Source organism: Saccharopolyspora sp. ID03-671, assembly GCF_045278815.1.
In the GTDB taxonomy this organism is placed as follows: Bacteria; Actinomycetota; Actinomycetes; order Mycobacteriales; family Pseudonocardiaceae; genus Saccharopolyspora; species Saccharopolyspora ipomoeae.
Genome location: NZ_CP134054.1, coordinates 6360436 through 6475778, shown reverse-complemented (window position 1 = coordinate 6475778; position 115343 = coordinate 6360436). Strand labels below are relative to the sequence as shown.

The window sequence follows — 115343 nt, the reverse complement described above, 5'->3', positions numbered from 1 at the left end:
CCGGGTTCGGCGCGGGTGCTGGTGGTGCCGGACGCGACCCCGGACTCGGGCGAGCAGCTGCGGTTCGAGCAGCTCGTACCCTCCGAGCAGCTGCTGGCCACGATCGCCGCCCGGCTCGACGAGCGCAGGCTGCTGGGCACCCGGCTGGTCGTGGAACCGCCCTTCTACCAGGGCATCACGGTGGTGGCGCGGATCCGCTCGGCGGATCAGGACCTCAACCGGGTGCGACGCGACTGCCTGGCCGCGCTGCACCGCTACCTCAACCCGCTGCGCGGCGGGATCGACGGCGCGGGCTGGCCGTTCGGGCGCCCGGTGCAGCTGGGCGAGGTGTTCGGGGTGCTGCAGCGCGTCCAGGGCGCGGAGCTGGTCGACGAGGTGCGGTTGTTCCCGGCCGATCCGATCACCGGGCAGCGCGGTTCCCCGGTGGAGCGGGTGGAGCTGGCCGAGCACGCGCTGGTGTTCTCGCACCAGCACCAGGTCATGGTGCAGCCGGTGTCCGGGGGCGCGGGATGAGGCGCGCGATCCCCGGTCTGCCCAGCCGCCACCCGCTGGGCGAGATGCTGCCCGCGATGTACGCCGACGACGATCTGGCGCAGCGCTTCACCGCGGGCCTGGACACCGTCCTGGCGCCTGTTCTGTCCACACTGGACAACCTGGCGCACTACTTCGACCCCCGTGTGACGCCGGAGGATTTCGCGTCGTGGCTGGCCGGGTGGGTCGCCGTGGAACTCGACCCGAGGTGGCCGCTGGAGCTGCGGCGCGCGGTGCTGCTGCGGGCCGTGGAGCTGCACCGGCAGCGCGGCACCGCGCACGGCCTGATCGACCTGCTGCGGTTGTGCGCCGGTGTGCGAGCGCGGGTGCTCGACGGCCCGGGCGCGGCGTCGTCGACCAGACCGGGCACCCCGCTTCCCGGCAGCGCGGTCACCGGCGTGGTGGTGCAGGTGTGGCCGGACCGGTCGGAGGTGGATCGGCAGCGGGTGGCGGCGCTGGTCGACTCCGTCCTGCCGGTGCACCTGACCTGCACCGTCGAGGTGCTCACCGGTCCACCCGAGCGAAGGGGGTAGCGCGATGCGCTCCTGTCCGACGTGCGGCGCGCAGGTCGCCCGCGACGACGACTTCTGCGGCACGTGCGGCACCTACCTGGGCTGGGAGGCCGACACCGGGCAGGTTCCTCCCCCGCCGTCGGAGGCCCCGACCCGCCGGATCCCGGTCGCCGAACCCGAGCAGCCGGAGGCGGTGCAACCGGCCGAACCGGTCGCGCCCCGGCCAGAGCCGACCGCGCAGGTCGAGGAACCCGAGCCGGACGGGCCGCCGTGCCCCTCGTGCGGTACGGCGAACCCGCTGCGGCGGCGGTTCTGCCGCCGCTGCGCCCACCGCCTCCAGCTCGACGACGCTCCCGCGCCCCGCGAGCAGTCCCGCCGGCTGAGCAACCACGACCGGCACAGGTTGTGGCGGCGCCTGGTGATCCTGGCGACGGTGATCCTGCTGGTCGTGGCCGCGGTGCTGCTGTACCCGCTGGGCGAGGCGGTGGTGCAGGACGTGCTCGACAAGACCTCCGACGCGGCACCGGTCGCCCCGGCGGGTGTGACGGCCAGCGACGCGGTGCCCGGTCATCCGGCCACCGGACTCACCGACGTGCGCACCGACGTCTACTGGGGCGCACCCGGTCCGGGCGCGTGGGCGGAGTTCACCTTCGACCACCCGGTCCGGCTGGTCCAGATGCTGGTGCACCTGGGCCCGTCCTCGAAACCGGGCCGGTACACCAAGCAGGCCCGGCCCTCGCACATCGACGTCGAGCTCACCCGGGCCGACGGCGAGACCCGCACGATCCCGGTCGCCCTGACCGATCAACCGCAACCCGACCCGATCAAGCTCCGCACCAGCGACGTCGTCCGCGCCCGCATCGTCATCCGCGACGCCGTGGACCTCACCGGGAACCGCCACATCGCGATGTCCCTGGTCGAGTTCTTCACCCGCGGCTGAGTGGTGGGGTGGGGGAAGTTTTCATGAAAACTTCCCCCACCCCACCACGAACAGGTGGCCGACCGGAGGTCACTCGATCCACGACCGGGACCCCGGTCAGCGGCCTCCGACGGGTTCGACGTAGTCGCCGGTGAACACCGAGCCCGGCGGCGGGTCGGCGAGCGGCGCGGGCAGCGCGAACTCGGCGGAACCCGCGGGGCCGGCGGCGATCTGCTGCTCCAGGTAGCCCGCGAGCTGCACGCCCGGGTCGCCCTGGACGGTGCCGGTGCGGCGGTACGTGAGGAACGGCAGGTCGATCGAGCCGCCGCGGACCTCGACGGTCTGGCCGCTGGGCGCGGCGAGCTGCCACCAGTCGCGGTTGTTGTCGGTGACGCGCACGCCGATCCGGTGCCCGGCGGGCAGCTTCCAGTCGGCACCCCACAGGGTCAGCGGCACCGTCGACTCGCCGGGTTCGCGCACGAGGTGGCCCTGGCGGGTGATCAGCGGCCCGGTGCCGTCGGGGCCGAGGTCGTAGACGTCGACGACGAGGTTGGCGTTGGGCCGGGTCGTGGTGACGTCGACGGAGACCTCCGGCGAGCCGGACAGGTGCGCGTCGTGCGGCAGCGGCTGGGACACCGTCCACACGCCCGAGGTCACGGTCGGGTCGGTGGGGTCACCGGACGACGAGTTCGCCGCGGTGGACACCGACTGCGCGGTGTCGACGTAGCTCCCGCCGATCAGCGGCGTGCGGTGCTCCCGCACGTCGGCCGGGGGCCACTGGGCTTCGGAGCGCCACCTGCCGTCGTTGGTCTGCACGGCGTGCGGCGGGTCGGCCGCGGCCGGCGCCTGGTCCTTGAGGAAGCGGTCGTAGAAGCGCATGACCTCGTCGAACCAGCCCTGGCGCCCCATCTTGAGGCGCCCGTTCTCGTCGGTCTCGTTGCCGCGCACGTGCTCCCACGGGCCCATCCAGCTGCGCTCGTAGCCGGTGTGGTTGGCCAGGTACTCCTGCATGCCGTCGGCGACGGTGTTGTTCTCGGTGAGGCCCTGGGCGAGGAACAGCGGCACGTTCGACCCGGTGGCGCCGGGGATCAGGTTGCGCTGCTTCCAGAACTCCGAGTCGTGCCGGTCGTCGAGCGACTGCTGGGCGAGGTTCTTGCCGAGGCACAGCGGGTCGTTGAGGCTGCGCAGGTTGTAGCCGGGATCGTCGGTGATCGGGCCGGGCGAGGCGGCGATCCCGTCGTAGAGCGCGGGTGTCGCGACCGAGTTGGTGCGGCGCATGCCGTCGCCGTAGAGGTAGCGGTAGTCGTCGTACACGGGTTCCTGCGACACCACGGCGGCCAGCCCCGGCGGCCGTTCGTCGACGCCGACGAGCCCGGTCAGCCCGTCGTAGGACTTGCCGTACATGCCGACCCGCCCGGTCGACCACGGCTGGTTCGCGGCCCACTGCACGGCGTTGACGACGTCGGCCTTCTCCCCCGGTCCCGACCAGTCCAAGCACCCGGTGGACCCGCCGAACCCGCGCAGGTCGACCATGACGAAGGTGTAGCCCTTCTTGAGCAGTCCGGAACCCTCGACGAAGTCCTGGAACCGCTCGGAAGGCCCGTCGTTCGGCCCGATCGGGTCGTACGGAGTGCCCTCGACGGCACCCGCGGGACCGGTTTGCCCGGAATGGTTGAAGTACGGCCCGATTGAGAGGATCACCGGAGTCTTCTCACCGGGAGCGAGCCCCTTCGGCCGGATCACGTCGGCGTGCAACGTCGCCTCCCCGGCGCTGGAAGGCGACGAGATCCAAGCCTCGCTCCACTCCCCATCGGGATAGGCCACCCCAGAAGCCTGAGCAGGCACAACAGGAGCGGCCGCCGCCACAACCCCGAACACCACCCCGGCACCGCGCCGACGCCACGACCTCCGGAACCCGCGCATCCAAACCTCCCCGAAGCCCTGAGAACCTCCCCCGAGTCACCCACCCCGAACACCCCCTGCCAACCACCCCCGAGCCCCCGATGCACGATCGATGCCCCGAAGAAACCCACCCGGAAACACCCGCGAAAAACCGGACGTCGCACCACCGCTCCCCCGAAGACGCGATCACCCCTCTCCCGCGAACTCCTCACCCCGTTCGCGATTTCAATGGAAGTCGGGATTCCGATCTCCATTGAGGTGATCTCAGTGGGTTTCATGCGAGTCGGCCGTGTTCGGGGTGGGTGGCGGAGAGCGCGGCGAGCACGTACTCGCGGGCGGCGGTGAGGTCATGCACCGAACCTGGCCTGTTCCGTTCCGCGATCTTCTCTGGCACTCTTGTATCAAGCCCTTGATACAAGAGGAGGTGCTCGTGAACCTCGCGGTGCAAGCCGTGACCATGATGCTGGTGGGACTGCTGCTCCTCGCCATCCTGTGGCCCAGCCCCAGGTCCGGCCGAAATCTGCTTCGCCGTTGGCTCACCGAGGAACCCAGCGCGGAACAGGTCGGCGTCGCCGTGCGATACCTGAAGCGTCGCCGACTGTGGTACCCGGTCTTGTTCGTCGCATTGTCACTGGTGGCTTCCCCGCTGCTGCCCGACGACAGCGACCGAGGTGGAAGCGCGGTTGCGGGGTACCTGTGGCCGCTGCTGTGCGGGATGCTGCTGGCCGAGCTCGCTGATCTGCGTCCCCGACGCGACGTCCTGCGCGCGGCGTCACTCCGCAAGCGCACGCTGACCGATCTGGTGCCGGGCTGGGCGCTGGTGGTGTTCGGCCTGTTCACGATCGTGACGGTGTTCCTCGGAGTTCTCGGCGTCGTGTACCGGGAACCTGTGCAGGCTTTACTGCGAGAGCACTCCTCTCAGGTGGACGCGTACGTCGCGGTGCTCATGCTGGAGCAGAGCCCGCGACCCGCGTTCGCGACCGGATTCGCGATCGCGTGCGCAGTGATCGTGGCCGCGATCGCCTGGACCGCCATGGCGCGCCCGACCCGCGACGATCCGGACGTGGACACCGCGCTGCGCCGCCGCAGTGCGCGAGTCGCGTTCGGTCTGGGCATCGCGGTTCAAGCCGTCCTGCTCCAAGTCGTGTGCGCGCCCCTGGACAATCCGCTCACCGTGCTGAAGGGCATGCTTTCGCTGTTGCCGGGCCCGGTGCAGTACGCGCACTCCCTGAGCTTCATCTTCAACCGCGTCGCTCCCGTGGTGGGACTGCTGGGCTGGATCTGTTCGGTTTTCCCACGTCGACCCACGGCCCGAACGCGGTCAGCGGTCGGATGACCGGATCCCACCGCGTCGTCGTCGACACCGGCAGCGACCGAGCGCCCTGGCGGCAGGTCCGCGACCAGATCGTGCACCTCATCGCCACCGGCGAACTACCGGTGGGCAGCACGCTGCCTTCGATCCGGCAACTCGCACGTGACCTCGGCCTGGCCCCCGGCACAGTCGCACGCGCCTACCGGGACCTGGAAACGACCGGTGTCCTCGAAACCGCGCGCAGCAAAGGAACCCGCGTCGCATCCTCACCAGAAGCCGCCCCCACGACGGAACCGCTGACGGCAGCCGCACACGAGTTCGCCGAACGAGCACGAGACATCGGCGCCGACCTCAACACTGCCCTGGCAGCCGTCGAGGACGCTTTCCGCGCCTCCGAACCCCGACATGAGCAGGAGCCATGAGCACGCGCGTCTCACCGAAAGCCGCAACACGACCGCAACGAGGTGCGAGCGAACGCCACTTGTCACGACGTCGTCGTCGGTCGCTTCAAAGGAGGAAACATGGACATTCTTTCGATCGGACACCGGGTACTGGAGTATCTAGCCCTGGGCGTTGTGTCGATGGCCATGGCGGCGCTCCTAGTAGCAGTGCACCCGAAGAAGAAGCGAGGCTGGTGGCGAGGTGGAGGGCGCAGCAACAATGACGACTGAAAGACAGCGCCCAGGGGCACAAACGCGCGCGGCGGTGGGGTCGCGCCGGTAGACCTGCCGCAGCCAGGCCCAGGCATCGGTGACGTCGGGCGGGCAATCCGGCGACCGGGGACGAGGCCGGGGAAGGCCGCCCGCGAGCGTGTGCTCGCCGCGCTGCATGCCACAGCTGCTCGAGGGCTACCGAGTCTGGCCGACGGCGGTTATGACGACACCGGTTCGGAGTGCACACCCCGATCGAACAACCTTCTGACGGCCCGCTGGACACGACAACCGCACCTACGACGCCCTGCTGCGCGGTCCGCGCTGCCTCGCTGAACGTGGCTTCGCTGTGCTCACCGGACGCTGGCCCACCCTGCACCACATCACCGCCGACCCCCCGCACCACGCCCAAGCCACCGTCACCGCCCGCCGTCCGAACGGCCGTGTCGGACGCTCTTCCCCTCAGAAGCGGCTTCCACGGGTCAAGAACTGCGATTTTCGTCGGACGAATGTCGCGGTTTTCGTCGGTTGAAAACCGCGGTTTTCGCGGACGCGGAGAGTGATCGGGTGGGCGGGGGCGCGGATTGCGGCCGTGATCGGGGTGTCCGAATACGGCCGCAATCCGGGTCCTCGTGGGGTCAGGAGGTGGTGTAGAGGGAGGGGTGGCGGTCGTGGAAGAGGTTGTTGCGGGGGCTGATCTGCTTGTCCCGGGCTGTGGTGAGGTCTGCCGCGTGGGCGGCTCGGTGGTCGGGACCCGCTGTGGCGGCGGGCCAGCCGTCGTGGTCGATGATGGTGGTGCCCTCGGTCCACTGCTGGCCTCGTTCGGTGCCGGTGCGGTCGCAGCAGGCGATGGTGACCCGGTTGACGCGGGCCGCGGCTTGGGCGATGAGGACTTCGGGTGGGCGTTCGCCGTCGGGGCGGTCGACCAGCGGCCAGTTGGTGGGGGCGGCGATCAGGTCGGCGCCGGCGAGGGCGACGCTGCGGGTGTACTCCGGGAATTCGAGGTCGTAGCAGATCACGGTGGCGATCCGGCCGAAGCGCGTGTCGACGACCTCGGGCAGCCGATCTCCCGGCGTGAAGAACAGCTTCTCCCGGTCCCACAGGTGGACCTTGCGGTAGGTCGTGAGCGCACCGGAGGCGTCGAGCACGACGGCGCTGTTGTGCACGAGCCCGTTCTCGCCGCGCTCGGCGAACCCGCACACCACCACCGCCGCACCGCTGATCGCCGCGGCCCACTCGCCGACGAGCGGGTCGTCCGGGGTGATCGCGCACGCCGCGACCTCCTCCGGGGTCCGGAAGACGTAGCCGCTGGTGGCCAGTTCCGGCAGGACCAGCACGTCTGCGCCGGCCGCGGTCTCCTCGGCGATGGTGCGGACGATCGCGCGGTGGTTGGCGGCCAGGTCGCCCAGCACCGGGGCGAGCTGGCGGCAGACGATGCGGGTCACTGGTCGTCCCCGTGATCGGTGATGCGGGAGCGCACGCGGTCGGCCAGGCCGGGCACGAACACCACGGTGCTCGTGGACACGACCAGGACCGCGAGGATGACGTACGGGAAGTACCGGGCGGTGCCCTCGGCGTCGACGACGTTGGTGAAGATCGTGTAGCCGAGGAACGCCAGCGCCAGCACCGGGATGACGGCCTGCCAGCGCGGAGCCCTGGGCCGCGGTCCGGTGAACAGGAACCGCAACGCGCCCACCGTGGCCAGCGCGTAGGCGACGAGCAGGGCGAGGGTGCCGAGCGTCAGCCAGTTCATCGTCGCGTCGAGCACCCCGGTCCCGACCAGCCACTGCCCGGTCGCGAACACCAGGATCAGCGCGCTGATCACCACGATCGTCCCGGCCGGGGCCCCGCGCCGGGTCAACCGCACCAGCGGCCCGGACACCCCGGAGTCGCGGACCAGCGCGTAGCCGATGCGCGCGGCCCCGTTGACGGTGCCCAGCGTGATCGCGAACAGGCTCAGGCTCGCGACGAGGTCCAGCAGCACGCCCATCCAGGTGCCCAGGTACTGCCCGGCCAGATCGCCGTAGGGGTCCTCGGCGGCGGCGAAGGCGTTGACGCCGCCCGTGCCGTAGCCGATGACCTGGCCGACGATGGTGACCAGGAAGAACACGCCCACCACCACGATGGTGATCTTCAGCGCGCGGGGGATCTCCCGCTTGGGGTTCATCGTCTCCTCGCCGAGCGAGGCGGCCCCTTCGAACCCGGCGAACGCGAGGAACCCGAACACCGCCGCCGCGGCGATCGTGCCGACGCCCGTCCCGGGCGGCAGCTGCAAGAAGTCCCAGCTCAGCGCCTGCCCCTGCGGGGCGTGGCCGGTGCCGGCGCGCACCAGGATCACCGCGCACAGCAGCACCACCAGCGCGGCCCCGGCGAGCTCGACCAGCAGCAGCGCTCGGGTGATCACCCGGACCTCGCTCAGCGACAGCCCGACGACCAGCACCAGGGCGACCAGGCCGGTCCAGATCCACTCGGTGGGCCCGGTGCCGATCAGCCCGAGCCGGGCGAGCGCCTTGTCGAAGAACAGCGCGATCTCGATCGTCGACCCGGTCCCGATGGCGGCGTAGGCGGTGAGCAGCGCGGTCCCGGCGACGAACCCGGCGCGCGGCCCGATCGTCCGCCCGACCAGCGCGTACACCGAGCCGGTGTGCGAGATGTGCTGCGAGAGCTTGATGAACCCGTACCCGACGAGCGACACCCCGAGAACGGCGAACACGAACGCCCAGGCCGCGCCCCGCCCCAGCAGCCCGGCCGCTCCGACGCCGAGCAGCGCCATCGCACCGACGGGCCCGATGAGCCCGATGGAGAACGCGGCGGCATCGGTGACCTTCAGCTCGCGCCGCAACCCCTGGGCGGCGGTGTCTGATCCGGTGGTTGCGGACATGTTCCTCGGCCTCTGCTGTTGGTGCGGTGGACGCGGATCGCGCCGTCCCGGGCCCGATCCGGTTCGGAACGCTAAGCACCTCGCAGCCACAGGACCAGTGGGGCAACACCTGGACTTCCCGCAGGTTTTCCCTATGTCGCCGCGTCTTCGCTGGTCAACGCGGCGTCGGCGGCGATGAGCGCTGAGATCTCGGAGTCGGAGTAGCCGAGCGAGGCCAGGATCCGCCGGGTGTCGGCGCCTCGTTCGCGCGGTTCGGTGCGGACGTTGCCGGGGGTGCGGTCGAGCTTGATGGGGATGCCGACACCCCGGTGGCCCTCGTGATCGACGACCATGTCGCGGTGCCGGACCTGGGGGTCGGTCAACGCTTCGCCGACGTCGTGCACCGGGGTGGCCGGAACTCCCCTCTCCAGCAGCGCCCGGGCCAGGTCGTGGCGGGTCCGCGCGCTGATCGGTTCGGCCAGCAGCGCGCGCAGCTCCTCGACGTGGTGGACGCGGTCGGCGTTGCCGGTGAACCGGGAGTCCTCGGCGAGGTCCGGGATGCCCAGCACTGCGACCAGGTTTCGGAACATCCGGTCGTTGCCGCCGCTGATGAAGATCGGCCCGTCGGCGGCCTCGAAGGTGTCGTACGGCGCGATCGAGGGGTGCGCGGACCCGGTCCGCTGCGGGATCTCGCCCGAGACCAGCCAGGCCGAGGAATGCGGGTGGAGCAGCGAGATCGCGGTGTCGAGCAGCGTGCAGTCGACGAGCTGGCCGCGTCCCGTCCGGTGGCGGTCGTGCAGCGCCAGGAGGATGCCGGAGAACGCGTAGATGCCGGTGACCATGTCGACGATCGGCACGCCCATCCGCAGCGGTGGGCCGGTCCGCTCGCCGTTGATGCTCATCAACCCGCCGTAGGCCTGCAGGATCGCGTCGTAACCCGGTGTGCCGCCCATCGGACCGTCGGTGCCGAACCCGGTGATGCGGCAGCGCACCAGGCCCGGGAAGCGCTCGGTGAGCACGTCGTCCGAGAACCCCCACTTGGCGAGCGTTCCGGCCTTGAAGTTCTCCACCAGGACGTCGGCGTCGGCGAGCAGCTCGCCGAGCACCCGCTGCCCCTCGGGTGAGGTGAGGTCCAGGCAGGCGTTGGACTTGTTGCGGTTGATCGCCGAGTGGTACGCGCTCATCGTGCCGGTGACGAACGGTGGGCCCCACGCGCGGGTGTCGTCACCCGCCGGCGGTTCGACCTTGATCACCTCGGCGCCGTGATCGGCGAGCATCTGCGCGCACAGAGGGCCGGCGAGGATGCGCGAGAGGTCGAGGACGCGGAGTCCCCTCAAACTGCCTGTCGTTTCCGGTGCGGTCATCCCGTGCTCCCGATCAGTAGGACTTGGGCAGGCCGAGGACGTGGGTGGCGACGTAGTTCAGCACCATCTCCTGGCTCACCGGGGCGAGGCGCAGGATGCGCGACTCCCGGAAGTAGCGCTCCACGTGGTACTCGCGGGCGTAGCCCATGCCGCCGTGGGTCTGGATCGCCTGGTCCGCGGCCTGGAACCCGGCTTCGGCGCAGAGCCACTTGGCCATGTTGGCCTCCCGTCCGCAGGACAGCCCCTGGTCGTAGCGCCAGGCCGCGTTGCGCGCCATCAGCTCGGCGGCGTCGAGGCGCGTCGCGGCCTCGGCCAGCGGGAAGGCGATCCCCTGGTTCTGGCCGATCGGCCGGTCGAACACCTCGCGCTCCTTGGCGTAGCGCACTGCGCGGTCGAGGGCGGCCCGGCCGATTCCGAGCGCTTCGTGGGCGAGCAGGATGCGTTCCGGGTTGAGGCCGTCGAGGAGGTACCGGAACCCCTCGCCCTCCTCCCCGACTCGTGCGCTGTCCGGGACGAACAGGTCCTCGATCACCACCTCGTAGGACGGCACGGCGTTGCGGCCGAGCTTCGGGATCGGGCTCAGGTGCACGTGTTCCGGGTCGATGTCGATGAGGAACAGCGACATCCCGTCGGTCGGTCGGGTGACGTCCTCGCGGCGGGTGGTGCGGGCGATGAGCACCATCTTCTGCGAGTCTCCCGCCTTGGTGATCCACACCTTGCGCCCGTTGACGCGGTAGCCGCCGTCGACGCGTTCGGCGAAGGTCGAGATGCGGGTGGTGTCGGTGCCCGCATCGGGTTCGGTGACGCCGAAGCAGACGTGCAGCGATCCGTCCGCCGCGGCGGGCAGGATCTCCTGGCGCAGCGCCTCGCTGCCGTGCTTGACGATCGTGTTGAGCCCGAAGATGGTCAGGTGCATCGTACTGCAGCCGTTCATGCCGGCGCCCGAGGCGGCCACCTCCTCCAGCAGCAGCGCGGCTTCCAGCACTCCGAGCCCTCCCCCGCCGTACTGCTCGGGGATGGCGATGCCGAGCCAACCGCTCTCGGCGAAGGCGTTGTAGAACTCCCACGGGAACCGGTTGTGCACATCGCAGTCGGCCCAGTACTCGTCGGAGAAGCTCCGGGCCAGGCCCCGCGCCCCCGCCCGCAGGCTCTCCTGGTCCTCCGACAGCCCGAAGTGCATGAGGTTCCCCTCCTCGAATCAATGCGTTCGTATATACGAATCATCGCAGGAATGCTCGACCACAATGCTGCGCCGCACTGTTCGATGTCAACTGGTTGACAAGGGAAACGTGCCCTTCTTAGATTTCCTCATCCACGTCACGTTGTTCGTATTTACGAACAGATTCCGCCTTCGACGCGAGGACACAGCAATGACGCTGCACAACGCACCGGCATCACCACCTCAGCCCTCCCGCAAGGCCGTCGGACCAGCGGTGGTGATCGGTTCAGCGCTGGAGTGGTTCGACTTCTACCTGTACGCCTCGATGGCCGCGCTGGTCTTCGGCGAGCTGTTCTTCCCCTCAGACAACCCGACCGCGGCGACGCTCGCTTCGATGGCCACCTTCGCGGTCGGTTTCCTGGCCCGCCCCTTCGGCGGCATCCTCTTCGGCGTTCTCGGCGACAAATTCGGCCGGAAGAGCGTGCTGTCGGCGACCTTCCTGCTGATGGGCGTCTCGTCGGGGTTCATCGGACTGCTGCCCACCTACTCGTCGATCGGGCTGGCAGCGCCGCCTGCTGGTCGTGCTGCGGGTGCTCCAGGGGCTCGGCGCCGGAGCCGAGCTGGGCAGCGCGACCGCCGTCGCCTACGAGCACGCCGACGCGAAAAGCCGCGGCCTGCGGGGATCGCTGCCCGCGCTGGGCGTCAACATCGGACTGTTCGCGTCGTCCCTGACCGTCACCGTGCTCACCAGCCTCAGCGACGACGTCCTCCACACGTGGGGATGGCGGATCCCGTTCGTGGCCACGTTCGCGTTGGTGGGACTGGGATTCTGGGTCCGCCGCCAGATGCCGGAAACCCCGGAGTTCGAGAAGTCCTCCCGCGCCCGGAAGAAGATCGCACCGCTGCGGACGCTGCTGCGGTCGGACTGGCGCGGTCTGGCGGTCGTCATGGCCGTCACCGCGGGCTACAACGGCGCCAGCTACGTCTTCAAGACGTTCTCGCTGTCCTACCTCACGGAGTTCCGCGACGTCCCCGCCAACGTCGGCGCCTTCGGGATCACGCTGGCCAGCGCGTGCGCCATCGTCACGGTGCCGGTCGCCGGACGGATCTGCGACGCGGTGGGCGCCAGGGCGGTCCTGCTGATCGGCGCCGCGGCCACGGCCGTGCTGGCGTTCCCGTTCTTCTGGCTGCTGGACACCGGCCAGAACGCGATGATCTGGGTCGCCCTCGTCCTCGCCACCGGGATCGTCATCCCGTCGATGCTCAGCGCCCAGGGCGCGTTCCTGTCGCAGCAGTTCCCGACCCGCACGCGCGTGTCGGGCCTGGGGACCGGCCGCGAGGTGGGTGGCGCGTTCTCCGGCGGCCTGGCACCGGTGGCCGCGCTCGCGCTGGTCAGCGCCACGCCGGGGCACGCGACCTGGGCGGTGTCGCTGATGTTCGTCGTCGGCGCCGCGTTCATCGGTGTCGGGGCCCTGTGCGACCAGGTCGGACGCGTCGAGACCCGGGAGCAGCGGTCCGCGGGAGCCATCGCCGGGCGGTGATGGTCTAGGTTCGAGGTGTCCACGCACGACGGAGGAACGCAGTGCCACCTTCCGAGACCGGAGCGGCCAAGGCGCACCGGACCGTTTCGCGGATCACCACGATCCTCGAACTCGCCGCCGCGCACGGAACCGGGGTGCGGCTGTCCGAACTGGCCGCCGCGCTGGACGCACCGCGCTCCTCGGTGCACGGGCTGGTCAAGGGGCTGGTCGCCACGGGCTACCTGCGCGAGGACGACGGCGCCTACATCATCGGCCCGGCGATCAACTCGCTGCTCGCCGCGGCACCGCCCACCGTCGCGGGCCCCGCGCGCACGGCGATGGAGCAGCTGCACGACCGCTTCGACGAGACCGTCATGCTCGCGTCGCTGGTCGGCGACTCGGTGGTCTACACCGACACCATCGAATCCACCCAGCCCATCCGCTACTCGGCCCCGCTCTCCACGCGCCGCCCGCTGCACCCGACCAGCTCCGGCAAGTGCTTCCTGGCCTTCAGCTCAGCGCAGTTCCGCGAGAACCACCTCGCCGACCTACCACGACGCGAGGAGATCCGCCGCGAGCTGGCCGAGATCGCCGAGAACGGCGTGGCGATCAACCGCGGCGAGACGTTGCCCGACATCTGCGGTGTCGGCGCCCCGATCTTCGACAGCGGGCGCGTCGTCGCGGTCATCGCGGTGGCGGGCCCGACCACCCGCGTCGGCCCGCTGCTCACCGAGGTCGCCGACGCCACCAGGTCCTCCGCCCGGGAAGTCTCCGCCCGCCTCACCGGCCGTTGAGCTCGGCGGCGGGCACCGGCTTGGTTAGCCTGGGGGCGTGAAGGGTGAGGGTGCGGACGAGTCTGTGAAGCTGCCGGCGTACGCGGTGGTGGCCGACCGGATACGGCGTCGGATCCTGTCCGGCGACCTGCCGCCCGGGGCGCGGTTGCCGAACGAGGCCGAGCTGATGCAGGAGTCCGGGTTCAGCCGCAGCACGATCCGCGAGGCGACGCGCATCCTCGCCAGCGAGCACCTGGTGCGCACCACGCGCGGACCGGGCGGGGGCACGTTCGTGCTGCGGCCCGACCTGGGACGGTTGACCACGCAGGTGGAGAACAGCGTGGCGCTGATGACGGTGGCCGAGATGGTCACCGTCGACCAGCTGATGGACGTGCGGCTGCTCACCGAGGTCCACGCGGCCGGGACCGCCGCGCACCAGCGCAGCGCCGAGCAGCTGGCCGCCATGCGGACCGCGCTGCAGCCGCGCACCAGCCCGACCTATGAGGCCGACCAGGACTTCCACATGCAGATCCTGGCCGCCGCGGGCAACCCCATGCTGGAGCTGGCGTGCGCGCCGGTGTTCCGGGTGCTGCACGACCGGTTCTCCAGCGAGCACGCCTCCGACGACTTCTGGAGCGCCTCGCACGCCGACCACGAACGCATCCTGGCCGCCATCGAGCGCGGTGACTCGATGACGGCCATGACGGAGATGCGCAGGCACCTGGACCGGTTGAACGACACCTACAAGGAGATGGGGCTGCTGCGCGGGGCGTCCGAAGAGGACTGACCGACGCGGACCGGCGGGCGCCGCCGGTGCCAGTCGGTGGCGCGCTGGTAGTCGCGCCCGACCGCGAACAGCGCCGCCTCGTCGGCGTGCGCGGCGGTGAGCTGCGCGCCGATCGGCATGCCCGAGCCGGGGTGGAACCCCACCGGCAGCGACAGCGTCGGCCCGGTGTGCAGCGACCACGGGTAGGACAGCTGTCCGAGCCTGCGGGACTCGGCGATGACCGACTCGTCGCCGTCGATGAACGGCACGTCCACCGGCATCGTCGGCGTCACCACCACCTCGACCTCCTCGAACACGCGGCGCAGGTCCTTGCGGAAGTCGTCGCGGGCTTGGGCGGCGGCGCGCATCGCCCGCTCCCCGATGTCCAGGCCGAGGCGGATGCGCTCCAGGGTCGCCGGTTGGAAGTCGGCGGGCGCGGTGCGCAACCGGTCCCGGTGGATCTCGGCGAGCTCGGGGTACAGCAGCGTGTAGACGTGGTCCTGCGCCTGCTCGGCGTGCGGGATCTCGACCTCGCGAACCTCGTAGCCCTGCCCGCGCAGCTCGTCGACCAGCCCGGACACCGCCGCGGCGATCGCCGGGTCGACGTCGTCGGTGACGAACCGCGACGGCACGCCGATCGCGCTCGGGCGGGCGCGCGGGCGCTGCGGCTGGTGGGTGAGGACGTCGAAGGCCCGCGCCACCAGGTCCACGTCGCGGGCGATCGGCCCGACCGCGTCGAACTCCGCGCTCACCGGGTACACGCCGACGGTGTCGACCAGACCGGGGCTGGGCCTCAGCCCGCACACCCCGCACGCCGACGCGGGCAGCCGGACCGAGCCGCCGGTGTCGGTGCCCAGCGCCAGGTCGACCAGCCCGGCGGCCACGGCCGCGCCCGAACCTCCGCTGGACCCGGCCGGGACGCGGCGGAGGTCCCACGGGTTGCGCGGACCTCCCGCCGCCGAGTTCTGCGAGGTCACCCCCACGGCGAACTCCGCGAGGTTGAGGGTGGCGACGACCCGCGCACCCGCGTCCTCCAGGGCGCGCACGACGGTGGCGTCGTGCGCGGCGACGTTGTCGCGCAGGAACTTCGACGCGCACGTCGAGCGGACCCCGGCGACCTCGATGTTGTCCTTGATGCCGACCGTCAGCCCCGCCAGCGGCCCCTCGGCGGCGGGCGTCCGGTCGCCGACCCAGCTGATCACGGTGTTGAGCCGGTCGTCGACCGCCGCCTGCTCCGCCGAGGGAGCCCCGGCGTTCAGGACGCCACCCCCGCGCGCAGCGCCGCGGTCGCCGCGTCGTCGACCGTCCAGGTGTCGGTGTCGACCACGACGCCGTAGTCGCGGGCGGCCTCCTCGGCGGTGAGGTACTCGTCCCACACGTCCGAGAGCACCGCGAACGGGTCCCGCTCGAAGGGTTCGCCGAACCCGCCGCCGGAGGGGAGCTTGATCTCCAGCGTCTCCCCAGCGCGGACGACCTCCTGGGTGACCTTCGAGAACAGCACCTCCTCGCGGTCGGTCCCGGCGTTGCGCACGAACGAGCCGGACACGCCGTCGGCACCGCCGAGCGCACCGGCGGGTGCGTCGCTGCGGTTGTCGGCCTCCGAGCCCAGGAACGTGTCGGTCTGCATCAGCCAGGTCCGCACGCTGCCGATGCCGCCGCGCCACTTGCCGGGAGCGGGTGGTTCGTCGCGGAGCTCGTAGCGCAGCGCCCGCATCGCGTGGTTGAGCTCCAGCTCCTCGATGGGGTTGTTGCGGGTGTTGGCCATGAGCGAGTCGACGGCGTCCATGCCGTCCTTGCCGTTGCGGCCGCCGTAGGAGCCCTCGTTGATCTCGATGTAGACCCAGTAGGACCGGCCGTCCGGCGCGAGCCCCGAGTAGGCGATCGCGCAGAGCGCAGCGGAGGAACCGGCCACGGCGTGGTCGGGCAGCACCGGCGCCAGCGCCAGGTTGATCGCGTCGAAGACCCGGTTCACCTGGGAGAAGCGGGCGAAGCACGACGCCGGGAAGTTCGGGTTGAAGATGGTGCCCTCGGGCGCGTACGCCTTCACCGGCCGGAAGCAGCCGTCGTTCTGCGGCACGTACTCCTCGGTGACGGCCTCGTCGAGCAGGATCGTGCGGATGGCGCTCACGGCCACCGGCAGCACCGAACCCTCGAACGGCACGTTGAACGCGGTCGGCACCTGGTCGTTGGAGCCGGTGAGGTCGACGAGCACGTCCTCGCCGTCGATCTGCACGCGCACCTGGACCTTCAGCGGCACGCCCCGGTTCTTGCCGTCGTCGTCGAGGTAGCCGATGGGCGCTTCGTAGCTGCCGTCGGGGATCTCGCGGACGCGGGCGCGCAGCATCTGCTCGGAGTAGTCCATCCACCGCTCGGCGGCGCTCATGACGGTGTCGAGGCCGAACTTCTCCAGCAGTTCCAGGAACCGCTTCTCCCCGATGCGCGCGCAGGCGATGAGCGCTTCGAGGTCGCCGCTGTTCTGCTCGGGCGTGCGCACGTTGTCGAGGATGTGCTGGATGAGCATGTCGTTGCGCGTGCCGGCGTCGTAGATCTTCATCGAGTCCATCAGCTTGCCCTCGGCCCAGACGTCGACGACGTCCATGCACAGGCCGGGGAAGTTGCCGCCGATGTCGGAGACGTGCCCGGTGCACCCGGCGAAGCCGACGTGCTCGCCCTCCCAGAAGATCGGGATGACGATGCCGTAGTCCGGCGAGTGCGCGGCCCCGTGGTACGGGTGGTTGTGCAGGATGACGTCCCCGGGCCGGTAGGTCCCGGCGAGCCTGCGGTTGATGCCGCGGATGTAGGCGGGGATCGAACCGCAGTGCATCGGCGTGGAATCCGATTCGCACAGCTCGCGGCCGTTGACGTCGAAGATCCCGGCGCCGAGGTCCTCGGATTCGCGGATCAGGCTGGAGTAGGCCATCCGGTAGAGGACCTGGGCCATCTCCTTGGCCATCGAGTCGAGGGCGCCGCCGATGACCCGCAGCGTGATCGGGTCCACCTCGACGTCGTCCCAGGTGCGGGTGGCGGCACCGGCGAGCGAAACACCGCTGGTGGGCATGGGTTTCGTGGTCATGCGGCTGCCCTTTCGATGATGATGTGGCCGACGCGGTCGACGGTGGCGCGCTGGCCGGGCCCGACGATGGTGGTGGAGTCGAACTGCTCCACGATGGCCGGTCCGGCGAAGGTGTTGCCCGCCAGCAGGTCCTCGCGGCGGTAGACGGGGGTGTCGTGCCAGTCCGGTTCGGTGGAGCCGGGTTCCCAGAACAGCGCGCGCGTCGTGGTCTTCACCGCGTGCGCGGCGTCGGTGCCGCCCCGGGCGATCTCGCCGATGCGCACGTGGGAGACCGCGCCCACGCCGGTGACGCGGATGTTGATGAGCTGCACGGGTTTGTCGTCGAAGCGCTGCGAGTAGGTGCGGCCGTGGATCTCGTGGAACGCCTCGGCGGTCTTCGCCACCCACTCGGCGTCGATCTCCCCGTCCGGTGCCGGGACGCGCAGCTCGTAGCCCTGCCCGAGGTAGCGGCAGTCGGCGGTGCGCTCCAGGGTGATGTCGGCGTCGGCGACGCCGTCGGCGCGCAGCTGGGCTCGGGCCTCGTCGCCGAGCCGCTTCATCTCGTGCCGGATGAGCTCGATGTCGGGGTCGCTGGACGAGGTCCACACGGTGGTGGGCAGTTCGGTGCGGATGTCGGTGGTGAGCAGCCCGACGGCGGAGGTGATGCCGGGGTGCCGGGGCACGACGACGCGCGGGATGCCGAGCTGCTCGGCGATCTGCCAGGCGAACAGCGGTCCGGCGCCGCCCTCCGCGACCAGCGAGAACTCGCGCGGGTCGTAGCCCTTGCGCACCGAGTGCAGGCCGATGGCCTCGGTCATGGAGTGCGCGAGGATCGTGAAGATGCCCATCGCGGCCTTGTCCAGGCCGGTGCCGAGCTTGTCGGCGACGTGCTCGCGGATCGCCGATTCCGCCAGCGCGGGCACCACTTCCATCGATCCGGACAGGAAGCTGTCCTCCCGCAGCCAGCCCATCACGACCATCGCGTCGGTGGAGGTGGGCTCGGTGCCGCCCCGGTTGTAGCAGGCGGGCCCGGGCACCGCTCCGGCGCTGCGCGGGCCGACGCGGAACATGCCGCCCTCGTCCACGGCGGCGATGGAGCCGCCACCGGCGCCGATGGTGTCGACCTCGGCCATCGGGACCATCGCGTGGTAGTCGCCGATGCGGGTGTCGAGCAGGTGCTTCATCCGCAGCCGGCCGTCGGGCGCCACGCCGATGTCGGCGGACGTGCCGCCCACGTCGAGGGTGATGACGCTCGGGAATCCCGAGGCCCGCCCGATCGCGCAGCCGCCGAGCAGCCCGGCGACCACGCCGCTGGCCAGCAGCGACACCGGCTTGTCCTGGGCGCTGCGGGAGGTCACCAGACCTCCGGCGGAGGTCATCAGGTGCACGTCGTCGCCGACCTGCCCGTCGCGCGCGGCGTCGGCGAGGTGGGCGATGTAGCTGGAGGTCTTGGGTCCGACGAAGGCGTTGAGCGCGGTGGTGGAGAACCGCTCGTACTCGCGGTACTGGGGCGCGACCTCGCTGGAGAGCGAGACGAAGGCCTCCGGGAACTCCTCGGTGATGATCTCCTTGACGCGGCGCTCGTGCGCGGGGTTGCGGTAGGCGTGCAGGAACGCGACCGCGATCGCCTCGACGCGACGTTCCCGCAGCAGCCGCACCTCGCGGCGCACGGCGTCCTCGTCGAGCGGGGTGAGGACCTGACCTGCGGCGTCGATGCGCTCGGGCACGACGCGGCGGTTGCGGCGCGGCACCAGCTGCCACTTCTGCCAGGGCAGGTCCTGGTAGTTGGAGTAGTTCAGCGGCCGCTTCTTGCGCGCGATGTGCAGCAGGTCGCGGAAGCCGTCGGTGGTGATCATCCCGACGTCGCTGCCGTTGTGCTCCAGCACGATGTTGGTGGCCACGGTCGTGCCGTGGAAGAACATCTCGATCTCGGCCGGGTCGATGCCGGCCCGCTCGGCCAGCACGCCGATGCCGTCCATGGTGCCGATCGACGGGTCGTGGTTGGTCGACGGCGTCTTGTGCACCGTCACGCTCCCGTCGTCGTCCCACAGGACGAGGTCGGTGAAGGTACCGCCGACGTCCACTCCGATGCGCTTCATAGGTGTCCCGATCTGTTGCCTGGCGAAGGGGGCGCCACCGTCGACGAGCAGCGCGGCCCACATCGTGGCCCACAACACACCCCGAAGGCAATACCTCTGATGTTTAACCCGCATGAACCCGCGTTACACCTGGACACCACAAGATCAGACCACCACAACCACCAAAAAAGCAGATCTATACGACCACCACGCCCCCACCACCCCTCAACCCAAACCCGCAGCACGCCCCCTCCAGCCGACCCCCACACGTTCACCCGGTCGAAAACCCCGGTTTTCACACGATGAAAACCGGGGTTTTCGACACCAGCCGGAACCGAGGTACCGGAGATGACCGGAATACGGCCGCACTCCGCCACCCGAATACGGCCGTGATCCGGGTCCCGAATACGGGCGTGATCCGGGTCCCGAATACGGGCGTAATCCGGGGTGGGGCGGCGTGGTCCTTCGGTAACCGGGGCGCAGTGGGGTGGTCGTCGAGGCTGTGGTCGGATCGGGGATGACGGCCACGTCACCGACGACCGGAACGAGGACCTCGACCGTCTTTGCGCGGGGCGACTCCGCCCGCACCCACATGCCCTGTGGCCGAGGTCGGCGGCTGTGGGCCGAAACCGCCACCGAGGCGGCTGCTTCGAAGGCCACGGACAGTGGCGGAAGATCGTACCAATGAGCGTTGTTCCATTCGGAGAACGCGAAACATCGTCACCCGTTACCGCTTTCGTCGACGGCGAAGCGGAATTGCGCATTCCGAATGAGAAACGAGGGGCGCGGAGGCTCGAAAAATCACCCCAATGCTCCAGTAACGGGCCACCCGATCGGGTCCTGCGGGGGGCGTCACCCGTGGCGACGGGGATTCGCTGCGGTATCGGTGGTGGGGAGCCCCGGGCACGGTCGTGCGGTTCAACCCGATCCGCGCGGTCCAGCAGGCTCCGGACCGGTGCCGTCCACCCCACCTCGACGCGGTGCCGGAACGGGGATCCCCGTTTCCCGAAAGGATTCCACTTGCTCCAGGATCCTGACCAGTGGCTGCGGCGCGGCATCCACTGGCACGCCTACGTCGAGGTCTCCAGCGACGACCCGTTCGAGACCGTCACCACTCGCGACGATCGCCTGGCCCAGCTGCCCGAGTCCGTGCTGCTGTCACCCGGCGACGTGTGCGACTGGATCGCCACCATGACCCACGAGCACGCCCGGCACGACCTCGTCACCCTCCTCGAATCCACCGATTCCGACGGCGGGACCCGGGCGCGGGTCGGCGACGACCGGCACGTCGCGCGCGACCGGCACGAGAACCTCGAACAGCTCGTCCGCGGCAGCTCGGTCTACACCCAGTTCCGCCGCTGCCACGACCGGATGCGCCTGTGGGCCGAGGCCGTCACCGGCGAGGACTGCTGGGAGACCCACGGGAGGTGACCGCACGACCCGATCGCGACCCGAGCCGAGCCCGGGCGTGTCGGGCCGAGCGTCGAAGACCCCGGTTTTCGCGGGGACGAAAACCGGGGTCTTCCGCTCCCCCACAGGGCGTGGATGTGGGGGGAAGCGCGGAGGCGGTGGGTTGGGGCCGCCTCCGCGCTCCTGTTCACTGGCCCCGCAGGGGGCGGCCCAGTGGCAGCCCTCGGCCGCCCGTGGCCAGTGACAACACGTGCAGGAACATGTACGCGCCCAGGGTGGCGAAGGTGAAGACCACGTACCCGCCGATGGTCTTCAGCTGCGCCGAGTCCTGGGCCGTGGCCAGCAGCACCAGCCCCAACGCCGCCGCGATCAGCGCGAACAGCAGCGTGTAGGCGCTGGGCAGGCGCAACGTCCCCGCCGTCAGCAGTGCCACGACGATGAACCACGACGTCAGGAACAACACCTGCGTGGCGGTGGCGCTGTCCTCAGGCACCCCGAACCAGCCGTGGGTCAGGCCCAGCACGAGGAACCCGTAGCTGAGCCAGAACCCGGCGAAGGTCCCGAAGATCGACGCGACGGCGCTCTGGCCGATCGCCGCCGCCCACAGGGCCGCCACCAGCTGGCCGAGACCGGTGGCGGCGAGGATGATCGCCACCGGCGCTCCGACCGCCTCCGCGGGGACGAAGCCGACGAGGGTCATGCCCAAGGCGATCGAGCCCACCACGAACGTGGGGACGCCGATCAGCGCGGGGTCGCCCGCGAGCGGCCCCGTCGCCTCCTCGGGCTCTCGGTGGGCAGGTCTTTCACGGTCCGTTGCAGTGTCCGATGTGGTCACAATCCGCTCCTTTGCGGTTCCGGTGCACCTTGTCGCCGCGGTCCGGGTTGCTCAGCGCGCCGCGGCGTTCGCGACGGCGCGCACCGACAGCGCCTGCTGGGCGTCGGCCCACTTGGCGCTGTCACCCCGCCACGTCTCCAGAGCGGGCCCGACCAGGGCGCGCCCGAAGGAGTAGGTGAGCTCCCAGGGGAGGTCACCGCAGTTCTGCATGGCCCCCAGGTGCCGGGTGGCGAGCTCGGGGCTCTGGCCACCGGAGAGGAACGCGATGCCCGGCACCTCGGCCGGAACCGTGTCGCGCAGCGTGTCCACGGTGGTCTGGGCGACCAGGTCGACGCCGGGCTGCTCGGGGCAGTTCTTGCCTGCGACGACCATGTTGGGCTTGAGCACCATGCCGTCGAGCCGCACCTTCATCAGGTCGAGCTCGTCGAACAGCACCCGCAGCACCGCGCGGGTCACCTGCTGGCACTGGGCCAACGAGTGCGAGCCGTCCATGAGGACCTCCGGCTCGACGATCGGGACCAGCCCGCCCTCCTGGCACAGCCCCGCGTAGCGGGCGAGCGCGTGCACGTTGGCGCGCACCGCGCGCTCGGTGGGGATGCCGTCGCCGATGGTGATCACGGCGCGCCACTTGGCGAAGGTCGAGCCCAGGCTCACGTACTCGGCAACGCGCTCGCGCAGCCCGTCGAGGCCCTCGGTCACCTTCTCGTCCGGGGAGCCGGCCAGCGGCTTGGCACCGGTGTCGACCTTGATTCCCGCCAGCATGCCCATGTCCTGGAGGGCCTGCGGGAAGGTGCGGCCGTCGGAGAGCTTCTGGCGCGTGGTGTCATCGGCCAGGATGACGCCGCTGATCGAGTCGACCAGCTGGGGCGTGGTGACGATCAGCTCGCGGTACACGCGGCGGTTCTCGTCGGAGGCCGCCACACCGACGCTCTCCAGACGCGACGACATCGTCCCGATGCTCTCGTCGGCGGCGAGGATTCCGCGCCGGTTGGAGACCATTTCGCGCGCGATTTCGTTCAAGGTGGCCATGTCTCGTTACGCCTCCCAGCGTGAGGCACTACCAGTGCCGGGTTGAGATTCTTCGACTGCGCGAGGGTGACCGCGCGGAGGTTCTGCCGTCCTTGCTCGTACCTGCGGTTTCGAGCCGCCGCGAGGACGCGTATCGGATTCCCAGGCTGCCCCGAACCCATTGGTGCGTCAACGATTTCGGCACGAACCGGGACGGCCGGCGCACGAACGGTTCTCACGCGAGCGCAAACGGGGGGAACGCACGTGGAGGGCTCGAAACCCATTGCGTCGCCCAAACAGTACGCGTATTCTTTGGCCATCAGGAAAATGCACGTGCTTTTCACTCCCGCTCGGACTCCGGATCCGCACCGCGGTGAGCGCACGGAAGCGGGGACGGGAACGCGAAAAAGCCGCACCCGCCCCGAGACCCACCCCCAGCGCAGGGGAGCGCCTGGAGCCTCGGAACAGGTGCGGCGACGTGCAGGTGCAGGCCGAAGACGACCGAAAGCGCTACAGACCCAGTGCTTCGGTGACGAACTTGGCCCGCCGGCGGGACACCGGAACGATCCACCCGTAGTTCTCGACGGTGAGTTCCAGCTCCCCACCGTCCTTGCGCGACACTTCGCGAACGCGGTTGAGGTTCACCAGATAACTGCGGTGAACCCGCACGAATCCGCAGGACGCGTACTTGTCATCGATCTTGTCTATCCCATCGGTGGCGCACCGGAATCGTCCGAGGTCGGTCCTCAGCCACACAGCCCTCCCGACGGCTTCGGCCACGATGACCTCGGCGATGTCGAACAGGACCTGGCGGTCCCCCTTGATCCCGACAACGCGTCGTTGTTCACCCAACGCATCCTCCCGTTGCTGTGGTCTCGCGGAAGCGGGTGCGAGCTGAGTCCGGCCGGGCGGTGCGTCCACACGCACACCGCCCGGCCGGAGCCTCCCTGCTTCACTCCGTCTTGCTGATCCCGATCAGTCCGGCAGCGCGAACACGATCAGGGCGGAGCCGTGGCCGGCGCCGAGCATGCCGGGGATGATGCCCTCGAGCCATCCGCCCCAGCCGACCGGCACGGCGACGTACTGCTTGCCGTCGACCGAGTAGGTCATCGGGCTGCCGTGGTGGCCGCTGCCGCACTGGAACTTCCACAGCTCCTCGCCCGTCTGGGCGTTGAGCGCGATGAACTCGCCCGCCGGGGTACCGGCGAACACGAGGTCACCGGCGGTGGCCAGCACCGACGAGGCCATCGGGTGCGGGTTGCGCCAGCGCCACTTCTCGACGCCGTGGGAGTCGAACGCGCTGACCGACCCGGCCATGTTGTCGATGTCCACCTGGACGGCCGCGCCCCAGTAGGGCTGACCTTCCTTGAACTCACGACGACGACGGGTGGCGGTGGCGCCCACGTCCGCGACCGGCACGTAGAACAGGTCGCGGTTCGGGTTGTACGCCGCGTGCGTCCACTCCTTCGCGCCCGCCGGGCCCGGGTAGAAGTGAACCGGCTCGCCTTCCTTGTCCGGGTACTTCCGCGGGGTCACCTTGCCGTCGCGGGTGATGGTGCCCCAGTCGATCCGGTCGACGAACGGCGTGACGTGCTGCAGCTCGCCGTTGGTGCGGTCGAGGACGAAGAAGTAGCCGTTCTTGTCGAAGTGACCGAGGAGCTTCTTCCCGTCCCGCTCGAAGAGGGTCATCTCCATCGTCGAGTCGTAGTCCCACAGGTCGTGCGGGGTGAACTGGTAGTGCCACACGATCTTGCCGGTGTCCACGTTCACCGCGACGACGCTGTCGGTGTAGAGGTTGTCGCCGGGGCGCACCTCACCGTCGAAGTCGGGGGCCGGGTTGCCGGTTCCCGCGTAGTACAGGTTGGTGTCCGGGTCGTAGGTGCCGGTCACCCAGTGGTTGGCACCGCCGCGGGCCCAGGCGTTGGCCTCGGCGTCGCCCCAGGTCTCCGAACCGGGCTCGCCCGGCTTCGGGACCGTGTAGCAGCGCCAGCGCTGCTCGCCGGTCTCCAGGTCCCAGCAGTCGATGTGACCGCGGACGCCGAACTCGCCGCCGGCGCTGCCGGTGATGAGGGTGTCCTTGACGACCAGCGGCGCGAGCGAGGCGCTCTCACCGGCGCGGACGTCGCCGATGGTCTTCTCCCAGACCTTCTTGCCCGTGGTGGCGTCGAGCGCCAGCAGGTGGGCGTTGGGGGTCACGAAGTAGACCTTGCCGTTGGCCACGGCGCAGCCGCGGTTGACGTTGCCGCAGCACAGCGAGACGTCGAACGGGACCGCGTGCTTGTAGCGCCACAGCTGCTCACCGGTCTTGGCGTCCAGCGCCCAGAACCAGCCGTCCCACCCGGTCACGTACATGACGCCGTCGACGACCAGCGGGCAGGTCTCGAACGCGTAGGTCGAGGCGCCGGCGATCTGGCCGGAGGTGCCGGCCTGGAAGATCCAGGCGGGGCCGAGGCGCTTGACGTTCTCGGTGTTGATCTGGTCCAGCAGGCTGAAGCGCTTGCCGTCGTAGTCGCCGTAGTAGGTGATCCAGTTGTGCGACTCGGAGCGCGCGTTGAGGATGCGGTCGTAGTCGATGTTGTCCGTGACCGCCGGGGCGGTGCCGGACACGGCGCTCAGCGCACCGTGATCGATCGCCTCACCTGCGTCAACGTACTCGATGGTCATCTGTTCGTTCCTTTCACCGGCGCGGCTGGTCGGGGCGGTCGAGACGGGCTTCCGGCGGGACCTCGCCGAGCACGACGATGGCGGCGGTCAGGCCGCGGCCCTCGTCGTTGCCGCCGGGCGAGCTGTACCAGTAGTAGCCGGGACCATCCAGGTCGAGCGTCGCCCTGCCCTTGGAGTGGTTCAGCAGCCACAGGAACTTCTTGTCGCCGTTGCTGGGCAGCAGGCACGCGTGGGTGTTCTTGTCATCGTTGATGACCGTCAGCTCGACCTTGCCGCCGTGGGGCAGCACGAGGATCGCCGGGTCCCAGGCGATCTCGTCCTCGTTGATCCGGATGGTCGCTTCCATCGTGCCGTCGGGGCGTTCGGTCGCCCGCTCGATGTTGCCGGTACCGAGCACGCGGCCGATCGCCGCGGTGTTCTGTGCGTCCAAGCCCAGTTCGCTCAGAAGGTCGTCGCGTTCCTGAGTCGATGTCATCGGACCTCACCTCCTATTTCGAGTCCACATCCGGATCACTCGCGCACGGGTGTGCCCCGGCCTTTCCGAGGGGATTCGCAGAAAGGCGCTGCGCGCGTTGGATCGGTTTCCTCCCCACAGGCGGTGCAACGGCGTTTCCGACCTGGAGCCGAATGTCCCGAGCACTTCCGAATTAACCTGTGATACTTCGAAATTTTACGGTGACCGCAACCACATAGGAAGGGCTGACCGCTAACCTGCCGTGCCCCACCGCTCCCCCGGAATTAGCTACCGCCCAACCGGATTCGTGCTCGTCAGGGCCTTCGGTGAACCGCCGGAGAACGAGTAAGGTCCTGGTGCCGCGAAGGGCCCAGGACCTTACTCCAGCGCACGATTTCGGTCAAAAGCGGTCCAGGTTCATCACCTTGTCCCACGCGGCGGCGAAGTCGTGCAGGAACTTGTCCTCATCGCTCGCGTACACCTCGGAAATCGCGCGGAGTTCGGAGTTCGAGCCGAAGACGAGATCCACCCGGCTCGCCTTCCACCGCTGCGCTCCGCTGCTCCGATCGTGTCCGGTGAAGATCCCGCCCTGCGGAAACCACTCGGTGTTCATGTCGAGGAGGTTCACGAAGAAGTCGTTGCCCAGGGTTCCCGGTGTTTCGGTGAGAACGCCCAGCAGCGATCCGCGGTGGTTCGCCCCGAGCACCCGCAGCCCGCCGATGAGCACCGTCATCTCGGGGGCGCTCAGCGTGAGCTGGTTGGCCCGGTCGACGAGCAGGTACTCCGACGGCAGGGGTGGTTTCGCGCCGAGGTAGCTGCGGAACCCGTCGGCGCGGGGCTCCAGGACGGCGAACGACCTGGTGTCGGTCCACTCCTGGGTGGCGTCGGTGCGCCCCGGCGCGAACGGCACCTGGACCCGGTGGCCGGCGGCGTGCTCCACGGCCGCGCAACCGGCGAGGACGATCAGGTCGGCGAGCGAAATCCGCTTGGTCCCAGGCTGTTCCGCGTTGAAGACCTCCTGAATCCGTTCGAGCTCGGCCAGAACGGGTCCGGTGATCTCGGGATCGTTGGCCTCCCAGTCGCGTTGGGGTTCGAGTCTGATGCGGGCGCCGTTGGCGCCGCCGCGCTTGTCGCTGTTCCGGTAGGTCGAGGCCGATGCCCATGCGGTGAACACCAGCTCCGACACCGACAGCCCCGAGTCCAGGACCCGCCGCTTGAGCTCGGCGACGTCGTCGCCGTCCACCAGTTCGTGGTCGACGGCCGGGACCGGGTCCTGCCAGAGGAAGCGCTGCTGCGGCACCAGCGGACCGAGGTAGCGCTGGACCGGTCCCATGTCGATGTGGGTGAGCTTGAACCAGGCCCGAGCGAACGCGTCCTCCAGCTCCTCGGGCCGGGCGAGGAACCGCATCGCGATCTTCCGGTACTGCTCGTCCTCCTGCAGCGCGAGGTCGGTGGTGAGCATCGTCGGCCGGTGCCGCTTCAGCGGGTCGTGGGCGTCGGGGATGGTGCCGTGGCCCTGGTCGCCGCGCGGAATCCACTGCCACGCCCCGGCCGGGCTGAGCTCGACGTCCCAGTCGTAGCCGAACAGGGTCTCCAGGAAGCCGTTGTCCCACTGCGTGGGGTTGGGCGTCCAGGTCCCCTCCAGGCCGGTGGAGATCGTGTCGGGGCCCTTGCCGGTCCCGAAGTCGCTGCTCCAGCCCAGTCCCTGGTGCTCCAGGTCCGCGCTCTCCGGCTCCGCGCCCAGGTGCGAGACGTCGCCGGCGCCGTGGGTCTTGCCGAAGGAGTGCCCGCCGACGATGAGCGCGACGGTCTCCTCGTCGTCGAAGGCCATCCGGGCGAAGGTGTCGCGGATGGCACGCGCCGCCGCGATCGGATCCGGCAGCGTCGCCGGACCTTGCGGGTCGACGTAGATCAGGCCCATCTCGTCGGCGGCGAGGGGTTCTTCGAGGTCGCGGATGCCGGTGTGGCGCTCGTCGCCGAGCCAGGTGCGCTCGGGACCCCAGTAGATGTCGGCGTCGGACTCCCACGCGTCCTCGCGGCCACCGGCGAAGCCCAGGGTGCGGAAGCCCATCGACTCCAGCGCCCGGTTCCCGGCGAAGATCATCAGGTCGGACCAGGACAGCTTGCGGCCGTACTTCTGCTTGACGGGCCACAGCAGGCGCCGCGCCTTGTCCAGGTTCCGGTTGTCCGGCCAGCTGTTCAGCGGAGCGAACCGCTGCAAACCCGAGCACGGGCCGCCGCGACCGTCGCCCACCCGGTAGGTGCCCGCGCAGTGCCAGGCCATCCGCAGCACCAGCGGCCCGTAGTGACCGAAATCAGCGGGCCACCAGTCCTGCGACGTGGTGAGCGCGCGGTCGATGTCGCGCGCGACCTGGTCCAGGTCCAGCGTCGCGAACTCGGCGGCGTAGTCGAAGTCCTCGCCCAGCGGATTCCGGCTCGGGTGGTGCTTGGCCAGGATCTCCAGGTTCAGCCGACGCGGCCACCAGTCCTGGTTGCTGCCCCCGGCCGCCGGCTGGTGGCGGGACCGCTCGGCCGCTCGCTTCACGCTCTGGTCGTAGTTGCGCGTGACCGCGATGGCATCGGGGTTCTCCGGCATGGAAGCTCCTTCCCACGACTCTCAGGGGCCCAGCGCCTTGCGTATTAAAGACCCAGCGCCTCGCGTCTCAAAGACCCAGCGCCTTGCGCACCACCGGGGCGTTGCGCCGCGACACCGGCACCATCGTGTTGGCCTCGTTGTCCATCACCAGGGCCAGTTCGCCCTTGAAACCCCGCTCGACCTCGCGAATCCGGTCGAGGTTGACGACGTACTGCCGGTGCACCCGCAGGAACCCGGCGCCGCCCAGCTCGCGTTCGATCTTGTCCAGCGCCGGGGAGGAGGCCCGCAGCTTGCCCTGGTCGGTCGACAGCCACACGTCGCTGCCGTCGGATTCGGCGAAGGCGACCTCCGGCGGGCGCAGCAGCACCATCCGGTTCTCCCGGGAAGCCACGATCCGCGGCGCCCTGCCCTGCTCCGGGACGGTCGCGCCCGGCTCGGAGCGCGGCATCTGCTCGCCCTCGGAGGTGCCGAACACGACGATGTTGCCCACCAGGTGCCCGAACTGGAACACCGGCCGGATGCTCACCGGCGTCGGCTCATCGGCCAGGTGGGTGAAGATCTGCGTGGACCCGACCCAGTCGGGGTTGCGGGAGGCCTGCTTGGCGGCGTAGCGGACGGCGCGGATCAGTCCCGGCAGACCGGGGTTCCAGCGCTCCGCCGGGTCCGGCGCCGGGGTGCAGCTGGGGACGCCCAGCAGCACGCCCGCGCGGTCGTCGGCGATGACCACGCGGCCCGACGGGTCGACCGCCGCCAGCGACACCGCCGCGCGCGAGCGGGCGTGGTTGTAGGCGGCGATGAGCTCGGCGCCGGCGTCGCGGGCGCGGCGGCGCAACGTGAACTGGGTGCGGCTGGCGGCGTTGCTCAACCACGCACCGGCCGCCTTCGGCAGCTCGCTGCGCCAGCAGGAGATGTTGAGCACCGCCACCGGCTGCTTGGTGACCACGTCGCGAACCGCCACGCCCGCGCAGTTCCAGTCGTGGAACGCCTGGCACCAGTGCTCGGGCCCGCGGATGACCACCGGGGCGGTGGTCTCCAGCGCGGTGCCCATGCCGTTGGTGCCGGTGGCGCTCTCCGACCAGCAGTACCACGGCGCGAGGTTGGCCTTCGCCGCGAAGTTCCGGGTGTCCTTGTTGCCCCACTCGGCCAGCACGCGCCCGCTCGCGTCGGCGACGGTGACCACGCCTCCGATGCTGCTGACCTCGTCGACGACCGAGGCGGCGCGGAAGCCCAGCTCGGCGATCACCACGTCGTGCTCCAGGCTGTGGTCGACGTCGGTGATGGCCACCGGCGCCTCCGTCAGCTTCGGGTCGACGCGGTACTGGTCCCGGCAGCGGTGCCAGGACAGCGCCACCTCGGGCCGCACGCCCGCGATGTCGTCCTCACCCCGCACGAACCGCTCCCACGCCCCGTAGACCGTGGGCTTGCCCGCGTTGCGGGTCGGCAAGGTCAGTCGCTGCATGTCCGCCATCTTCAGACCGCCTTTGGTCTTCTCAACCAACCCGGCGCGCGCGGAGCTCGCGAGGGGAACCGGGCCGGGCCACGCCGCCGCGCGGACCGCTGACTTGCTGGAACAGGCCGCGAACCCGAGCGCGGTCGCCTCCTGCGCTCAGGTTTCGCGGCATCGTGGCGAAAGTTACGTCGTGCTGGAATCGCGCGGCAAGCAGAGCACCACGACCGCTGCCGAACGGACCACGAGCGGTGCTGCCGCGACAACCAGCGGTCAGCCCGCGACGACCCCGGCACCGCGTTGCCGGGGTGCGCCCGGGATGCCGGGCCGGTCGAGCTTGCGGCCGTCGCTGGGCGCCACGAGCCCACCGGTGGCCTCCTGCACCGACATCCACAGATCACCGTCCGGGTCGACCTCGTTGCGGTGGCTGATGATCAGCGGCATCGGCACGTGCACGAACCGGCGGCGCCAGCGCACCACCGCGGTCTCGGTGCGCCCCGCCATCGCCGCGTGGACCGCGTTGTGCGCCAGGCGCAGGCAGTACACGCTGTCGTAGGCGTTGGCGGTGACGCTGCGGATCGCGTAGCTGGGGTCGATGTAGCGCACCGTCGGTGACAGCCCCGCCTCGGTGAGGTGGGCGCTGATGGTCTCGCGCAGCAGCAGCCCGATGTCGCCCAGCTTGGCGTTGCCGGAGGCGTCGGTGGCGCCGCCCTGAAGCAGGCCGCGCTCGGCGAGCACGTCCTGACCTGCGCCTTCGGCGACCACGATGACCACGAAGCCCTTGTCGCGCACGTGGCGCTCGACCCTGGCCAGCAGCCCGTCCTCGCCTTCCAGCCGGAACGGCACCTCCGGGATGAGCACGATGTCGGCGGCGTTGCGGGCCAGCGACGCGTAGCAGGCGATGAAGCCGGAGTGCCGGCCCATCAGCTTCACGATCCCGATGCCGTCCGGGCTGGCCGAGGCTTCGATGGAGACCGACGAGATGAAGTTCGCGGCCTGCGCGAACGCGCTCTGGAACCCGAAGGACTGGTCGGTGTAGGGCAGGTCGTTGTCGATGGTCTTGGGCACGCCGATCACGGCGATGTCCAGACCCCGGGCGCGGATGGCCGCGGCCAGGTTGGTGGCGGCGTTCATGCCGCCGTCGCCGCCGACGACGAACAGCACGTTGACGCCGCGCAGCACGAGCGTGTCGACCATCTCGTCGGCGTCCTGCCCGCCGCGCGAGCTGCCGAGGATGGTGCCGCCCGAGTTGTGGATGTCGCGCACCACGTCGGGCGTCAGGTCGACGGTGTCGTGCCGGTGCTGGGCGGTCAGCCCCCGGAAACCGTTCCGGAAACCGAGGATCCGCTTCACGTCGTACTGGACCGTCAACTCCTGGACCAGGCCCCGGATGACGTCGTTGAGCCCGGGGCACAGGCCACCGCAGGTCACGATGCCCGCGGTGACCTCGGCCGGGTCGAAGTAGATCTTGCGACGCGGCCCCGCGGCCTCGAAGCTCGGCAGCTGATCGGGGGTCATGCCCCGCCGGTCGAGCATCGACACGGTGTCGTCGAGCAGGACCCGATCCCCTTCCGAGACGTAGTGCGGGGAGGTCTTCTTGTCCGCGACCAGATCGGCCAGCGGCGAGTCGTGGCGGCATTCACCGAGGTGGCGAACGCGAAGGTCGTCCAGGTGCAGAGTCACCGGAGCTCCTCACTTCCGGGGCATCGAGCCGAAGGTGGTGTGCGCGATGCGGCGCACCTGACCGCGGGAGACCAGCAGCGACTCGGCGAGCAGGGCGCCCTCGGACTCCCGGGGGCGGCCCAGCAGCGAACCGCTGGTCACACCGGTGGCGGCGAACAGGGCGTCGCCGCCGACGAGCTCGTCGCAGGTGTAGATGCGATCGAGGTCCATGCCTGCCGCGCGGATCGCGTCGGCTTCCTCCTGGCGCTGCGGGGCGAGCCGCCCCAGCATGTCGCCGCCCAGGCCGCGCACGGCCGCGGCGGTCATCACGCCTTCCGGTGTGCCGCCGATGCCCAGGAGCAGGTCGGCGTCACCGGTGGGCAGCAGCGCTTCCAGGCTGCCCCCGACGTCGCCCTCGGCGGGCGTGTGCACCGCCGCACCGGCGGCCAGCAGCCGCGCGATGAGGTCGGTGTGGCGGGGCTTGTCCATGACGACCACGCGCATCTCGGACACCTTCTTGCCCAGCGCCTTCGCGACGCTGTCCAAGGTGGACTCCGGTGGGGCGTCGAGGTCGATGACGCCCTTGGCGCCGGGCCCGACGACGATCTTGTCCATGTAGAAGCCGGGCCCGGGCGACCAGAGGGTGCCGGGTTCGGCGAAGGCGATGGTCGCCATCGCCCCGGGGAGGCTCTTGGCGCAGAACGAGGTGCCCTCCAGCGGGTCCACGGCGATGTCGAAGTCGGGCCCGTTGCCGTTGCCCACGGTCTCGCCGTTGAACAGCATCGGGGCCTCGTCCTTCTCCCCCTCGCCGATCACCACCGTCCCGCGGCCGGGGGCGTCGGCCAGGACCTGGCGCATCGCCTCGGTCGCCGCGGCGTCGGCGGCGTCCTTGTCGTGCCGTCCCACCCACGGGTAGCTGGCCAGCGCGGCCTGCTGGGTGGCGCCCAGCGCCACGGCCTCCAGGGTGTGGATGTCGCTGCGGGTTCGCGTTTCCTGCATCTCAGGGTCTCCTCGTCTCGACCGTTGCCTCGGTGGCGAACCCGCTCACTCCAAGTTGGCGTGGAGGCGCCAGAGCTCGGTGGCCTGGGTGCCGCTGGAGCGCCAGAGGGCGTGGAACAGGGCGTCGGTGAGCAGCAGGACGGACTGCTCGAACAGGCTGCCCGCGTACTGGTCGGACGCCTTGCCGTCGAAGTCCTGCTTGTCGGCGGCCGGGATGACCAGGACCTCGGTGGAGACCGCGGCCAGCGGCGAGTCGGGCGCGGTGGTCAGGGACACGACGTTGGCGCCCTGCTTGCGCGCGGTCTCCGCCGCCCGCACCACGCGGGAGGTCGTCCCGGAACCCGACGCGGCGATCAGGACGTCGTCCGGGCCGATCGCCGGAGCGGTCACCTCGCCCACGACGTGCACCGACAGGCCGAGGTGCATCAGCCGCATCGCCGCCATCTGCAGGGCCAGGCCGCTGCGGCCGGTGCCGACGGTGAACACCGCCGGAGCCTTGAGCAGCATCGAGCCGGCGCGGGCCCAGGCCGCGGGCTGCACGCCGCGGCGGATCCGGTCCACCTCACCGGTGATGGCGAGGGTCGCGTAGTTGAACAGCGGCGGGTTGAGCGTGTCGCCGCCGGGATTCACGGTGTCGGTCATCGTGGCACTCCCCACTCGGATGTCTTCCGTCCAGGCCGCGATGCGCAACCGGACGTCGAGCGGTCCGGTTGCGAGGGCCGAGTTCTTCACCGAAACCCGCGGGAATTCGCGGAGCACGGGACCAAGACGCGGTCGGTGCCGCATCGGATAGCGAGACTGCACGCCGGCCAACGTCCGGTCAACGAAACGGGAACGAACAGATACCGGGGAAGCACGAACGGTTTTGAAATGGGCTCAAACGGATCCGCGGAATCGGATCACATTCTCAGATCACGTGAACAATACCTGATCGCTTCATCAGCGAAAGTGATCGCACAAGCCCCATACCTGGGGTTCCGGGCATCTGGAGGCGCGTGGGAGACCGTTTGTGCCGCCGTGACCGCCGTTCGTTCCGCAGAGGTTGACCGCACGGTGAGAATCCGTGCAGTGTCACAGGCCGTTGCTCGTTTGCGGCTCCGATCACCACTGCGGGGCCGGGAAAGGCGCAGCCCGCGGAATCTTTAGTGATCCGCACACATCGCCCGGAATTCTGATCGGTTCGGGCGCCGGACATTGCTCACCGCATCGCGGATCTCGGTTTCGCGGATCACCCGCGCCCGAAATCCGCAGAGCACCACCGATTGAGGAGATTATCGTGAAGCTGCAGGTAGCACTGGACGTCGCCACGCTCGGCGATGCGTTGACCCTGGCGCGCCAGACCGCTGAGCACGTCGACATCCTCGAACTGGGCACCCCGCTGATCAAGGCCGAGGGCCTGCGGGCGATCACGGCCATCAAGGCCGCCCACCCGGACAAGCTCGTGTTCGCCGACATGAAGACCGCCGACGCCGGTGAGCTGGAGGCCGACCTGGCCTTCACCGCGGGCGCCGACCTGGTCACCGTCATGGGCACCGCCGACGACGACACCGTCAAGGGTGCCGTGGCCGCCGGTCGCAAGCACGGCAAGGACGTCGTCGCCGACATGATCGCGGTGGTCGACAACCGCGTCGCCCGCATCCGCGAGGTCTCGAAGTTCGGCGTGTCCTTCGTCGAGATCCACGCCGGTCTGGACGAGCAGGCCCGTCCCGGCTACTCGATCCAGGCGCTGCTGGACGACGGCAAGCAGGCCGGTGTGCCGTTCTCCATCGCCGGTGGCATCAAGACCGACTCGATCGGTGCCGTGCAGGAAGCGGGCGCGACCGTGGCCGTGGCCGGTGGCGCGATCTACAGCGCCGCCGACCCGGGTGCCGCCGCGAAGGCCCTGCGCGCCCAGATCCGCTGAATTTCGGTGCGGGACGGGAAGGGGCGCACGCCCCTTCCCGCTTCTCCGAGCCGTGACCCCTTGGAAAGAGGAACTTCGACGATGGTGGAGCAGTCGACGCTGCGCGCCCGACCGACGCGATCGACCACGCATTCCTCGTGGAACGAGCCGGCGATCGTGGGATCGGTGCTGGGCGCCGACTACGCGCGTCTCGGCGAGGAGGTCGCCGACCTCACCGACGCCGGTGTCGGCCGCATCCAGTGGGACGTGATGGACCGCCGCTTCGTCCCGAACATGACCTTCGGCGCCGACGTGGTGGCCGCGTGCCGCGCCCACAGCGACGTCCCGTTCGAGGCGCACCTGATGGTTCAGGACCCGGACCCGGTGCTGGCGGACTACGTCGAGGCCGGGTGCGACACCGTGATCGTGCACGTCGAGACCTGCCCGCACCTGCACCGCACGCTGGCGGCCATCCGGGAACTGGGCGCCAAGGCCGGCGTGGCGGTCAACCCGTCCACGCCGCTGGACTTCGTGCGTCACGTGCTCGGTCAGCTCGACCAGATCGTGATCATGACGGTAAACCCGGGTTTCGGCGGCCAGCAGTACATCGCGGCGATGGAGCACAAGGTCGCCGAGATGCGCGCGCTGGTGGACGTGTCCAACAGCGCGCTGAAGATCGAGGTGGACGGCGGGATCTCGCGCGACACCGCCCGCTCGGCCTGGTACGCGGGCGCCGAACTCCTCGTGGCCGGATCGGCCGTGCTCTCCCACCCGGGCGGCAAGCGCGCCGCGGTGGAGGAGCTGCACCGGGCGATGGCCCGCCCGATTCCCGCGGCGTAGCGGATCACCTTGAGCGAGAGGGAGAACCAGACATGGGCAGCAACTGCCAGGTGGACTTGAGCGACGTGCAGCGCACCCTGCTGCGGCAGGCCGCCGCGATCGTGCGGCGGCGCTACGACGGCGGTTTCGACGGCGACACCAGCGTCTCGGTCGCCGACGCCGAGCGCCTGGCCACCATCTTCGAGGGAATCTCCCGCGACGAACCCGATTTCGACGCCCTGGACCGCAACGAGGCGATCGCGCTGGCGCACCGCCTCGTCGACGACGACCACCCGGAACATTCGCGGATGTGGCCCGCGTAGGACCGTTGGCAATCACCGAGAACTCAGGAGTGCCCGCCATGACCGCTGTACCCCGCGTGAGCGACCAGCTCGACCGGTTGACCACCTCCCACGTGCCCGATGACTGGACCGAACTCGACGTCCGGGCGATCGACACCGCTCGCGTGCTGGCCGCCGACGCGGTGGAGAAGTGCGGCAGCGGCCACCCGGGCACGGCGATGAGCCTGGCCCCGACGGCCTACGCGCTGTTCCAGCACGTCATGCGGCACGACCCGAACGACGCGGACTGGCTGGGCCGCGACCGCTTCGTGCTCTCGGCGGGCCATTCGAGCCTGACGCTGTACGTGCAGCTGTTCCTGGCCGGCTACGGGCTGGAGGTCGAGGACCTCCAGGCGCTGCGCACCTGGGGATCGCTCACCCCCGGCCACCCGGAGTACGGCCACACCCGAGGCGTGGAGACCACGACCGGCCCGCTGGGTCAGGGACTGGCCAACGCGGTGGGCATGGCGATGGCCGCGCGCCGCGAGCGGGGCCTGCTGGATCCCGAATCCGCGCCCGGCGAGAGCGTTTTCGACCACCACATCTACGTGATCGCCTCCGACGGTGACATCGAGGAGGGCGTGACCTCCGAGGCGTCGTCGCTGGCGGGAACCCAGCAGCTGGGCAACCTCACGGTGATCTACGACGCCAACGACATCTCGATCGAGGACGACACCAAGATCGCCCTGTCGGAGGACACCGCGAAGCGCTACGAGGCCTACGGCTGGCACGTTGTGACCGTCGACGGCGGTGAGAACATCACCGGAATCCTGGCCGCGCTCAAGGCCTCTCAGCAGGAAACGTCGCGTCCGACGCTGATCGTGCTGCGCACGGTGATCGGCTACCCGGCTCCGACGAAGATGAACACCGGCAAGGCGCACGGCGCCGCGCTGGGGTCCGACGAGCTGGCGAAGGTCAAGGAGCTGCTGGGCTTCGACCCGAACGACAGCTTCCAGGTCGACGAGGGCGTGCTGGACCACACCCGCGCCGTCGGTGAGCGCGGCCGGGCGCTGCGCGAGAAGTGGCAGCTGGCCTTCGACGCCTGGGCGGCGGCGAACCCGCAGCGCAAGGCCCTGCTGGACCGGATGCGCACCCGCGAGCTGCCCGCCGGCTGGGCCGACGGGCTGCCGACCTGGGAGCCCGACGAGAAGGGCGTGGCGACCCGCAAGGCGTCCTCGGAGGTGCTGGCGTCGCTGGGCGAGGTGCTGCCGGAGCTGTGGGGCGGCTCGGCCGACCTGGCCGAGAGCAACAACACGACGATCAAGGGCGCGGACTCCTTCGGCCCCGAGTCGATCTCCACCGACACCTGGTCGGCCAACCCCTACGGCCGCACGCTGCACTTCGGCATCCGCGAGCACGCGATGGGCTCGATCCTCAACGGCATCGCGCTGCACGGCGGAACCCGGCCCTACGGCGGCACGTTCATGGTCTTCAGCGACTACATGCGCCCGGCGGTGCGGTTGTCGGCGCTGATGCGGCTGCCGGTGATCTACGTGTGGACGCACGACTCGATCGGTCTCGGCGAGGACGGTCCGACGCACCAGCCGGTGGAGCACCTGGCGAGCCTGCGCGCGATCCCGGACCTGGCGGTGGCCCGCCCGGCGGACGCGAACGAGACCGCGGCGGTGTGGAAGGCGGCCCTGGAGAACACCGGCGGCCCGACCGGTCTGGCGCTGACCCGGCAGGCCGTGCCGACGCTGGCCGGGACGGACGCCGAGGGCGTGGCCCGCGGCGGGTACGTGCTGGCCGACGCCTCGGCGGCGGTGCCGCAGGTGGTGCTCATCGCCACCGGATCGGAGGTCCAGCTGGCGGTGGCCGCGCGGGAGGCCCTGGAGGCCGACGGGATCGCGACCCGCGTGGTGTCGATGCCGTGCGTGGAGTGGTTCGAGGGCCAGGACGTGTCCTACCGGCGTTCGGTGCTGCCGCCGTCGGTGCGGGCCCGGGTCGCGGTGGAGGCGGGCATCGCCCAGCCGTGGCACCGATTCGTCGGTGACGCGGGCGAGATCGTGTCGCTGGAGCACTTCGGCGCCTCGGCGGACTACCAGCGCCTCTACGCCGAGTTCGGCATCACCTCGGACGCGGTCGTGGCCGCGGCCCGGCGTTCGCTGAACACCGTCCGGGCGGGCTGAGCGGTGCGCGTCTACCTGGGCTCCGACCACGCCGGCTTCGAGCTCAAGAGCCACCTGGTGAAGAAGCTGGCCGACCGGGGCTACGAGACGATCGACGTGGGTCCGGCGACCTACGACCCGAGCGACGACTACCCGCCGTTCTGCATCCACGCGGCGTGGCAGGTGGTCGCCGACCAGGGCAGCCTGGGCGTGGTGATCGGCGGATCCGGGAACGGGGAGCAGATCGCCGCCAACAAGGTTCCCGGGGCCCGCGCCGCCCTGGTCTGGAACGCCCACGTCGCGCGCTTGGCCCGCAGGCACAACAACGCCCTGCTGGCCGCCATCGGAGCCCGCCTCCACGCCCTGACGGAAGCGGAGCTCATCGTGGACACGTTCCTCTCCACGGAGTTCGAGGGCGGCAGGCACCAGCGCCGCCTCGACCAGCTCGCCCACTACGAGACCTCGGGCGAACTGCCTCCGCTCCGAGCGGACTGAAACCCGCCTCCGGGCCCGCCGCACACCCACCGGGTCCGGAGGCGCCCCACCCGTTCGAAAACCCCGGCATTCACACGACGAAAACCGCGGTTTTCGACACCGCGATCGAAAACCGCAGTTTTCGTCGATCGAAAACTGCGGTTTTCGTCGATCGAAAACTGCGGTTTTCGTCGGGTCGAAAACCGCGGTTTTCGTCTTGAGTGGCCCGATGGGGTGGAATCAGGTGAGTTCGAAACCGTGGTAGTGGGCGATGGCGATGCCGTCGCAGTACTGCTTGTAGGTGCCCACGCCGCCCACGAAGGGCATGAAGACCCGTTGCTTGCCCGGGATGTTCGCGCCCATGTACCAGGAGGCGGCTCGGGGCATGAGGGTGAGGTCGGCGACGTCGTTGGTGGTGGTGACCCAGTTGTCCTCGGCCGCGGGGTCGGGTTCGATGCGCTCCAGGTCGTGGTCGCGCAGGTGCTGCAGGGCGTTGGCGATCCAGTCCACGTGGTACTCGATCGAGGTCATCATGTTCGACAGCACCGACGGGCTCTGCGGGCCGGTGATGGTGAACAGGTTCGGGAACCCCGCCGACATCAGCCCGAGGTAGGTGCGCGGGCCGGTCGCCCACTTCTCGCGCAGCGTCGTCCCACCGCTGCGGATGTCGATGGCGTTGAGTGCCCCGGTCATCGCGTCGAAGCCGGTGGCGAACACGATCACGTCCACCTCGTGCTCGGTGTCACCGGCGACGATGCCGCGTTCGGTGATGCGCCGGATCGGCTCCTCGTTGATGTCCACGAGGGACACGTTGTCCCGGTTGAACGTCTCGAAGTAGCCGGTGTCCACGCACATCCGCTTCGCCCCGACCGGGTAGGACGTCGGGGTGAGCTTGGCGGCCGTGACCGGGTCGTCGACCTTCTGCCGGATCTGGGCGCGCACGTACTCGCTGGCGGCCTCGTTGGCCTCGGCGTCGCGCAGCACGTCCTGGAAGGTCTGCGTGTAGCACAAACCGCCTTCCAGCCAACGCCTTTCGAGTTCCCGATCGGCGGTGTCGCGATCGGTCTCGACGAACCAGCCCGTCTCCTCCTCACCGCATTGGAAACCGGTCTTGGCCATCCGGCTCAGCTCGCGGAACTCCGGGTAGTGGCCGCGGACCTCGCGCAACCGCTCCGCCACCGGCCCGTTGCGCGCGGGGATCGCGTACGACGGGGTGCGCTGGAAGACCACCATGCCCGCCACGACCGGCCCGATCGCGGTGATCGTCTGCAGCCCGGACGAACCGGTCCCGATGACCGCGACGCGCTTGCCGGACAGGTCGACGCCCTCGTGCGGCCAGCTCGACGTCCAGTACTGCTCGCCCCGGAACTCGTCCCGGCCCGGGAACTCCGGTTTCGACGGCATCGACAGGCACCCGGTCGCCGCGACCACGAACCGCGCGGTGCTCGTCGCGCCGTCGTCGGTGGTCACCGTCCACCGGTTCGCCTCGTCGTCCCAGTCCAGCGCCTCGACCCGGGTGTTGAGCACGACGTCCCTGCGCAGGTCGTAGCGCTCCGCCACGTGCTGGGCGTAGGCGAGGATCTCGGGCTGGGAGGCGTAGCGCTCGGTCCAGTCCCATTCCTGCTCCAGGTCGGGGTCGAAGGAGTAGGAGTACTCGATCGACTCGATGTCGCAGCGCGCACCCGGGTACCGGTTCCAGTACCAGGTCCCGCCGACGTCGCCCCCGGCTTCGACGACCCGGACGTCGAAACCCAGCCCGCGCAACCGGTGCAGCTGGTACAGGCCCGCGAACCCGGCGCCGATGATGATCACGTCGTGGTGGGTCATGCCGACTCCCCGAACCGCGCGATGAACTCGTTGACGTGCTTGGCCACCAGCTCCAGGCCGGTCTCGGCGCCGGGCAGGATGCTGACCATCTGGAAGTAGGCGTGCATCTGCCCTTCCGCCTCCTCCAGGTCCACCGGGACCCCGGCGGTGCGCAGCGCTTCGGCGTAGGCGACGCCCTCGTCGTGCAGCGGGTCGTGCTCGGCGACGTAGACCAGCGCGGGCGGCAGGCCCGCGTGGGTCCCGGCGCGCAGCGGTGAGGCGTCCGGGTGGGTCCGCGCTCGCTCGTCGGGCAGGTAGTGGTCCCAGAACCACCGCATCGTGTCCCGGCTCAGCATCAGCTGGTTCTCCGGCGCCACGTAGGAGGGCCGGTCGAAGTCGCAGTCGGTCACCGGGTACACCAGCACCTGGTAGTCGATGCGCGGCCGCCCCCGGTCCCGCGCGCGCAGCGTCATCACGGCGGCGATGTTGCCGCCCGCGCTGTCCCCGGCCACGATCAGCGGAGCGCCTGGTGGCGCGAGCTCGTCGGAGTGCTCGGCGACCCAGGTCAGCCCGGTGAAGGAGTCCTCGATCGCGGTCGGGAACGGGTGTTCCGGCGCCTTGCGGTAGTTGACGAGCACGACGGTCGAGCGCGTCAGGTTCGCCAGCTTCCGGGCCAGGTGGTCGTACTGCAGGTCGATGTCGCCGAGCACCCACCCGCCGCCGTGGAAGTAGACGAGGACGGCTTGCGGCTCGCCCTCGGGCCGCAGCACGCGGACCCGGAACGCGCCGCCCGCGCCGCCCAGCTTGAGGTTGCGCACCGACGCGACCTCCGGTCCGCGGCCGCTGAGCCCGGCGAGGATCGGCCCGCTCATCCGGGCGACCGCCGGGGTCGACTCGTGGATCGGCGGGTCACCGGATGCGGCGAGCTCGGCCAGGAAAGCCTGAGAGGCGGGTTCCAACGACATCGCGCGTTCTCCTTCGAACCTCGATCGCGTCGGTGCTCTGCTGTCAGCTGTCGGCGACTTCCTTGGCGTACTTCTCCGTCATGTGGTCGACGGCGGCCATCTGCTGCTCGGCGTGGCCGCTGCGGGTGTCGCGGGCCCGCTGCTTGGCGCGGACGGTCGATTCGTGGTGGCTGATGCCCGAGCCCTGGAAGTGCGGCATGACGTCCTGGGCGATGAGCTCGTAGGAGCGCCGGGTGGCCTCGGGGTTGGCCCACTCGTGCGCGAGCAGCAGCATCGCGCCGAACCCGCCGGACTGGTCGGCCAGGCGCTGCACCTGCGCGCGGGCGTCCTCCGGGGTGCCGATGGCGCCGATGCCCGCCTCGTTGATGAAGTCGATCATCTCGCGGATGTTGGTGCCGTCGACGGCCATCTGCGGGAAGGCGGCCACCTTCTGGAAGTAGGTGAACCACTGCTCGATGCCGTACTCGACGTCCTTGTAGGCCTGCTCGCGGGTCTCGGCGATGTGCATGAGCCCGACCAGCCGCCACCCCGACCGGTCCGGCGCGGGCTGCCCGAAGTGGGTCGCGCGCTCCTCCACCACGTTCCAGTGGTGGGCGAGCGCGTCGAAGCCCTCCTGGGTGAGGGTGGCGCCGATGGACAGCAGGCCGGTGCCGTGACGTCCGGCGAGGCGCGGGCCGGTGGGCGAGGCGACGGCCGCGACGGCGACGTCGAAGCGCGGTTCGGTGTAGGGCCGCAGCTGCAGCTGGGCGTCGACGAGCTTGTGCGTCGGCGTCTGCTCGGTGACGGTCTCACCGGCGAGCAGCCGCATGATGATGTCGAAGTTGATGTCGAGCAGTTCGCGCGTGTCGGTGGGGTTGAGCCCGATCATCGCAGAGTCGGTGGGCAGCGAACCGGGTCCGACGCCGAGCATGGACCGGCCTCGGGTCAGGTGGTCGAGCATCACCATCCGGTCGGCCACCCACAGCGGGTTGTGGTAGCTGACCGAGGTCACGCCCGTGCCGAACTTGATGTTGCGGGTGCGCTCGGCCGCGGCGGCGATGAAGATCTCCGGCGAGGCGATGATCTCGCTGCCCGCCGAGTGGTGCTCGCCGATCCACGCCTCGTCGAAGCCGACGTAGTCGAGGTGTTCCATCAGCTTGAGGTCGCGCTGCATCGCCAGCGTCGGGTTCTGCCCCGCTGGGTGGAAGGGGGCGAGGAAGACCCCGAACCGCATTCTGCTCATGTCCGACTCCTTCGTCAGCGATCAACCCGACCTGCGTAACCCAGGTCACATCATCGGATGATCCTTTGCAAGGCGAAGTCGACGGCCGATCGAGGTGTATTCCGGAACTCGATCGACCAGGTAACGTGCCGCGCATGGGTTCCTTCATCGATGCGCTGACCACGAAAGAGCTCCGCGACGGGGTCTGCGGATCGACTCTGGACCCCGAGTGGTCGCTCGGGAAGAACCCGCACGGCGGGTACATGATGGCGCTGCTGACCAAGGCCGCGCTCACCGCGACCGAGCGGTCTCATCCCCTCGCGGTCAGCGCGCACTTCCTGCGCTCACCGGAGGTCGGCGACGTCGAGCTGCACACCGAGACGGTCAAGCGGGGACGGCTGTACACCACCGCGCACGCCCGCATGGTGCAGAACGGCAAGGTCTGCATCGAAGCCACGGTCACGGCGGGCGAGATCTCCGACGCCGCGCACGAGTGGGAGGCCCGCGAGCAGCCCCCGATCACACCGCTCGACGAGTGCGCCGATCACCGCACACCGGCCGAGAACCTGCTCGGCCACATCGACGTTCGCCTCGACCCGGGCTCCACGGCGTTCCTGCGCGGCCAGACCGCCGGCGACGAGGTGCGCGGCTGGATGCGGCTCACCGACGGCACCGACTTCGACCCGCTGTCGCTGATCATCGCGGTCGACCTGCTCCCGCCCACGGTGTTCGGCCTGGGACACGGCGGCTGGTGCCCCACCGTCGAGCTGACCTACCAGCTGCGCGGACTCCCCGCCCCCGGCCCGATCGCCGCCTACACCCGCTGCGACGCGCTCAGCGCCGACGGCTGGTTCAACGAGGACGCGGTCGTCTACGACTCCCGAGGCCGCCTCGTCGCCCAGAGCCGTCAACTCGCCCTCTCCGGCAACGCCCTCAAGGCCCGCTGACCACTCGGCGCTCCAACGTCGGATGGGCACCCGGCGCACGGAGAAGACACACGCGCTCTGATCGGCCGCTGCATCCGGACGGATTGAGCAAGGCCCCAGCAGATGAGCACGCCGCGATGGCGGAAGTCCGGTCGCAGCGGTGGTGCGCAGAAGTGCGTCGAGGTGGCCACCAACGTGCCCGGCTCGGCCTTCATCCGGGATTCGAAACCGGGTGAGGACTCGCCCGTCTTACGCCCCTCGCCGAAGGGCTTCGCGGCGTTCCTCGACGCGATCAAGGGCGACCGCCTCAGCTGATCCCCGACAGCACGACGGCCGCGATCGGATTCCGATCGCGGCCGTCGTTCGTCAGCGCCTCAGTCCTCGTCGTCGGGCTTGGCGTGGTTCGGAACTCCCGGGTTCGGGTCGCGGGAGAGGTCGATCAGCGGGTCCACGCCGGCGCCCTCGGGGCGGGCGTGGTTCGGGACCCCGGGATCGGGGTCGCGCGAGAGATCGATCTCCGGGCGCTCGTTGTCGGACATGCATTCCCCCTGGTGCTCACCAGGCGCTCCCCGCGCCTGGTCCTGATCTAACCGCCCCAGCATGCACGTTCCCGCCCAGCGGAGGTCAACCAGGTCCCGCGAACGGCGCGCTGCTCGACAACCGCGTTGCGGCTCCCTACGGCACCATCCAGGCGAGGACCGGCAGGGACTGCAGGTACGCGAGCGCGCACATCGCCACCAGGAACACGACGCTCCACGGCAGGACCCGCCGGAAGATGTCGCCCTCCTCGCCGGACATGCCGACCGCGCCCGCGGCGATGGCGAGGTTCTGCGGGGAGATCATCTTGCCGAGCACTCCCCCGGAGCCGTTGGAGGCGGCGGCCAGGACCGGGTCGATGCCGACCTTGTTCGCCGCGGCGACCTGCAGCGCGCCGAACAGCGAGTTGGACGAGGTGTCCGAGCCGGTCACGGCGGTGCCCAGCCACCCCAGGATCGGGGCGATCAGGGCGAAGACCCCGCCCGCTCCGGCCATCCAGTTGCCGAGCGTCGCGGTCTGGCCCGAGGCGTTCATGACGTAGGCGATGGCCAGCACCGACATGACCGTGACGATCGGCCACTTCAGCTGCGCGTAGGTGCCCAGGTAGCGGTCGAGCGCGTCGCGGCCGCTGATGCGGATGGCGGCGATGCTCAGCAGGCCGGAGATGAGCAGCAGGCTGCCCGCGCTGGTGAGCCAGTTGAACTTGAAGTCGGTGAGCGACAGCTCCTCGCCCGCGGCGTTGGCGACGTGCAGGCCGGGCCAGTTGAACTTCACCGTCACCGCGTCCAGCAGGTCGCCGACCGGGCCGATCTGGGCGACCACGAACACCGCGATGATGATCAGGTACGGGGCGTAGGCGCGGACGATCTCGGCGCGGGAGTCGGTGTGCGCAGCGGTGTCGGGTTCGGCGGCGCCCTGCGGCGTCCACACCTTCAGCAGCAGCACGGTGGCGCCCGCTGCCACCAACGCGGCCACGATGTCGGCCAGCGGCACGGAGATGTAGTTGGCGGCGGCGAACTGGGCCAGGCCGAAGGTGATACCGCAGGTCAGGGTCGCGGGCAGGGTCTCGCGGACGCCCTTGAGACCGTCGATGATGCCCACGAGCACGATCGGCACGACCACCGCCAGGATCGGGGTCTGCCGACCCGTCATCGCACCCAGCTCCGACAGCGGCAGGTCGGTGACGCTGGCCAGCGTCACCAGCGGCGAGGCCAGGGCCCCGAAGGCGACCGGGGCGGTGTTGGCGACCAGGGCGACGACCGCCGAGGTGATCGGGGTGAAGCCCAGCGCCAGCAGCATCACGGTGGTGATCGCGACCGGGGTGCCGAAGCCCGCGAGGGCTTCCAGCAGCGCGCCGAAGCAGAAGGCGATGATCACCGCCTGGATCCGGCGATCACCGCTGACGCGGGAGAAGGTCCGTTGCAGGACGTCGAAATGCCCCGTCGTGACGGTCATGTTGTAGACCCAGATCGCGTTGATCACGATCCACAGGATCGGGAAGAACCCGAACGCCGCGCCCAGCGTCGCCGACAGCAGCGCGGGTCCGACCGGCATCGGGTAGATGAACACCGCGATCGCCAGGGAGACGGCCAGGGCGATCAGCGAAGCCTTCCACGCCGCCATCCGGACCAGGCCCAGCAGGACGAACAGCACCAGCAACGGCAACGCGGCGGCCAGCGCGCTCCATCCCAGCGAACCGAACAGCGGATCCAGGACCTGTTCGTACACAGCCACTCCCTCGGGGCTCGAACCGTTCCGGCGCAACATAACGGCCCGATCAGCCGAGACAAGTCACACGACTACAACGAAAACGGCAGAACCGCCACACCTTTCGGTCCGCTTTGGGAGCTTTGGCCGACTCTCGCGGGAGGTGCTGCAGCTCAGCCGAACGCCTTGGTCTTGCGCTCGGCGTACCGATCGTTCGCCGCGGTGATCTCCGAATCGAACGAACCCTGCCCGTCAGGACCGTTGCGCTCGTACATCTCGAAGTACCCGTAGGTCTTGCTCGACTCCTGCTCCCGGCTGAAGTCCGCTGCGGTCTCGAAGGTCAGATCGCTGTTGCCGTCCTTGCCGACGACCGTCGCGAAGTGGTTCTCCCACCCGGTCTTGTCGGAGAAGTTCTTGTAGTAGTTCTGGCCGGGTTGAGGATCGTTGTTCACGCTGCTCAGCTCTGCGGCATCCCGTCCGGTGAGCTGCATCGCCCCCTGCTTGCAGTCATTCGGCATGGTCATCCGCAAGCCGTCGGTCGTCGCGCGTCGTTCCGCGTCGAGAGTGGCACCGTGACCGACGACCATGTCGGAGAACATCGCCTGGTACTGCTTCTCGGTCGGTGGCTTGGTTCCGAACATCTCCTCGTGGTGCGCGGCGATCCAGGGCATCCCCATCTTCTGCTGCGCCAGGTTCATCGCCGCGTCCTTGTGCTTGTCAGCGACGACCTTCTCCGCCGACTCGCCCGGGAAGATCCTCGCGTTCGCCTCTTGGAAGGAGGCGTGAATCTCACCTTGCTTCTTGACGATGTCCGCCATCGAGTTGTCCAGGGACTTGTGGAACGCGGCGAGCTTCTCGGCGCGCTGCTGCTCGGACTCCCCCGCGATGGGTTCGTGCTCGGCCTTGAGCGGGCGCGGCACGTCCTCCGCGGACTTGAAGACCGGCACGATCTCGTGCTTGAAGGTGCCGTCCAGCGGTTTCCCCGCTTCCAGGGTGATCCTGGAATTCGGAGCGAGCCGAGCCGCGTACCGCTCGATGGTGGCCTTGTCCGCGTAGGCCTTGTTCCCGGCGACCCCGAACTCCCCGTTCTGCGACTCGCGCAGGCGCGGACCATCGTTCCCCTGCGGCCCGGTCGAGGCGGGTTCCGCGCGGCCCGGCTGGACATCGGTGTCGGGATCGATGTCGCGGAGCCTGGCGGCGCTGTTGTCGTCGTGGAGCTGCGCGGTCTCCTTCGACGCCCTGACGGCCGCGCCCGCGTCCTTGGAACCGCCCGCGGCGCCCCGGGTCGTGTCGGCGGCTTTGGTGATGGCCTGGTTCGTGCTGCCGGACACGCCGCTTCCGACCAGCCCGTAGGCCTCGGTGCTCACGGTCTGGGATCCCAGCTTCGACCCGATCGCCGAGAGCCGGTCACCGGTCCGGTTCAGGTGCTCGGTCATCGCGTCCATCGCGTCGGGGAGCATGCCGGTGCCCTTGCCCGGCGCAGGGCCCGAGAACGACTGCGACAGCCCCGGGGGCTGCTGCCCGCCACCGGAGGACGAGCCGGGGCGCCCGCCACCGGGAGCGCCACCGCCGGCGTCGCCGCTGGAACCGGGTGCGTCGGTGCTGCTTCGAGCCATGGGTCGACTCGTCCTCTCTGAACGTCGTTATTGACTGATGTCGATGTCAGGCGGTGTTCGCGGCCTGGCCGATGTCGTTGCCGATGCTCGCTACGCCCGCCGCGTCGGCGAACCGGCCGAAGTTCTTCGTCAGGTCGCCCATCGCGTCACCGAGCTTGGCGAGCCGGGTTCCCTGCCGGGCGAACGCGGCGATCAGCTTGGCGATCTTGGATCCGATCTCCACGCCCAGCGCGGCCACCCGACCGATCGTGTAGGCGACGAACCCGGCGATCGAGGCACCGAAGGTGATCACCGCCGTGGACACCGCCACCAGGGCGCCCTGGATCAGCGAGGTGATCAGCTCGACGATCATGTCGCGCACGAGATCGCGCAGCGTGATGACCAGGGTTCCGTTGACGGCGGCGATGTTCGCGGTGGTCGCCACGGATTCCGACAGGCCGGAGTACTCGTCGGCAAGCTGCAGCATGCTCTTGCGGAACGCCTCGGCGGCTTCGCCGGTCCAGCCCTGGAACGCCTGCACGGCCTCGCGGTGCTGGTCGGCGATCTGCTTGACGTCGTCGCTGTGCTGCTTGAGCCCCTCGGTGTGGGCCTGGATCTCGTCGGGATCGCCCATGAGCGCGTCGAGCGGTTCCCGCAGGATCGACACGTGCTCGAACAGCCAGCCCACGCCCGCCGAGATCACCGAGCCGAGCGGATCGACCACGGTGGACGCGATCGAGGCGGCCGCGTCGATCGAGGCGAAGGTCATGTCGAGAACCTTCTCGGTCTCGCTCTCGGACTCCGCGTTGATCGTCTGGTTCAGCCCGGCGACGGACTCGACGACACCGGCCCCCGCGAACGCGTCAGTCATCGGTTCCCCTCCCCTGTCCGGCGCGCGTCACCACGGCCGCTCGTCCTCGTCGGTCTCCTCCTCGTCGTCCGGACGCGACTCGGGACGCGGCCGGGTCGACGGCGCAGACGGGGCTGACGGGGCGGGATCGGAGTCCTCCGGGGCCGCGGTGAACACGCTCTCCGGTTCGTCGTCGTCCGGGGGCAGGTGCCGGTTGATCAGCCGCATCGCCTCGGTGTCGCCGCCGTAGGGCGCGAAGACCTCGGCGACCTGGTGCGCGGCCTGGCGCTGCGCCTGACCGGCGACGTCGAGGATCATCTGCTTGATCCGGGTCGGCGAGTACTCGGTGATGCGCTTGCCCAGATCCAGGTCCAGCAGCGCCCCCGTCGGACTCACCGTCACCACGACGGTCCCGTCCGGGGAGCTGGCGGTGGCGTTCGCCCCGGCCAGCTCTTCCTGCAGACTCGCGGACTTCTCCGCCATGTCACCGATGCGCCGCTGGAAATCGTCCAGCCACTGCTGAGGGTCCACCTGCTCCTACTTCGTCGCCGAGTTCGGCGCGCACCGGACTCGCTCGGCGCGGAAGCAGCGGCCTCCCCCGAAAAGCCCTCCGGCGCACCGGTCATCCCTGTTCTATCACGATCGGCGGAACGGCCCGGCCATCAGCACCGGATCCGCGCAGCCGCAGGCCGCCTTCCGGCTTCAGGAACCCGCGGCTTCCCGGCTGCGGAAGGTCAGAAGTCCTTCCACCCCGCGCAGGAACGTCTCGCAGAGCGGTTCCGGAGCGGTCAGGCAGCCGGCGGACATGGCGCCGTCGCGCATCATGACGAAGTGCCGGGCGGCCGGTTCCGGGTCGATCTTGCCGGTGCCGGAGAAGAGGTCGACCATCGTCTCCAGGAACCACTGCCGGTGCGCGAGAACCGCCCGGTGGACGGGATGTTCCGGGTCGGGGTACTCGGCGGCGGCGTTGAGGAACGCGCAGCCCCGGAACCCGGAGGTGCGGATGTCGGAGGCGATCGTCCGGCCGATCTCCTGGATGCTGCGGGCCGAACTCGACTCCGCGGCGCGGACCTCGGCCACTCGCGCGCGGAAGCTCTCGTCGACCTCCGTCAGGTACGCGACGAGCAGGTCGTCCTTGCTCGGGAAGTGCCGGTACAGGGTGGCGCGCGTGACCTGGGCTTCGGCGATGACCCGGTCGACGCCCACGGCGTGCAGGCCTTCGGCGTAGAAGAGCCGAGTGGCCGCCCTGAGCAATCGCGCCCGCGCCTCCGACATCGGTCCCCCTGCTCCGGCAGCGTGCAGATTCGCAGCTCAGGCTAGCAGATAGAACGATCGTTCTTGACAACCCGAGCGCACAGGTCCACGCTGAACGAGACCGATCGTTCTATCTACGTGCTCCACTCCGAGGGGATCAACCCGATGTCCCGTTCTCCTGAAGCAACCCCCGCCCAGGGCGCGAGCCCGACGCCGGACGCCTCGCGCGGCCTCAGGTCGTTGCGAACGCTCTACTACGCGCGCTTCGGATTCGCCGTGGCCTGGGCCGCCCTGGTGCTCGCGATGGCCGAGACCACCGGCCCGGCGGTGATCGCCCTGCTCGTGGTCTACCCGCTGTTCGACGTCGCGGCCGCTGTGATCGACTTCCGCTCCTCCGGGACCACCCGCGCGAAAGCGCCGCTGCACCTCAACATGGCGCTGAGCCTGCTCGCGGCGATCGGGCTCGTCGTCGCGCCCACGTCCGGGATCCCCGGCGTGCTGCGGGTGTGGGGGCTGTGGGCGATCACGGCAGGCATCGTCCAGCTCGTCGTCGCGATCCTGCGCCACCGGCTCGGCGGCCAGTGGGCGATGATCCTCAGCGGCGGGCTCTCCACCGCTGCGGGCGGCGGCTTCATCCTGATGGCCGGCAGCCCGAACGCGTCGCTGACCGGCGTCGCCGGGTACGCGACACTCGGCGGCATCTTCTTCCTCATCTCCGCGATCCGCCTGCACCGCGTCCGGTGACGGCCTCGCACCGCTGAAGCTCCTGCCGCCGGCGCCTGCCGTGCAGCTCGCCCGAGCGCACGGCAGACGCGTCGCGCGACTAGTGCGTGCTGCGGCGGAGTTTGACGCGGTAGGAGTACTGCTCGGGCAGGAAGTGGTTGATGGCCAGCTCGACCGGGTGCTGGTCGGTGGTCAGGTAGATGCGGTCCACGCGCAGCAGCGGGTCGCCGATGGTGCAGCCCAGCGCGTCCGCCAGGGGCTTCTCGGCGGCGGCCGCGGTGATGCTCTGCTCGGCCTCGGCGATGGGGTTCGACAACCGGGTGTCGAGCAGGCCGATGATGGTGGCGTCGCTGACCGCGCCCCTCTCGGTCAGCTCCGGCACGTCGGCGAGCACGGCCGCGGCGGCCGGGTGCAGGTGAACCGCGGTGTGGCAGAACGGCTCTCCGTCGTGGGTGCGGCGGAACACCACGGTGTGCACGGCGTCGCTGTCGAGCCGGAGGCGGCTGGCGGCGTCGATGTCGACCCGGCGGTGCAGCGGGCGCAGCACCTCGAGCTGGGTGTCCAGCGACAGGCCCATCAGGTCCTCGATGGACCCGAACTGCCGCAGGTACTGGCCCTCGCGGGGCGCGGCGAACGTGCCCCGCCCCGGCACCCGGTAGACCATGCCCTCGGCCACCAGGTCGTGGAACGCGCGGCGCACGGTCTGCCTGCTGACCTGGTGCTCGGCGGCGAGCTCGGCCTCGGTGGGCAGCCGGGTGCCGTCGACGTAGCGGCGCTGCAGGATCGCCTCCCGCAGTTCGCGGGCGAGCACCTTGTACGCCGCTTGACCGGTCTGTTCCTTGCTGCTCATCCCACCTCGCCGCACCCGTGGACTCACGGGTGATTGTGTCAGCTCCCCGGCGGCGCCGTCCCGGTCACGGGTCGAGCCCGCCGCGGGCGATCAGCTGGGAGCTGATGACGTTGCGCTGGATCTCGTTGGTGCCCTCGCCGACGATCATCAGCGGCGCGTCCCGGAAGTAGCGCTCCACGTCGAACTCGGTGGAGTACCCGTAGCCGCCGTGCACCCGCACGGCGTTGAGCGCGATCTCCATCGCGGCCTCGGAGGCGAACAGCTTGGCCATGCCCGCTTCCATGTCGCAGCGCTCGCCGCTGTCGTAGCGCTCGGCGGCGTGCAGCACCAGCTGTCGGGCGGCGCTGTACTTGGTGGCCATGTCGGCGAGGTGGTTGCCGACGGACTGGTGCTTCCAGATCGGCTTGCCGAAGCTCTCCCGCTCCTGCGAGTAGCGCAGCGCGTCGTCGATCGCGGCCCGCGCCACCCCGAGCGCCCGCGAGGCGACCTGGATGCGGCCGATCTCCAGGCCCTTCATCATCTGCGCGAACCCGCGCCCCTCCTCGCCGCCGAGCAGCGCCTCCACCGGCGCCCGGTGGTCGGTGAACGACAGCTCGCAGCTCTCCACGCCCTTGTAGCCGAGCTTGGGCAGGTCGCGGGAGACGGTCAGCCCGGGTCCGTGCTCGACGAGGACGATGCTGATGCCCCGGTGCCGGGGCTCGGCCGCGGGATCGGTCTTGCACAGCAGGGCGATGAGCTGCGAGCGGCGGGCGTTGGTGATCCAGGTCTTCGACCCGTTGATCACGTAGTGGTCGCCGTCGCGGCGCGCGTGGGTGGTCAGCGCCTGCAGGTCGGAGCCGCCGCCGGGTTCCGTCAGCGCCATCGTCGCGCGGATCTCGCCGGTGGCCATCTTCGGCAGGTAGCGCTGCTTCTGGTCCTCGGTGCCGAAGGTGTGGATGAGCTTGGAGACCACGGTGTGCCCGCCCATCGCCCCGGCGAGGCTCATCCAGCCGCGTGCGAGCTGCTCGGTGACCCGCGCGTAGCACGGCGCGGACACCGCGACCTCGCCGTAGGGCTCGGGAATCGCCAGGCCGAAGATGCCGAGCCGCTTCATCTGCTCGATGAGCTCCTCGGGGTAGTCGTTGGCGTGCTCCAGGTCCCGGGCCGCGGGACGCACGTCGCGGTCGACGAAGTCGCGGACGGTGTCGACGATCGCCTGCTCTTCTTCGCTCAGGGAGCTCACGCGGGTTCCTTCTTCTCGGTTCCGGGGAGGTGTTCGGCGAGCAGCGGTGCGGCACCGCACCAGTCCACTTCGGACAGCAGTGATCCGGCTCCGCAGTCGGTGATCTTGGCGGTCAGGTCCTCGTCGGACGGCGGGCGCCCGGGTGATCCCGGCGGGAGTTCCAGCGCGGCCGCGTGGCGCGTGCCGTCGCGCAGCCGCACCGAGATCTCGACCCGACCGTCGAGGAGCCAGTCACCGCCGGGTGTTTCGTCCACCGTCACCTGGCGCACGAGCCGCTGCGCCTCGGCCCTGGTCACGGCCTCGTCGGTGAAGCTCGCGAATCCGGGGTGCGGGTCCAGCAGCGCGGCCGCCACGGCGTACTCCATGCTGAACTTGCCCTGCAACCCGGTGCTCGGCCGGTGGTGGATCAGCGGCTGCACGGTCCCGGCGGGCGTGCGCACCCGGATCTCCTCCACGGTCGCGGCCTCGACGTCGGGGAGCTGCTCGCGCAGCGCGCTGATCGGGCGCTGCAGCGCGTAGCAGCAGGGGAACATCTTGATCGCCAGCCCACCCGGCACCGCGGGACCGGAGAGGTCCACCCGGTCCGGATCGCCTCCGACCAGCCGCAACCAGGCGTCCAGCGCCGTCGGGTCGGCGGTCGCGCCCGCGGCGGCCAGCCGCGCGGCCCGCACCCCCGCCTCGGCCGCGAAGCCGACCTGCAGCGACTTGCCGGAGGTGCCGAAGGCGCGTTGCACTCCCCCGGCCGCCGGCACGGCCAGCGCCATCGCCGCGGCCAGCCGCTCGGCCGACAACCCGAGCGCGACCCCGGCGCACACCGCGGCGGCCGGAGCACCGGCCGTGCAGGTGGCGTGCCAGCCGCTGCTGTAGTGCGACCAGCCCAGCGCCACCCCGATCCGCGCCATCACCCCGGCCCCGGCCAGGTAGGCGCGGGCGTCACCACCGGCCGCCAAGGTCGCGGGCACGCACACCACGCTGATGTGGGTGGTCGATTCCATGTGCAGGTCGTCGAAGTCCAGCACGTGCCCGACCGCCGCCCAGCGCGCCGCGTCGGGCAGCTCGGCGGAGAGCCGCACCAGCTCGTCGTCGCGGGCGGCCAGGGTGACCGCGAGGGTGTCCAGCAGCGAGCGCCGCGCCAGCGCCAGGTCGTGGGGGTCCGGGTCGAGTTCGTGCGCCCACCGCGCCAGCGCCTCAGCGGTCGAGTCCATCCGCGCTCCCGATCGTGCGCAGCGCACGCCGCGCGGGCCGGTTCCGGGCTCACCGAGCCCGGAAGAATGTACGGCCAATCGTGCGAGCCCGAACGCGGCCTGTCAACGCCCAACCGAAGGGCTGAACTGCGTTGGCACAAGTCGCTTTCGCGCTGCTACCTTGACACCCGACAAGGCCGGAGTGAAACTGACCGAGTTTTGGCCGTACATATCCAGGCGTGATGTCCCGGTGTGCGGAGCCAGCTGATCCGTCCAGCCCTCGATCCCGCCCGTCCCACCGGCCGGCGCGCGTGCGGGCTGGAGCCCGAGCGCGTTCAGAGCCCTTCCCACTCGTTCCCGTCCGAATTCGCAGAGGTGGCCGATGAAGTCCCGTGCTGCAGTCCTGGAAGAAGGAAGCAAGGAGTTCGAGATCGTCGAACTCGACGTCGACGAGCCGCGCGTCGGTGAGGTGCAGATCAAGTTCACCGCCTCCGGGCTGTGCCACTCGGACCTGCACCTCACCGACGGCGTCTACGGCGACTCGCCCCGATATCCCATCGTCGGTGGTCACGAGGGTGCCGGGATCATCGAGGCCGTGGGTCCCGGCGTGACGCACGTCGAGCCCGGCGATCACGTGGTGTGCAGCTTCATGCCGAGCTGCGGGGTGTGCCGCTACTGCGCCTCCGGGCATTCGAACCTGTGCAACCTCGGGGCGAACATCCTCAAGGGCCACATGCCGGACGGGACCTTCCGCTTCCACCGGGACGGCCGCGATCTGGGCGGGATGTGCATGCTCGGCACGTTCTCCGAGCGCGCCACGATCCCGGCCCGCTCCGCGGTGAAGGTCGACCCGTGGCTGCCCCTGGAGGTGGCGGTGCTGGCGGGCTGCGGCGTGCCCACCGGCTGGGGTTCGGCGGTCAACGCGGGCGGGGTGAAGGCCGGCGACACGGCGGTCATCTACGGCTCCGGCGGGGTCGGCATCAACTCGGTGCAGGGCGCGGCCTACGCGGGCGCCAAGTACGTGGTGGTCGTCGACCCGGTGGAGTTCAAGCGCAAGACCGCGCTCGAACTCGGCGCGACCCACGTCTTCGCCGACGCCGACGAGGCCGCGGCCAAGGTCAACGAGCTGACCTGGGGCGAAGGCGCCGATCAGGCGATCCTGACGGTCGGGGTGATGGACGAGGTCGTGGTCCGGCAGGCGTTCGACATCGTCGGCAAGGGCGGCACGATCGTGGTGGTCGGGCAGGCCAACCCGGAGAACCTGACGATCCAGCTGCCGAGCGCGATGTTCACCCGCAACGAGAAGGTCATCCGGGGCGCGCAGTTCGGCTCCTGCAACCCGCAGTACGACATCGTGAAGCTGCTGCGGCTGTGGAACACCGGGCGGCTCAAGCTCGACGAGCTCGTCACCAAGAACTACACCCTCGACCAGGTCAACGAGGGCTACGAGGACCTCAAGGCGGGCAAGCTCATCCGAGGCGTGATCGTGCACGAGTGAGGGAGGTTCGGCATGTCCGACAACGACAAGATCAAGGTCACCATCATCCCGACCGGAACGATGCACGCCGATCTCACGTGGCTGCTCATCGATCCGTCCCGGATGGCCAGCCAGGCGCAACCGTCGAAGCAGCGCGACTGGGTCCCGGTGCCCACCCACGTCGTCTACCTGGAACACCCCAACGGCCAGAAGCTGATGTGGGACGCGGGCGTGCCCCGCGACTGGGAGGACCGCTGGGGCCCGACGGGCCTCGACCAGTTCTTCCCGGTCGACACGGTGCCCGAGGAGGAGTGGCTGGACTCCCGTCTCAAGCAGCTGAAGCTGGAGCCCGGCGACATCGACTACCTTGTCCTGTCGCACCTGCACATGGACCACGCCGCCAACGCGAAGTTCTGGCAGCGCGCGGGCACGAAGATCCTCGTCGACGAGCGGGAGAAGGAGGGCGCGTTCTCCTTCGACGGCTACAACAAGGGCGCCCACATCAAGTCCGACTACGACGGCCTGGAGCTCGACACGGTCCGCGGCGACACCGAGCTGCTGCCGGGCGTCACGCTGCTGAGCACACCGGGCCACACGTGGGGCACGATGAGCCTGCAGGTGGACCTCGCCGACAGCGGGACGATGATCTTCGCCTCGGATGCCTTGTACCGCAAGGAGTCCTACGGCCCACCGGCGATCGGCGCCGGCATCGTCTACGACTCGGTGGCGTGGCTGGAGTCGGCCGAGAAGATCCGCGGCATCCAGGAGCGCACGAACGCCCAGGTGATCTACGGCCACGACCCGGAGCAGATCACCCAGCTCCGCACGGGCCCGGGCAACTACTACACCTGACGCGCTTCCCGGTCGGCCCCGCGCGCGGGGCCGACCGGTCTCCTGGAGGAGCAGCCATGCCGATGTACGACTACACCTGCACCTGCGGCATCACCTTCGAGCGGAGGGTCCCGTCGTGGTCCTCCCCCGCTCCGCCCTGCCCGGACTGCGGCACCACGACCCGACGCCGCCCGCCGTCGCCGGCGATGCACGGCCGAGCCGCCCCACCGCCGGACCTGTCCGCGACCCCGAAGTCCTGGGAGGGCCTCAACAACGGCGACCGCGACACGATCACCCACTGGCGCCGCGCAGCGGAAACCCGCCGCGACTTCGAGTCCCGCCACCCGGAGCACCGCACCCGCAAGGAAGCCATCGCAGCCCACGAAGGCCACTTCGAACGAAACCCCCTCACCTACAGGGAACTCGCCGCCAGAGCGGCCACCACGGGCAACGCCAACGAAGCAGCCCGAGAAGCCACCCGAGCCCGCAAGACCGGCGGCGAGCAGGTTTAGCGGGTGGTGCGCAACTGGTAGCTTGTGAACCGCGTCCGCCAGCACCCGCGGGATCCGGGCTGGCCTTTCGAGCAGATCACGACCGAGGCGAACCGTCCTCGCTGCCGCTGGTGCTCAGCGCGCTCATCGTCGCGGGATTCCGGCCCGGTCGGATGGACTCCGGGTGATCCGTGAGCGACGGTGGGGGGATGGACACCGAAGTTCCCGATGACGTCTTCCGGGACGTTCTGGCGCAGGTCTCGGACTTCGTGCGCAGTCGTGTGCTGCCGCGCGAGACCGAGATCATGAACACCGACGCGATCCCCGCGGACCTGCGGGCGCAAGCCGCCGACATGGGTTTGTTCGGCTACGCCATCCCGCAGGAGTGGGGCGGGCTCGGCCTGAACCTGGTGCAGGACGTCGAGCTGGCGATGCAGCTCGGCTACACCTCGCTGGCGCTGCGGTCGATGTTCGGCACCAACAACGGCATCGCCGGTCAGGTGCTGGTCGGTTTCGGCACCGACGAGCAGAAGGCCCGCTGGCTGCCGCGCATCGCCTCCGGTGAGGTCGTCGCGTCGTTCGCGCTCACCGAGCCCGGCGCCGGGTCCAACCCGGCCGGGCTGCGCACCACCGCCACGGCCGACGGCGACGGCTGGACCATCGACGGCGGCAAGCAGTTCATCACCAACGCCACCGAAGCCGGGCTGTTCGTGGTCTTCGCCCGGATGCGACCGGCACCGGAGACCGGCAACGGCATCGCCGTGTTCCTGGTTCCGGGTGACACGCCCGGCATCGAGGTCAGCGACCACGACGCGAAGATGGGGCAAGAGGGCTCGCGGACCGCGTCGGTGACGTTCTCGCAGGTCCGGGTCGGCCCGGATGCGCTGGTGGGCTCCGACGGGGACGTCGGCTACCGGGCCGCCATGACCTCGCTGGCGCGGGGCCGCATCCACATCGCCGGGCTCGCCGTCGGGTGCGCGCAGCGGGCCCTGGACGAGTCGGTGTCCTACGCCGCCACCGCCACCCAGGGCGGGGCCGCGATCGGGGACTTCCAGCTGGTCCAGGCCATGATCGCCGACCAGCAGACCGGGGTCATGGCCGGGCAGGCGCTCGTCCGCGACGCCGCCCGCAAGTACCTCACCGGCGAAGACCGCCGCATCGCCCCGTCGGCGGCGAAGCTGTACTGCACGGAGATGGCGGGCAGAGCTGCAGACCTCGCCGTGCAGATCCACGGCGGCACCGGCTACATGCGCGAAGTCCCCGTCGAACGCCTCTACCGCGACGTCCGGCTGCTGCGGCTCTACGAGGGAACCAGCGAGATCCAGCGCCTCATCATCGGCGGCGGCCTAGTCCGCGCCGAGCAGAAGCGCACGTCGTGACCACCGCTCCTGCAGAGAGGAAGCCCATGCTGTCCGGACGCACCGCCGTCATCACCGGAGCCGCCCAGGGCATCGGTCTGGCCATCGCCCGCCGGTTCGCCTCGCACGGCGCCCGAGTCGTCATCGGTGATCTCGCCGAGGACACCGCCCGCGGCGCCGCCGAATCCCTGCCCACCGAGGCGTTCGGAACCCGCTGCGACGTCACCTCCAGCGAGGACGTGACCCGACTGCTCGACGCCGCCACCGACCGCTTCGGCTCGCTCGACATCATGGTCAACAACGCCGGCATCACCCGCGACGCGACCATGCGCAAGATGACCGAGGACCAGTTCGACGAGGTCATCCGAGTCCACCTGCGCGGCTGCTGGAACGGCACCGGCCAAGCCGCGGACATCATGCGCGAAGCAGGCGGCGGCTCGATCATCAACCTGTCGTCGATCTCCGGCAAGGTCGGCTTCATCGGCCAGACCAACTACTCCGCCGCCAAAGCGGGCATCGTCGGCCTCACCAAGGCCGCCGCCAAGGAAGTCGCGTTCAAGAACGTCCGCGTCAACGCCATCCAGCCCGGCTTCATCGAAACCCCGATGACCGAGGTCATGCCCGACCACGTCAAGGACCAGAAGCTCGCGGAAATCCCGATGGGCCGCACCGGCACGGCGGACGAAGTGGCCGGCGTCGCCACCTTCCTCGCCAGCGACATGTCCAGCTACATGACGGGCGCGGTCCTCGAAGTCACCGGCGGACGCCACATGTGACCCGTCTCGTGGGTGGGGGAAGTTTTCATGAAAACTGCGCTCTGTCTCAGGACGGGAGGTTTTCATGAAAACTTCGTCTCTCCTGGGGACGGAGCCCCCTCGGGGGAGTCCCGTGGTCCTAGGTGTGGGGACAGTTTTCATGAAAACTGTCCCCACTCATGCGACCGCGCCGATCGTCTGATCCGGCCTGCGGTAGCGGCAGTCAGGTCGTCGTCCCGTCGCATCGCGCGGTACGCCTGGACTCAGTTCGGTCACCAACCGGTGCGCGTCGTCGGCTTCCAGAGCCAGCACCGCTGCTCGATCCAGGTGAACCTTCGAAGCGTCCCAGCGGTTCACCGGCATGCTCAACCACCCGAGGTATTGGTGGAGTTCCGAGAGCAGACCCACGGCGTGACGACGCACGTCGCTTCGCGCGCATCGGGCCATGCGCTGGACGAGGTCGGCGCTCCCGGTGCGACGACTGCGTCCGCTTGGAGCCGGCGATGACGGCCGAACGCCGACTCGCGGGCCACCAGTGCACCCGAGCCGATCGGGACTCCACGGCCGAGGTGCTCGACGAACTCGCAGCAGCGCTGCGACAGCGGCCACTTCCCGCACAGGTCATCGACGGGACGCAAACGGAATGATCGAGCCAGGACCGGTTCTGATCGGAATCGGTCGCCGCACTACAGAAGACCCGCTTTGCGGGCTTCGTGGACTGCTGCTGTGCGGTTTCGGACTCCGAGTTTTCGGGTGGCGTTGCGGAGGTAGGTCTTGACCGTCTCGGGGCTGAGGCCGAGGCGGGCGGCGATCTCGACGTTGGAGGCGCCGATCTCCACCAGGCGGAGGGCTTCGAGCTCGCGGGGTGCGAGGGTGACCGCCGGAGCGGCGTCGTCACCGGCGAGCCGGCGGTGGATGCGGGTGAGGCGGGCGCGGAGGGCGTCGTCCCCGGTCTCGGCGATGACGGCGGCGAGCTCGGCCAGCGGATCATCCGCCAGGCCCGGATCGGGGCGCAGGCGCTCCTCGACGTCCCGGGCGAGTTGCGCGGCGGCGACCTCGGCCGTGCGCAGGGCGCGGTCGCCGACCGGCCGGTGGTCGCGGGCCGCGCCGTAGAGGACGCCGCGGACCGACTCGCCGATCGTGATCGGCAGGGCGAACACCGACGTGAGCCGCTCCTGGCTGACCACGATCGGGTCATACTCGTGGGTGATGTCGGCGGTGCGGGCGTAGTCCTCGACCCGGTGCGCGGCGCGGTCCCGCAGCACCCGGCCGCCCAAGCCGCTGCCGGAACCCACCTCCAGACCGCGCAGACCGGTCCCGAACGTGCCCCGCAACCGGCCGATGACCAGGCGTTCCGGTGTCGTCGACGTGCCGCCGCCGAACACCACCGGGATGCCGGTCGAACGCGCCAACCAGCGCAGCCGCTCCGGCAGCAGCCGATCGATCCACTCGGCCGCCGCGACGTCGTCGTCCATGCGCCCTCCCCGCCGGTGCATCACGCTGGAATATCCGGTGAGCACACGATCGCGCTACCCCCATGTGTGGGTAGTGTCCGACCCGGTCGTCGGTGCAACCTGCTCACCGACAGCGTCGTCGCACTCGAAGGGGATCCGCATGGACGTCACCGGCGCCTACCGGGAAAGCCGCGACCAGCTCCTGGGGCTGCGCGGTGAGCACGCGCGGGCGGTCACCGAGTTCCGCTGGCCGGAGCTGGGCGACCGGTTCAACTGGGCGATCGACTGGTTCGACGCGATCGCGCGCGGCAACGACCAACCCGCGCTCGTGATCGTCGAGGAGGACGGCTCCGAGCTGCGGCGCAGCTTCGCCGAGATGGCCGCCGCCTCCGATCGCCTCGCCGCGTGGCTGTCCGACCGGGGCGTCCGCCAGGGCGACCCGGTGGTGCTCATGCTCGGCAACCAGGTCGAGCTGTGGGAGTCGATGCTGGCGATCATGAAGCTGGGCGCGGTGATCGTCCCGACCACGACCGCCGTCGGGCCCGCCGAGCTGATCGACCGGATCGCGCGCAGCGGCGCCGAGCACGTCATCGCCAACGCCGAGGACACCGGCAAGTTCGCCGAGGTGCCCGGCGACTACGGGCGGATCAGCGTCGGCCCGGCCGACGGGTGGGCCGACCTGCGGGAGGCCGCGAAGCTGCCCGCCTCGCCGGTGGACCACCCGGGGACCGCTCCGGGCGACCCGCTGCTGTACTACTTCACCTCCGGCACGACGTCGCGGCCCAAGCTCGTCGAGCACACCCAGATCTCCTACCCCGTCGGGCACCTGACGACGATGTACTTCCTGGGCCTGCAGCCCGGCGACGTGCACCTCAACATCTCCTCGCCCGGCTGGGCCAAGCACGCGTGGTCGTGCTTCTTCGCGCCGTGGATCGCCGAGGCCACGATCCTGGTGGTCAACTACCGCCGCTTCGATCCGGCGATGCTGCTGGGACGGCTCCGGGAGCAGGAGGTCACGACGTTCTGCGCGCCGCCGACGGTGTGGCGGATGCTCATCAACTCCGACCTCGGCGAACGCCCCGGGACGCTGCGCGAGGTCATCGGGGCCGGCGAGCCGCTCAACCCGGAGGTCATCGACCAGGTCCGGCGCGCGTGGGGGCTGACGCTGCGGGACGGGTTCGGGCAGACCGAGACCAGCGCGCAGGTCGCCAACACGCCCGGTTCGGAGGTGCGGCCCGGTTCGATGGGCCGCGCGCTGCCGGGCGTGCCGGTGGTGCTGGTCGACCCGGCCACGGGTCAGCCGGTGGCGGGCACCGGGGAGGGCGAGATCTGCCTGGACCTCTCGCAGGAGCCGCTGTCGCTGATGACCGGCTACCGCGACGACTCCGAGCGCAACGACGCGGCGATGGCCGACGGCTACTACCACACCGGTGACGTCGCCACGATCGACTCCGACGGCTACATCACCTACGTCGGTCGCACCGACGACGTGTTCAAGGCCAGCGACTACAAGATCAGCCCGTTCGAGCTGGAGTCGGTGCTCATCGAGCACCCGGCGGTGGCGGAGGCGGCCGTGGTCCCGGCGCCGGACCCGGTGCGGCTCGCGGTGCCCAAGGCCTACATCGCGCTCGCGCCCGGGCACGAGGCCGACGAGTCCACGGCGTTCGAGATCCTTCGCTACGCGCGCGAGCACCTCGCGCCGTACCAGCGGGTTCGGCGGGTGGAGTTCTTCGAGCTGCCGAAGACGATCTCCGGCAAGATCCGCCGCGTGGAGCTCCGCGCCCGCGAGGAGGACGAGAGCACGCACCCGACCGAGTGGCGCGACGACCAGTTCCCCGACCTCAAGAGCTGAGCCCTGGGCAGTGGGACGGTTTTAGCCATGATCACCCATGATCAATGTCCGTTTCGCCCGGACAATTATGGCTAAAACCGTCCCGACGCCGGACCCTCACACCAAGCCCGGGACGCGCTCGGACTCAGGCGGCGGGCCCGGTGGGGTGCCATTGCCGAAGGGGCGGCCGCCCAAGCGGTCCCGGCCGTGCGGGCGCAGGAGGTCGGAGAGGTCCGGGCCTGCCGGGACGATGCCGGACGGGTTGAGGTTGCGGTGCACCACGTAGTAGTGCTCCTTGATCTGCGGGAAGTGGATCGTGTCGCCGAAACCCGGTGTCTGGAACAGGTCTCGCGTGTAGTCCCGCAGCACCGGCATCTCGGTGATCTTGTGCCGGTTGCACTTGAAGTGCCCGTGGTAGACGGCGTCGAACCGCACCAGCGTCGGGAACAGGTGCACGTCGGCCTCGGTGATGGTGTCGCCCACGAGGTAGCGCTGCCCGGCCAACCGGTCGGAGAGCTGGTCCAGGGCTTCGAAGAGGTCGGTGAACGCCTTCTCGTGCGCCTCCTGGGAACCGGCGAAACCGGTCTTGTAGACGCCGTTGTTGACCCGGAACACCAGGTCGCCGATCTCGTCGATCTCGCCGCGCAGGTCCTCCGGGTAGAGGTCGGGCGCGCCGGGACGGTGGTGCTCGCGCCACTCGCCGGACAGGTCGAGCGTGATCTGCGGGAAGTCGTTGGTGACGACCTGGCCGCTGGGGATGTCGACGATCGCCGGGACCGTGATGCCCTTGGCGTAGTCGGGGAAGCGCGCCAGGAACGCCTCCTGCAACCGCTCGATGCCCAGCACCGGATCGCGCCCGCCGGGGTCGAGGTCGAAGCGCCAGCTGCGCTGGTCGTGGGTGGGACCGGCGATGCCCATCGACAGCACCGGTTCCAGCCCGAGCAGCCGCCGCACGATGACGGCGCGGTTCGCCCACGGGCAGGCCCGGGCCACCACCAAGCGGTAGCGCCCGGGCTCCACCGGATATCCGTCCCGCCCGTCCGCGGTGATCCGCGTCTTGATGTAGTTCATGTCCCGTTCGTACTCACCGGCCATGCCCCGATCGTCCACTGCCGACCGCGCTCCCGCCAAGCTGGGCGGGACGACCGGCGCGTCAGGCGGGCACGGCCTCCACCGGTGCGGGTGCGCGGGCGGTGTCGGCCAGCAGGACCGCTGACAGCACCGAGACCGCGGCGACTCCGATGAGGTAGTAGGCCGGGGCCATCGGGTTGCCGGTGGATTCCACGAGCGTCGACAGGATCAGCGGCGTCGATCCGCCGAAGATCGACACCGCGGCGCTGTAGGCCAGCGACAGCCCGCTGTAGCGCACCTTGGTCGGGAACGCCTCGGCGATCGCCGTGGAGATCGCCGCCAGGCTCGGCGCCATCAGCAGCCCCAGCAGCACGTACGCGAGCGTGATCAGCGCGAACTCGCCGGAGAGGATCAGCCGGTACATCGGCACGGCCAGCGCCATCAGCGCCAGCGGGGTGGCGATCAGGAACGGTTTGCGCCGTCCGATGCGGTCGGCCAGCAGCGCCCAGGCCGGGCAGGTCAGCAGCAGCGCGGCGATGCCCACCAGCATCGCGCTGAACATGTCCACCTGCGGGATGTGCAGGTTCTTCACCAGGAACGCCGGCCAGAACGCCTGGACCATGTAGGTGCACGTCGTACCGGAGATGATCAGACCGATCACCTTGAGCACGTTGGGCCAGTGCTCCCGCAGGGTGATCAGCAGCGGAGCGCCGCTGTCCTCGGCGGATTCGGCCTGGAACTCAGGGGTCTCGTCCAACTTCAGCCGCAGGTACAGCCCGATCGCACCCAGCGGGAGGGTGATCAGGAACGGGATCCGCCAGCCCCACTCGGTGAGCGCCTCGGGCGTCAGCGCCAGCGACAGCAGCGCGCCGATCACGGTGGCCACGAGCGTGGCCGCGTACTGGGTGAACATCTGCCAGCTGCCGTAGAAGGTGCGCCGGTCGCGCGGCGCGTACTCGACCATGAACGCCGTCGCGCCGCCGAACTCGCCACCCGCGGAGAAGCCCTGCACCACGCGGGCGATCACCAGCAGGATCGGAGCCGCAAGGCCGATCCCGTCGTAGGTGGGCAGCAGGCCGATGACGAAGGTGGCCACCGACATGCCGATGATGGAGATCGACAGCGTGGTGCGCCGCCCCATCCGGTCGCCGTAGTGGCCGAAGATCAGCGCGCCCAGCGGGCGCAGCACGAACGACACGCCGAACGCGGCGAAGGTGGCGATCAGGCTGTTGCTGCCCGGGAAGAAGTTCGCCGCGATCGCGGCGGCGAAGAACCCGTAGAGCCCGAACTCGAACCACTCGATGAAGTTGCCGATGGAAGCCGCTAGCACCGCCTTGCGGCGCACCGGCTGGGGCACGGAGCTGGTCATGATCATCTCCCCACGTGGGTGCGGGCCAGGGCGAGTTCGGCGTAGGCGGTGGCGCCGTCGGCGAGCACCGCGTCGTCGAACAGCGCTGTCGGCGAGTGGTTGTAGTCGGCGGAGTCCGGGTCGATGCCCTCCGGAACCGCGCCGAGGCCGATGAAGCTGCCGGGCACCTCGTCGAGCACGCGGCAGAAGTCCTCCGAGCCCGACAGCGGGTTGACCAGGGTCTGCTGCCGCTCCTCGCCGAAGAGCTCGCGGATGGTGCGGTCGGCGAAGGCCGTCTCCTCGGCGTCGGTGCTGGTCGGCGGGTATCCCGGCCGGTAGTCGACCTCGACGTCGACGCGGTGCGCCGCGGCCACCGCGCGCAGCACCTCGGCGGAGCGCTCCCGCATCCGCTCGCGGGACTCCGGCGAGAAGGTGCGCACGGTGGCGCCGAAGGTCGCGACCTCCGGGATGACGTTCACCGCGGTTCCGGCGTGCAGCGAACCGACGGAGAGCACGACCGGGTCGAACATGTCGAACTGCCGGGTCACCATCGTCTGCAGCGAGGTGATCATCTCGCTGATCGCGGCGACCGGGTCCTGCGTCCGGTGCGGCGCCGACCCGTGCCCGCCGGTGCCGCGCACCTCCACGTGCAGCTCGTCGGACGCCGAGAGCATCGTGCCGGGCCGGGTGACGAACAGGCCCTGCGGCGCGTTCGAGGAGAACACGTGCATGCCGTACGCGGCGTCCACCCGGCGTCCGGAGGCCTCCAGCACGCCCTCGTCGACCATGATCCGCGCGCCGTCGCAGCCCTCCTCCCCCGGCTGGAACATCAGCACCACGTCGCCGCCCAGCCGGTCGCGGTGCGCGCACAGCAGCCGGGCCGCGCCGATGAGCATCGTGGTGTGCAGGTCGTGGCCGCAGGCGTGCATGGTGTCGCCGGTCCGCGAGGCGAAGTCGAGCCCGGTGCGCTCGCGGACCGGCAGCGCGTCCATGTCGGCGCGCAGCAGCACGGTCGGCCCGTCGCCGCCGCGCAGCACGCCGGTCACCGAGGTGGTGTCCCGCCCGGTGCTGATCTCCAGCGGGAGGTCGTCGAGCGCGGCCAGAACCCGTTCCTGGGTTCGCGGCAACCGCAGCCCGACCTCGGGTTCCCGGTGGAACTCGTGGCGCAGCGCGATCAGCTCGTCGTGGATCGCCCGCGCGTCCTCGTGCACAGTCAACTGCTACCTCCGGACGTGACCTGCTTCATAACGGCATCGGGGCGCGTCAGTGTGCGATGTCGGCCGGGTCCGAGGTGTTGAATCGAAGGATTCGTGCAACGACCACCGTCGGGAGAGGTGATTCGTGAGTTCCCGCGCGCCTGAGCTGGCAGAAGAGGACCTCGCGCTGATCCACGCGCTGCAGATCGCGCCGCGCGTGAGCTGGGCCGAGGCCGCGCGCGTGCTGGACTCGTCGCCGACGGCGCTGGCCGCCCGGTGGCAGCGGCTGCGCGCGGCGGGCCTGGCGTGGGTGACGGTGCACTCCGGCGAGCAGTCGCGGGACGTGGTGGCGTTCGTGGACCTGCGGGTGGACCCGATCCACCGGCCGGAGGCCATCGAGCGCCTCTCCCGCGATCCGCGAGCGGTCTCCGTCGAGGAGACCGCCGGGGGCCGCGACCTGGTGCTGACCGTGATCGTCCCGGACTACGACTCGCTGGCCGCGTTCACCCTCGACGACCTGCCGACCACCCCGGGCGTGCGGGAGGTGACACGCACGTGGCCACCAAGGTGCACCGGCAGGGTGCGGACTGGCGCCTCGACGCCCTCGACCGCGAGCAGCAGACCGCGCTGCGCGACGCCGCCCGCCACGCCGAAAGTCCCGCGCGGGGGCGGATCCCGGACTCGTACTGGCCGGTGGTGCAGCGGCTGGCGCAGGACGGCAGGCAGAACGCGGCCGAGATCGCCCGCGCGCTGGGCCGCGACCCGGCGACGGTGCGCAGGCAGGTCGCCAGGCTGCTGGCCACCGACGCCCTGGCGTTCCGCTGCGAGGTCGCCGGACTGCGCAGCCGCTGGCCGATCGTGTGCACGTGGTTCGCGCAGGTCCCGATGACCGACCTGGACCACACGGTCCGCTCGCTGTCGACGCTGCCCGAGCTGCGGCTGCTGGTGTCCACGGCCGGCCAGTCGAACCTGATGTTCCTGCTGTGGGCGCGCTCCTCCGGCGACCTCATGCGCGTCGAGCGCTCGGTGAACGAGAAGCTCCCGTGGCTGCGCCTGTCCGAGTCGGTGCTGACGCTGCGGACCCGCAAGCGCATGGGCTGGATCCTCGACCGGCACGGCCGCGCCACCGGGGAACTCGTCCTCCCCTGCACCCTCCACCCCGGCTGACCGGGGAGGTGGTCACCGAAGGCGTCGAGAATTCGCCCCGGCACCACCGCTTTCAACTTGCCCGGAGAACGACTCCGCGAATCGATTCGCGCCACTGTGGACACACCCCGGATGGCGGTCACACATTTATCTGTACTGGCGCGAAATTCACTGCCCTAAACTCACAGCTGCCCAAGCGTAAGGCGATTTCGCGGGAGAGCACTGCGCAGTCCCCGCTGGCGACGGGATCGAGCAAACCTTCATCACCGCCGACCGCGCCTGAGGTCCGGGACGATCGGGGCCGTGCGGCGCACGACCGCTCGGCCCCGATCGCCGCTGGTCGCAGGCCGGATCAGGCGGGCAGCGGCGGGAGCTCCTCCTCGTGCAGCCACGCGGTGAAGAAGCCCTCGGGGACGCCGAACTCCGCGGCGAGGGCGGTGAAGTCCGATGTGGACACCGTGCCGTGACGGTGGTCGGTGGCCCAGCGGTGCAGGAGCGCGAAGAACGGCCGGTCGCCGAGCTCGTGGCGGAGCGCGTGCAGGGTGATCGCGCCGCGCTTGTAGACCTGGGGGTCGAACATCCGGTCCACGCCCGGGTCGGCGATGGCCAGGTCACCGGCGACCCGGGCGTGCCAGTCCGCCGCGTGCTGCTGGGCGGTCGGACCGCCCGAGCGCTCCGACCAGAGCCACTCGGCGTAGGTCGCGAAGCCCTCGTTGAGCCAGATGTGCCGCCAGTCGGCGAGACCGACGCTGTTGCCGCACCACTGGTGCGCGAGCTCGTGCACGACGAGCCGTTCGTGGGTGCGCCGCCCGTCGACGTGGTTCGCGCCGAAGATCGACATGCCCTGGGCCTCGACCGGGTCGTCCAGGTCGTCGTCGGTGACCACCACGACGTACTCGCCGAACGGGTACGGGCCGAACAGCTCCCGCAGGAAGTCCATGATCTCGCCGTGGCGGCCGAAGTCGTGGGCGAACGCCCCGGCCAGCCGCGCCGGGATCGCCGCGCGCTGCGGCACCTCGCCGGAGCCCAGCTCCACCTCGTCGTACAGGCCGACCTGCACGCTCATCAGGTACGTCGAGGTGGGTTCGGGCCGCTCGAAGACGTGCGTGGTGGTGCTGCCGCCCCGCTTCTGCGACCGCGGGTTCCCGGTCACCTGCACCGAGAACGGCGATGCGGTGGTGAACGAGACCCGGTAGGTGGCCTTGTCGGCCGGGTGGTCGTTGCACGGGAACCACGACGGCGCGCCGATCGGCTGGGCGGCGACCATCGAACCCTCGGTCAGCTCCTCCCACCCGATCTCGCCCCAACGGCCGCTGATCGGCGCCGGGGTGCCCGAGTACCGGACCTCCACGCGGAACCGGGCGCCGTCGGCGATCGGCCGCTGCGGGCGGATGCGCAGCTTGCCGCCGCTGTGGGTGTACTTCGCGGGCTTGCCGTCGACCTGGACGCGGCGCACCCGCAGGTCACCGAGGTCGAGGCTGAATCGCAGCAGGGGCTGCGTCGCGGTGGCCGCGATGCGGGCGTGCCCGCCGAGCCGGTTGGGCCCCACCTGGTAGTCCAGGTCGAGGTCGTAGTGGGTGACGCGGTAGCCGCCGTTGCCGTGCTCGGGCAGGTAGGAGTCGGTCGATCGATCCGCACCCGGTGCCGGAGCAGTGCTCAACGATCGCGTCCCTTCCCGTTCGTCCAGACCGTGATGGGGTTGCCGAGCCAGCGGGTGCGGGCCGGAACCTCGTCGCCGCGGGTCACCAGCGAGCCGGGGCCGATGGTGGTGTCGGAGCCGATGCTCGCGCCGGGCAGCACGATCCCGTGCGGGCCCAGCGTAGCGCCGGCCTCCAGGCTCACCTCGTCCAGCCGCATGACGCGGTCGTGGAACAGGTGGGTCTGCACGACGCAGCCGCGGTTGACGGTCGCGCCGTCGCCGAGCCGCACCAGGTCGGCCTCGGGCAGCCAGTAGGTCTCCAGCCACACGCCGCGGCCGATCTCGGCGCCCATGCTGCGCTGCCACAGCGTCAGCAGCGGGGTGCCCGCGGCGGAACCGATCAGCCACGGCACGGCCAGGACCTCGACGAACATGTCGGCGAGCTCGGTGCGCCACACGAACGAGCACCACAGCGGGCGCTCGCCGTCCCGGTAGCGCCCGATCAGCAGCCACTTCACGGCGGTGGCTACGAGGCAGGCGAGCAGCCCGGCGCCCAGCACCACCGACCCGGCCAGCAGCGCGGCGCCGAGCAGGCCGAGGCTCGCGTGCAGCTGCGCGAGCGCGAACAGCACCAGCACCGACAGCGCGACGCTCACCATCACCGGCACGATGCGGAACAGCTCGACGACCGCGCGGGCGATCTTGAGCCGCAGCGGCGGCGCGAAGGTGCGGCTGCGGTCACCGCCGTCGACCGAGCGGCGCAGCGGCATCGGCGGCATGCCCAGCCACGACGAGCCCTTCTTGGCCTTGCGCGGTGTCGAGGACAGCACGCCGACCAGGCCGCGCTTGGGCACCCGGCGTCCGGCGGCGGTCATGCCCGAGTTGCCGAGGAACGCCTGCTTGCCGATGCGCGCGGGCGCCACGTGCAGCCAGCCGCCGCCGAGCTCGTAGGCGGCGACCATCGTGTCGTCGGCGAGGAACGCGCCGTCGGCGACGTTGGTCATCTTCGGCAGCGCCAGCACCGTGGATGCCTCCACGTCGCGGCCGACCTTGGCGCCCAGCAGCCGCAGCCACACCGGTGTGATGAGGCTGGCGTAGAGCGGGAACAGGCCCACCCGCGCCATGTCCATCAGCCGCTCGGTGGTCCACGCCTGCCAGGCGACGCGGCCGTGAACGGGGTGGTAGCCCTCGCGCAGCCCGATGCTCAGCGCGCGCACGCTCACCAGCACCAGCAGCGCGTAGCCGAGGAAGTAGGTGATGCTCGCCAGCGGCACCACCGGCAGCACCCGCAGCAGCGCGGTGCTCAGGTCCGGCGATCCGGTCAGGGCGCGGGCGAGCAGGACGACGCCCGGAGCCGCGGCCACGACCGGCAGCACGCCGAGCAGCATCGACGACAGGCCGTAGAGCGCCACCCAGGTCCGCGACCGCGGCGGGCGGCTGGTCGGCCAGTCCTGGGTGGACTTGGCGACGCGACTGGCCGGGGACCCGGACCAGCGCTGACCGGCGGGCACCGAGCCGTGCACGGTGGATCCGGCGGCGATCTCGGCGCGCTTGCCGATGCGCGCGCCGGGCAGCAGGGTGCTGCGCGCGCCGACGCGGGAGCCCGCGCCGATGCGGATCTTGCCGATCCTGACCTGGTCGCCGTCGACCCAGTAGCCGGAGAGGTCCACCTCCGGTTCCACGGCCGCGCCCTTGCCGATCTTGAGCAGTCCGGTGATCGGCGGCGGTGTGTGCAGGTCGACGTCGTCGGCGACCTGGGCGCCCAGCGCACGCGCGTAGAACGCGGTCCACGACGCACCGGAAACGCCGGTGGCGCCGGAGAACTCGGCGAGCTGCTGCGCGGTCCACAGTCTCAAGTGGACGCTGCCGCCGCGCGGGTAGCTGCCGGGCCGCACCCCGTCGAGCAGGAAGCGGGCGCCCGCGGCCGAGATCGTGATGCGACCGACCGGTGTGAACAGCACCGCCCACGCCCCGGCGATCCACCACCAGGACACCGCGGGCAGGAAGTCCACGGCACCGATCCAGGTCAGGACGTTGCCGAGGGCCGCGAGCGCGGTCAGCCAGCGCAACCCGACCAGCGACAGCATCGGCAGCAGGATGAGCAGCTGCAGCAGCCCGGTGCGGCGCGGGGTCGGGGTGACCTCGTGCTGCGGGTTGTCGGTGGCGGCGTCCAGCGCGTCGAGGTGCGCGGCGAGCCCGCCGAGCGTGGGTTCCTGGTAGATGTCGGCGACCGACACCTGCGGGTGGCGGGTGCGGATGCGGGCGATGAGCTGCGCGGCGGTGAGGCTGCCGCCGCCGTGGGCGAAGAAGTCGGCGGCCGGGTCGGCGACCTCGATGCCGAGGATCTCCGCCCAGCCCTCCGCCAGCCACGACTCGGTGACCGACAGGGTTCCGCCGGGGCCGGTGTTGGGCAGGGGCCAGGGCAGGGCGGCGCGGTCGACCTTGCCGGACGTGCGGGTCGGCAGGTCGTCGATGGCGGCCAGCAGCGGCACCAGCGCGGCGGGCAGGCGTTCCTGCAGCTGCCGCACGGAAGCGTCGTGGTCGAACTCCGCGCCGCTGGGCACGACGTAGCCGACGAGGACCTGGTTGCCCGCGGCGGTGGTCTGCACGGCGGCGGCCGCCCCGGCGACGTGCGGCAACGCGGCCAGAGCCGCGTCGACCTCGCCGAGCTCGATCCGCCGCCCGCCGAGCTTGACCTGCTCGTCGGCGCGGCCGACGAACAGCAGGCCCTCGGGTTCGGCGCGCACCACGTCACCGCTGCGGTAGGCGCGGTCCCAGCCCAGGGAGGGCAGCGGGGCGAACTTCTCGGCGTCCTTGGCCGTGTCGAGGTAGCGGGCCAGGCCCGCGCCGCCGATGACGAGCTCACCGGTCTCGCCCATGCCGACGGGCTGCCCGGCCTCGTCGACGACGGCGAGCCGCCAGCCCGCCAGCGGCAGGCCGATGCGGACCTCCTCGTCGCCGCTGAGCTGGGCGGCGCAGGCCACGACGGTGGCCTCGGTGGGCCCGTAGGTGTTCCAGACCTCGCGTCCTTCGACGTCGAGGCGTTCGGCGAGCTCCTGGGAGCAGGCCTCGCCGCCGAGGATGAGCAGCCGCACGTCTTCGAGGGCTTCGACCGGCCACAGGGCGGCGAGGGTGGGCACGGTGGAGACGACGGTGATGCGCTGGGCGACCAGCCAGGGGCCTAGGTCGACGCCGGTGCGCACGAGCGCGCGGGGCGCGGGCACCAGGCAGCCGCCGTGCCGCCACGCCAGCCACATCTCCTCGCAGGAGGCGTCGAAGGCCACCGACAGCCCGGCCAGCACCCGGTCACCGGGCCCGATGGGCTCGTCGGCGAGGAACAGGCGGGCTTCGGCGTCGACGAAGGCCGCGGCCGAGGCGTGGCTGACGGCCACGCCCTTGGGCTTGCCGGTGGACCCGGAGGTGAAGATGATCCACGCGTCGTCGTCGGGGGTGGGCGCACGCAGGTCGCCGCCCGGCGTGCGGCGCAGGTCGAGGGCGTTCCCGCCGGTCAGGACGGCGCACACGTCGGCTTCGGTGAACACGAGCTCGGCGCGGTCGTCGGGGTCGTCGGCGTCGACGGGCACGTAGGCCGCGCCCGCGGCCAGCACGCCCAGGATCGAGACGTAGAGCTCGGCGGTGCCGGAGGGGATGCGGATGCCGACCCTGTCACCTGCGCCGATGCCGCTGTCGGCGAGGCGGCGGCGCACGGCCTCGATCTCGCCGGTCAGGCGGCGGTAGGTCAGCGCCCCGGTGCCGTCGTCGATCGCGGCGGCGTCGGGGTGGCGCCGGGCCGTGGCGTGCAGGACGTCGATCAGGGTGCGGCGGTCGGAGGTGGGGTCCGACCAGTAGACAGCGCTGGTCGAGGTCTCCTGCAGGGATTCCCGTGCCGTGGTCAGCGTCACCGCGTCCGCCGTTTCGCCGGCTGCGCGGTCCTCGAACTACGTGTGCCCACGGTATCCCTCTCCTGTCGTCTCCGGCGCGTGCTCCGAACGACCCACGCGCGGCAGACTGGACAGCCTACGATCTCCCGAAGATCGATGCCGCACCACACGCCTGGCCACGTGCCGGTCGTCACACTCCAGCGATGTCGTGTAACGCCGCGTGACCGCGATGGCGGAAACCGGAAGAAGCCCTTCGCACTTCGGCGGTTCAGGCCCGAAAAGCCGTTCCTCTCAGAGCACTTGGTCCCTGGTTGGAATTGGCGCGATGGAGCCACAGTTGCTTGGTTCCCGGCTCGGTCGAGGTGACGGTGATGATCGACGTAGATCGCAAGAAGTCGTGCGCGGTGCTGTCCGCGCTGGCCTTGCTGGTGGCCGGGTTGCTGGTCGCACCGGCCCCGGTCGCCTCCGCAGCCCCGTCGCTGCCGCCGGGGTTCGTGGTGCGAGATCAGCCCAGCGGGCAGGCGGCCTACGACCTCACCGACTTCACGTACCTGCCCGACAACAGCACCCTGACCACCGGGAAGCGCGGCAAGGTCGCGTGGGTGTCGACCAGCGGGAAGGTCAACACGCTCGGCCAGCTGCCGGTGGACACCGTGCAGGACCTCGGCCTGGTCGGCGTCGCCGCCGCGCCCGACTACGCGACCTCGCGCCACATCTACCTGGCGCGGGCCGTGCCGGATGCGGCGGACGGTTTCCTGCTGCGGCTCGCGCGCTGGACGGTCACCGGCGGCGCGGAGCCGACCGGGCTCGCCGACGAGCAGGTGATCTTCGAGACCAAGAGCTTCTCCGACGTCCACGCCATCACCGGCATCGTCGCCGCGCCGGACGGCACGCTGTGGGTGTCGATCGGGGACCTGGCGAGCTTCCGCTTCACCGATCCGGCGGCGTTCCAGACGTTCAACCCGGACTCCCCGGCGGGCAAGATCGTGCACATCACGCCGGACGGACGCGGCGTGCCGAACAACCCCGCCTACCAACCGGCCAACCCGAGTTCGTGGCGAAGCCGCGTGTACGCCAGCGGTTTCCGCAGCCCGTTCCGGCTGTCGCTGGACCCCACCACCGGCACGCCGCTCGTCGGCGACGTCGGCTACGGCACCTGGGAAGAGGTCGACGCGGTGCGGCCGGGGCAGAACTACAAGTGGCCGTGCTGGGAGGGCAACCACCCGGCGCCGGGCTACGCCGACCGGCCCGAGTGCGCCAACGTCGCCAACACTCCCCCGGTCTGGGAGTACCACCACGGCAGCGGCACCGACCAGGGCAACAGCGTCACCGGCGGAATCGTCTACCAGGGGCAGAGCTACCCGGAGGCCTACCGCGGCGCGTACTTCTTCGGCGACTACAGCCAGAGCAAGCTGTGGAGCATGCGGCTGGACGCCCAGGGCGACCTCGTGCAGCCGCCGCAGAGCCCGCCGCTGGGCACCGGGGTCGGCGGTCCGGTGAAGTTCGAGGCCGCCCCGAACGGCGACCTGGTCTACGCCGACATCTACAGCGGCGCGCTCCGGCGGCTCAGCTACTCGTCGGCCAACAGCGCCCCGGTCGCGTCGGCCACGACCACCACCGATCCGGCCACCCGCACGGTCACCTTCGACGGGTCCGACTCGGTCGACTTCGACGGCGACGCCCTGCGCTACGAGTGGAACTTCGGCGACGGCACCACCGGATCGGGCGTGCACGTCACCCACACCTACGCGCCGGGAACACCGCGGTTCACAGCCCGGTTGACGGTCCGCGACCCGTTCGACGCGACCGGCAGCACCGACATCGTCGTCGCCCCGTCCAACCACTCCCCCGAGCTGACGCTCACCCCGCCCCCGCGGGCGGACTTCGCCGTGGGCGACCCGATCTCGCTGTCGGCCCAGGCCACCGACGCCGAGGACGGTCCGCTGGAGGTCACGTGGACGAGCTCGGTGGTGCACTGCCCGGAGGCCACCACCTGCCACGACCACCCGGGCGACGGCGCGCAGGGCCCGGTGCTGGACACGACGTTCACCGACCACCCGGACGCGCGGATGGAATTCACCGCCACCGCAACCGATTCCGAGGGAGTGACGACCAAATCCACCTACACCGCGCTGCCCCGGGAGCACCTGCTGACCTTGACCAGCAACGTGCCCGCGGTGCTGCAGATCCCGGTCGAGGGAGGCGCGAGCTCGGCGAAGGTCACCGAGGGCGCGCAGCTCGACGTGCTGGCCGCGGCCACGGCCACCGACGGCGGCTCGACCTTCTCGCGGTGGTCCGACGGGCCGACCGAGCGGTCCCGGTTCATCACGATGGGACCCGCCGATCAGACGCTCAACGCCGAGTACCTGTCGCCGATCGACCAGCGCTACAACAGCGATCCCGGGGTGCGCGGGCTGCTGGGCGCGCCGACGGGACCGGAGATCACCGACGGCCCGGTGCACTACCGCACCTACGCGGGCGGCCGGCTGTACTGGACCAAGGAGACCGGGGTGCACGAGGTGCACGCCGGGAACCTCGCCAAGTACCTGGAACGCGGCGGGCACGCGTTCTTCGGCGCCCCGACGACCGACGAGACGTCCACACCGGACGGAGCGGGCCGCTACAACCACTTCGCCTACGGCGCTTCGGTGTACTGGACGGCGAACACCGGCTCGCACGCCGTGTGGGGCGCGATCCGCGCGCAGTGGGCCCGGCTCGGCTGGGAGACCGGCCCGATCGGGTACCCCACGACCGACGAGACCGGCACGCCTGACCGCGTCGGGCGGTTCAACCACTTCAGCAAGGCGTCCTCGATCTACTGGACGCCGCAGACCGGGGCGCACGGCATCTGGGGCGCGATCCGCGACCTGTGGAGCCGGATCGGCTGGGAGACCGGGCCGACGGGCTACCCGACCACCGACGAGAGCATCACGCCCGACGGCGTCGGCCGCTACAACCACTTCAGCAAGGCGGCGTCGATCTACTGGACTCCCCGCACCTGGTCGCACGAGGTCTACGGCCGGATCCGGGAGCGCTGGGCGGCCCTGGGCTGGGAACGCTCCTACCTCGGCTACCCGACCACGGGCGAGTTCTCGGTCTCCGGCGGCCGCCAGAACAACTTCGAACGCGGCTACATCCGCTGGTACGCCTACAACAACTCGGTCGTAGACCGCCGCTACTAACCCTCCGGAGTGGTGGTCGCGGGGCGCTCGATCGTCACCAGGGGACGGTTTTTCCTCGAATTGACCGGACAAAAGGGATGTTGATCATGGGTGATTCGAGGAAAAACTGCCCAGGGGCGACCACCGGGAAAGCCGGGATCCACTTCGGACGGTGAGAGCGGCTGACCTGGCGGTTATCCGCCAGTGTCCGGATCCGGGCGGGGATCGTGCCTAGCCTCGCCGTCGTCGCCCGCCACACCCCGGCGGGCGACGACGAGAGTGAGGAGCCGAGATGCCCAGGTTTTCCACGTCCACCGCGCTCGCCGGTGCGGCGACGGCGTTGCTGCTGGTCACGGGTGCGCCGCTGGCCGGTGCCGCCGTCGGCGACACCGCCGCACCGCACGTGGTCACCTACGACGCCAGCCAGGCCGCGGAGTTCCAGGCCGCCATCGACGAGGCCACCGCCACCTGGAACGAGCAGGTCGCCAACGTGAAGTTCGAGAAGGCCACCGATGGCCAGGCCGACCTCGTGGTCCTCGCCGACGACGGCTGGCCGCGCGCCCAGACCGACTCGCTGGGCGCCGGCACGGTGTGGATGGGCCGCGAGGCCGTCAACGAGGGCCACCACATCCCCCGCATCGCCACCCACGAGATCGGCCACATCCTCGGCCTGCCGGACAACCGCACCGGCGTGTGCGAGGACCTGATGTCGGGCGCCAGCGCCGGCACCGACTGCGCCAACGACCTCCCCAACGCCGAGGAGAAGGCCGAGGTCGAGCAGAACTTCGCCGAGGGCACCGAGATCGCCCCGCAGCTGTTCACCGAGGCCCCCGCCGCCCGCTAGGAGTTCTGGAGCGAGCGGAGCCGGCGCTTGAGGATCTTGCCCTGCGGGTCCAGGGGAAGCTCGTCCACCAGGTGGACCTCCTTCGGGACCTTGTAGCCGGCCAGCAGCCGCCTGCAGTGCTCGGTGAGCTCGTCCGCCGCGAGGTCCTGGCCGGGTTGCGCGACGACGAACGCGGTCACGGCCTCCGACCAGTACGGATCGGGCACGCCGACCACTGCGGCGCGCTGCACCCCGGCGTGCTCGTAGAGCGCGCGCTCCACCTCCTGCGAGGAGACGTTCATCCCGCCGGTCTTGATCATGTCCTTCAGCCGGTCGTGGAAGAACAGGTTCCCGTCGGCGTCGACGCGCACCATGTCGCCGGTGCGCACCCACCCGTCGCGGAAGACCTCCGCGGTCCGCTCGGGATCGTCGAGGTAACCGAGCATGACCGAGGGCGTGCGGCAGATCAGCTCCCCGATCTCGGCATCGGCGTCCTCGGCGTCGACCACCCGGACCTCCAGGTGCGTCACCGGTTTCCCGATCCAGGACGGGTCGCCGCCGGGGATGTCGTCGAGGGTCCGGAAGAACCCGACGGTGCCCAGCTGGGAGAGCTCCGACTGGCCCCAGTAGGTGCCCCACAGGACCTCCGGCGCGGCGGCCGCCCAGGCGTCTATGACGTGCGGCGGGATCTGCCCGCCGTAGGTCATGCACCGGCGCACGCTGCCGACCGCGTCCGGGCCGAAGCCCTCGCGCCCGCTGAGCGCGATGTAGAACGTCGGCGTCTGGGCGATGACCGTGACCCGCTCCCGCTGGATGATCCGCAGCGCCGCGTCCGGCTCGACGGTCGCGGGCAGCACCAGCGTCGCGCCCATCAGCGTCAGGCTCGTCATCGAGCCGAGCCCGGCGATCGTGTGGAAGGGCATCACGAACAGCCACGTGTCGCCGGGCCCGGTGTCCAGTCCCCAGCCCCAGGCCGGGGCGGTGGAGGCGAGGTAGTTGCGGTGCGGGATGAGCACGCCCTTGGGCGCGGCCTCGGTGCCGGAGGTGTAGACGATGAGCGCGACGTCGTTCTCGTCGAGCTCGACCTCCGGCTCTTCGGCGGGGTGTTCGGCCAGCAGCGCGTCGAGTTCCGGGCCGTAGCCGAACTGCTCGACCCCGTCCGGCCGGACCGCGGCCACGATCTCACCGAACTCGGGCCCGACCAGCACGATCTCGGCCTTGCTGTGCCCGAGCTGGTGGGCGACCTCGGCCTCGCGGTAGAGGGGGTTGATGCCGGTGAACGCGGCACCGACCTTGAGCGCTCCGTAGTACGCGGCGACCACCTCCACGCCGTTGCGCGCCATCGAGGCGATCCGGCCACCGCGCTCGATGCCGCGCGCGAGGAAGAACTGCGCGTAGCGGTCGGCCCGCTCGTTCAGCTCGGCGTAGGTCGTCTCGGCCCGGGCGCCGTCGGCGCCGTAGGAGACGAGGGCGACCTTGCGGGGCCGGGTGCGGGCGTGGCGGCGGAGCTGGTCGCCGATGGTGGCGCGGCCCAGCGCGGTGCGGTGGTGAGCGGCGAGTTCGGCCACGGCAGGTCCCTTCGGGGTTGAGCTCGCCCGCTCACACCGCGGAGGCGGTGAAGTAGGGCCGGGTGTAGGTCTCGGAGGCGACGATGTCCTCCACCGGGCTGCGGGTGAGCTTGGTGGGGAACCGCTTCTGCGGGTAGCCGACGGCGACGTGCGCGGCGGTGAGCACCCCGTCCGGGATCTCCAGCAGCGCGCGGACCTCGGGTTCGGCGTGGCAGAGCAGCGTGGTGACGGCCGAGGCGACGCCCTGGTCGCGCAGCGCCAGGCAGAAGTTCTGCATGGTCGGGTAGATCGACGCCCCGCCGACCACCGACAGCCGGTCCAGCTCCAGATCGGTGGGGTGCAGCCCGTCGATCTCGGCGCAGACCACGACGATCGCGGGAACCTCGGCGAGGTGCTCGGCGAAGTGGTCGGCGTCGCGGACCGCCTTGGGCATGGCCCCGACGTTGACCGAGCCGTCGCCGATGCCGCCGAGGTAGGCCTTCCACATCGGCAGGTACAGGTCGGCCAGCGCCTGCTTGCGCTGCGGGTCGCGGACGACGATCCAGCGCACCGGCTGGCGGTTGCCGCCCTGCGGGCCGAATCGGGCGGCGTCGAACGCCTGGTGCAGCACCTCGTCTGGGACTGGGTCCGGTGCGAAGTACCGGCAGGTCCCCACGGTGCGCATCGCCTCGGTCAGCTCCATCGCCAACTCCTCGCCTATCCGCTGTTAGGTTCGGGGCCTGATGGTGCTGTGACTCACCGCACAAGTCAAGACCCTGAGGTGCGCGGATAAGTGGACGAACGACCCGCTATTGACGCGCGAGGGGCGGACGTGGCAAGACTGATTGCCTAACAGTGGACAGGCTAGGGGGACGCATGACCGTCGACGACCGCAGCGGGCTGGCCGGGGCGCTGGAGCGCGCGAACCTGCCGTCGCTGGTCCCGGTCCTGTTCCAGCTCACCGGCGACGACCGCTGGCTGCGCGAGCCCTACCGGCCCACCCGCAGCCGCGGCATGGACGACAACGACTCCGGCGGCTTCACCCCCGAGGTGGCCGCCGAGATCCGGAGCGCCGCGCTCGACGCCGTCCTGGCGCACGAGTCCGGGACACCGGCCGCGGTCCCCGCTCCCACGGGCGAAGCGCTGCGCGCTCTGCTGGAGCTCGCCAACGGCGAGCCCGCCTCGCCCGAGTACGCCGAGATGCTGGCCGAGGACATGGGTTTCGCCCCGCCGGAGCCGAAATCCGCTGCCCCGAAGGACATCGACGCGATCATCATCGGCGCGGGAGTGTCCGGGATGCTGGCCGCGATCAAGCTCGCCGAGGCCGGGATCGAGCACGTCGTGCTGGAGAAGAACCCCGACGTCGGCGGGACCTGGTACGAGAACGCCTACCCCGGAGCCGGGGTCGACACCCCCAGCCACCTGTACTCGTACTCGTTCGAGCCGCGCCCCTGGCGCACCCACTTCGGCAAGCGCGACGAGGTCTGGCACTACCTGCGCGAGGTCGCCGAGCGCCACGACCTTCGCGCGGTCACCCGGTTCGGCACCGAGGTCACCGACGCCGCCTACGACGAGACCACCGCCACCTGGACGGTGCGCACCGCCGACGGCCAGGAGCTCACCGCGCGAGTCCTGATCAGCGCCACCGGAGCGCTCAACCGACCGAAGGTCCCCGACATCGACGGGCTGAACTCGTTCCGGGGCAGGATCTTCCACACCGCCGACTGGCCGTCCGATGTGGACCTGCGCGGCAAGCGGGTGGCCGTGGTGGGCGCCGGGGCCAGCGCGATGCAGGTGGTGCCTGCGATCGCCGACGACGTCGCCTCGCTGGCGGTGTTCCAGCGCTCGCCGCAGTGGATCGCGCCGAACGACGTCTACTTCAGCGAGGTCGACGACGCGGTGCACCTGCTCATGGAGCGGGTGCCGTTCTACCGGGTCTGGTACCGGGCGCGGCTGGCGTGGAACTTCAACGACCGCGTCCACCCGACGCTGCAGGTCGACCCGGACTGGGAGCACCCGGAGCGCTCGGTCAACGCCGCCAACGACGGCCACCGCCGGGTGTTCACCCGCTACATCGAGTCCGAACTGGACGGACGCCCGGACCTGATCGCCAAGGCGCTGCCCGACTACCCGCCGTTCGGCAAGCGGATGCTGCTGGACAACGGCTGGTACCGGACGCTGCGCCGCGAGCACGTCGAGCTCATCACCGAGGGCGTCGCCGAGATCACCCCGACGGGCCTGCGCGGCACCGACGGCACCGAGATCACCGCCGACGTCATCGTGCTTGCCACCGGTTTCCACACCCACCGGTTCCTGTGGCCGATCGACGTCCGGGGGCGTTCGGGCCTGTCGCTGGCCGAGGTCTGGGGACCGGAGAACGCCCGCGCGCACCTGGGGATCACCGTTCCCGGCTTCCCGAACCTGTTCCTCACCTGCGGCCCCGGCACCGCTCTGGGGCACGGCGGCAGCTTCATCACCATCGCCGAGTGCCAGGTCCGCTACATCGTCGACGTGCTCACCGCGATGGCCGAGCGGAACCTGCGCTCCGCGGAGGTCCGGCCCGAGGTCGAGGCGGCCTACACGCAGGACCACGACGAGGCGCACTCGCGGATGCTGTGGACCCACCCGGGCATGACCAACTGGTACCGCAACGCGGCCGGCCGGGTCGTCTCCACGATGCCGTGGCGGATCGTCGACTACTGGCGGATGACCCGCCGAGCCGACCTCGACGAGTTCCTGGTGGAGCGCGACGAGGGGGTGGCGGCGCGATGACCGGCCCGGCGCGGGCGGGTGCGAGACTGGGCGGCGTGCAGGGAACGGCCAGGCGCAAGCAGCGCACCTCGCAGCGGCGCGCCGACATCGTCACCGCCGCCGCTCGGATCTTCGCCGAGCAGGGCTACGGCAACGTCGGGATGCGCGACATCGCCGAGGCGGTCGGCATCCGGGGCGCCAGCCTCTACCACCACTTCCCCGCCAAGGAGGAGATCCTCTACGCGATCTGCCTGTCGGTGACCCGCGAACCGGTCGAGGAGACCCTGCCGCTGCTCGACGCGGCGGGCACCCCGACCGAGCGGCTGACCGAGCTGATCCGCGCCCACATCCGGCACCTGCTGCACCGCCGCGTCGAGTACCGCGTCGGCCAGCACGAGCGCACCTCGCTGACCGCCGAGCACCGCGCCGAGATCGACCGGTACCTGCAGCACTACAACCAGCGGGTGCGCGACGTGCTGGCCGCGGGCATGCGCAGCGGCGAGTTCCGGGAGATGAACCCGAAGCTCGCCGCGTTGGGCCTGCTCGACATGCTCAACGGCGTCAGCAACTGGATCCGCGGCAGCACCGACGACGCGGCCGACGAGGTCGCCGACACCTACGTCCACCTGCTGCTGGACGGCCTCAGAGGTAGTCCGGGCGCTTGATCAGCAGGTCGGGCCGCCCGGCGATCTCGGGCTGCACGACGGTGTCGTTCCAGACGTCCTTCTCGACCGGCTCCAGGCTGATCGACACGGCCCCGTCGCGGGTGCCCAGGTGCTCGATCAGCGCAGCGGTGATCGACTCGGCCAGCCCCCGCTTCTGCTCCTCGCTGACGTCTTTCGGGAAGAACTTGACGTTCACGTGCGGCATCGCTCGCTCCTCGTTCTCGATGTGGTTGGTTGCGACGTTAGCCGTCAGCGCTGCCGGGCGTGCGCGGCCCGCAGCGCGGCGGCGAGCTCGGCGACCCCCTGCTCCCCGAGCACCGCGTAGTGGTCACCGCCGAGCTCGACCACCCCTGGCGGCTCGGCCGAGTAGCCGGTGCTGCCCTCGATGAACGAGTAGTCGTCGCCGACGGCCTTGAACAGCGTCACCGGTGCGCTGACGCTCCTCTCGGCCAGCTCGTGGAAGGTGTAGTCGAACTCGTAGGTCCGCTCCACGATCCGCGTGATCCGCCGGATCACGTCCTCGTCCAGGCTCGGGTACCGCTCGTGGACGAACGCCACGAAGTCGTCCTCGCCCTCGACCTCCGCCAGGCAGCGGTCCAGGTCCGGACCGCTGATCGTCCCGGCGAACACCGAGAACAGGATCGTCAGGTACGTGGTGTCGGAGTACGAGGCTTCCCTCGCACCGCTGGTCGCCCCGGCGATCTCCGGGTTGCCCGGGCAGATGAGCATCAGGTGCTCGACCTGCTCGCCCTGCTGCTCCAGCTGCCACGCGGCCTCGAAGGCCACGCGCGCGCCGAAGGAGTACCCCCACAACCGGTACGGCCCGGTCGGCTGCTCCCGCCGGATCTCGGCCAGGTCCGCGGCGGCCATCCCGCTGATCGTCTCGTAGGGATCCTCACCTGCGTTGATGCCGTGCGCCTGCACTCCGTAGAACGGTCCGCCGAGGCCGGATTCGCGCGCCAGCGCGCGCAGGTTCATCGGGTAGCCGCCCAGTCCGGGCCAGCAGTGCACCGGCCGGTCGTTCCCGCCGTCGTGCAACCGCACCAGGCGCGAGGACTCGACCGGGGAATCGTCGGCGATGCGCGTCGCCAGCTCGGCGAGCTCGGGGTGCTCGAACAGGACCTGCAGCGGCAGCTCGGTGCCGAACTCGCGGTTGATCCTGTTCACCAGGGTCACGGCGATCAGGGAGTTGCCGCCCGCGGCGAAGAACTCGTCCCGGGTCGACACGTCCTCGTACTTCAGCGCCTCGCCCCACAACCCGGCCAGCCGCCGCTCGACGTCGGTGGCCGGGGCGACGTACGGCGCGGCTTCGGCCTCGCGCACCTCGCTCGACTCGGCCAGCGCCCGGGTGTCGACCTTGCCGTTGGCGGTCAGCGGTAACCGGTCGAGCACCAGCACCCGGTTCGGCAGCATGTACTCGGGGAGCAACCGCGCGAGGTCGTCCTTGACGATCTCGGCGGGACCTCGCATGTGCACGGCGTCCTCGTGCATGCCCTCGCTGCGCCGTTGCCGCTCGCTGGTCTTGCCGCCGAGGAAGAAGTACGACGCGCCCGGTTCGATCCCGCAGGAGGCCAGGATCTCGTCGACCCGTCGCGCGGCCGCCAGCGGATGACCGGTCTTCGAGCTGTAGCCGGAGGACATGAACCCGAGCCCGAGGTCGTTGCGCTGCAGCCGGTGCAGGGTGGCGCCGAGGTCGACGTACTCCAGCCGGTCGTCCTCGGCCCGGCTCACCGCGGTGATGCCGAAGCTCGACCTGTCGTGGACCGCCTGGTTGATGGCGATCACGTGCCGGGCCTGCACGAGCTCGTCGGAGATCCGCAGCAGTTCCGCACCGGTCCAGCGGTACTGCCCGGCGGGCAGCCCGTCGACGCGGCCGGGGTGCGCCTGGACGTAGAGCTCGGTGGCGTTCGGGCGCCGGGTGCCGTCGTTCGGCCGGATCTCGAAGGTGCCGAGGTAGTGGTCGGAATCGGCCGCACCGATTTCGTCCATGATGGACGGTTGGTGCCCGCCGGCCCGGACGTCGAGTCCGTGACCGGGCAGGACCTCTTCCAGAACGCCGAGCATGTGGCCGGTTTCGAATTCGAGCACTTCCCGGACGTTGTTGGCGTAGACCGGTTCGATCGCGCTGGTCCGGCCCGCGAAGTGCAGCCGGAACGTCGGTTCGCGCGTCTCGGACCGCTCGGCGACGCGCACCAGGACGTGATCGACCGGGTGGTAGTAGTACACGCCGGGGTCCACGGCGTCGAGGCCGGTGATCTCCACGTGGAGCTGGGTGGCGTAGAGCGCCCCGGGCGAGGCGTAGGAGTACTTCGGCAGCAGCCGCTCCGGGCTGTGGAACTGCCCGAACCACCGCAGGATCTCACCCCACTCGGCCAGGCCGGGTTCGTCGAGGCCGCGGGAGCGCTCCGGGCGCGGCGAAGTCCCCAGCAGCGCCTCGACGTCCGCGCGGGTGACCTCGCCGCCCTCGTAGAAGCGGTAGGTCTTGCGGGCGAAGGTCTCGCGCCGCTGGTGCGCGGTCTCCTGCTTACCCGGCAGCGCCACGACGGGCCTGCCCCGCAGCTCCTCGGGACCGCGGACCCCCGGGTTGGACAGCTGGGCCTTGACCTGCAGCTTGTTGGACTTGGACCGGTGGTGGGCCCCTTCGTTGCCCTGGTCCATCACCGTCGCCTCGCGCGGGTTGAGCTCGACGCAGGCGATCAGGTTCTGGAACCCGGTGCGCGGGTCGTCGGTGACGATCGCCGCCGCCTGCCGCACCCACGCGTGCTCGGCGATGCCCAGGGCGATCTCGTCGAGCTCGACCCGGTGACCGCGCAGCTTGACCTGGTTGTCGGCCCGGCCGCAGAACTGGATGCTGCCGTCGGGGTTCCAGTGCGCCAGGTCCCCGGTGCGGTACAGCCGTTCGGTGGGCACGAACGGCGACGGGACGAACTTCTCCGCGGTCTGCTCCGGGCGACCCAGGTAGCCGCGCGCGAGCTGGACACCGCCGACGTGGAGCTCGCCGGTTTCGCCGATGTCGGCGGGAGAGCCGTTCTCGTCCAGGATGAAGCACTGGGTGTTGTCCACCGGGACGCCGATCGGGACCGCACCCGTCCCGTCCCCGATCTCGGCCGGGTCGACGAGGTGCGCGGTGGCGTTGATGGTGCACTCGGTGGGCCCGTAGAGGTTGATCAGCGACACCCAGGGCAGTTCGTCGGTCACCTGCCGCGCCAGCGGCCGGGACAGGGCCTCACCGCCGGAGAACACGCGGCGCAGCGACGTGCAGGTGCCGAACCGCTCGGTGTCGAGCAGCGCCTGCAGCAGGGTCGGCACGCACTGCAGCGTGGTCACCTGGTGCGCGTTGATCGCGTCGATCAACGCATCCGGGTCCCGGTGGATCCCGGGCGCGCCCAGCACGACCCGGGCGCCGAAGGCGGGCGCGAGGATCTCCCACTGCGCCGCGTCGAAGCTCATCGGGGTCTTCTGCAGCACCGAGGCCTCCGCACCGAGGTGGCCGAAGGCGTGCAACCACCGCATCTGGGAGGCGATGCTGCGGTGCTCGATGAGCACGCCCTTCGGTCGGCCGGTGCTGCCCGAGGTGTAGATGACGTACGCCAGACCCTCGGGGCGCGGCGGCACCCCACCCCCGACCGCACCGCTCCCGGTGCTGTTCGGGGTGATCACCCGGATACCGGGCGGGGCGAGCTCGGTGAGCCGGGCGGCGAGGTGCTCCTGGGCGACGACCACCTGCGCGCCGCAGTCGGCGAGCATGTAGCGCAGCCGTTCCTCGGGGTACTCCGGCGACAGCGGCAGGTAGGCGCCGCCCGCGGACAGGATTCCCCACACCCCGACCACCAGGTCCGGGGAGGGGTCGGCGAACAGCCCGACGCAGTCGTCGGGCGCCACGCCGGCGTCGCGCAGGTCGTCGGCCAGCCGGGCGCTGAGCCCGTGCAGGTCGCGGTAGGTCAGCCGTTCGCGCTCGCTCTCGACCGCGATCGCGTCGGGTCTGGAGAGCGCCTGCTGCTCCAGCAGGCTGGGCAGGAAGAATCCCGCGAGCGCGTCGTGCGCGCGCGGCGGGGACAGGGTTGTTTCCACGGTCGTCCTCGCTGGGAAGTGCGTCATCGCGTCGGAGCGGACGGGCGGGAGGCGGGTTCGGGCGGCTGCGGCGCGGGCGCCTGCCGCGGTTGCGCGAGCACCACGGAGGCGATCACCGCCAGCGCACCGAGGAGTTGCAGCGGCGACAGCTCCTGACCGAGCACCGCGTAGCCGAGCGCGGCGGCGGCCAGCGGACTGGCGAATCCCAGGAACGACACCGCGACGGCGGGCAGCCTCTCGATGCCCCGGAACCACAGCGCGTAGGCGAGCAGCGCCCCGATCAGGCTGAGGTAGGCGAATCCGGCCAGGTTCTCCGCCGAGACGTCCTGGGGAAGCCCTTCGACCAGCAACGTCATCGGGAGCAGCAGCAGGCCGCCGACGGCCAGCTGCCACCCGGTGAAGGTCAGCAGGTTGACCCCGTCCGGACGCCCCCACCGCTTGGTGAGCACGATCCCCGAGGCCATGCACGCCGCGCCGCCGAGTCCGCTGAGGACACCGATCAGGTCGACCCCGGCGCGCGGGGTCAGGACCAGCATCGCCACCCCGGCGGCACCGAGCGCGCAGGCACCCACCTGGACCGGGCGGACCTCGCTCTTGAGCAGCACCGCCGACAGTCCCAGCACGAGCATCGGCTGGGTCGCGACCACGAGCGCCGCAACACCGCCCGGCAGGTGGTAGGCGGCGACGAACAGCAGGTAGAAGAACGCGCCGATGTTGAGCGTTCCCAGGACCAGCGCACGCCACCACCACGCACCTCGCGGCAGCGTCCGGCCCACGGCCACGAGCACCAGCCCCGCGGGGAGCGCGCGCACCGCGGAGGCCAGCAGCGGCCTCCCGGGCGGGAGGAGCTCGGTGGCCACCAGGTAGGTGCTGCCCCAGACCGCCGGCGCGATCGCGGTCAGCGCCGAGTCGAAACCGATCCCCTTCCTCATCGGACACCTCGCGCGGATCGAAAGTCCCGGTGCCGCAACGTAAATCGTGATCGCATCAGCGCCCCTCCTCGCCGACCATAAGGCGAGGCAAACCTAAGATCCGTAACCCGGACGGGTCAATGCGCAGATCCGGACGGACGACCTCCCCACCCCCGGCGCAAGTCCGTGACGTGCGATCCCGCTGGATCCGAGCGCAGCGGGTGACGCTGACCACCGACCCCTGGAGGGGTCAAACGCGTTGTTATGCGGAGGTTTTCCCTCCACGAGGGGTTCCGCGGGGCGCGCTCACCGGCGTTCGACGTGGTGGTGCGGGATTCCGCGGACCGCGTGGTCGGCGAATTCCAGGGACTCGGCGACCAGGGCGGCGAGGTGATCGCTGGCGATGCGGTAGAGCATGCGGCGCCCCTCGCGGCGGGACTGGACGAGCCCGGCCAGGCGCAGCCTGCCGAGGTGCTGGGAGACCGAGGATCGCGACGCGGCGACCTGGTCGGTGAGCGTGCTGACGTCCTGCTCGGTCGTCAGCACCCGCAGCAGGTGCAGCCGGGTCGGGTCGGCGAGGTGGCGCAGGACGTCGGCCGCCACCGCGAACCTGGCGTCGTCGGGTTGCTGCGAATCGGTGGCTGTTGCCATGTCGTCGTGCGCGCGCATCCTTGCATGTTGCCCCCGACCAGGGCATCCTGGCAAGCCGACGGCACGCGAGCGAAGGTGAGGAGCACATGGCGCACGACTCCACCGGGCACGGCCACGGGCATGGGCACGGGCACGTCCGGCGACGCTGGTGGCACCACCTCAAGCACGCCGTCACGCCGCACGGTCACGACAGCGCCGACCGGTTCGACTCGGCGCTGGAGACCAGCAGGCGGGGCGTGCGGACCCTGGTGTGGTCGTTCGCCGCGCTGCTGGTCACCGCGATCGCGCAGCTGGTGCTGGTGCTGCACACGCGCTCGGTGGCGCTGCTGGGCGACACGATCCACAACTTCGCCGACGCGCTCACCGCGCTGCCGGTGGGCATCGCGTTCCTGCTGGGCCGCCGGGTGGCGACCCGCCGCTACACCTACGGTCTGGGCCGGGCCGAGGACCTCGCCGGGGTCGTGGTGGTGCTCATCATCGCCGCCTCGGCCGCCTTCGCCGGGTACGAGGCCGTGCTCCGGCTGGTCGAGCCGCGCCCGGTGCAGCACCTGTGGGTCGTCGCGGCCGCGGGGCTGATCGGGTTCGCGGGCAACGAGATCGTGGCGCGCTGGCGGATCGCCGTGGGACGGCGGATCGGTTCGGCGGCGCTGGTCGCCGACGGGCTGCACGCGCGCACCGACGGGTTCACCTCGCTGGCAGTGGTTCTCGGCGCCGCCGGGGTCGCGCTGGGCTTCCCGCTGGCGGATCCGATCATCGGCCTGGCCATCACCGCGGCCATCCTGTTCGTGCTGCGCGACGCGGCCAAGCAGGTCCTGCACCGGCTGATGGACGCGGTCGACCCGCGCACCGTGGACCTGGCCGAGCAGACCGCCGCCGGGGTCGCCGGCGTGCGGGGCGTCGACCGGGTGCGGATGCGCTGGATCGGCCACAGCCTGCACGCCGAGCTGGCCGTGGCCGTCGATCCCGCGCTCACCGTCGAACGAGCCCACCTGCTCGCCCACGACGTGGAACACGCGCTGGTGCACCGGGTTCCGCGCCTGACCGCGGCGGTCGTCCACACGGAGCCCGCGACCGGCGCCGACTCGGCCCACGCGCTGCTCGCCCACCACGGGCGCTGAGCCCGCTCAGCCGCCGAGGATGTCCTTGGCGCGCTCGCGCATCTCCACCTTGCGGACCTTGCCGGTGACCGTCATCGGGAAGTCGTCGACGACGTGGACGTAGCGCGGGATCTTGTAGTGCGCGAGCTTGCCCTTGCAGAACTCGCGCAGCGCCTCGGCGGTGAGCTCCTCGGCTCCCTCGCGCAGGCGCACCCAGGCCATGAGCTCCTCGCCGTAGCGGTCGTCGGGGACGCCGATGACCTGAGCGTCCAGCACGTCCGGGTGGGTGTAGAGGAACTCCTCGATCTCGCGCGGGTAGACGTTCTCGCCGCCCCGGATCACCATGTCCTTGATCCGGCCAGTGATCGAGACGTACCCGTCGGAGTCCATCACCGCCAGGTCGCCGGTGTGCATCCAGCGAGCCGCGTCGATGACCTCGTCGGTCTTCTCCGGCTGCTCCCAGTAGCCCAGCATCACCGAGTAGCCCCGGGTGCACAGCTCCCCCGGCTCGCCGCGCGGCACGGTCAGGCCGGTGCTCGGGTCGACGATCTTGACCTCCAGGTGCGGGCCCACCCGGCCCACCGTCGACACCCGGCGCTCCAGCGAGTCGTCGGCCCGGGTCTGCGTCGACACCGGCGAGGTCTCGGTCATGCCGTAGCAGATCGCGACCTCCGACATGCCCATCCGGTCGATGACCTGCTTCATCACCTCCACCGGGCACGGCGAGCCCGCCATGATGCCGGTGCGCAGCGACGACAGGTCGAACGAGTCGAACTCCGGGTGGTCCAGCTCGGCGATGAACATCGTCGGCACCCCGTACAGCGACGTGCACCGCTCGGCCGACACCGCCGCCAGCGCGGTGCCCGGGTCGAAGCCCTCCGACGGGATCACCATCGCCGAACCGTGCGAGGTGCAGGCGAGGTTGCCCATCACCATGCCGAAGCAGTGGTAGAACGGCGGCACGATCGCCACCCGGTCCACCTCGCTGTAGCCGCACAGCTCACCGACGAAGAAACCGTTGTTGAGGATGTTGTGGTGCGACAGCGTCGCGCCCTTCGGGAAACCCGTGGTGCCCGAGGTGTACTGGATGTTGATCGCGTCGTCGGCCGACAGGGTCGCGGCCACCTCGCGCAGCCGCTCGCGGTCGCCCGCGCGCCCGTTCTCCAGCAGCTGCGCCCACTCCGGGTCGTCGAAGAGCACGACCTGTTCCAGCCCAGCGCATTTCGGCCGCGCCTCGGCGATCATGCCCGCGTAGTCGGAGGTCTTGAACGAGCGCGCGGCCACCAGCATCCGGATCCCGGCCTGGTTGAGCACGTACTCCAGCTCGTGCAGCCGGTAGGCGGGGTTGATGTTGACCAGGATCGCGCCGATCCTCGCCGTCGCGTACTGGGTCAGCGTCCACTCGGCGCGGTTCGGCGCCCAGATGCCCACCCGGTCGCCCTTGGTGATGCCGGCGTCGAGCAGTCCGATCGCGACCGCGTCGACCTCGGCGTCGAACTCCCGGTAGGTCCATCGCCGGCCCGTGGCGTGCTCCACCAGCGCGTCGCGGTCCGGGACGCGCTCGGCGGTGCGGCGCAGGTTGTCGCCGATGGTGTCGCCCAGCAGCGGCGTGTCAGAGGTACCGGACGAATAGGAAATCTCGACCGCGGTCACGGCGTCCTCCCGGGCAGGTGGCGTGTGTTGGTGACCACACACCGTAGAGTCCCCGTCCCAGCGGCGTTACACCCGAATTGGGGTACCACTCGTCCGGGTCACGGCAGCAGCCACGCCGACCGGGCGCGCACCACGGCCTCGTGCCGCGTGTGGGCGCCGAGCCTGCGCATGGCGGTGCGCAGGTAGGCCTTCACCGTCTCGGGCGACAGCGACAACCGCTCCGCCACCTCGGCGTTGGTGCAGCCCAGCGCCACCTGGGCGAGCACGTCGATCTCGCGGCGCGACAGGCGGAACTCCGGTGGCGGCTCGGTCTCCCCCGAGCGCAGGTCGGCCAGCCGCTGCGCGACCTCGTACATCCGGCCGCGCAGCGCGGAGTCCTCCACGGTCCCCGCGATCGCGCACAGTTCGGAGTGGACGGAGCGCAGCTCCTCCAGCTTGGCGACGTCGGGGACCTCGGGGCGGCTCGTGGCCGCGATCGTCTCGGCCATCGACAACCTCCGGTCCACCTCGTCGCGCACCGCCAGCTCGGCGGCCAGCCGACGCCCGGCCAGCACCAGCGAGTCCCGCGCGCGGTCGCCGACGCCGACGCGCTGCCGGATCGCGCCGTAGAGCACGGCGCGGCACTTGCCGCGCACCCGCACCGGGACGGCCAGCACCGCCGAGAGCCGCTCGGCCTTGACCGGTCCGTCGTAGTCGTGGGTGATGTGGCGGGCGGCGCTGTAGTCGGCCACGCCGATCGGCTTGCCGAAGGCCAGGGCCTGCCCGCCGAGGCCCTTGCCCTCGCGGACCTCCAGGTTGTGCAGCCGCTGGGTCAGGGCCCCGAAGCACTCGGTGAGCCGGACGCCGCCGTCGGCGACCTCGCCGCCGAAGGCGACCGGGAACTCCAGTTCGGTTGACACCGAACGCAATTCGGCGCGCAGCGCGTCCCGATCGTCCGGGCGCAGGCGCGCACGGTTCTCGGTCCCCCGCGACACGGCGCCGTTGCCGTCTCCGCTGCCGGTCATAGTGTCCGTCCTCCATCGGCTGATCGGCGCGTTCCGGTCCGCCTGCTCCGTCCCACGCCGAAGACACCTGCCACTCCGACGTGGCATCGAGTTGCAACACTATACCGGCCATTTGGTGGCTGAACCGATTCTCCGCGTGCACGAATCGCGCCAATACCCCCGTCCGGGGGCGGCTGTTCGAGTGGACTTGTCCCACGCTGCGTGATCGGGGTTCGGATGTGGTGCCCGCTGACCACCGGAGATCGGTTCCCACGCGCCGCTGCGCCCTCACCACCCCAACTCGGGGGTATGTGAACTGGAATTCACTCCTGCACCATTGCTCGCCAACCGACACACACGGCGAAACCACCACGTCCGAACTGACCGCTTCGTCGAAAGGTTGAGCCCCCATGCGATCTCCTCGCACGGACACCACGGCTCCGGATCCCGGCGCCACCGCTCCCACCAGACGCCGCTTCCTGGGTTACCTGCTGGCGGCACCGACGCTCGTCGCGGCGGCCGAACTCGGCGGCGCATCGGTGTTCGGACCGTCCGCGCACGCCGCCGAGACCGGGGCGGGCTTACCCCCGACACCGCAGGTCGCCGATCACGTCGACCTCACCGACGGCCTCGTCTACGCGGCCAGACCCACCGCCAACCTGATCGCGGTCCAGCTCAACGAGGACGGCTCGGCGTCGTTCGCGCTGCACCGCACCGAGGTCGGCCAGGGGCTGACCACGGCGATCGCGATGCTCATCGCCGAAGAGCTCGAACTGCCGCTGGAGAAGGTGCACATCACCCTCGCCGACGCGCGGCCGGAGCTGGTGTTCAACCAGCTCACCGGCGGTTCGGCGTCGATCAGTGCGCTGTACTGGCCGGTGCGCACCGCCGCGGCCGTGGCCAAGGGCAGGCTGCTGGAGGCCGCCTCCCACGTGCTCGGTGAGCAGACCGACCTGCTCACCGCCAAGCTCGGCACGATCACCTCTGCCGCGGGCAACGCCATCCCCTACGGCGACCTGGTGCGCAAGGCCGCCAGCGACAGGACCCGCGAGGTCGAGGCGACGCTCAAACCGGAGTCCGAGTTCACGATCGTCGGCAAGCCCACGCGCCGCATCGACGCGCTGGAAGCCGTCACCGGGCGCAAGAAGTTCACCACCGACCTCCAGGTCCCGGACGCGCTGCCGACGATGGTGTGCCGTCCGCCGACGATCAACGGCACCGTGCGCGGGGTCAACAACCTCGACCAGGTTCGGCAGATGCCCGGCGTCACCGACGTCGTGGAGATCACCAGCGGTGTCGCGGTGCGCGCCAAGACCTTCGGGCAGTGCATCGACGCGGTCAACGCGCTCGACGTGGCGTGGGGCCCCGGCCCCGTCGACGACGAGTCGGACGCGACCGTCGAGGAGAAGCTCAAGGCCGCCACTCCCCCGGCGGTGATCCCGCCGACGCCGGCGACCAAGACGCTGGAGCGCCAGTACACCTTCAGCTTCGTCAACGGCAGCGCGCTCGGCGTGAACTCCGCGATCGCCGACGTCCGGTCCGACCGGGCCGAGATCTGGTCGACGGTGAAGATCCCGATCGTCGCCCAGTCCGCCATCGCCTCGGAGCTGGGACTCGCGCAGCAGCAGGTCACCGTGCACGTGGTGCCCGGCGGCGGGTCGTTCGGCCGGTGCCTGTTCCACGACGCGGCCTCCGAGGCCGCCGAGGTGTCGAAGAAGATCGGCAAGCCGGTGAAGCTGATGTGGCACCGCGCCGACGACTGCAGGCAGGGCCGCGTGCACCCGATGTCGGTGGGCACGATCCGCGCGTCGTTCACCGACGACGTGATCAGCCTGGAGCAGCACCTGGCCAACGTGCGCACCGACTTCAGCCACGGCTTCGGCGAAGCGCTGACCTCCACGGCGACGCGGCTGCCGCTGGCCGGTTACTCGGTCTCGGAGGTCATCTTCACGCTGACCACGCCGTCGCTGTACAACTTCGGCGTCACCAAGACGCTGCTGACCGAGACCCACCAGTCGCCGTCGAACAACCAGAAGCGCGGCGGGTTCAACACGGGCAGCACGCGCAACGTGTACTCGCCTGACGTCGCCACCACGCGGGAGCTGTTCGTCGACGAGCTCGCCGAGACGATGGGCATGGACCCGTACAGCTTCCGGCGCAAGTACGTCAAGAACGAGAACCTGCTCAAGGTCCTCGACAAGGCCGCCGAGGTGGGCGGATGGGGTCAGCCGACGCCGGACGGCGTCGGGCACGGCATCGCGCTGCACCACGAGTACAAGAACACGATGGCCTGCTTCGTGGAGATCGACTGCCGGCCGGAGACCGTCAACCGCCCGGTCCGCAACGGCGTGACCGGTCCGCGCGTGACGCGCGGCGTGCTGGTGACGCTGCCCGGGCACATCGTCGTCAACCCGCTGGGCCTGGAGGCGATGATGCAGGGCGGGTTCATCGACGGCTTCGCCCAGGCGCTCACGGCCAGCGTGCACCTCGACAAGGGCGCGATCGCCGAGGCCAGCTGGGACAACTTCTTCTACTGCAGGCAGTGGAACCTGCCGTTCGAGTTCACCCCGGTCATCCTGCCCGCCGAGGAGAGCGAAATGCCCTCCGGCGGTGGGGAGATGGGCGTCGCGCCGGCCTTCGCGGCCACCGCGTGCGCCTACCGCGCGGCGACCGGGACGACCCCGACGCACTTCCCGATCAACCACAAGGACCCGCTCGCGTTCGAGCCCTACCCGCACGTGCCACCGCTGCCGCCGTCACCGACCAACGGCCTGGACTACACCTACTGAGGAGACGACGCATGCCTGAGCACACCTTCAAGCTGAACGGGAAGCAGATCACCGTCGAGGCCGAGGACGACGTCCGTCTGCTGTGGGTCATCCGCGACCTGCTGGGCGTGACGGGGCCGAAGTACGGGTGCGGGATCAACGTCTGCAAGGCCTGCACGTGCCACATCAACGGCAAGGCGTTCAACCCCTGCTCGGTGCAGGTCAAGGACGTCGGACCGTCCGACGAGATCACCACGATCGAGGGCCTGCCGGACACCGTCGGCCAGGAGCTGCACCCGATGCAGGAGGCCTGGCTGGACCACGACGTCGTCCAGTGCGGCTACTGCCAACCGGGCCAGATCATGGCCGCCGTCGCCAAGGTCAAGCAGGCCCGCGCCGAAGGCCACGAGATCACCGACGCCGACATCGAGGAAATCCGCAACGTCTGCCGCTGCGGCACCTACTTCAGAATCCGAGAAGCCATCAAGGACGGCTCCACCCGCATGTGACCCACCCACCGTCGAGAACCCCTGCGTTCATCGTGCGAACGCAGGGGTTCTCGCGACCTATGACCCCAAGTGCAGTTGCGAGAGACCGACAGTTTTCATGAAAACTGTCCCTCACCCCACCCACTCGAGGACGACCCCACCCACGTGACTCCCCTTCGGTGAAGAGGACAGTTTTCATGAAAACTGTCACCCCTCAACGAGACCCGTCCACCAACCGTCACGGCGCATGCAGCGGTTTTCGACGTCCACCCACCTCGAAGTGCCGGTGTGAGGGTGGGGGAAGTTTTCATGAAGACTTCCCATCTGACGAGGGCCACCGTCCCCGTGGGTCTCGTTCTGTGGGGAGGACAGTTTTCATGAAAACTGTCCTCACTCTTGGGAGACGGTCACCGATCGTAGTCGCGAATGCAGGGGTTTTCGTCGCGTCGAATGTTGGGGGTTTGACGGGTGGGGTTTTGACGGGGTGGGGTTAGGCCGCTTCGGGTTTGGGGTCTTCGAGGCGGTGGGTTCCGGTGTAGATGTTCATGGAGTCGCCTCGGAGGAAGCCCGTGAGGGTGAGACCCGCGTCCGCCGCGAGCTCCACCGCCAGGGAGGAGGGGGCTGAGACCGCCGCCAGGGCCGGGATGCCCGCCATGATGGCCTTCTGGACGAGTTCGAAGGAGGCCCGGCCGCTGACCACGAGGATCGTCTCGCGGAGCGGGAGGCGGTCCGCGCGGACGGCGTCGCCGATGACCTTGTCGACCGCGTTGTGGCGGCCGACGTCCTCGCGGACTCCGAGGAGCTCACCGTCGTGGGTGAACAGTCCGGCGGCGTGCAGGCCGCCGGTGCTGTCGAAGACCTTCTGCGCCTCGCGCAGCTTGTCGGGCAGCTCGGCGAGCACGTCGGCGTCGAGCCGCAGCGGGTCGTCGGCGACCTGCCACGTCGAGGTGGTGCGCACCGCGTCCAGGCTCGCCTTCCCGCACAGCCCGCACGAGGACGTCGTGTAGAAGTTGCGCTCCAGCGACGCGTCCGGGGCCGCCACGCCGGCGGCTAGCAGCACATCGACGACGTTGTAGGTGTTGCTCCCGTCCTCGGCCGTGCCCAGGCAGTACCGGATGCCGGCGATGTCGGACCCGCTCCGCACCACGCCCTCGCTGACCAGGAACCCGGCGGCCAGGTCGAAGTCGTGGCCCGGGGTGCGCATGGTGATCGTCAGCGGTCGCCCGCCGACGCGGATCTCCATCGGCTCCTCGGCCGCTAGGGTGTCCGGCCGCTGCGACCGCTTGTCGCCGCGGATCCGCAGCACCGGGCGCCGCACCGTCACTCGTCCCATCGTGACCACCTCTCCAGGGTCAGGACTGCTGGGCCACCGGCTCCAGCCGGACGATGACGCCCTTCGACGTCGGGGTGTTGCTGACGTCGGCGACGCTGTCCAGCGGGACCAGCACGTTGGTCTCCGGGTAGTAGGCGGCCGCCGAGCCGCGCGCGGCCGGGTACGACACGACGGTGAAGCTCGGCGCGCGCCGCTCGACCCCGTCGTGCCAGACGCTGACCAGGTCCACCTCGGCGCGGTCGGTGAGCCCCAGCGCCTCGATGTCGTCGGGGTTGACCAGCACGACGCGGCGGGCGTTGTGGATGCCTCGGTAGCGGTCGTCCATCGCGTACGGGATGGTGTTCCACTGGTCGTGCGAGCGCAGCGACTGCAGCACCAGGTAGCCCTCGGGGGCGTCGATCCACTCGAACTCGTTGGTGCTGAACTCGGCCTTGCCGCTGGCGGTGCGGAACTCGCCGCGGTTGACCGGGTTGGGCAGCCGGAACCCGGCCGGGTCGGCCACCCGCTGGTTGAAGTCCTCGAAATCGGGCACCACGCGCGAGATCCGGTCGCGGATCGCGTCGTAGTGCTCCTCGAAGGACTCCCACGGGATCTCCGGCGAGTCGCCGAGCACGCGCCGAGCCAGCCGCGACAGGATCGACACCTCGCTGAGCAGCGACTCCGAGGCCGGTTCCAGCCGCCCGAAGGAGGCGTGCACCATGCTCATCGAGTCCTCGACGGTGACGAACTGCTCGATGCCGTTCTGCACGTCGCGGTCGCTGCGGCCCAGAGTGGGCAGGATCAGCGCGGTTTCACCGCAGACGGTGTGAGACCGGTTGAGCTTGGTGGAGATGTGCGCGGTCAACCGGCACTGGCGCAGCGCCTTCTCGGTGACCTCGCTGTCCGGCGTGGCCCGCACGAAGTTGCCCGCCACGCCGAGGAAGAACCGGGCGCGGCCGTCGAGCATGGCGCGGATCGAGTCGACCGAGTCGAGGCCGTGCTCGCTCGGCGGGGTGAAGCCGAACTCGGCCTCGATCGAGTCGAGGAAGGACTGCGGAACCCGCTCCCAGATGCCCATCGTGCGGTCGCCCTGCACGTTGCTGTGACCGCGCACCGGGCACGCGCCCGCGCCGGGCTTGCCGAGGTTGCCGCGCAGCATCAGGAAGTTGACGATCTCGCGGATCGTGGCCACGCCGTGCTTCTGCTGGGTCAGCCCCATCGCCCAGCAGGCGATGACGCTGTTGCTGGCCAGAACCCGGTCGCGCACCTGCTCGATCTCGGCGCGGGTCAGGCCGGTCGCCGCGTGCACCTGGTCCCAGGACAGCTCGCGGGCGCGGCGGGCGAACTCCTCGAAACCGGTGGTGTGGGTGCGGATGTAGTCGTGGTCCAGGACGGTGCCGGGGTTGGCGTCCTCGGCTTCGAGCAGCAGCAGGTTCAACGCCTTGAACAGCGCCAGGTCACCGCCGGGGCGGATCTGCAGGAACTGGTCGGCGATCTCGGTGCCCCGGCCCAGCACGCCGCGGACCTTCTGCGGGTTCTTGAACCGCAGCAGCCCGGCCTCGGGCAGCGGGTTGACCGCGACGATCTCGCCACCGTTGCGCTTCGTGCGCTCCAGGGCGGTGAGCATCCGCGGGTGGTTGGTGCCCGGGTTCTGGCCGATCACGAAGATCAGGTCGGAGTTGTGGATGTCGTCGAGGCTGACGGTGCCCTTGCCGACACCGAGGGTCTGCTGCATGGCCGAGCCGCTGGACTCGTGGCACATGTTGGAGCAGTCCGGCAGGTTGTTGGTGCCGTAGGCGCGGGCGAACAGCTGGAGCAGGAACGCGGCCTCGTTGCTGAGCCGGCCGGAGGTGTAGAACAGCGCCTCGTTCGGGGAGTCGAGGCCGCGCAGTTCCTCGGCGATCAGGTCGAGCGCCGCGTCCCAGCTGATCGGCTCGTAGAAGTCCGAGTCCGAGCGCTTGATCATCGGCTCGGTGAGGCGGCCCTGCTGGTTGAGCCAGTAGTCGGACTTGTCGTCCAGTTCGGACACCGAGTACTGCTGGAAGAACTCGCGGGTGATGCGCTTGGACGTCGCCTCGTCGTTGACGTGCTTGGCGCCGTTCTCGCAGTACTCGTTCATCGGGCGGTGGTTCGGGTCGGGGTCCGGCCACGCGCAACCGGGGCAGTCGATTCCCTTGCCCTGGTTGAGGTTCAGCAGCGTCAGCGCGGTGCGCTTCGGGGAGGTCTGGCTCAGCGAGTATTGAATCGCGTGAGCGACAGCGGGGGCGCCGGTGGCCCACTTCTTGGGCCGGGTGACCTTCAGGTCGTCGCTCGGGTCTTGCATCCCACTCATGCTGTCGCCGTTCCCCTGTTCACCTCAGCGCACCGGTGCGCTGAACGAAATCGTTGCGAACGTCAGCTTTGGCTCCGTTCCGGGTGAAGTCAAAGAACCGTCGCCTATGGGTTGATAAACAGCGGTTCACAACCCGCACCGGCACCGCCTTGATCGATCAAACCCGCTGGTCACGACCCCATGTTCCGTTCAGAAAACTCCCCGAACCGGGCTCGACTGTGCCCAGGATCACGCCGAATCGCGACACGCCTTTTGTTCCGCTGAAAATGGCAACCGCGATAGTCCGGAGTTATCGGTTCTTCGGTGAATTCGATTTGACTTCCGGCCCCTGCGGTTCAATCATGCCGGTCATGGCGAGCACGTCCGCCGGCAACGCGGCTCCGGTCGTGGAACCGCACTCCTCCGTCCTGAGCTGGGATCGAGCACGAGCCACCGCCCGGGACGCCGGCGAGGCCCTGCCGGCCGAGACCCGGCCGCTCGACGGTGCCCTCTCCCAGACGGCCCTCTCCCACGCGCTGGCCGCGCCGCTGATCGCGCGGACCGACCTGCCCTCGTTCGACACCTCGGCGATGGACGGCTGGGCCGTCTCCGGCCCCGGACCGTGGCGGCTGACCGGCGGCGAGGTCCTCGCGGGCGACACCCCCTCGCCGCTGGCCGCCGGGGAAGCCGTCGGCATCGCCACCGGCGCTCCGCTGCCTCCCGGTGCGACGTCGGTGCTGCGCCACGAGCACGGCCGCGTCGACGGCGAGCGGCTGGCGGACCTGGTGGGCGGCCGGAGCGACGGGCAGGACGTGCGCCCGCGCGGGCGGGAGTGCTCCCAGGGCGAGGTGCTGCTCCCGGCCGGGACAACGGTCACCCCGGCGGTGCTGGGGATGGCGGCGGCCGCCGGGTACGACCGGCTGGAGGTGCACCGGCGCCCGAGCGCGGAGCTGCTGGTGCTGGGCGACGAGCTGCTGTCGTCGGGGCCGCCCCGCGATGGGCGGGTTCGGGATGCGTTGAGCCCGATGCTGGTGCCGTGGTTGCAGGGCTGCGCCGACGTCGTCGGGTGCCGGCGGCTGCCCGACGAGCTCGACGCGCTGCGCGAGGCGATCTCCGCTTCCACGGCCGATGTGGTGATCACGACGGGGAGCACCGCGGCCGGGCCCGTGGACCACCTGCACACCGCGCTCGCGGAGCTGGGGGCGCGGTTGCTCGTCGACTCCGTGGCCGTGCGGCCCGGGCACCCCATGCTGCTGGCCGAGCTCCCGTCCGGGGGCCGGTTGGTCGGGTTGCCGGGGAACCCGCTGGCGGCGGTGGCCGGGGTGGTGACGCTGGCGATGCCGCTGCTCGACCGGCTCGGGGGTCGCGCCGAGGCCGAGAACCGGACTGCCCGAGCCGGAGATCTGCTGCCTCACCCCGGAAGCACCCGGTTGGTTCCGGTGCTGGTCCGGGACGGGGTGGCTCAGCCGCTGCCGTTCGGGGGGCCTGCGATGTTGCGGGGGCTCGCGCTGGCGGACGGGCTTGCGGCGCTTCCTCCTTCGGAGGGTCCGCTGCCCGAGGGGGGCGTTGAGGTGCTGCCGCTGCCCTGGTCTCGGGGTTGAGGGTCTTCGCGCGGTGGTTTCTTCGTGCTCGAATGCTTCGGCGTGTGGCCAGTTCTAGCCATAATTGTCGTGCCGGGGCACTGACAATTATGGCTAGAACTGGCTGCGTCACCCCATGATGCTCAGGACGAGTTCGTAGGTGGCCCAGAGGCCGACGGCGCCGATGGCTACGAGGATCGCCGTCTCCCACCACTTGTTGGCGTGGCCTTCGAGCATGAGGGAGCGCTTCGAGGTCATGACGATCAGGCCGACGATGATCATCGGGACCGTGAGGACGTTGACCGAGTTGCCGAGCAGGGTGATGATCACCATCCCCGGCATGCCGGGCAGCGAGAACACGATCGGCACCGTCATGATCACCGTGAGGATGATCCAGAACAACCGGTCGTAGGAGAACGCGTCCTTGTCCTCCACACCGGTCAGGTCGCGCTGGGCCCGCAGCCGGGCCAGCCGCTCGGGACGGGACTTGTGCAGCGATTCCACGAACATCCGCACGAACACCCGCGGCTGGGTGACGATGTTGTTGAACACCGTGAAGAAGATCGCCAGCCACATGATCGGCGGACCGGCCGGGCCGATGGCCTTCTCCATCATGCTCGCCAGCCCGTCAGCGGAGGACACGCTCTCGCCCGTGCCGTGCAGGGTTTCGGCCGCCACGACCCACACCGCCAGCACGAGGCCGAACATCACGAGGCTGCCGAAGCGCAGGTCCAGCCGCTGCAGCTTGAGGAAACCCGGTCCGCGCCAACCCTTCTCGTGCATCAGGTACGGGTAGAGCAGGTTGGCGGCCGAACCGCCCACGGCACCGATGAGCCCGACCGCGGTGCTCGCCGCGGTGATGTAGCCCAGGTCCCCCGGCGGCATCTCGAACAGCAGACCGCCGAACAGCTTGCCCACGTCGAGACCGGTGCCGAACAGCGCCAGCAGGAAGCACAGCACCAGCACGGCCATCGTGATCTGGGCGACGATCTCCAGGCCCCGGAAGTGCCCCTCGCGGCGCGACGCCAGCGCGTAGGCCACGACGGTCGTGAACACCGCCCACAGCGGGATGCCCCAGCTGCCCAGCGGCAGCACCGGCCGGGCCAGCGCGTCGAGCGCCGTGGCCGCCGCCAGCGTCAGGAACGAGACGTAGACGAAGCCGAGCACGCAGGTGGTGGCCCCGATGAACATCGGGAAGCCCTTCCACACCCGGCCGTACCCGTCGAGGATCGTCTCGTCGCCGACGGCGTTGCACAGCTGGTACTTCGACATCGACGACACGATGAAGTACCGGGAGAAGGTGGCGATCAGCAGCGTCCAGACCAGCGCGTAGCCGAAGGTGGAGCCGGAGACCGAGGCGCTGATGAAGTCGCCCGTCCCCAGCCAGGACATCACCACGACGATGCCGGGTCCCATGTTCCGCAGGAATCCCGCCCAGGTGTCGGGTGGACGCGGCGCCGCGGTGGTCGCCTTGAGTTCACTAGCCATGATTGCTCCGTTGCACTGGCAGGACGTCAGCCGCCGATCCACTCCGCGGACACGCGAACGTGCTTGATGGCGCGGCGGAAGTGGGTGAAGGCGACGTGCACGTCACCGTCGGCGGTCTGGGTGATGGAGGGGTAGGACAGCTCTCGGTTGAGGCCGTCGCGGGAGTTGTTGGTCAGGCAGTAGCCGTCGCCGACCTCGACGTCGCGGCGCACCGGCCAGCTGCGGCCGCCGTCGGCCGACAGCGCCACCGTCAGCGGGGCGCGCGGGGCGCCCCAGAAGGCGGTTCCCGGCGGTTGTTCCTGCACCGCAGCGGGTTCGGCGAGCGAGTCGCCGTCGATCTCGTCGTAGAGGGAGGCGCGGCGCTCGGTGGCGTCGGCGGCGCTGCTGTGGTTGTAGGCCAGCGCGAGCCTGCCGTCGCGCAGCGCGGTGACCTGGATCGAGGAGTTGTTGTTGGGCAGCTCGGTCGGCTCGGGTTCGCTCCAGGTGATCCCGTCGGCGGAGCGGCTGGCGTGGATCGCGTCGGCCTGGCGCCTGCGGAACAGCGCGAGCAGCCCGCCACCGGCCAGCGGAACCACGTTCATGTGCACGCAGCCGGTGCTGCCGGGGACCTCGTGGTGGGACCAGGTGGCGCCCCGGTCGTCGGAGACGAGCACCGCGCTGGTGTCGTCGTCCCCGCGCCAGCGGCCGGTTTCCGGCTTCACGCAGTGGAACACCGGCAGCAGCCACCGGCCGTCGTCGAGCACGACGACGGGCTGGCGGACGAACACGCCGCCGGTGTCGGACGCGGGCACCAGCGTGCGCGGTGCGCTCCAGGTGCGGCCCTCGTCGTGCGAGACGATCAGCCGCACCTCGGCGGTGTCCTGGTTCCCGGAGCGCTGCGCGGTGTAGAGCAACCACAGCTCGCCGTCGGGCGTGGGGAACAGCACCGGGTTCTGCTCGGAGCGCTCGGCGTCGGCCGAGACCTGCACGGGTTCGCTCCAGCGGCCTTCGGCGTCGAGGCGGGCGAACCAGATGTTGATGTCCGACAGGCCTTCCTGCGTCCCGGCGAACCAGGCGCAGGCGAGCTCGCCGCTGGGCAGCGGCATGAGGTTCGCGGCGTGCGACTGCGCGGTCCCGGAGCTGAGGTGGGTCTCGCTGCGCTGCGGTTCGACCTCGCGCAGTACGCCGTCGGTGATCATGTCCGTCACGGCTTCACCGCCGCCAGGTGCTCGCCGGCCACGCGCTCCAGGTGCGTCAGGTCGCTGGCGACGCTGGCGAAGGTGTAGCCCTGCTCCAGCCTGCGCGCGGCGGTGGCGCCGTCGGACGTGTGGATGCCCGCGGCGATCCCGGCTTCGGCGGCGGCCCGCTGGACGTCGGCCACGGCCTGCTCGAACTCCTCGGCCACGGCCGGGTCGCCCGGGTACGCGCCGCCGACGGCCAGGCACAGGTCCGACGGGCCGACGTAGACGCCGTCGATGCCCTCGGTCGCGCAGATCTCCCGGACGTTGGCCAGGCCCTCCGGGGTCTCGATCATCGCCAGCAGCACCACGGACTCGTCGGCCTCGGCCGGGCGCGGGCCGATCCGCAGGCCGGAGCGCATCGGGCCGTAGGAGCGGCGGCCGCGAGGCGGGTAGCGAGTGGCCTCGACGGCGGCGCGGGCGTCCTCGGCGGTGTCGACCAGCGGCACGATGATGCCGCTGGAGCCCGCGTCGAGCGCGTGGCCGATGGCGGCAGGGTCGTTGGCCTCGACCCTGGTCAGGCCGACCGAGGCGCCTCCGGCGTCGATGGCCATCATGGCGTTGAGCAGCCCCGAGTAGCCGAGCAGGCCGTGCTGGGCGTCGACCGCGACGTAGTCGTAGCCGAGGCGCGCGATGCGCTCGGTGCCGATCGGGTTGTCGAGCACGATCCAGTAGCCGACGACCCTCTCGCGGGCGCGCAGCTTGCGCGCGAATTCCGCAGCGGACACGGTTCTTCCCCTCTTCCTCAGGTGAGATCAGCGGTTGTAGGCGGGCATCGGGCCGCGCAGGAACGCGCCGACCTCGTCGCAGGCGTCCACGACGTCGGCAGGCAGCGCCCCGGCGCCCAGGGCCGCGATGTTGGCTTCGAGCTGCTCGACCTTCGAGCCGCCGAGCAGCAGCGCGGAGGTCACCGGCTTGCTCAGGACCCAGCGCAGCGCCAGGTCGACCAGCGGGATCCCGGCGTCGTCGGCGATCGAGGCGAGGCGGGCGATGGCGTCGAAGAGCCGCTCGTCCCAGTAGCGCTCGCGGTACATCCCGGCGAGCCGGGAGTCGGCGAAGCGCCCGGAGGACGGGTCGCGCTCGAAGCTGTGCCTGCCGGTGAGCAGCCCGCCCGCCAGCGGGTTGTAGACGACCGTGAGCAGCCCGGTGACCTGGGCGAACTCGACGTACTCCTCCTCGACGCGCCGGGCCAGCAGGTTGTAGAGCTGCTGGGCGACGACCGGGCGCGGGGCGCCGACCTCGTCGGCGACGTGGCGGAGCTCGGCGATCTGCCAGGCGGCGAAGTTGGAGACGCCCCAGGCGCCGATCTTGCCCTCGGCGACCAGGTCGGCGAGCGTGGCGAGGGTGTCGGCGAGCGGCGTCGCGCGGTCGGGCTGGTGCAGGTAGAACAGGTCGACGCGCTCGACGCCGAGCCGCGAGAGGCTGCCGTCGAGGCCGGCGCGCAGGCCCTTCGGGGACAGCGGCGCGTGCTCGCCCGCGTCCGGGTGCGGCATGCCCGCCTTGGTGGCCAGCGAGACGCGGTCGCGGCGGGCGGGCAGCAGTTCGCCGAGGATGCGCTCGGTGTCACCGCCCGCGTAGCCGTTGGCGGTGTCGACCGCGTTGATGCCCGCGTCGAGCGCGGTGTCGAGCATCCTCGCGGCGGTCGCGGCGTCCGCGGTGTCGCCGAACGTCATCGTCCCGAGCACGAGGGACGACAGGGGCACCTCGACGCCGGGCACCTCCAAACGCGGAACGGTCATGCGGGAACTCCCTCGGGGGAACGGCGGTGGCCACCCGGCCTCGTTGTGGAGCTCACGATGGCAGGGTTGCGCGTTTCGCGCAATAGTCATAGCGCGAAACGCGCAAACCAGCTAGCGTGGAGACACCCCGCCACAGCGGCCGGAGGGCGCGGCCCGCCGCTGCCACCATCCACGACGAGGAGCTGAACGTGCTGACAGAAGGGCTGCTCGCGCTGGCGGACGACCTGTCCGGAGCGGTGGAGACCGCCGCGTGCCTGCGCCCTCTCGGCCGCTCCACGACCGTCGAGCTGAGCGGACCGAATTCCGCGCCACTTGCGCACAACGCGCAGGGCGTGGTCGTGGCGGACCTCGACAACCGCGCTCTCCCGGCCGCCGAGGCGAGCCAACTCGCCCGGGAGGCGCTGCGCGAGCAGGGCGGGCGACCGGTGTTCATCAAGATCGACTCGCAGCTGCGCGGCCCCGTGGCGGCGGTGCTGGGCGCGGCGGCGGACCGGCCGCTGGTCGTCGCACCGGCCCTGCCCGCGCTGGGCCGGACCGTGGCAGGTGGGGTCGCGCACGTGCGCGGAGTGCCGCTGCACCTCTCGGACGGCTGGCGGGTCGAAGGCACCGCGCCGCCGCGCAGCGTCGCCGAAGCGCTGAGCCCGCTCCCCTGCCGCGGCATCGCGCTGGAGACCGTCCGCTCGGACGCGCTGGCCGGTGCGATCGCGGAATGCCTCGCCGCGGGCCGGGTTCCGATCTGCGACGGCGAGACCGACGCCGACATGGACGCCGTGGTCGCCGCGACACCGGACGGCGCCCGGCTCGCCGGGTCCGGTGGTCTGGCCGCCGCGCTCGGCCGCACCGCCCCGGCCCCGGTGGCCGAAAATCCGCACCCGGCAACGGGAAACCCGCTGCTGATGGTCGTCGGCACGGGCTCGCCCACCGCCGCCGAGCAGCTGCGCCTCGCCGAGCTGCGCGGAACGCGCGTCCTCGACCACACCGGCGAGATCGTCCCCCGCGCGCTGGCCGCTCTGGAGCACGGCCCGGTCGCGCTGCGCATCGACCCGTCCGAACCGATCGCACCGGAGCGCTCCCGGGAGCGGGCGCGCGGCCTGGCCGCCACCGCCGCGCGCATCGTCGAAGGCTGCCCGAGCCCGGTGGACCTGGTGCTCACCGGCGGGGAGACCGCGCGGCTGGTGCTCGACGCGCTGGGCGTGCGCTCGCTGAGCCCGGTCGGTCAGGTCCACCACGGCGCGGTCGTCTGCCGCACGCCGGAGGGCACCTCGGTGGTGACCCGGCCCGGCAGCTTCGGCGAGGCCGACAGCCTCGCCCGCATCGTCGAACACCTCAGTCCCGCAGGAATCGAAAGGTTGCCCCAATGAACAGTGCCTCCCCCACCCCGGTGATCGCCGTGACGATGGGCGACGGCGCCGGAGTCGGCCCCGAGGTCACCGTCGGTGCGCTCCTCGACGCCGACACCGCGGCCCGCTGCCGCCCCGTCGTCATCGGCGACGTGGCCCGGCTGCGCCAGGCCGCGGAGATCCTCGGTGCCGAGGCCGAGATCGTCGCGGTCGACTCGATCGACGACGCGGTCTTCACCCCGGGCCGGATCAACGTCGTCGACCTCGGTCTGCTGCCCGACGACCTGGCCTGGGGCGAGGTGTCGCCGGTGGCCGGGGACGCCGCCTTCCACTACATCCGGGTTGCCAGCGAGCTGGCGACCAGCGGTGCCGCCCAGGCCATCTGCACCGCGCCGCTGAACAAGGAGGCGCTGCACGCGGCCGGGCACATCTTCCCCGGTCACACCGAACTCCTCGCGCACCTGACCGGCACCGAGGAGGTGTCGATGATGCTCGCGGCGCCGACGATGAAGGTCATCCACGTGACCACCCACGTCGGGCTCCTCGACGCCGTCGCCAAGATCGAACCCGGTCTGGTGGAGCGCACCGTGCGCCGGGGCGACCGGACGCTGCGCGACTCCGGGGTGGAATCCCCGCGCATCGGCGTCTGCGGGATCAACCCGCACGCGGGCGAGAACGGGCTGTTCGGCTACGGCGAGGAGGACTCCAAGATCGTCCCCGCGCTGGAGAAGCTGCGCGCCGACGGCATCGACGCGCAGGGCCCGCTGCCGGCCGACACCGCGTTCTTCCTGGCCACGCGCGGCGAGTACGACCTGATCGTCGCGATGTACCACGACCAGGGCCACGGCCCGGTGAAGGTGCTGGGCATCGAGACCGGTGTGAACATCACCGTCGGGCTGCCGGTCATCCGCACCTCGGTCGACCACGGCACGGCCTTCGACATCGCGGGCACGGGCAAGGCCAGCTCCGACAGCATGGTCGAGGCCCTGCGGCAGGCCGCGAACCTCTGCGCGTGAGGGGCAACGGGATGGCGCGCGGGGCGCGGGAACGACGGGACGCGATCCTCGACCTGGCCGAGGGTTCCGGGCTGACCAGCGTCGAGGAGCTGTCGCGGGCGTTCGGGGTGACGGCCTCGACGATCCGGCGGGACCTGGCCCAGCTGCAGGCGGCGGGCCGCCTCGCCCGCACCTACGGCGGGGCGATCCCGGTGCAGCACGAGGCCTCGCTGGGCCAGCGCAACGGCGAGGCCACCGACGCCAAGCGCACCATCGCCCGCTGGGCGGCCGAGCAGGTGCGCCCCGGTGAGACGGTGCTGCTCGACTCGGGCAGCACCACCACCGCCCTGGCCCGCGAGCTGGCGCACCGCAGCGACCTGACGATCGTCACCACCTCGATCACGGTGCTGCACGAGCTGGCCCACTCGGACCTGCGCATCGAGTGCCTGGGCGGTGCCCTGCGGCCGCTGAGCCAGGGCTTCGTGGGGCCGCTGACCGAGGCCGCCCTGGAACGGCGGACTTTCGACCGCGCGTTCCTGGGCGCCGACGGCGTCACCGCCGAGCACGGGATCTGCGAGGCGGACCTGGAGCAGACCCGCCTCAAGGAGCTCATGGCGCGGCGGGCCGATCGCGTCTACGTGCTGGTGCACGCCGACAAGCTCGGCCGTCGCCCGTTCCGCGCCCAGGCCCCGCTCAGCCCCGACTGGACCCTGGTCACCGACGCCGCGGCGGACCCGGCCACCACGGCCCACTTCCACGCCCGAGGTCTCGACCTCGTCGTGGCGGGCGATACCACTTCAATGCCAAAGCCTCGACTCTGAACACCCTTCGGGGGTCAGTCATCGGCCTCTTCAGCGTTCACGCCTACATCACTTCTTGTCCACCCACGCGGAAGTTTCGGCAATCCGATAAGGACATCCAGACCAAGATGCTCCTTGAGCAAGGATTTGAGTCCGCGCCCGTCGATCAATTCCATCCTTCCCGTCCGCTCGGCAAAATCACGACTGTCTTTCCCAAACCAACTCGTGGTAACCAGAATTCCTTTAGTCGCATGCTTATCGTGCATCGTGCCACTCAGCGCGTACACCGACTCGGCATTCACACAGTCCTTATACCTCTTCGCCTGAATCACACACAGGCCACTAAGGACCGGATCATCGTTGTAGGCAACCGCGTCGACACCACCGTCGCGGGTTTCCTGAAGACTCATTGAAGTCATCCCAATTTTCTCAAACAAAGCCCGCACCAAGTGCTCAAATTCGACCGGCTTCAAGGAGAGGAGGTCCATGCGGCTATCCATTCCTGCAACGACATCCATGCCCGCGACAGTTTTATACCTAGAAAGGTCAAACTTGACGACAGGGCGGACAGGTTCAAGGTCGTAAGGATGCGGCGAAACGATCGCATTAAGGCGCTTAAGGCAAGCCTGGGAATCGAATCCGTCAGAGTCCAAAAGGAGTTCGTCGTACAGGTCGCGCGTAACCTGAACACTCAAGAGGCACGGGCGAATAGTCTGTCCAGTGGCGGGGTCGATAGCCGATACAAAACCATTCAGGACGATATCGGAAACGAGGGAGACTGGCGACGCACTGAAGGATTCGGACAACACACGCACAGCCGACTGCGCAAGGACACGCGCATATGTTTCTTGCACGTCAGCTTTCTTGCGGGGAACCGCCTGGATTTCACCTCGATTCTTAACGAATTTGTACGAGGCGCTATCTGGAACGACGCTTTGAGCGGGAAGTTCGTGATTGATGATCAGCTCGCGAGATTCGGGTCGGTACTGAACTTCACTCTGACACTTCGGAAATCCATCAGGGTAGACACTCTCCCCAAGAATCCGCGCTATTTCACGCTCAATACCCGGAGCGCCCTCCGCATTAAACTTCTCCGATACCTTCGTCGCAGTGCGCCCACCCAACCCAGTACTACGCTCGGACAGCAAGCAGTCAAGCCTGGAAACATAGTCGTCAACCTCTTTGGAGAGCGCAGCAGCTTCATCCATCCCCTTCTCTTGCTTTCTCCGCACCTCCTCTCGTTTCCGCGCTGCTTCGCTCCTCTTCCTTGCTCGCTCTTCAGCTTCAGCACGCCTTGCCCGAGCATCCTCTTCGCGCTTAGCCGCAGCTGCCGCCCTTTGCCGCTCCCTCTCCTGCCTCTCTCGGCGGTCAATCTCAGCTTTTCTCGCTTTTTCTTCCTCACGCCGCCGCTGCGCTTCCGCGCGCTGCGCCTGCTGGGCCTCGCGCTGCCGTTGCCTTTCCTCCTGCTCAGCCCGACGAGCTTCAGCAGCCTTGAAACGCTCCCAGTCACGCTGCATCTTCTGCATCTCTTGCGCAGAAAGCCGCTGCTTCCGCTCGCGCTCACGCACCCGACGCTGGTGCTCCTGGAAAAGTGCGCTTAGCAAGGATTTCCGCCGTGCCACGTCCCCTCCATACGCAGTGGCCACTCAGAGTTACGCGCAGGCTACAGGAACCTCCTGACAACCTGTTGGCTCCGCATGCAATCTGAGTAGACGGACTCATTGTCAAGAGCCGACCAGGTATCGAACTACATACTCCTGGATCAAACCTCCGGCGCAGATTCGACCAAATTAGGCAATTTCGCACCCAAACCAGCCCACTTCCACGCCCGAGGTCTCGACCTCGTCGTGGCGTCGTAGGTCGGCTGAGCGCCGTCAGGTGATCGCCCTCGGCTGAGCCTCGTGCGGCAGTGGACGGTTTTAGCCATAATCACCCATGATCAATGTCCTTTTTGTCTGGACAATTGTGGCTAAAACTGTCCTCATGCCCGGGGGCCCAGCCTGACCGGCAGGGTTCGCGGGGCGTGGACGTGGACGCTGCGGCGGTAGGTGAGCTCGCCCGGATCGGCCTCGATCGAGAGGTGCGGGTGGCGGGTGAACAGGGTGGACAGGGCGATCTCGCCTTCGAGGCGGACCAGGGCCGCGCCGAGGCAGCGGTGGATGCCGTGGCCGAAGGCGACGTGGCCGCTGACCTCGCGGTCGGGGTCGAGGGCGTCGGGGTTCGGGTAGCGCTGCGGATCGCGGTTGGCGGCGCCGGTCGACAGCGTCACCGACTCGCCGCGGGCGATCCGCACACCGCCGATCTCCAGGTCCTCGGTGGCGAAGCGCAGCGACGCGTTCAGCGCCGGCGACAGCCAGCGCAGCAGCTCCTCGACCAGCGACGGCACCTTCTCCGGTTCGGACAGCCGGGCGCGGGCCGCGTCGTCGTCGACCAGGGCGCGCACGGCGTTGGTGATGAACACCGCGGTGGTCTCGTGCCCGGCCATGAGCAGCAGCATCGCCATCGCGACGATCTCCAGGTCGGAGAGCCGGTCGCCCTCGTCGGAGGCGGAGATCAGCGCCGACAGCAGCGCGTCGTCGGGGGCGGCGCGCTTGGCCGCTACCAGGCCCTCCAGGTAGGTCGCCATCTGCGCCGAGGCGCGGGCCAGCTCCTCGTCCGGGCACTCGTCGATGAGCACTGTGGACAGCCGGGCGAACTCCGCCTGGTCGATCTCGGGCACGCCGAGCAGTTCGCTGATCACCACCATCGGCAGCACGATCGCGAACCGCGCCACCAGGTCCACGGTCTCGTCCTCCGGCAGCTCCGCCAGCAGCTCCTCGGCGAGCTCCGCCACGCGCGGGCGCAGGGTGGCGATGCGGCGGGCGGTGAACGCCTGGGTCACCAGGGCGCGCAGCCGGGTGTGCTCCGGCGGGTCGAGGGAGGTCAGCATGTGCGACATCGGCGCGGGCAGGCCGGGCGGGGCCGCCTCGCGCTCCTCCGGCGGCAGGCTGGCGCGCCAGTCCTTGGCCAGCCGCTCGTCGGTGAGCCCGGCCTTGACGTCGTCGTAGCGGGTGACCAGCCAGGTCCGGCCGCCTTCGAAGTCGACCTCCTGGACGGGGCAGGTCGCGCGCGCCTCGGCGAACGCGGCGTGCGGGTCCTGCCAGTAGGCCTCGGTGAACGAGTCCTGGTGCGTCGCGCCGGTCATGCGTGTTCTCCGTTCGTGAGGCGCTGCGAGTTGCGGTAGCGGCCGAGGGCGCGCAGCGCCATGCCCTGGGCGAGAGCGGGATTGCTGTAGCGGCTGACGTGGCGGACGTACTCGTTGACGCTCTCCGACGGCCACCCGCCACCCGATTCGCGCTGGCCCAGAAGCCAGTCGACGCCCGCGCGCACCGACTCCGGGTCGGCACCGGCGGCGAGCAGGCCGGAGATGGCCCAGCCGGTCTCCTCGACGGTGGCGGGCGCGCCGTGGCCGTCGCCCCACGAGCCGTCGCCGAGGCGGGCCCGCTCCAGCCACCGCTGCGCGCGGCGCGCGGTGTCGCCGCCGGCCTGACCGGCGCGGGCGAAGGTCTCCAGCACGGCGGCGGTGGCCATCGTGTGGTGCCGGTACCAGACCGACTCGAACGCGCCGTCCGGCAGCTGAGCCGTCGACAACCAGCGCAGCGCGCGGCGAATCCTGCTGTCGGAGGCGGGGATTCCCGCGTCGAGCAGCGCGTCGACGGCCTGCACGGTCGTCATCGGGCAGGGACCGCTGTTGGTGACCTTGGTGTTGCGCACGCACAGCCCCCACGATCCGCGCGAGTCCTGCATGCGGGTCAGCCAGTCGACCCCGGCAGTCACCGCGTCCGCCTGCTGGTCGCCGGGCAGGCGGGAGAGCACCGACAGGATCTCGCCGGTCTCCAGCGTCGAGGGCCAGCCCGCGGTGCCCGCCCAACCCCAGTAGCCGGGCGGGCAGCCGAAGGCCAGGAACGAGCGGTGCTGCTGCAACCGCACGAACAGGTCCACCGAGGCGGTCAGCCGGGGGTCGTCGGCGTAGCCGGCTTCGGCGAGGCCGCGCGCGGCGTACATCGTCCACGCGGCGTCGAGCGGGCCGGTCTGCCACCAGCCGTCGGGGTCCATCGTCTTGCGGAACCACTGCACGGCGGCCTCGACGAGGTCGGGCGCGAGCCCCGCGCGGGCGAGTCCGGTGCAGACCAGGCCGGTCACCCAGGCGTTCTCGCACCAGGCGCCGGTGGAGCCCTCGTGCTCGTGGACCTGGCGGATCGCCTTGAGCGCGCCCGGTTCGCCGAGCTTGGCCAGCAGCTTCTGCACGGGGTTGAGCGGCTTGTGCCGGGCCTGGGCGAGGCCGAGCGCGAAGGCCATCGGGATGCGCAGGTCGAAGACCTTGCGGTGCAGGCCCGGCAGCATCCCCAGCTCCAGCGGGAACCGGCGCATCTCGTCGGCGGAGAGCCAGCCGACGAAGCCGTAGTACTGGCGGCACCAGGACACGACCTCCGGGTGCGGGATCGCGTCGAGACCGCCGAAGTCGTCCATCCAGCGCTGCCCGGCGCGCACCGCCTCGGCGCTGCCGTCGGGGTCGACGAGGTGCAGCACCGCCGAGCTCACCGCCGTGGGACCGGCTTCGCTGTCCAGCCCGGGGACCATCGCCCAGCCGCCGTCGGGGTTCTGGGTGCGCCGCAGCCAGCCCACCCCGGCCTCGATCAGGTCGGCGCTGCCCCGCGGGTCGGCGTGGTGCAGCGCAGACAGGGCCCCGACGGTGCCGAGGGTGGAGGTCAGGTTGTCCGCGCTGTAGTCGAACACGCCGTCGGCGCGCTGGGCCGCGAACAGGGATTCGGCGCCCTCGCCGATCGCCCGGTCGAGCTCGTCGGGGACGGTCGTCATGCGGCTGCCTCCACTCCGGTCGCGCACGATCGCGCGGCCTCGTGCTCAGGGGTCGCGTCGAATTCGTTGCCCGATGGCCGTTTTCGACGCGCGGCCGGACTCTACGCCAGCACTCGATCTTCGACCAGGTGCTGTTCCGCGGCCGCAACAATTGTTAATCCGGCAAATTCCCGAACCTCCGGGAAATTCTCGATCCATCCACAGTGAACTGTTCCGCGACCCCGAGTCCGACCTGGGCTTTTCAGGGTCATCCCTGGGATTTACCCCGTGTTGACCGGGATTCGTTGACAACGCGGGAGAACGCGGATCAAGATCGTCGACGTCAGGCTCTGAGTGCGGGGAGAACTGCGAAAAATTCGTCTCGCCTGATTTCCGGAACTTCCCTCTGCGCTCGAACGCTGCGCGCTCGTGAGCAGGCACGCGCGCACTTGTCGAGGAACGGAGACCGGCCTGTGCCCACCATTCGGCACCAGTTGTCCCTCAACGAGAACTTCGCGCCACCGCTGCCCGGTGTCCGCGAGGCCGTCGTGGCGGGATCGGAGCGGATCAACCTCACCCTCGACGCGATGTCGGCCGGTCTGACGCAGGCCATCGCCGAGCACCACGGGGTGGACGCCTCGCGGGTGTTCGTCGGACCCGGTTCGGGTGCGCTGCTGCAGCAGTTCCTGACGGCGTTCGCCGGTGGTGGCGAGATCGTGCACGCGTGGCCGTCGTTCGAGATGTACCCGCTGCTGGTGCGCTGCGCGGGTGCGACGGCCGTGCCGGTGCCGCTGCGCGACGACGCCCACGACCTGGCCGCGATGGCCGACGCCGTCACCGAGCGGACCAGCGTCGTGCTGCTGTGCAACCCGAACAACCCGACCGGCGCGGTGTTCGGCGAGGACGATCTGCGCGCGTTCCTGGACCGGCTGCCCGCAGGGGTGCGCGTGCTCATCGACGAGGCCTACGCCGACTTCGCCGATCCCGCCGAGCTCGCCGACGGACTGCGGGCGGCGGCCGAGGACTCGCGGGTGACGGTGGTGCGCACCTTCTCCAAGTCGCACGGGCTGCTGGGCCTGCGGGTCGGCTACCTCGTCGCCGCCCCCTCGGTGGTGACGGCGCTGACCCCGGGCTCGTACTTCTACCGGGTCAGCACGGTCGCCCAGGACGCCGCGATCGCGGCGCTCGGCGCCGAGGAGGCGATGCGCGAGCGGTGCGCGGCGGTGGCCGCCGAGCGCGACCGGGTGCACGCGGGACTGCGCGAGCTCGGCATCGACGTGCCGCGCAGCCGGGCCAACTTCCACTGGCTCAAGCTGGGCGAGGGCAACGAGGAGTTCGTGCGCCGCTGCGCGGAGGAGGGCATCGCGGTGCGCACGCTCGCCGACGGCGCCGGGGTGCGGGTCACGGTCGGCACGGCCGAGGCCAACGACGAGCTGCTGGAGGTCGCGCGCCGCTTCGTCGCGGATTCCGCAGCGCAGCGACCGGTTTCGGCATGAACGACGACGGATTCGCCCCGGAGCTCGTCGAGCTGCTCGGCCGGGAGATGGACAAGCGGTGGTCGGCGGTGGCCGACCGCACCGAGCAGATGGCCGGGCACGCGCTGCTGGCTCCGGGCAAGATGCTGCGGCCGGTGCTGCTGCTGACCTCGGCGGAGGCCACCGGCGGGAACAGCGCCCCGCTGCTGCCCGCCGCGCTGGCGGTGGAGTACCTGCACGTGGCGACGCTGGTGCACGACGACATCATCGACGACGACGAGCTGCGCCGGGGCCGCCAGACGGTGCACGCCCGCTACGGGATGGCCGACGCGCTGGTCACCGGCGACTTCCTGATCCTGACGATGGTCACCGCCCTCTCGGAGTGCTCGGCCGAACCGGGCGCGGTGCTGGAGGCCGCGCGGGTGCTGGCCGGCGCGGGCGCCGACGTGTGCCGGGGCCAGGTGCGGGAGTCGGAGATGGCGGGCGATCTGACCTGCCCGGTCGCCGACTACCAGGAGATGGCGGCGCTCAAGACGGGCGCGCTGTTCCGGGGTGCCTGCCGCGCCGGAGCGATCCTGGGCGGCGCGACCCCCGAGCAGGCCGATGCGGTCACCCGCTACGCCGAGCACCTCGGCGTCGGCTTCCAGATCTACGACGACCTGCTGCCCTACCTGGGCGAGGGCACCGGCAAGCCCGCCACCAGCGACGTGGCGAACCTGCGCCCGACCACCCCGGTGCTGGTGGGCCACGAGAACGCCGACAGCGCCGGGAAGGCCCGCTTCGCCGAGGCGCTGTCGGGCGAGCTCCCGGCCGAGGAGGCGCACCGGTTGATGCGGGAGCTGCTGGAGTCGACCGGAGCGCTGGAGCTCAGCCGCTCCCGCGCCGCCGAGGAGATCACCGCCGCCCGCGACAGCCTGGCGGGCCTGCCGGGCGCGGAGGCGGTCGAGCGGATGCGGGCGATCGCGGACCTGTCCATCGACCGGAGCCGGTGACGATGCGGACCGCGCTGTGGGCGCACGTCCAGACCTCCCGGCCCTACACCCTCTCGTACCCGGTGCTGGTGGGCGTGGCGGGCGCCGGGGTCAGCGGGTCGGCCGGGTTCGCCGAGTTCGCGCTCGCGGGCTCCGGCACCGCGTTCGGCTGGCTGTCCGCGCACTACCTCGGGGACTACTTCGACCGGGACCTGGACCGGCTCGCCAAGCCGCAGCGCCCGATCCCGTCGGGGAGGCTGGCGCCGGGCACCGCCGTGTTCTGCGGCGTCGGCTTCGCTCTGGCCTCGGCGACGGTGCTGACCTGGGCGAACTCGCTGACGTTGCCGCTGGTGCTGCTGGCGCTGTGCGGGATCGTGGCCTACAGCCGGTTCTGCAAGGCCATCGGCCTGTCCGGGAACCTGGTGCGCGGTCTGGTGACGGCGCTGGCGTTCCTGATCGGTTCGATGGTCGCCGACCCGCTCCCCGGGTGGTCGGCGGTGGCGTTCGCACTGGTCTTCCTGCTGCACGACACGGCGTCGAACCTGGTCGGCACGATGCGGGACGTCGACGGCGACCGCTCCGCCGGGTACCGCTCGGTCCCGGTCCGCAAGGGGCAGCGCTACGCCGCCCGGCTGGCCGTCGGGCTCTACGTCGCGGCGATCGGCATCGCGATGCCGGCTCTGCTGTGGCCGCACCGGCCCGGTTTCGCGCTGCTGCTGACCATCGCGGCCGGGGCCGGTCTGATCGCGGTGCTGCCGCTGGTTCGGCTGGCGCCCACGTTGAGCCAGGCCCGGGCGCTGCGCGCGCACGAGATCCTCGTGGTGGAGCGCCTCGTGCTCGCCGCGGCGATCCTCGCGCGCACGGTGCCCCTTCCCGTCGTGCTGGCCCTGCTGGTCCCGGTGCTGGTGTTCAGCACGTGGACCCAGGCGGTGATGCGGTCGCGGCACGAGATCCCCGACGAGGAGGCCCTTCCCGGATGAGTGCGGAGAACGCCGATGCCGTGGTCTGCGGCGCGGGTGTGGGCGGGCTGGCCGCCGCGCACGCGCTCGGTGCGCTGGGCCTGCGGGTCGTGGTCGTCGAGAAGCGCGCGACGGTCCCCCGCATCCCCAAGGGAGAGGTGCTGCAGCCGGGCGCGCTGAAGATCCTCCGAGCCTGGGGCGTGAGCGAGGTCCTGGAGGAGCGCGGCGCGGTGCGTCTTTCGCGGCTGGTGGCGGCGGAAGCGCGCGGCCGGATGGCGCTGGACTACTCGCAGCTGCCGGACGGGTCGAACTGGCTGCTCTCGGCCGACCACGAGTCGATCCTGGAGGCCCTGGCCGACACGCTGCCCGACACCGTCGAGCTGCGCCGGGGCGTCTCGGTCTCCGACGTGGTCCGCGACGGGGACCGGATCGCCGGTGCGGCGCTCAACGACGGCGAGATCCGGGCGCCGCTGGTGGTGGCCGCTGACGGGATCTCCTCGCGGTTGCGCAAGGCGGCCGGGATCGAGGCGCGGCGGCAGGACTACCCGCACCGGCTGGTCGCCCTGGACCTCGCCGACGTGCCCGACGCCGCTCCCGAGGTCGTCGCCCACACCACCGCGCGCGGCCTGCGGATGCGGTACCCGTTGCCGGGCAGCAGGATTCGCCTCTACGCGCAGATCCAGCCGGACGAGTTCCGGGGCATCGACGACGTCGGGCTGCGCGGCTGGACCGACTCCCTGCTCACCGAGCTGCCGGAGCTCGCGGAGTTCGAGGAGCAGCTGCGCACCGCCGTGGAGCACCGGCAGACGCTGCCGGTCTCGCACTTCACCGCGCCCGCGATCGCGGCACCCGGCATGGCGCTGGTCGGCGAGTCGGCGCACTCGGTGCACCCGATGGCCGCCCAGGGCATGAACAGCGCCATCTACGACGCCCACGCCCTGAGCACCGGCCTCGCCAAGCGGTCCGATGTGGACGGCGCGTTGCGGGACTACCAGGACCGCAGGTTGCCGGAGATCGAGCAGATCGGCACGATCAGCCACAACGCCTCGCGGATGCTCACCGACCTGTCGTGGGCGGGCCGCGCCATCGGGCGGCGGGCGCTGCGCAACACCGGCGCGAACCGGCGGCTCAGCTACCAGGTGATGCACAACCTCGCCGGGCTCGGGCTGCACCCGATGACGCCGTTCGACCGGCTCTGCCAGCTCGGCCTGGTGCCCGATCCGCGGTCGCGGCGCCGGCCCCGATGGGCGTGAGGACCGGCGCCGTGCGCGGCTCAGCGCTTCCCGCACTCCACGACGACGAGACCACCGGGCCAGGTGCGGGTGTCCAGGACGGTCAGGCCCGCCTTGTCCGCCA

Annotated in this window: 94 protein-coding genes and 2 pseudogenes (2 of these 96 only partly in view); 41 read left to right on the top strand and 55 right to left on the bottom strand. The window is 70.5% G+C overall.

Translation table 11 applies throughout. The features are described 5' to 3' along the window. The 3 genes in view from REH65_RS30060 to REH65_RS30050 are tightly spaced (at most 4 nt apart) and all read left to right on the top strand, a layout consistent with a single transcriptional unit that may run on beyond the window. Nucleotides 1–513, top strand: partial view of a putative baseplate assembly protein gene (locus REH65_RS30060; protein ID WP_406690117.1) — the final stretch only. It extends 1443 nt beyond the left edge of the window; 513 of the gene's 1956 nt are visible here — the last part of the coding sequence; its start codon lies off the left edge, out of view; its stop codon occupies nt 511–513. After that, the gene (locus tag REH65_RS30055) at nt 510–1064 is read left to right on the top strand and encodes a phage tail protein (RefSeq protein WP_281458211.1); all 555 of its coding nucleotides are present in this window, start codon (nt 510–512) and stop codon (nt 1062–1064) included. Before REH65_RS30060 ends, REH65_RS30055 begins: the two co-directional genes overlap by 4 nt. Nucleotides 1065–1068: 4 nt before the next feature. Continuing rightward, a complete protein-coding gene (locus REH65_RS30050) occupies nt 1069–1983 on the top strand; it encodes an NADase-type glycan-binding domain-containing protein (protein ID WP_406690116.1) in 915 nt (304 codons plus the stop codon). A 96-nt stretch (nt 1984–2079) separates the two neighbouring features. Here REH65_RS30050 and REH65_RS30045 read toward each other — a convergent pair whose 3' ends face one another. Further along, nucleotides 2080–3786 carry a CocE/NonD family hydrolase gene (locus REH65_RS30045; protein ID WP_406690115.1) on the bottom strand — a complete coding sequence of 569 codons (1707 nt, stop codon included), beginning with the start codon at nt 3784–3786 and terminating at the stop codon, nt 2080–2082. Nucleotides 3787–4294: 508 nt separating this feature from the next. Here REH65_RS30045 and REH65_RS30040 point away from each other — a divergent pair. Together REH65_RS30040 and REH65_RS30035 are read left to right on the top strand one after the other, a co-directional pair. Beyond that, nucleotides 4295–5200 carry a hypothetical protein gene (locus REH65_RS30040; protein ID WP_406690114.1) on the top strand — a complete coding sequence of 302 codons (906 nt, stop codon included), beginning with the start codon at nt 4295–4297 and terminating at the stop codon, nt 5198–5200. Further along, nucleotides 5197–5598, top strand: a complete 402-nt coding sequence (locus REH65_RS30035) for a GntR family transcriptional regulator (RefSeq protein ID WP_406690113.1) — start codon at nt 5197–5199, stop codon at nt 5596–5598. Before REH65_RS30040 ends, REH65_RS30035 begins: the two co-directional genes overlap by 4 nt. 866 nt (nt 5599–6464) lie before the next feature. Here the strand turns inward: REH65_RS30035 and REH65_RS30030 are convergent. From REH65_RS30030 to REH65_RS30015, 4 genes are all read right to left on the bottom strand, one after another. Next, nucleotides 6465–7271 carry a nitrilase-related carbon-nitrogen hydrolase gene (locus REH65_RS30030; RefSeq protein ID WP_406690112.1) on the bottom strand — a complete coding sequence of 269 codons (807 nt, stop codon included), beginning with the start codon at nt 7269–7271 and terminating at the stop codon, nt 6465–6467. Further along, complete coding sequence (locus tag REH65_RS30025) at nt 7268–8707, bottom strand: APC family permease (RefSeq protein ID WP_406690111.1); 1440 nt, start codon at nt 8705–8707, stop codon at nt 7268–7270. Before REH65_RS30025 ends, REH65_RS30030 begins: the two co-directional genes overlap by 4 nt. 131 nt (nt 8708–8838) lie before the next feature. Then, nucleotides 8839–10050, bottom strand: coding sequence for a CaiB/BaiF CoA transferase family protein (locus REH65_RS30020; protein WP_406690110.1), 1212 nt, complete (start codon nt 10048–10050; stop codon nt 8839–8841). A gap of 13 nt (nt 10051–10063) precedes the next feature. After that, entirely contained in the window at nt 10064–11230 is a 1167-nt protein-coding gene (locus REH65_RS30015) for an acyl-CoA dehydrogenase family protein (RefSeq protein WP_406690109.1), read from the bottom strand. On the opposite strand from REH65_RS30015, the pseudogene REH65_RS30010 reads away from it, so the two are divergent. The 4 genes and pseudogenes from REH65_RS30010 to REH65_RS29995 all read left to right on the top strand — a co-directional run. Further along, nucleotides 11229–11696: pseudogene (locus REH65_RS30010) on the top strand (MFS transporter); the annotation flags it as partial. The gene REH65_RS30015 and the pseudogene REH65_RS30010 sit on opposite strands and share 2 nt — an antisense overlap. 94 nt (nt 11697–11790) lie before the next feature. Continuing rightward, nucleotides 11791–12750, top strand: coding sequence for an MFS transporter (locus REH65_RS30005; RefSeq protein ID WP_406690108.1), 960 nt, complete (start codon nt 11791–11793; stop codon nt 12748–12750). Between the two features lie 41 nt (nt 12751–12791). After that, complete coding sequence (locus REH65_RS30000) at nt 12792–13523, top strand: IclR family transcriptional regulator (RefSeq protein ID WP_406690107.1); 732 nt, start codon at nt 12792–12794, stop codon at nt 13521–13523. A 37-nt stretch (nt 13524–13560) separates the two neighbouring features. Next, nucleotides 13561–14289, top strand: coding sequence for a FadR/GntR family transcriptional regulator (locus REH65_RS29995; RefSeq protein ID WP_406690106.1), 729 nt, complete (start codon nt 13561–13563; stop codon nt 14287–14289). Here REH65_RS29995 and REH65_RS29990 read toward each other — a convergent pair. Genes REH65_RS29990 through REH65_RS29980 form a run of 3 tightly spaced genes read right to left on the bottom strand, consistent with a single transcriptional unit; the run spans nt 14244 to nt 19497 of the window. Beyond that, entirely contained in the window at nt 14244–15470 is a 1227-nt protein-coding gene (locus tag REH65_RS29990; protein WP_406690105.1) for an amidase, read from the bottom strand. The two genes, REH65_RS29995 and REH65_RS29990, sit on opposite strands and share 46 nt — an antisense overlap. Before the next feature lie 53 nt (nt 15471–15523). After that, nucleotides 15524–17341, bottom strand: a complete 1818-nt coding sequence (locus REH65_RS29985; protein ID WP_406690104.1) for a hydantoinase B/oxoprolinase family protein — start codon at nt 17339–17341, stop codon at nt 15524–15526. Continuing rightward, on the bottom strand, nt 17338–19497 hold the full coding sequence (locus REH65_RS29980) for a hydantoinase/oxoprolinase family protein (protein ID WP_406690103.1): 2160 nt from the start codon (nt 19495–19497) through the stop codon (nt 17338–17340). Before REH65_RS29980 ends, REH65_RS29985 begins: the two co-directional genes overlap by 4 nt. A gap of 921 nt (nt 19498–20418) precedes the next feature. Between REH65_RS29980 and REH65_RS29975 the strand changes: the two genes are divergently transcribed. Next, nucleotides 20419–20829, top strand: a complete 411-nt coding sequence (locus REH65_RS29975; RefSeq protein WP_406690102.1) for a hypothetical protein — start codon at nt 20419–20421, stop codon at nt 20827–20829. Nucleotides 20830–20995: 166 nt separating this feature from the next. On the opposite strand, the gene REH65_RS29970 is transcribed toward REH65_RS29975, so the two are convergent. The 10 genes from REH65_RS29970 to hxlB form a co-directional block, all read right to left on the bottom strand. Continuing rightward, nucleotides 20996–21643: a GPR1/FUN34/YaaH family transporter gene (locus REH65_RS29970; protein ID WP_406690101.1), complete on the bottom strand. Its 648-nt coding sequence runs from the start codon at nt 21641–21643 to the stop codon at nt 20996–20998. A gap of 51 nt (nt 21644–21694) precedes the next feature. Beyond that, on the bottom strand, nt 21695–22672 hold the full coding sequence (locus tag REH65_RS29965; protein WP_281456767.1) for a class I fructose-bisphosphate aldolase: 978 nt from the start codon (nt 22670–22672) through the stop codon (nt 21695–21697). 489 nt (nt 22673–23161) lie between these two features. After that, the gene (locus REH65_RS29960) at nt 23162–23572 is read right to left on the bottom strand and encodes a LytTR family DNA-binding domain-containing protein (RefSeq protein WP_281456766.1); all 411 of its coding nucleotides are present in this window, start codon (nt 23570–23572) and stop codon (nt 23162–23164) included. Between the two features lie 54 nt (nt 23573–23626). Further along, complete coding sequence (locus REH65_RS29955; protein WP_281456765.1) at nt 23627–25315, bottom strand: PQQ-dependent dehydrogenase, methanol/ethanol family; 1689 nt, start codon at nt 25313–25315, stop codon at nt 23627–23629. Between the two features lie 13 nt (nt 25316–25328). Further along, nucleotides 25329–25790, bottom strand: a complete 462-nt coding sequence (locus tag REH65_RS29950) for an MSMEG_3727 family PQQ-associated protein (protein ID WP_281456764.1) — start codon at nt 25788–25790, stop codon at nt 25329–25331. 379 nt (nt 25791–26169) lie between these two features. Continuing rightward, nucleotides 26170–28365 carry a catalase/peroxidase HPI gene (gene katG / locus REH65_RS29945; RefSeq protein WP_406690100.1) on the bottom strand — a complete coding sequence of 732 codons (2196 nt, stop codon included), beginning with the start codon at nt 28363–28365 and terminating at the stop codon, nt 26170–26172. A gap of 67 nt (nt 28366–28432) precedes the next feature. After that, complete coding sequence (locus REH65_RS29940; protein WP_406690099.1) at nt 28433–29824, bottom strand: LytTR family transcriptional regulator DNA-binding domain-containing protein; 1392 nt, start codon at nt 29822–29824, stop codon at nt 28433–28435. A gap of 261 nt (nt 29825–30085) precedes the next feature. Beyond that, on the bottom strand, nt 30086–31495 hold the full coding sequence (locus REH65_RS29935) for an ATP-dependent 6-phosphofructokinase (RefSeq protein WP_281456761.1): 1410 nt from the start codon (nt 31493–31495) through the stop codon (nt 30086–30088). A 9-nt stretch (nt 31496–31504) separates the two neighbouring features. Continuing rightward, nucleotides 31505–32473, bottom strand: a complete 969-nt coding sequence (gene glpX, locus REH65_RS29930; RefSeq protein ID WP_406690098.1) for a class II fructose-bisphosphatase — start codon at nt 32471–32473, stop codon at nt 31505–31507. Nucleotides 32474–32518: 45 nt separating this feature from the next. Further along, nucleotides 32519–33115 (bottom strand): 6-phospho-3-hexuloisomerase, encoded by a 597-nt coding sequence (gene hxlB / locus REH65_RS29925; protein ID WP_406690097.1) that lies wholly within the window; start codon nt 33113–33115, stop codon nt 32519–32521. Nucleotides 33116–33749: 634 nt separating this feature from the next. Here hxlB and hxlA point away from each other — a divergent pair. From hxlA to REH65_RS29900, 5 genes are all read left to right on the top strand, one after another. Continuing rightward, complete coding sequence (hxlA, locus tag REH65_RS29920; protein WP_281456758.1) at nt 33750–34376, top strand: 3-hexulose-6-phosphate synthase; 627 nt, start codon at nt 33750–33752, stop codon at nt 34374–34376. Nucleotides 34377–34457: 81 nt separating this feature from the next. Then, a complete protein-coding gene (rpe, locus tag REH65_RS29915; protein WP_406690096.1) occupies nt 34458–35195 on the top strand; it encodes a ribulose-phosphate 3-epimerase in 738 nt (245 codons plus the stop codon). A gap of 32 nt (nt 35196–35227) precedes the next feature. Continuing rightward, nucleotides 35228–35497 (top strand): hypothetical protein, encoded by a 270-nt coding sequence (locus REH65_RS29910; RefSeq protein ID WP_406690095.1) that lies wholly within the window; start codon nt 35228–35230, stop codon nt 35495–35497. Between the two features lie 38 nt (nt 35498–35535). Continuing rightward, nucleotides 35536–37644 (top strand): transketolase, encoded by a 2109-nt coding sequence (tkt, locus tag REH65_RS29905; protein ID WP_406690094.1) that lies wholly within the window; start codon nt 35536–35538, stop codon nt 37642–37644. A 3-nt stretch (nt 37645–37647) separates the two neighbouring features. Then, nucleotides 37648–38118, top strand: coding sequence for a ribose-5-phosphate isomerase (locus tag REH65_RS29900; protein ID WP_281456754.1), 471 nt, complete (start codon nt 37648–37650; stop codon nt 38116–38118). A 219-nt stretch (nt 38119–38337) separates the two neighbouring features. Here the strand turns inward: REH65_RS29900 and REH65_RS29895 are convergent, their stop codons facing one another. The 3 genes from REH65_RS29895 to REH65_RS29885 are packed head-to-tail and all read right to left on the bottom strand — an operon-like array spanning nt 38338 to nt 42090. Then, on the bottom strand, nt 38338–39924 hold the full coding sequence (locus REH65_RS29895; protein ID WP_406690093.1) for a flavin-containing monooxygenase: 1587 nt from the start codon (nt 39922–39924) through the stop codon (nt 38338–38340). Then, the gene (locus tag REH65_RS29890; protein ID WP_406690092.1) at nt 39921–40868 is read right to left on the bottom strand and encodes an alpha/beta hydrolase; all 948 of its coding nucleotides are present in this window, start codon (nt 40866–40868) and stop codon (nt 39921–39923) included. The genes REH65_RS29895 and REH65_RS29890 overlap by 4 nt, the downstream gene beginning before the upstream one ends. 43 nt (nt 40869–40911) lie before the next feature. Continuing rightward, nucleotides 40912–42090 (bottom strand): LLM class flavin-dependent oxidoreductase, encoded by a 1179-nt coding sequence (locus tag REH65_RS29885; RefSeq protein WP_406690091.1) that lies wholly within the window; start codon nt 42088–42090, stop codon nt 40912–40914. A gap of 134 nt (nt 42091–42224) precedes the next feature. Here REH65_RS29885 and REH65_RS29880 point away from each other — a divergent pair, with 134 nt between their 5' ends. Both REH65_RS29880 and REH65_RS29875 read left to right on the top strand, forming a co-directional pair. Beyond that, entirely contained in the window at nt 42225–43016 is a 792-nt protein-coding gene (locus REH65_RS29880) for a thioesterase family protein (protein ID WP_406690090.1), read from the top strand. A gap of 102 nt (nt 43017–43118) precedes the next feature. Further along, nucleotides 43119–43310: a DUF397 domain-containing protein gene (locus tag REH65_RS29875; RefSeq protein WP_406690089.1), complete on the top strand. Its 192-nt coding sequence runs from the start codon at nt 43119–43121 to the stop codon at nt 43308–43310. Between the two features lie 59 nt (nt 43311–43369). On the opposite strand, the gene REH65_RS29870 is transcribed toward REH65_RS29875, so the two are convergent. The 6 genes from REH65_RS29870 to REH65_RS29845 all read right to left on the bottom strand — a co-directional run bounded on the left by REH65_RS29870 (nt 43370) and on the right by REH65_RS29845 (nt 48959). Further along, a complete protein-coding gene (locus REH65_RS29870; protein ID WP_406690088.1) occupies nt 43370–43534 on the bottom strand; it encodes a hypothetical protein in 165 nt (54 codons plus the stop codon). A gap of 136 nt (nt 43535–43670) precedes the next feature. Further along, the gene (locus REH65_RS29865) at nt 43671–45260 is read right to left on the bottom strand and encodes an L-lactate permease (protein WP_406690087.1); all 1590 of its coding nucleotides are present in this window, start codon (nt 45258–45260) and stop codon (nt 43671–43673) included. Between the two features lie 152 nt (nt 45261–45412). Next, nucleotides 45413–46855: a hypothetical protein gene (locus tag REH65_RS29860; RefSeq protein WP_406690086.1), complete on the bottom strand. Its 1443-nt coding sequence runs from the start codon at nt 46853–46855 to the stop codon at nt 45413–45415. A gap of 46 nt (nt 46856–46901) precedes the next feature. Continuing rightward, nucleotides 46902–47705, bottom strand: coding sequence for a WXG100 family type VII secretion target (locus REH65_RS29855; RefSeq protein WP_406690085.1), 804 nt, complete (start codon nt 47703–47705; stop codon nt 46902–46904). A 27-nt stretch (nt 47706–47732) separates the two neighbouring features. Further along, nucleotides 47733–48215: a YbaB/EbfC family nucleoid-associated protein gene (locus REH65_RS29850; RefSeq protein ID WP_406690084.1), complete on the bottom strand. Its 483-nt coding sequence runs from the start codon at nt 48213–48215 to the stop codon at nt 47733–47735. A gap of 171 nt (nt 48216–48386) precedes the next feature. Next, a complete protein-coding gene (locus REH65_RS29845) occupies nt 48387–48959 on the bottom strand; it encodes a TetR/AcrR family transcriptional regulator (protein WP_406690083.1) in 573 nt (190 codons plus the stop codon). A 144-nt stretch (nt 48960–49103) separates the two neighbouring features. Here REH65_RS29845 and REH65_RS29840 point away from each other — a divergent pair, with 144 nt between their 5' ends. Further along, nucleotides 49104–49682, top strand: coding sequence for a hypothetical protein (locus tag REH65_RS29840; RefSeq protein WP_406690082.1), 579 nt, complete (start codon nt 49104–49106; stop codon nt 49680–49682). Between the two features lie 79 nt (nt 49683–49761). On the opposite strand, the gene REH65_RS29835 is transcribed toward REH65_RS29840, so the two are convergent. The 3 genes from REH65_RS29835 to REH65_RS29825 form a co-directional block, all read right to left on the bottom strand. Then, nucleotides 49762–50511 carry a GntR family transcriptional regulator gene (locus REH65_RS29835; protein ID WP_406690081.1) on the bottom strand — a complete coding sequence of 250 codons (750 nt, stop codon included), beginning with the start codon at nt 50509–50511 and terminating at the stop codon, nt 49762–49764. A 64-nt stretch (nt 50512–50575) separates the two neighbouring features. Next, entirely contained in the window at nt 50576–51733 is a 1158-nt protein-coding gene (locus tag REH65_RS29830; RefSeq protein ID WP_406690080.1) for an acyl-CoA dehydrogenase family protein, read from the bottom strand. Then, a complete protein-coding gene (locus tag REH65_RS29825; protein ID WP_406690079.1) occupies nt 51730–52938 on the bottom strand; it encodes an MmgE/PrpD family protein in 1209 nt (402 codons plus the stop codon). The genes REH65_RS29830 and REH65_RS29825 overlap by 4 nt, the downstream gene beginning before the upstream one ends. A gap of 361 nt (nt 52939–53299) precedes the next feature. Here REH65_RS29825 and REH65_RS29820 point away from each other — a divergent pair, with 361 nt between their 5' ends. The 5 genes from REH65_RS29820 to fabG all read left to right on the top strand — a co-directional run bounded on the left by REH65_RS29820 (nt 53300) and on the right by fabG (nt 57850). Continuing rightward, nucleotides 53300–54415 carry an NDMA-dependent alcohol dehydrogenase gene (locus tag REH65_RS29820; protein ID WP_406690078.1) on the top strand — a complete coding sequence of 372 codons (1116 nt, stop codon included), beginning with the start codon at nt 53300–53302 and terminating at the stop codon, nt 54413–54415. A 12-nt stretch (nt 54416–54427) separates the two neighbouring features. Next, nucleotides 54428–55246, top strand: a complete 819-nt coding sequence (locus REH65_RS29815) for an N-acyl homoserine lactonase family protein (RefSeq protein ID WP_406690077.1) — start codon at nt 54428–54430, stop codon at nt 55244–55246. A gap of 56 nt (nt 55247–55302) precedes the next feature. Then, the gene (locus REH65_RS29810; RefSeq protein WP_406690076.1) at nt 55303–55737 is read left to right on the top strand and encodes an FmdB family zinc ribbon protein; all 435 of its coding nucleotides are present in this window, start codon (nt 55303–55305) and stop codon (nt 55735–55737) included. Between the two features lie 188 nt (nt 55738–55925). Beyond that, complete coding sequence (locus tag REH65_RS29805; RefSeq protein WP_406690075.1) at nt 55926–57095, top strand: acyl-CoA dehydrogenase family protein; 1170 nt, start codon at nt 55926–55928, stop codon at nt 57093–57095. A gap of 26 nt (nt 57096–57121) precedes the next feature. Continuing rightward, nucleotides 57122–57850 (top strand): 3-oxoacyl-ACP reductase FabG, encoded by a 729-nt coding sequence (fabG, locus tag REH65_RS29800; protein WP_406690074.1) that lies wholly within the window; start codon nt 57122–57124, stop codon nt 57848–57850. Between the two features lie 156 nt (nt 57851–58006). Here the strand turns inward: fabG and REH65_RS29795 are convergent, their stop codons facing one another. After that, nucleotides 58007–58192 carry a hypothetical protein gene (locus tag REH65_RS29795; protein WP_406690073.1) on the bottom strand — a complete coding sequence of 62 codons (186 nt, stop codon included), beginning with the start codon at nt 58190–58192 and terminating at the stop codon, nt 58007–58009. Between the two features lie 323 nt (nt 58193–58515). Continuing rightward, a complete protein-coding gene (locus REH65_RS29790; protein ID WP_406690072.1) occupies nt 58516–59304 on the bottom strand; it encodes a LuxR C-terminal-related transcriptional regulator in 789 nt (262 codons plus the stop codon). 139 nt (nt 59305–59443) lie between these two features. Between REH65_RS29790 and REH65_RS29785 the strand changes: the two genes are divergently transcribed. Continuing rightward, nucleotides 59444–61135, top strand: coding sequence for an AMP-binding protein (locus REH65_RS29785; protein ID WP_406690071.1), 1692 nt, complete (start codon nt 59444–59446; stop codon nt 61133–61135). A 96-nt stretch (nt 61136–61231) separates the two neighbouring features. Here REH65_RS29785 and REH65_RS29780 read toward each other — a convergent pair whose 3' ends face one another. From REH65_RS29780 to REH65_RS29770, 3 genes are read right to left on the bottom strand one after another with little or no spacing between them, the layout of a single operon-like run. Then, nucleotides 61232–62209 carry a glutathione S-transferase family protein gene (locus tag REH65_RS29780; RefSeq protein ID WP_406690070.1) on the bottom strand — a complete coding sequence of 326 codons (978 nt, stop codon included), beginning with the start codon at nt 62207–62209 and terminating at the stop codon, nt 61232–61234. Nucleotides 62210–62267: 58 nt separating this feature from the next. Beyond that, nucleotides 62268–63554, bottom strand: coding sequence for an MFS transporter (locus REH65_RS29775; RefSeq protein WP_406690069.1), 1287 nt, complete (start codon nt 63552–63554; stop codon nt 62268–62270). Between the two features lie 2 nt (nt 63555–63556). Beyond that, nucleotides 63557–64750 carry a M20 family metallopeptidase gene (locus REH65_RS29770; protein ID WP_406690068.1) on the bottom strand — a complete coding sequence of 398 codons (1194 nt, stop codon included), beginning with the start codon at nt 64748–64750 and terminating at the stop codon, nt 63557–63559. 124 nt (nt 64751–64874) lie between these two features. Here REH65_RS29770 and REH65_RS29765 point away from each other — a divergent pair. Both REH65_RS29765 and REH65_RS29760 read left to right on the top strand, forming a co-directional pair. Beyond that, a pseudogene (locus tag REH65_RS29765) lies at nt 64875–65219 on the top strand (Lrp/AsnC family transcriptional regulator); the annotation flags it as partial. Between the two features lie 65 nt (nt 65220–65284). Further along, complete coding sequence (locus tag REH65_RS29760; RefSeq protein ID WP_406693298.1) at nt 65285–65896, top strand: Lrp/AsnC family transcriptional regulator; 612 nt, start codon at nt 65285–65287, stop codon at nt 65894–65896. Nucleotides 65897–66227: 331 nt separating this feature from the next. Here the strand turns inward: REH65_RS29760 and REH65_RS29755 are convergent, their stop codons facing one another. After that, nucleotides 66228–67535 carry a M1 family metallopeptidase gene (locus REH65_RS29755; protein WP_406690067.1) on the bottom strand — a complete coding sequence of 436 codons (1308 nt, stop codon included), beginning with the start codon at nt 67533–67535 and terminating at the stop codon, nt 66228–66230. Beyond that, entirely contained in the window at nt 67532–71416 is a 3885-nt protein-coding gene (locus tag REH65_RS29750; protein WP_406690066.1) for a Pls/PosA family non-ribosomal peptide synthetase, read from the bottom strand. Before REH65_RS29750 ends, REH65_RS29755 begins: the two co-directional genes overlap by 4 nt. Nucleotides 71417–71766: 350 nt before the next feature. Here REH65_RS29750 and REH65_RS29745 point away from each other — a divergent pair, with 350 nt between their 5' ends. Together REH65_RS29745 and REH65_RS29740 are read left to right on the top strand one after the other, a co-directional pair. Further along, entirely contained in the window at nt 71767–74577 is a 2811-nt protein-coding gene (locus tag REH65_RS29745; protein ID WP_406690065.1) for a PQQ-dependent sugar dehydrogenase, read from the top strand. Nucleotides 74578–74848: 271 nt separating this feature from the next. Further along, nucleotides 74849–75400: a snapalysin family zinc-dependent metalloprotease gene (locus REH65_RS29740; protein WP_281456718.1), complete on the top strand. Its 552-nt coding sequence runs from the start codon at nt 74849–74851 to the stop codon at nt 75398–75400. Here the strand turns inward: REH65_RS29740 and REH65_RS29735 are convergent. Both REH65_RS29735 and REH65_RS29730 read right to left on the bottom strand, forming a co-directional pair. Continuing rightward, the gene (locus REH65_RS29735) at nt 75397–76947 is read right to left on the bottom strand and encodes a class I adenylate-forming enzyme family protein (protein WP_406690064.1); all 1551 of its coding nucleotides are present in this window, start codon (nt 76945–76947) and stop codon (nt 75397–75399) included. The two genes, REH65_RS29740 and REH65_RS29735, sit on opposite strands and share 4 nt — an antisense overlap. Before the next feature lie 31 nt (nt 76948–76978). After that, nucleotides 76979–77629, bottom strand: coding sequence for a nitroreductase family protein (locus tag REH65_RS29730; RefSeq protein ID WP_406690063.1), 651 nt, complete (start codon nt 77627–77629; stop codon nt 76979–76981). 173 nt (nt 77630–77802) lie between these two features. On the opposite strand from REH65_RS29730, the gene REH65_RS29725 reads away from it, so the two are divergent. Next, the gene (locus REH65_RS29725) at nt 77803–79698 is read left to right on the top strand and encodes an FAD-dependent oxidoreductase (protein ID WP_406690062.1); all 1896 of its coding nucleotides are present in this window, start codon (nt 77803–77805) and stop codon (nt 79696–79698) included. Continuing rightward, on the top strand, nt 79695–80342 hold the full coding sequence (locus REH65_RS29720; protein ID WP_406690061.1) for a TetR/AcrR family transcriptional regulator: 648 nt from the start codon (nt 79695–79697) through the stop codon (nt 80340–80342). The genes REH65_RS29725 and REH65_RS29720 overlap by 4 nt, the downstream gene beginning before the upstream one ends. On the opposite strand, the gene pptA is transcribed toward REH65_RS29720, so the two are convergent. The 4 genes from pptA to REH65_RS29700 form a co-directional block, all read right to left on the bottom strand. After that, the gene (pptA, locus tag REH65_RS29715; protein WP_406690060.1) at nt 80320–80547 is read right to left on the bottom strand and encodes a tautomerase PptA; all 228 of its coding nucleotides are present in this window, start codon (nt 80545–80547) and stop codon (nt 80320–80322) included. The two genes, REH65_RS29720 and pptA, sit on opposite strands and share 23 nt — an antisense overlap. A 44-nt stretch (nt 80548–80591) precedes the next feature. Then, on the bottom strand, nt 80592–84413 hold the full coding sequence (locus REH65_RS29710; RefSeq protein WP_406690059.1) for an amino acid adenylation domain-containing protein: 3822 nt from the start codon (nt 84411–84413) through the stop codon (nt 80592–80594). Nucleotides 84414–84436: 23 nt separating this feature from the next. Continuing rightward, the gene (locus REH65_RS29705) at nt 84437–85345 is read right to left on the bottom strand and encodes an EamA family transporter (RefSeq protein ID WP_406690058.1); all 909 of its coding nucleotides are present in this window, start codon (nt 85343–85345) and stop codon (nt 84437–84439) included. Nucleotides 85346–85630: 285 nt separating this feature from the next. After that, complete coding sequence (locus REH65_RS29700) at nt 85631–85993, bottom strand: ArsR/SmtB family transcription factor (RefSeq protein WP_406690057.1); 363 nt, start codon at nt 85991–85993, stop codon at nt 85631–85633. Nucleotides 85994–86061: 68 nt separating this feature from the next. On the opposite strand from REH65_RS29700, the gene REH65_RS29695 reads away from it, so the two are divergent. Beyond that, on the top strand, nt 86062–87093 hold the full coding sequence (locus REH65_RS29695) for a cation diffusion facilitator family transporter (protein WP_406690056.1): 1032 nt from the start codon (nt 86062–86064) through the stop codon (nt 87091–87093). A 6-nt stretch (nt 87094–87099) separates the two neighbouring features. On the opposite strand, the gene REH65_RS29690 is transcribed toward REH65_RS29695, so the two are convergent. Continuing rightward, nucleotides 87100–88725: an AMP-binding protein gene (locus REH65_RS29690; RefSeq protein WP_406690055.1), complete on the bottom strand. Its 1626-nt coding sequence runs from the start codon at nt 88723–88725 to the stop codon at nt 87100–87102. A gap of 98 nt (nt 88726–88823) precedes the next feature. Then, nucleotides 88824–89729: a LuxR C-terminal-related transcriptional regulator gene (locus REH65_RS29685; RefSeq protein ID WP_406690054.1), complete on the bottom strand. Its 906-nt coding sequence runs from the start codon at nt 89727–89729 to the stop codon at nt 88824–88826. Between the two features lie 389 nt (nt 89730–90118). Between REH65_RS29685 and REH65_RS29680 the strand changes: the two genes are divergently transcribed. Both REH65_RS29680 and REH65_RS29675 read left to right on the top strand, forming a co-directional pair. Beyond that, nucleotides 90119–92497 carry a molybdopterin cofactor-binding domain-containing protein gene (locus REH65_RS29680; protein WP_406690053.1) on the top strand — a complete coding sequence of 793 codons (2379 nt, stop codon included), beginning with the start codon at nt 90119–90121 and terminating at the stop codon, nt 92495–92497. 11 nt (nt 92498–92508) lie between these two features. Continuing rightward, complete coding sequence (locus tag REH65_RS29675) at nt 92509–92985, top strand: (2Fe-2S)-binding protein (protein WP_281456705.1); 477 nt, start codon at nt 92509–92511, stop codon at nt 92983–92985. Nucleotides 92986–93454: 469 nt separating this feature from the next. On the opposite strand, the gene fdhD is transcribed toward REH65_RS29675, so the two are convergent. Together fdhD and REH65_RS29665 are read right to left on the bottom strand one after the other, a co-directional pair. Further along, nucleotides 93455–94297, bottom strand: coding sequence for a formate dehydrogenase accessory sulfurtransferase FdhD (fdhD, locus tag REH65_RS29670; RefSeq protein ID WP_406690052.1), 843 nt, complete (start codon nt 94295–94297; stop codon nt 93455–93457). Between the two features lie 19 nt (nt 94298–94316). Then, a complete protein-coding gene (locus tag REH65_RS29665; RefSeq protein WP_406690051.1) occupies nt 94317–96608 on the bottom strand; it encodes an FdhF/YdeP family oxidoreductase in 2292 nt (763 codons plus the stop codon). 350 nt (nt 96609–96958) lie between these two features. On the opposite strand from REH65_RS29665, the gene REH65_RS29660 reads away from it, so the two are divergent. After that, nucleotides 96959–98188 (top strand): molybdopterin molybdotransferase MoeA, encoded by a 1230-nt coding sequence (locus REH65_RS29660; protein WP_406690050.1) that lies wholly within the window; start codon nt 96959–96961, stop codon nt 98186–98188. A 108-nt stretch (nt 98189–98296) separates the two neighbouring features. Here REH65_RS29660 and REH65_RS29655 read toward each other — a convergent pair whose 3' ends face one another. The 4 genes from REH65_RS29655 to REH65_RS29640 are packed head-to-tail and all read right to left on the bottom strand — an operon-like array spanning nt 98297 to nt 102611. Beyond that, the gene (locus REH65_RS29655; RefSeq protein WP_406690049.1) at nt 98297–99655 is read right to left on the bottom strand and encodes an Nramp family divalent metal transporter; all 1359 of its coding nucleotides are present in this window, start codon (nt 99653–99655) and stop codon (nt 98297–98299) included. Nucleotides 99656–99681: 26 nt separating this feature from the next. After that, the gene (locus REH65_RS29650; RefSeq protein ID WP_406693268.1) at nt 99682–100833 is read right to left on the bottom strand and encodes an exo-alpha-sialidase; all 1152 of its coding nucleotides are present in this window, start codon (nt 100831–100833) and stop codon (nt 99682–99684) included. A 5-nt stretch (nt 100834–100838) separates the two neighbouring features. Further along, on the bottom strand, nt 100839–101600 hold the full coding sequence (locus tag REH65_RS29645; RefSeq protein WP_406690048.1) for an HpcH/HpaI aldolase family protein: 762 nt from the start codon (nt 101598–101600) through the stop codon (nt 100839–100841). A 27-nt stretch (nt 101601–101627) separates the two neighbouring features. Beyond that, complete coding sequence (locus tag REH65_RS29640) at nt 101628–102611, bottom strand: aldo/keto reductase (RefSeq protein ID WP_406690047.1); 984 nt, start codon at nt 102609–102611, stop codon at nt 101628–101630. 188 nt (nt 102612–102799) lie between these two features. Between REH65_RS29640 and REH65_RS29635 the strand changes: the two genes are divergently transcribed. From REH65_RS29635 to REH65_RS29625, 3 genes are read left to right on the top strand one after another with little or no spacing between them, the layout of a single operon-like run. After that, nucleotides 102800–103972 (top strand): four-carbon acid sugar kinase family protein, encoded by a 1173-nt coding sequence (locus REH65_RS29635; RefSeq protein ID WP_406690046.1) that lies wholly within the window; start codon nt 102800–102802, stop codon nt 103970–103972. Continuing rightward, entirely contained in the window at nt 103969–104967 is a 999-nt protein-coding gene (pdxA, locus tag REH65_RS29630; RefSeq protein ID WP_406690045.1) for a 4-hydroxythreonine-4-phosphate dehydrogenase PdxA, read from the top strand. The genes REH65_RS29635 and pdxA overlap by 4 nt, the downstream gene beginning before the upstream one ends. Beyond that, a complete protein-coding gene (locus tag REH65_RS29625) occupies nt 104964–105767 on the top strand; it encodes a DeoR/GlpR family DNA-binding transcription regulator (RefSeq protein ID WP_406690044.1) in 804 nt (267 codons plus the stop codon). Before pdxA ends, REH65_RS29625 begins: the two co-directional genes overlap by 4 nt. Nucleotides 105768–105781: 14 nt before the next feature. Here REH65_RS29625 and REH65_RS29620 read toward each other — a convergent pair whose 3' ends face one another. The 3 genes from REH65_RS29620 to REH65_RS29610 form a co-directional block, all read right to left on the bottom strand. Further along, nucleotides 105782–107314: a restriction endonuclease gene (locus REH65_RS29620; RefSeq protein WP_406690043.1), complete on the bottom strand. Its 1533-nt coding sequence runs from the start codon at nt 107312–107314 to the stop codon at nt 105782–105784. A 413-nt stretch (nt 107315–107727) separates the two neighbouring features. Then, entirely contained in the window at nt 107728–108930 is a 1203-nt protein-coding gene (locus tag REH65_RS29615) for a cytochrome P450 (protein WP_406690042.1), read from the bottom strand. Next, nucleotides 108927–110603, bottom strand: coding sequence for a prenyltransferase/squalene oxidase repeat-containing protein (locus REH65_RS29610; protein WP_406690041.1), 1677 nt, complete (start codon nt 110601–110603; stop codon nt 108927–108929). Before REH65_RS29610 ends, REH65_RS29615 begins: the two co-directional genes overlap by 4 nt. 452 nt (nt 110604–111055) lie before the next feature. Here REH65_RS29610 and REH65_RS29605 point away from each other — a divergent pair, with 452 nt between their 5' ends. Genes REH65_RS29605 through REH65_RS29590 form a run of 4 tightly spaced genes read left to right on the top strand, consistent with a single transcriptional unit; the run spans nt 111056 to nt 115240 of the window. After that, nucleotides 111056–112078, top strand: a complete 1023-nt coding sequence (locus tag REH65_RS29605; RefSeq protein WP_406690040.1) for an aminotransferase class I/II-fold pyridoxal phosphate-dependent enzyme — start codon at nt 111056–111058, stop codon at nt 112076–112078. Beyond that, complete coding sequence (locus tag REH65_RS29600) at nt 112075–113049, top strand: polyprenyl synthetase family protein (RefSeq protein ID WP_406690039.1); 975 nt, start codon at nt 112075–112077, stop codon at nt 113047–113049. The genes REH65_RS29605 and REH65_RS29600 overlap by 4 nt, the downstream gene beginning before the upstream one ends. 2 nt (nt 113050–113051) lie before the next feature. Further along, on the top strand, nt 113052–114008 hold the full coding sequence (locus REH65_RS29595; RefSeq protein WP_406693267.1) for a UbiA family prenyltransferase: 957 nt from the start codon (nt 113052–113054) through the stop codon (nt 114006–114008). Next, nucleotides 114005–115240 (top strand): FAD-dependent oxidoreductase, encoded by a 1236-nt coding sequence (locus REH65_RS29590; RefSeq protein WP_406690038.1) that lies wholly within the window; start codon nt 114005–114007, stop codon nt 115238–115240. Before REH65_RS29595 ends, REH65_RS29590 begins: the two co-directional genes overlap by 4 nt. Nucleotides 115241–115260: 20 nt before the next feature. Here the strand turns inward: REH65_RS29590 and REH65_RS29585 are convergent, their stop codons facing one another. After that, nucleotides 115261–115343, bottom strand: the 3' end of a protein-coding gene (locus REH65_RS29585) for a methyltransferase (protein WP_406690037.1). Its footprint extends 928 nt past the window's final position; the window shows 83 of its 1011 coding nt (coding positions 929–1011); its start codon lies off the right edge, out of view; the stop codon is at nt 115261–115263.

What these genes read in the sequence shown, in the direction of transcription:
- REH65_RS30055 (WP_281458211.1), top strand. Translation starts at nt 510, where the DNA reads ATGAGGCGCGCGATCCCCGGTCTGCCCAGCCGCCACCCGCTGGGCGAG.
- REH65_RS30050 (WP_406690116.1), top strand. Translation starts at nt 1,069, where the DNA reads ATGCGCTCCTGTCCGACGTGCGGCGCGCAGGTCGCCCGCGACGACGAC.
- REH65_RS30035 (WP_406690113.1), top strand. Translation starts at nt 5,197, where the DNA reads ATGACCGGATCCCACCGCGTCGTCGTCGACACCGGCAGCGACCGAGCG.
- REH65_RS30025 (WP_406690111.1), bottom strand. Translation starts at nt 8,707, where the DNA reads ATGTCCGCAACCACCGGATCAGACACCGCCGCCCAGGGGTTGCGGCGC.
- REH65_RS30020 (WP_406690110.1), bottom strand. Translation starts at nt 10,050, where the DNA reads ATGACCGCACCGGAAACGACAGGCAGTTTGAGGGGACTCCGCGTCCTC.
- REH65_RS30015 (WP_406690109.1), bottom strand. Translation starts at nt 11,230, where the DNA reads ATGCACTTCGGGCTGTCGGAGGACCAGGAGAGCCTGCGGGCGGGGGCG.
- REH65_RS29985 (WP_406690104.1), bottom strand. Translation starts at nt 17,341, where the DNA reads ATGACCACGAAACCCATGCCCACCAGCGGTGTTTCGCTCGCCGGTGCC.
- REH65_RS29965 (WP_281456767.1), bottom strand. Translation starts at nt 22,672, where the DNA reads ATGGCCACCTTGAACGAAATCGCGCGCGAAATGGTCTCCAACCGGCGC.
- REH65_RS29955 (WP_281456765.1), bottom strand. Translation starts at nt 25,315, where the DNA reads ATGACCATCGAGTACGTTGACGCAGGTGAGGCGATCGATCACGGTGCG.
- REH65_RS29950 (WP_281456764.1), bottom strand. Translation starts at nt 25,790, where the DNA reads ATGACATCGACTCAGGAACGCGACGACCTTCTGAGCGAACTGGGCTTG.
- katG (WP_406690100.1), bottom strand. Translation starts at nt 28,365, where the DNA reads ATGCCGGAGAACCCCGATGCCATCGCGGTCACGCGCAACTACGACCAG.
- REH65_RS29940 (WP_406690099.1), bottom strand. Translation starts at nt 29,824, where the DNA reads ATGCAGCGACTGACCTTGCCGACCCGCAACGCGGGCAAGCCCACGGTC.
- glpX (WP_406690098.1), bottom strand. Translation starts at nt 32,473, where the DNA reads ATGCAGGAAACGCGAACCCGCAGCGACATCCACACCCTGGAGGCCGTG.
- hxlB (WP_406690097.1), bottom strand. Translation starts at nt 33,115, where the DNA reads ATGACCGACACCGTGAATCCCGGCGGCGACACGCTCAACCCGCCGCTG.
- rpe (WP_406690096.1), top strand. Translation starts at nt 34,458, where the DNA reads ATGGTGGAGCAGTCGACGCTGCGCGCCCGACCGACGCGATCGACCACG.
- REH65_RS29910 (WP_406690095.1), top strand. Translation starts at nt 35,228, where the DNA reads ATGGGCAGCAACTGCCAGGTGGACTTGAGCGACGTGCAGCGCACCCTG.
- tkt (WP_406690094.1), top strand. Translation starts at nt 35,536, where the DNA reads ATGACCGCTGTACCCCGCGTGAGCGACCAGCTCGACCGGTTGACCACC.
- REH65_RS29895 (WP_406690093.1), bottom strand. Translation starts at nt 39,924, where the DNA reads ATGACCCACCACGACGTGATCATCATCGGCGCCGGGTTCGCGGGCCTG.
- REH65_RS29890 (WP_406690092.1), bottom strand. Translation starts at nt 40,868, where the DNA reads ATGTCGTTGGAACCCGCCTCTCAGGCTTTCCTGGCCGAGCTCGCCGCA.
- REH65_RS29885 (WP_406690091.1), bottom strand. Translation starts at nt 42,090, where the DNA reads ATGAGCAGAATGCGGTTCGGGGTCTTCCTCGCCCCCTTCCACCCAGCG.
- REH65_RS29880 (WP_406690090.1), top strand. Translation starts at nt 42,225, where the DNA reads ATGGGTTCCTTCATCGATGCGCTGACCACGAAAGAGCTCCGCGACGGG.
- REH65_RS29875 (WP_406690089.1), top strand. Translation starts at nt 43,119, where the DNA reads ATGAGCACGCCGCGATGGCGGAAGTCCGGTCGCAGCGGTGGTGCGCAG.
- REH65_RS29870 (WP_406690088.1), bottom strand. Translation starts at nt 43,534, where the DNA reads ATGTCCGACAACGAGCGCCCGGAGATCGATCTCTCGCGCGACCCCGAT.
- REH65_RS29860 (WP_406690086.1), bottom strand. Translation starts at nt 46,855, where the DNA reads ATGGCTCGAAGCAGCACCGACGCACCCGGTTCCAGCGGCGACGCCGGC.
- REH65_RS29855 (WP_406690085.1), bottom strand. Translation starts at nt 47,705, where the DNA reads ATGACTGACGCGTTCGCGGGGGCCGGTGTCGTCGAGTCCGTCGCCGGG.
- REH65_RS29845 (WP_406690083.1), bottom strand. Translation starts at nt 48,959, where the DNA reads ATGTCGGAGGCGCGGGCGCGATTGCTCAGGGCGGCCACTCGGCTCTTC.
- REH65_RS29840 (WP_406690082.1), top strand. Translation starts at nt 49,104, where the DNA reads ATGTCCCGTTCTCCTGAAGCAACCCCCGCCCAGGGCGCGAGCCCGACG.
- REH65_RS29835 (WP_406690081.1), bottom strand. Translation starts at nt 50,511, where the DNA reads ATGAGCAGCAAGGAACAGACCGGTCAAGCGGCGTACAAGGTGCTCGCC.
- REH65_RS29825 (WP_406690079.1), bottom strand. Translation starts at nt 52,938, where the DNA reads ATGGACTCGACCGCTGAGGCGCTGGCGCGGTGGGCGCACGAACTCGAC.
- REH65_RS29820 (WP_406690078.1), top strand. Translation starts at nt 53,300, where the DNA reads ATGAAGTCCCGTGCTGCAGTCCTGGAAGAAGGAAGCAAGGAGTTCGAG.
- REH65_RS29815 (WP_406690077.1), top strand. Translation starts at nt 54,428, where the DNA reads ATGTCCGACAACGACAAGATCAAGGTCACCATCATCCCGACCGGAACG.
- REH65_RS29810 (WP_406690076.1), top strand. Translation starts at nt 55,303, where the DNA reads ATGCCGATGTACGACTACACCTGCACCTGCGGCATCACCTTCGAGCGG.
- REH65_RS29805 (WP_406690075.1), top strand. Translation starts at nt 55,926, where the DNA reads ATGGACACCGAAGTTCCCGATGACGTCTTCCGGGACGTTCTGGCGCAG.
- fabG (WP_406690074.1), top strand. Translation starts at nt 57,122, where the DNA reads ATGCTGTCCGGACGCACCGCCGTCATCACCGGAGCCGCCCAGGGCATC.
- REH65_RS29795 (WP_406690073.1), bottom strand. Translation starts at nt 58,192, where the DNA reads ATGCCGGTGAACCGCTGGGACGCTTCGAAGGTTCACCTGGATCGAGCA.
- REH65_RS29790 (WP_406690072.1), bottom strand. Translation starts at nt 59,304, where the DNA reads ATGGACGACGACGTCGCGGCGGCCGAGTGGATCGATCGGCTGCTGCCG.
- REH65_RS29785 (WP_406690071.1), top strand. Translation starts at nt 59,444, where the DNA reads ATGGACGTCACCGGCGCCTACCGGGAAAGCCGCGACCAGCTCCTGGGG.
- REH65_RS29780 (WP_406690070.1), bottom strand. Translation starts at nt 62,209, where the DNA reads ATGGCCGGTGAGTACGAACGGGACATGAACTACATCAAGACGCGGATC.
- REH65_RS29775 (WP_406690069.1), bottom strand. Translation starts at nt 63,554, where the DNA reads ATGACCAGCTCCGTGCCCCAGCCGGTGCGCCGCAAGGCGGTGCTAGCG.
- REH65_RS29745 (WP_406690065.1), top strand. Translation starts at nt 71,767, where the DNA reads ATGATCGACGTAGATCGCAAGAAGTCGTGCGCGGTGCTGTCCGCGCTG.
- REH65_RS29740 (WP_281456718.1), top strand. Translation starts at nt 74,849, where the DNA reads ATGCCCAGGTTTTCCACGTCCACCGCGCTCGCCGGTGCGGCGACGGCG.
- REH65_RS29730 (WP_406690063.1), bottom strand. Translation starts at nt 77,629, where the DNA reads ATGGAGCTGACCGAGGCGATGCGCACCGTGGGGACCTGCCGGTACTTC.
- REH65_RS29725 (WP_406690062.1), top strand. Translation starts at nt 77,803, where the DNA reads ATGACCGTCGACGACCGCAGCGGGCTGGCCGGGGCGCTGGAGCGCGCG.
- REH65_RS29720 (WP_406690061.1), top strand. Translation starts at nt 79,695, where the DNA reads ATGACCGGCCCGGCGCGGGCGGGTGCGAGACTGGGCGGCGTGCAGGGA.
- pptA (WP_406690060.1), bottom strand. Translation starts at nt 80,547, where the DNA reads ATGCCGCACGTGAACGTCAAGTTCTTCCCGAAAGACGTCAGCGAGGAG.
- REH65_RS29705 (WP_406690058.1), bottom strand. Translation starts at nt 85,345, where the DNA reads ATGAGGAAGGGGATCGGTTTCGACTCGGCGCTGACCGCGATCGCGCCG.
- REH65_RS29700 (WP_406690057.1), bottom strand. Translation starts at nt 85,993, where the DNA reads ATGCGCGCGCACGACGACATGGCAACAGCCACCGATTCGCAGCAACCC.
- REH65_RS29695 (WP_406690056.1), top strand. Translation starts at nt 86,062, where the DNA reads ATGGCGCACGACTCCACCGGGCACGGCCACGGGCATGGGCACGGGCAC.
- REH65_RS29685 (WP_406690054.1), bottom strand. Translation starts at nt 89,729, where the DNA reads ATGACCGGCAGCGGAGACGGCAACGGCGCCGTGTCGCGGGGGACCGAG.
- REH65_RS29680 (WP_406690053.1), top strand. Translation starts at nt 90,119, where the DNA reads ATGCGATCTCCTCGCACGGACACCACGGCTCCGGATCCCGGCGCCACC.
- REH65_RS29675 (WP_281456705.1), top strand. Translation starts at nt 92,509, where the DNA reads ATGCCTGAGCACACCTTCAAGCTGAACGGGAAGCAGATCACCGTCGAG.
- fdhD (WP_406690052.1), bottom strand. Translation starts at nt 94,297, where the DNA reads ATGGGACGAGTGACGGTGCGGCGCCCGGTGCTGCGGATCCGCGGCGAC.
- REH65_RS29665 (WP_406690051.1), bottom strand. Translation starts at nt 96,608, where the DNA reads ATGAGTGGGATGCAAGACCCGAGCGACGACCTGAAGGTCACCCGGCCC.
- REH65_RS29660 (WP_406690050.1), top strand. Translation starts at nt 96,959, where the DNA reads ATGGCGAGCACGTCCGCCGGCAACGCGGCTCCGGTCGTGGAACCGCAC.
- REH65_RS29655 (WP_406690049.1), bottom strand. Translation starts at nt 99,655, where the DNA reads ATGGCTAGTGAACTCAAGGCGACCACCGCGGCGCCGCGTCCACCCGAC.
- REH65_RS29650 (WP_406693268.1), bottom strand. Translation starts at nt 100,833, where the DNA reads ATGATCACCGACGGCGTACTGCGCGAGGTCGAACCGCAGCGCAGCGAG.
- REH65_RS29640 (WP_406690047.1), bottom strand. Translation starts at nt 102,611, where the DNA reads ATGACCGTTCCGCGTTTGGAGGTGCCCGGCGTCGAGGTGCCCCTGTCG.
- pdxA (WP_406690045.1), top strand. Translation starts at nt 103,969, where the DNA reads ATGAACAGTGCCTCCCCCACCCCGGTGATCGCCGTGACGATGGGCGAC.
- REH65_RS29615 (WP_406690042.1), bottom strand. Translation starts at nt 108,930, where the DNA reads ATGACCGGCGCGACGCACCAGGACTCGTTCACCGAGGCCTACTGGCAG.
- REH65_RS29610 (WP_406690041.1), bottom strand. Translation starts at nt 110,603, where the DNA reads ATGACGACCGTCCCCGACGAGCTCGACCGGGCGATCGGCGAGGGCGCC.
- REH65_RS29600 (WP_406690039.1), top strand. Translation starts at nt 112,075, where the DNA reads ATGAACGACGACGGATTCGCCCCGGAGCTCGTCGAGCTGCTCGGCCGG.
- REH65_RS29595 (WP_406693267.1), top strand. Translation starts at nt 113,052, where the DNA reads ATGCGGACCGCGCTGTGGGCGCACGTCCAGACCTCCCGGCCCTACACC.
- REH65_RS29590 (WP_406690038.1), top strand. Translation starts at nt 114,005, where the DNA reads ATGAGTGCGGAGAACGCCGATGCCGTGGTCTGCGGCGCGGGTGTGGGC.